Origin of the sequence: Streptomyces sp. JJ36 (assembly GCF_021696945.1) — a bacterium.
In the GTDB taxonomy this organism is placed as follows: Bacteria; Actinomycetota; Actinomycetes; order Streptomycetales; family Streptomycetaceae; genus Streptomyces.
Window position 1 is genome coordinate 1 of sequence record NZ_JACYHE010000014.1, and the last position, 109,998, is coordinate 109,998.

A 109,998-nucleotide genomic window follows, 5' to 3' on the forward strand; every position below is an offset into this window, starting at 1 on the left:
ATCATGGCGGACCCGTCCTTCGCCTGATCCCTCCGGCCGTACGGCCACCCCGGCCCGTACCACCGCCTCCCTCCCGGGGGCGGCACACCACCTCTGCCCTCCCGGACACCAGCCCAAGGAGCCACACATGTCCGCGTTCGACGTCAACGCCGCCCGCGCCCAGCGCCAGGAGGCGCTCGGTCGCACCTGGTCCTTCACCCTGGACGACGACACCTTCGAAATGCCCAACGAGCTCAGCCGCCGCACCGCCCGCGAGCTGCGCGAGCTGGACGACAACGACATCGACGGGCTGCTGCGACTGCTCCTCGGGGAGCAGCAGTTCGCGCGCTTCAACCGGCACGACGTCTCCATGCAGGACGTCGCCGCCATCCTGGAGGCGTACGGCAAGGAGACGGGGCTCGGCCTGGGGGAAGGCTGAGCCTCGACGCGTTCGTCGACGAACACGCCGAGGCACTCGAGGCCGACCTGCTCCGCTACTACGGCGTCGACCTGCTCGACTGGCACCGCGGGCGGTTGACCACCCGGCGGCTCGGCGTGCTCGTCCGGCACCTCCCCCACGACAGCGAGGTGAACCGGGCGCTGCACGGCGAGGCGGCGGAGTGGAGCGTGGGCGACTACCTGCTGGCCGCCGCGGTGGACCACCTGGCGGCCGCGAACTGGATGACCGCCACGCTCAACCGGGACGAGGACGACGAGCCGCCGGAGTACCCCGAGCCGGTGCCCCGGCCGGGGGCCGGGGACGGGGCCGCAGACGGCGACGACGAGGGCCCGGACGGCCCCGAGGGGCCCGGAGACGGGTCCGCGGGCGCGGCTGCGGACGGTGCGTCAGGCGGCCCCGTACGGGCATCCGCAGGGCCCGGCGCACCCGCCGCCGGGCAGCAGCCCGAGACCGGGGGCGACGACGCGGAGCCGCCGCGGGCCCCCGTCCGCGGCCCCTCGGCGGCCGAACTGGCCCGCTTCTTCGGGTGAGTCGGCCGGCCTGCCGTACGCCGGCCCCCGCCGCACCCGGTGCGGTGGGGCCGGCGGGGCCGCAGGGGCAACGTTCAACAACTCCCCCGAATGAATATTCGATTTTCCACCGGCGGAGTCGTATCCTGACGCTGGGTACACGATCCGCCACACGGGTTCCGGGTGCCCGTCCCCCCACGCACGCCATCAGTGCAGTCCAGAGCCGTGACGAGTGCGAGGAACGGTGAACCGGGTGACCACAGAGCGCAACGACGGCACACACGACGATACGGAGGCGAGCCTGCACCGGCTGCTCACCGGGATACTGCGGCGCCTCGACACGCCCGCGCGGGAGGCCCTCCTGCACGCGGTGGACAGCGAGCTGCACGCCCGCGACGCCCGCGCCTACGCCAGCGGCTGGCAGGACGCCGTCGCCTCCCTCACCACCGCCCCACCGCCGCAGTGACCGGCCCCGGGCCGGGCCCGGGCCCCGGAAACGCCTACACCCCCGCCCGCTGGACATCCCCCTGCGGGCCGGCCTGACCGGCCGGGCTGGTTGCGGCCGGGGGTCTCGGCTGGTCGTTCCGGCGTTTCCGCTGGACGGAGCCGCCGACGAGGCTCCGCGCACGCTGTGCGGGCTGGTCGCCTCCGAGGACGTGCGCCGCATCGTCCCGACAGCCGCACCCCGCACCGGACTTCGACCGCAGTACCAGCGCCTGACACGCCGTCCGCTGCCGCGACCAGCCCCGAAGCACCCTCCATGAACGGACAACTCCAACGACAACGACTTCGGCCCGGCATCCGCCCCTCCTGGAAGCAGCCAAGCAAAATCCGGCTCAGGACACTAGATGCGCGCGAAAGTCACCAGCAGGAAGACACCCACGACGAGGACCGCATAGCCAGCGATCAGATGACCGCGAATTTTCTCGGCCGTGACGGGATAGATTTCCGCTCTGTCCGGCCTCGACAGGAGGCCGGACGTGGTCACCCCGTACACGACCTCAATGCTCTGCCCAGCAGCCGGCTGCATCTGTTGGGACGCCTTCCCGACCGTCCGCCTCTCGTTCCCAGCCTGGTCCCGGAATAGTAAAACGGGAAGAACTCCATTGCGCGTGACGCGGTGCGAAACGCATACAGCAGTCGCTCTTTTCCCTTCACTCTGCAATCTTCTGAGCCGCCTGACTTCGCCGAAGGTGAGACGGCCGAATTGATGCATCAGGGCGATGACCACCATCACCAGAAAGAACTTAAGGAGTACATGAGCCATCGGACGATGATACGACGCGTGTGACAGGTTGTCCATCGCCATAGGCAGCGTCAGACGCAACACTTCATGCTTACCGGCGCCCGGATGGCCGGACACGGCACCGAAATCAAGAGGGGTCGAACATGACTCAGAACGTAACCCGAGACAACATCGTACAGATCCTCCGGGAACCCGAGATCATATCAGAGCTCAAGAGCAGCCTGGACGCGAAGGCGGCGGAGAGCCGGGACACCTTCGAGAGCTGGGCGGACAGAACTCACGGTGACGACATCAACGCGTCGGACCAGGCGATATACGCAAGCAACCAAGCCCTGAAATGGGACCCCAGCCTTGTCGCCCTTTCCCCGGAGGTCCTCTCAGTTGATGAGCGTGGCATAAGCCTCCTGGGTGTCGAGGTCACATGGCCTTGGACCAGGTGGCTGCAGCAGGAGTGGGAGCAGGGTCGCCCCGGCCAGGGCAGCGAGGTGGCCGGGGTGACGGAAGAAAGCCAGAAGTGGCGTCGGAGCACCGAAAAGACGCTGAAGTCACACAGCGCCTCCCTGAAGGAGCTGCTGAAGGATCGCCTCGACAAAGCCGGCCGTCAGCGGGCTGGGGTCGAGCGGCAGGCAGCTGCGGCCCGCTCTCGGCGCATGCAGGGCCTCCTCGGCCCGTCTTCCGAGAACTTGCGTCGGGCAGCGGGCCTGGATCGCCAGGCAGCGGAGCTGGAAAGACTGGAAGAGGCCACACGCGGACTCATGTCAGCGCTCGGCTGAACGGCCGACCACATCGTGCGCCGGTGATACCGGAGAAGAGCAACGAAGCCAGGGCTGAAGCGGGCAGGTCCCGGCGCGGCGGCCGGCGAGTTGCAGACGGCGCCAGGGCGGGGGCCACCCGGTTGAACACCGTGGCCCAAGCGCTGCGCAACGTCCGGGAGGAAACGGTACGGCTGGACCGAGAATTCGCATAGAACGATACCGCTGGTTCTCATTTCAACGACGGAACTCGTCGGATGTGCTCGTCGCTTCCCGGAAGGTCTCCCCAGCTGAGGAGCCCCGAACACCAGTAGATAGGTTTGACCATGTCCCTTGCAAGCTCACTCAACCGGGCCTCCGGCTCGTTGCGGCAGTTCAAGGCCGCGTCGGGGGTGGCCGGGAGGGCCGCCGCCGGACTGGGGCGGCAGGCCGGTGCCGCCGACAAGAACGTCGGGAAGATCAAGACCGGCGTCAAACAGACGAACAAGGAACTGAAGACGATGAAGCGGGCGGCCGACCAGGCCGCCCGTTCCGTGTCCAAGGTGGGGAAGCAGGCCGTGAAGGGCGGCCCGCAGATGAGTCGCTACCAGCGCGGCCTGAAGAAGGCCACCGGCGGCTTCAAGGCGCTCAACAAGGAGATGCGCGGCAACATCTTCGGCCTGCTGCTGTCCCTGCTCACCCCCATCATCGAGAAGATCGTGTCGATGATGGCCCGGTCGAAGGCCCTGCAGAAGGTCATGAAGAAGGTCTTCGCGGTGGTCGGCAAGGTCATCAAGAAGGCCATGAAGATCATCGGCCCGATCCTCAAGACCCTGGGCCGGGTCTTCAAGCAGGTCTTCAACGGCATCCGGAAGGCCGTGACGGTGGTCGTGAAGGTCATCGTCAAGGTGGTGAAGACCTACTTCGCCATCTGGAAGAAGATCATCACCACCGCCTTCAAGGTGGTCCGCAGCGTCATCGGCGCCGTGATGAACGGCATCCGCCGGGTCATCAGCCCCGTCGTGAACTGGATACGGAACACCGTCCCCGGCGCCTTCCGGCGGGTCAGCGACAAGATGCGGCAGATCTGGGGCCGGCTCTCCGGCATCGCCCGGCGCGCCTTCAACGGCGTCAAGAACGCCGTACGCGGCCCGGTCAACGCCGTGATCGGCCTGATCAACGGCGCCATCCGCCGCATCAACGGCATCAAGGTCTCCATCCCCGGCTGGGTCCCGATGGTCGGCGGCAAGACCTTCGGCGTCAGCCTGCCGACCATCCCCCGCCTCGCCGAGGGCGGCGTCGTCACCCCGCGTTCCGGCGGCGTGCCGGCGATCCTCGCCGAGGCCGGAGAGGCCGAGGCCGTGCTGCCGCTGTCCAAGCTGGAGTCGCTGCTGGGCCGTACGGCCGCCGCCGCGCGGCAGCCCGCCGGCGCGGGCGCGTACGGGGGAGCCGGTGCCGGCTACGCGGCCGGCGGCGGCTTCCACATCGAGCACTACTACGCCACCGAGGTCAGCGACCCCCAGGAGACCGCCGAGGCGCTGCTGTTCCTCGCCAAGGCCCGGGGGTGACGCCGGATGAGCATCGCCATGCTCGCCCAGGCGGGCCCGGCCTTCCGTACGTTCGGCGGGGCGCTCGGGCAGGCCCGGCGCGGGCTCGCCGCCGACCGGCGGGGCGTGGCCGCCGCGTCCCGGGCGGCCGGGGCGCTGCGCAACGGCACCGCGCAGGCCCAGCGTGAGCTGCGCCGCGTCGCCCCGGCGGCCCGTACGGCCGGCCCGGCCCTGCTCGGGCTCGGCCGCCGCAGCGCCGCCGCCCGCCCGCAGGTCGACCGGGGACGGGCGAAGCTGCGGGGCGCCAACCGGGAGCTGAAGCAGCTCAAGCGCCAGGCGTCCACGGCTTCCCTGCTGATGACCGTGAACGGCCGGGGCGCCACCGTGATGACCAAGCTCAGCACCGTCTTCGGCCGGGTCACCAAGCTCGGTGCCGGGGTGATGAAGCTGGTCAACACCGTGATGAAGGCCAACCCGTGGGGTCTGGTGCTCGGCCTGCTCACCCCGCTCATCGCCTACCTGATCGACCTCGCGGTCAACTCCAAGACCGGCCAGCAGATCATGCAGAAGGTCACCACGACCGTGATGAAGACCGTGCAGGCCGTCTCCAAGGCGATCCTGCCGGTGGTCACGGTGGTGGCGAAGATCGCCCTCGCCTATGTGCAGGGCTATCTCACGGTGATCCGCACGGTGGTCGTCTGGCTGGTGCAGTTCGTGCGGGACCCGATGGGCGCCATCCGCCGGCTCGTCCGCGCCGTCGGCAACGGCATGCGCCGCACCGCCCGCGCCGTCTTCGGCGGCCTGCGGCGGGTGGTCGACGGGGTGCTGGGGTGGATCACCGACAAGCCCCGGCGGATGTTCGACCGCGTCGTGGGCGCGCTCCGGGGCACCCTGAACGGCATCGGCGGCCTGCTCACCACCGGCATGCAGCTCGTGCTGCACGTGATGAAGGCACCGCTCAACGGCCTCATCGGCTTCGCCAACTGGGTGATCGACGGCCTCAACAGCCTCAGCTTCTCGATCCTCGGCAAGAAGTTCGGCGTCGACCTGCCGAAGATCCCGCAGCTCGCCGAGGGCGGCGTCGTACGGGCCCGGCGCGGCGGCGTGCCCGTGGTCGTCGCGGAGGCCGGCGAGGCCGAGGCGGTGCTGCCGCTCTCCGCGCTCCAGCAGCTGATGGACACCACCGCCCGCCGCGCCACCGCCACCCGCGCGCCCGGCGGCCGCCTGGAGCACTACGCCGAACCCGCCGGGCGGGGCGCCCACGGCGTGGCCGAGGACCTGCTCTTCCTCGCCCGCGCCGGCGCCTCCACCGCGCCCCCGCCGCTCCCGCCGTACCCGCCGCCGGCCCTCGCGGCCCCCGGACCCGAACCAGGAAGGTGACGGCACCACCATGATCGACACCAGACAACTCCACACCGACCAGGGGCGTCCCGGCTCACTGATCACCCGCGACGGGCAGATCCAGTGGGCCGGGATTCTCTTCGGGCCCGGCACCCCGTACGCGGTCGACGCCAAGGGCATCACCGGCTGGGACGACCTGCCGGCCCTGGACTCCGGCGACGTGCCGCGCCCGGACCAGCACGGTTCCTGGCCCGGCGCCCGCTGGGCCAAGCCCCGCACCGTCGGCGCCACCGTCTGGCTGCTGCCCGACGCGCCGCGCCACGCGCACGCGGTGATGCAGGAGTTCCGCGCCGCGACCGGCCTGCACGACGGCGAGTCCTGGCTCGCCGTCCGCCTGCACGGCGAGACCCTGGCCTGCCGGGCCCGGGTGGACCGCCGGGTGATCCCGCAGGACCGGGCGTACGTCACCCAGGGCGCGGCCAAGGCGAGCCTCCAGTGGATCGCCACCGACCCGCGCCGCTTCGAGGCGCAGCAGCGGCAGGCCCGCGCCACGCTGCCGCTGCCCGAACAGGGACTGCGCTGGAACGAGGCGGGCGGCACCGGCCAGGGGCTCGCCTGGCCGCTGGACTGGGGCACCGCCGGGCAGGCCGGCACGGCCTCCGTCGTCAACGACGGCTCCGCCGCCGCACACCCGGTGATCGAGCTGCGCGGCCCCGTGCAGCGGCCGCGGCTGACCCGGCTGACCGACGGCCGCCGGCTCCAGTACGACCTCGCACTCGGCGCCGGCGACGTACTGACCGTGGACACCCACGCCGGCACGGTGCTGCTCAACGGCACCACCTCCCGGCTCTACACCGCGACCCCGGACTCCTCGCCCGAGCAGCTCTTCACGCTCGAGCCCGGCACCACGCCCCTGGTGTTCCGCTCCGACGACACCACCCCGGACCCGAACGCCTCGGTCACCGTCCGCTGGCGCAACGCCCACTGGTGACCGCGGCGGCCGCGCGGCCGTCGGCCACGCCGTCGCCTTCCGGCGCGTCACCGCCGGGCAGCGGACGCGCCCGTGCCGCCCGCCGCACCGGAGGCGCTTGTACGCCTCCGGCCGACCGCACGGCTCCCGGGAACCCCGTACCGCCGCGCCCGGCGACCGCGGCACCGCCCCGCGGCCCGCACCCACCCCTTCACCCGATCCGTCCACCAGGAGGACTCGCATGCCCATCCGCAGCGCATGGCTGATCAACCGCACCGACACCACCACCGGCCAGTCCCGCACCGACACCCGGCTGGCCCCGACCGGCACCATGTCCCCGCAGGGCCTGCTGGGTTCGCGGGACGGCGTCATCCCCGGCTCCCCGGACGGCCAGTACGTCATGGGCGGCCTCTACGTCTTCGGTGACACCGCCGGGATGACGGCCTCCGTCGCCCCCGGCCGCGCCGTCGTGCAGAGCCGCAACGAGCAGGCCGGGGCGTACCCGGTGGTACTCACCGACTACTCCGCGGTGACCCTCGCCGACGGCGACGCCAACAACCCGCGCATCGACCTCGTCGTGGTGCGGATCTACGACGCGCAGCACGACTCCTCGGGCCGCACCGAAGCCGTGCTGGAGGTGGTGCCCGGCACCCCGGCCGCCGACCCGCAGGCGCCGGAGACCCCCGCCCACTCCCTCGCGCTGGCCGAGATCACCGTCCCGGCCGGCGCCTCGGTCGGCACCGGCGGCATCGACTGGGCCAACGCGGTGGCCGACCGCCGCCGCCCGACCGTCGCCGTCGGCGGCGTCATCCCGCAGAGCTGGGGCGACGGCTTCGACGGCGCCTACCCCGGCCAGTACCGGGACAACGGCGCCCACCTGGAGCGCTGGGACGGCACCGCCTGGCTGCCGTACGCCCGGCAGCTCGGCGGCGTCGCCCCGGAGGGCGAGGTGGCCACCGGCCAGTACGTCGGCCAGTACCGCGACGAGGGCGGCACGCTCCAGCGCTGGGACGGCGCGGTATGGCAGCAGGCGGCACCCGCGGCCGCCTTCGCGTACCACAACGACGGCGGCTACTGCGAGACCAGCGCCTGGTCGGAGAGCGTCACGAGCACCGACGGCCCCGTCGTCACCGCCACCTTCACCGCCCCGGCCTCCGGCCGTGTCGTGGTGACCGTCGGCTTCCGCGGCCGGGCGGGGGCCTCCGACAAGCAGGCGCAGGTCTCCGCCCGCATCCGGCAGAGCGGCAGCGGCGCGCTGGTGCTGGAGGCGGACGACGTACGGGCCGCGCACGTGGAGGGCACACCGGACATCGCTGTCTCCGACCAGTTCCCGGTGACCGGCCTGGAGCCCGGCACCGAGTACACCGCGACGCTGACCTACCGGTCGTCCGTCCAGGGCGTCTCCGCCTGGTTCGACAACCGGTACGTGCGCGTCGACCCGATGCAGTGAGGCGGCCCATGCGGAACCACCACGACACGGCCACCGCCGCCTACCGGGCGCTCTTCTGCGACCTGCGCACCGACCGGGTGGTGGACGTCCTGCCGCTGACGGACGCCAAGTTCGACGACTACATCGGCAAGCCCGGTTCGCTCTCCGCCACCGTCCCGCTCCCCAACGAGGCCCTGGCCCGCCGTGCCCGTACGGCGCTGCGCCCCGGCCGCACCGCGGTGTGGCTGGAGCGGAACGGCGACCTGTGGTGGGGCGGGGTGCTGTGGACCTGCACCCCCTCCTCCGACCAGCAGGGCCGGATGAAGGTGCAGTTCCAGGCCGCGACCTTCGACTCGTACCTGGAGCACCGGGTGCTCTCCTCCGACCTGTCGGGCACCGCGACCGACCAGTTCGACATCGTGCGGCTGCTCGTCGCCCATGTGCAGGCGCAGCCCGGCGGGGACATCGGCCTGCGGGTCAGCCCGGCGATGTCCGGGGTGCACCGGGACTTCGCGTACGGGTACGCGGCCCTGGCCCGGGTCCGGGAACTGCTGGACAAGCTGGGGCAGCTCGACGACGGGTTCGAGTGGCGGGTGCACTGCTACCGGGACGGCCAGGGCCGCAGGATGAAGGAACTGCGGCTCGGCCACCCGGAGATCCGGGCCGGCCACGCCGACCTGGTGCTCGACCACCCGGGCTCGCTGCTCACCTACAGCCTGCCGTCCGACGCCACCGTGCAGGCCAACGTGTGGGTGGCGCGCGGCGAGTCGGCCAACAGCGACCAGTCGCAGGAGTCGGTGCCGCTGACCGTGCGGCACGTCGACTCCGCCGACATCGCGGGCGGCTGGCCCCGGCTGGAGGGCAGCTCCGACCACAGCTCGGTCTCCGACGAAGAGACCCTGCACTCCCTCGCCCGTGCCGAACTCGCCCGGCACCGGCGGCCGGAGACCATCCCGCAGGTGACGGTACGCCTGGACGGCACCGTCGCCCCGGGGCTGCTGGGGGCGCGGCTGCGGCTGCGCATCCACGACCTCTGGCACCCGGACGGGGCCGACCTGCGCCACCGCATCGTCGGTCTCGCCGTGAACCCGCCGCAGCGCGGCAAGCCGGAGACGGCGACGCTCTATCTGGAAGGGGTGTGACCGGCCATGGCGATCATCCCCACCGACCTGCTGGACCGGCTCCGCGCGCTGGAGCGGCAGGTACGGGAGCTGATGGGCAGCGCCAACACCGCGCCGCCCATGAACCACATCAGCGGCGGCGACGTCGTCATCGGCGACGGCGGCAGCCTGCGGGTGCGCACCGCGCTCGGGGAGGACCTGCTCTACCTGGGGCGGGTGCCGCCGGACTGGACGGACGGCAGCCCGCAGCAGGGGCTGATGCTCCGCCGTGACGACGGCACCCTCGCCCTCAGCGTGCGGACCAGCACGCCGGACACGCTGCCCGCGCAGCCGGTGGAGGTCCGGGACCGGCAGGGCAACGTGGTCGTCGCGGACGACGCCATGCGGTACGGGCTGGCCCGGCCGTACGTGCCGTACCCGCTGCCGGCACCGGTGGACACCGCGCTGTGGGAGTCCACCGGCGCGGTGGCGTGGACGACGCTCTACGAGGGTCCCGGGCTGGCCCAGCACCCCCGGCTGTACTGCCGCGTCGCGGCGGAGGGCGATCCGGGGGCGGAGCTGCGGCTGCTCGTGGACGACGAGCAGGTCGGGCCGGCCGGCGGTCCGGACGGGCTGGAGTTCACCGCCCCGCTGGGCGCGGAGTTCGGCGCGGCGGTCACCTTCGCCGTCCAGGCCCGGGTGGCCACGGCCGGCGACACCGTCCGCTGCCGCCCCCTGGCCCTCTACGGCGTCCAGTCCTGACCCCGCGGCTGCGCCCCGCCGGGCCGGGCGCCCGCCGCCCGGCCCGGCCCCGCGCCCCACACCCCTCTTCGACGCAAGGAGATCCCTTCGTGCTTCCTGCATCCATCCCCACCGTGACCGTGTCCGCGCGGTACCTGAGCCCCGACGGGCGTCCGCTGTCCGGCTCCGTCGAGTTCCGGCCGCCCGCGATGCTCACCCACTCCGCCACCGACGTCTTCGTCGGCGGCCCGACCGTCGCCCGCCTCGACGCCGAGGGCCGGATCAGCCTCGCGCTGCCCGCCACCGACGGCGACGGCTGGAACCCGGCCGAGTGGACCTACACCGTCAGCGAGCGGCTGTCCGGCGTGCGGAACCCGCGCACGTACCAGGTCGCGCTCCCCGCCGCCCAGACCACCGTGGACCTGGCCGACCTGGCGCCCGCCGACCCCGCCACGCCCGACTACGTGGCCGTGCCCGGCCCGCCCGGGCCGCAGGGCGAGCCGGGCCCGCAGGGACCGGCGGGCGAACCCGGCCTGGTCCGGTCCGTGAACGGCGTCTCTGAGCCCGACATCGTCCTGGCCCCCGGCGACCTCGGTGCAGTGCCGCAGGCGTCGGTGGGCGCGCCGGACGGTGTCGCCGGGCTCGGCCCGGACGGCGTCGTCCCGGTGAGCCAGCTCCCCGCCGGCACCGGGGAGGGCGTCTCCTCGGTCAACGGCCAGACCGGCGCGGTGGTACTCACCGCGACCGACGTCGGCGCCCTCGACCAGGCCACGGGCGACGCCCGCTACCTGGGCATCGACGCCGCCCCGGTGAAGTCCGTCAACGGCCTCACCGGCGACGTCACGCTGACCGCCGCCGAGGTGTCGGCGGTGGCGGCGGGCGAGGCGGTGCTGCTCGCCGGCGACCAGCAGGTGGAGGGGGCGAAGACCTTCACCACCCCGCCGGCCACCACCGCCGACCCGGCCGGGGCCGACCAGCTCGCCCGGCGCGGCTACGTCGACTCCGTCTCCGCCGCAGGCACCTGGTCGCCGTCCGTCTTCGGCTTCTCCGGCTGGTCCTTCGACCCGGCCACCACGGACGCCACCTCCGCGCAGTACTGCATCAACGGCTGGCTGTACCTCATCGGCGTGCCGCTGCACGCACCGACGACCGTGCGGAACGTCGTGTTCTACGTCGCCGGCTACGCGGGCAACGGCGCCCTCAGCAGCAGCTCGTACGCCGGGCTCTACACCTCCGGCGGCACCCGGATCGGGCGCACCGCCTCGCTGGACACGCTGATCCCGGCGACGAGCGGCGAGACCGTCGTCTGCCCGCTCGACGCCCCGTACGCCGCCCAGCCGGGCTACTACTGGATCGCCCTGCTCATCAACGGTCCCGACCCGAGGAACTCCGGCCCGGGCTTCATCCGCGGCGCCAGCATCGGCGCGTGGCCGGGCGGCAGCGCCCGGATGCCGGGCACCTTCGTCCGGCACGGGCGGCTGTCCACCACCGGGCAGACCTCGCTGCCCTCCTCGTTCAACCCCTCCGCGGTGGAGGACGACTCCAACGCCATCTGGGCCGCGCTGTCCTGATCCCGGCGATGCCGTCCCGGCGCCCGCGAACATCCGGGCGGCCCCGCCCGTACGTACCGGCGGGACGCACGGCGTCCCGCCCCCGTCCACCCGGCCCCGCTCCGGAGCACACCGCAGCAGTGCGGCGCTCCGGGCGGGGCCCTTCTTCCTTCCGGAGGACCTCCCATGGCCACACCCCTGACCGCCGACCGGCTCGTCGCCGCCCTGCGCCGGGAGGGCGTACGGGTCGTCGAGCACCGCTCCTGGCGCACGCACAACCGGAACCACAAGGGCGCCTGGGGGCCGGTCAACGGAGTGATGATCCATCACACCGTCACCAGCGGCACCGACGCCAGCGTCCGGCTCTGCTACGACGGCTACAGCGGCCTGCCCGGGCCGCTCTGCCACGGCGTCATCGCCAAGGACGGCACGGTGCACCTCGTCGGCAACGGCCGCGCCAACCACGCCGGGCTCGGCGACGACGAGGTACTGCGCGCCGTGATCCGCGAGGACTCCTCGCTGCCGTCCGTGAACGAGAACAACACCGACGGCAACGCCCGCTTCTACGGCTTCGAGTGCGTCAACCTCGGCGACGGCGACGACCCGTGGCCGGACGCCCAGCTCGAGGCGATCGAGCGGGCGAGCGCCGCGATCTGCCGCGCCTACGGCTGGCACGCGGAGAGCGTCGTCGGCCACAAGGAGTGGCAGGTCGGCAAGATCGACCCGCGCGGCTTCTCCATGGAGGGCATGCGGCGCCGGATAGCCGACCGGCTCGCGGGAGGCCGCGACGGGGACGACGCCTCCGGTGGGGACGACGGGGCGGACGGCTGCCACGGGGACGGCGGGGGCGACAGCAGCCCCCGTTACCAGCCGTTCCCGGGGGCCGACTGGTTCCACCCGGCGCCGCGCTCGGCGATCGTCACGGCGATGGGCGAGCGTCTGGTGGCCGAGGGCTGCTCGGCGTACGCGGTCGGCCCCGGGCCGCAGTGGACCGACGCGGACCGGCGCTCGTACGCGAAGTGGCAGCACAAGCTGGGCTTCCGCGGCGCGGACGCGGACGGCTGGCCGGGCCGCACCTCCTGGACGGCCCTGAAGGTGCCGTACCAGGGGTGAAGGGGTGTGACGGCCGGGCCGGGGGCGAGCGCCCGGGGCGCGGGGCCGGGAGGCGGGGCCGCAGGGCGGAGGCCGGGCGCCGTCGCGCCGAAGCCTTCCCCGTCCCCGCCGGCCCGGACGTCCGCGGGTCCGGACGCCCGCCGGCCCCCGACAACCCGCCGGCCCGGACGCCCCCAGAACCCGTAGGACCCGTAGGACCCGAACGCCCCGTTGGACCCGTTCTGAAAGGAAGAGACATGTCCGAAGCCGCGATCCGCACCGCCCGGACGGTTCTGCAGACCGCCGTCGCGCTGGCCGTCGTCCTGCCCGCAGTGGTCGAGGCCTCCGGTGTCCCGGAGACCCTGCCCTGGGTCGCCGGCGCACTGGCCGTGGCCGGCGGGCTGGCGCGCGTGATGGCCCTGCCCCAGGTGCAGGCGTTCCTGCCGCGCCGGCTGCGCATCGAGCTGCCGGAGGAGGTGGGTACGCGTGACCGGCGGTGATCCGGAGGCGGACGTCCCGGCCGCCGTCGCCCTGGAGCTGGAACGGCTGCGCGGCACCGTCGAGGCCGGGTTCACCCGGGTCGACGGCGCGCTGGCGCTGCTGGTGCAGCGGAACGACCAGACCGACAAGCAGCTCGACGACCACGAGGCCCGCATCGACGCCCTGGAACGCACCCGCTGGCCGCTGGCCAGCCTGACCGCCCTGGCGGCGGTCGCCGGAGCGGTCCTCGCCGCCTGGCAGCTCGCCGGGCACTGACCGGGGTCGGGGCGCGGGGCGCCGGGCGTGCCGGGCACCTGCGGCCCGGCACGCCCGGCCCTTCGGCCCGCGCCCGCAGGCACGGCGCCCACGGTCCGCACGACTGCGGGCCATGGGCGACCCTCGCCCGGGAGGGGTGAAGGTCACTACGTGGCCCCAGCCCAGGGCGGCCCGCAGCCGCCGGCCCGCGCGCGCCCCACGGCACCCCGGGTCGGCACCCGCACCGAGTCCTGGCACGCACCGCCGCACGGCCGCGACTACGACAACGGCACCGCCGCACGGAAACAGCACCGCCGCACGGCAGCCGGTGCCGGCACCGAACGGCCACAGGCACGGTGCGTCGCCGTCACTCCGCGCCGGCGGGCTCCCCCTGCACGCCCCCGGCCTGCGAGGCACCGCCCTCCGCAGAACCCCCGGCGGAACCGTCCGCGCCCGCGGACTCCCCCGCGGACTGCTTGTCGTGGAGCTGCATCGGCTCGGCGCGGGTCTCGTCGATCACCGGGGGCGGCGGCTGCGGCGGCTTGGGCATGACAGCGGCCTCCGAGTGCCCGCCGCAGCCGAAGCTGAGGGAGACCACGCGCCCGTCTGCGGGGCTGTACTCGTTCGCGCACACCCCGAACGCCTGCCGGAGGGACCCGGACAGCGGCATCAGGAAGCCGCAGGTGGCACAGGAAGCGGGCGCGGCCTGCGCCATGGGGGTCTTGGGCCCGTGCGTCTCCTCCCAGCGGTCGGCCGCCTCGTGCAGGCCGTACCGGGAGAGGACCCGGGCGCGCGCCATACCCAGCTCCTCCGCGACGGCGCCGATACTGCCGCGCTCCGGCGGCCCGGCCTGGGCTCGGGCGAAGCCGGGGGAGATCTCGACGTCCTCCTCCTCGGCGAGCTCCCCCGCCTCCTCCATGAGGTGGACCTCCTCGGAGACCACCGAGTTGGGGGGTGGCGTGTCCTCGCCGGTGTAGCCCGGCTCCAGGCGGAGGTCGTCGGCCTCGGTCGGGAGCAGGTCCCCCGGACCGAGGTCGCCGGGGCGCAGCCGTTCGCTCCACGGCACCCACTCCGGGGCGAGCAGCGCGTCGGGACCGGGCAGCAGCACCGTCTCGTCCAGGGTGACGACCTTCGCGCGGGAGGCACGGGTCACCGTGGCGGCCCAGCGCCAGCCGCGGTAGCCGGGCTCGTGGGACTCGAAGAAGTGCGTCACGACGCGGTCGCCCTCGGCGACCGCCTCGATCCAGTCGCCGACCGTGCCGGGGCGAGCGGCCTCCTCAGCTCCCTCGCGCGCCAGTTCGACGGCCTCGGCGCAGAGCCGGTCCGGCGTACGGGAGGAACGGCGGCTTCGCTGGTTTCGCGTGGCGGCACTCATGCAGCACTCACAAGAATCGTCTCTCCTGCGCCGTAGCGCCCTCGTCGCAGACCGGGCCGTGCCCCCGTACGGCCGCGTGGGGCGGGTGGCGGACGGAGCGGGACCTGGGAGCCGCTGCGGACGTCCGTGCCCGCACTCGAGGGCCGTGCGGAGCGCACCGTCCACCCACGCTACCCCACCACGCCGGGGGCGCGTCCCCCGGATCGCCCGCCCCGCGCACGACGGCGCGGCAGCGCGTCGCATGCGCCTGCCGCCGCGGCGACGCACCACGCGCACCCGGAGGCCGCACCACCCGCACCATGGAAGACACACGCATCCCCCGCCGGGAGCAGCACGCCCCCGTTCCCGACCCACACCGTCCCCGCACGCGCCCCCGCCCCCCACGCCCCACGCACATCCCCCTCCACCCCACTCACCCCGCCCGCGCGCCGCGCCGCCGCCTCTCCCCGATCCGTGGCGCGGTGGCGCGGTAGCGCGCGGCATCTGGGGCACACTGAACGGCGTGGCTGCCGACGAGGCGTACCTGGATGGTGACGAACGGCCCGCGCGCGTCCGCCCGGGACGGCTCCAGCGCGTGGGTGGTGCCGTGCGTCGCCCGCCCGCCGCACTCGCCCGCCGCATCCGGCGGGCCACGCACGCGCACGGCGCGGGCGAGTCCGGACTGGGCAAGCTGATCGAGCTGCACGCGGTGAACGCCGCGGGCGACATGCTCATCACGGTCGCCCTCGCCTCCACCATCTTCTTCTCCGTGCCGACGGCCGAGGCGCGCGGCCGGGTGGCGCTCTACCTGCTGGTGACGATGGCGCCGTTCGCGCTGCTGGCGCCGGTGATCGGCCCGCTGCTGGACCGCATACCGCACGGCCGCCGGGCGGCGATGGCCGCCGCGATGCTGGCCCGGGCGCTGCTGGCGCTCACCCTGGCCGGCGCGGTGGCCACGGGTGACCTGGAGCTGTACCCGGCGGCGCTCGGCGTGCTGGTCTCCTCGAAGGCGTACGGCGTGGTCCGCTCCGCCGTGGTGCCGCGGCTGCTGCCGCCCCGTATCTCTCTGGTCCGGGCGAACTCGCGCGTCACCCTCTCCGGGCTGCTGGCCACCGGCGCGGCGGCACCCGTCGGCGCGGGGCTGCACCAACTGGGCCCGGCCTGGCCGCTGTACGGCGCGATGGCGCTCTTCGTGCTCGGCGTCTTCCTCTCCTTCTCGCTCGACCACAAGGTCGACTCGGCGAAGGGCGAGGCCCGGGTGCGGCTCGGGCCGGCGCACCTGCCGGGCCGCGGTGAGAAGGCGCCGCGGCCCGGGCTGCGGACGGTGGGCGCCCCCGTGCGCAACGGCCTGGTGGCCAACTCGTGTGTGCGCGCCCTCTCCGGCTTCCTGATCTTCTTCCTCGCCTTCCTGCTCCGGGAGGAGCCGCTGGCCGGCATGTCGGCGGCCGTCTCGCTGGGCCTGGTCGCGGTCGCGGCCGGCACCGGCAACGCGCTGGGCACCGCGATCGGGGCGTGGCTCAAGGCGCGCGGCCCGGAGGTGATCATCGCCACGGTGCTGGCCTGCGCGCTGGGCGCGACGGTGCTGGCGGCCGCCTTCTACGGCACTCCCACGGTCGCCACGGTCACCGCGACGGCCGGGATCGTGCAGGCGCTGGCCAAGCTGTCGCTGGACGCGCTGATCCAGCGGGACGTGCCGGAGGAGGTGCGGACGTCCGCCTTCGCCCGCTCGGAGACGCTGATGCAGATGTCGTGGGTGGTGGGCGGCGCCATCGGCATCTCGCTGCCGCTGGTCGGCACCCTGGGCATGTCGGTCGGGGCGGCGATCGTCGCCGTGGGCACGCTCACGGCGGTACGCGGCGTGCTGCTGTCGTCCCGCCGGGGGACGCCGCACCCGCGCGTGGCCTGACGGGGACCGCCCGGTAGCCTGCCCGCATGACCTACGCGATCCCCGGCAGGCGGCGCGGCCTGCGCGCCGCTTCCGCCGTCGGTGCCGTGTCCCTCGGCCTGCTCGCCCTCTCCGCCTGTGAGAAGCCGACCCCGCTGACGACCGTGACCGTCGGCGACACCACGGTGACCACCGAGGCCGCCTGCTACGAGGACGGCGACAAGCTCGCCCAGAAGAAGTTCGGGAAGTGCCTCGAGAAGAAGGCCGAGGAGTCCATCACGGTGGAGGCCGGGGAGAAGATCCGTTTCGGGGTCGAGCCGGCCATGGCCGAGACCGGCTGGATGCTCTTCGTCAACGGTCAGCCGGTGCTTCCGGAGCCCGTCGACCAGACCTACCGCTCCTTCCCGGGGGACGCGTTCTTCCAGCAGCAGGGCGGGGCCGGCGGCGGCGAGCCGCAGAAGACCCAGGTCAGCGTCGTGGAGACGAAGGACGGCGACGTCTACGGCGTCTGGCACCTCCGCATCGAGCGCGCCGGCTAGCCTGCGGCGCCCCGCCGTGGACGGGCTTACGGTGGTCGCAGGCCGCCGGGACGCCCGGCGCACCGGGTGTGCGCCGCGGCCGGTGACGCGGCGGAGAAGGCGGCCGAGGATCGGTACGGCCGCCGCCGCGCCGGCGGCGGCCCGGCGAAGCGGAAGCGGGTGACGCGGATGCGGATTCTCATCGTCACGGCCGTGCCGCAGGAGCGGGACGCGGTCGCGGGCGCGGCCCGGGAGGCCCTGGCCGGACCGGCGTTCGGCGCCACCGGGCCCCGGGATCTGGACACCGTCGCGCTGCCGGGTGGCCGGCTGGTGCTGCACCGGGTCAGCCGCGCGGCTCCGGAGCCCTCGCCCACCCCGGCCCGCCCGGGCACCACGGCCGCCGCCGCGGGCGACGCGGCCGGCCCGCGCTCCGCGACCACGACGACGACCACCGGCGCCGGGGGCCCGGTCGCCTCACCGCACCGCGTGGCCGCCCCTGGGCCGGGCGGTGCCGCACGGCCCGCCGGAACGGCGGGGGCCGGGGAGGCCCGTGCCGGTGACGGCGCCCACCTCCCCGGCGGGCCGCCGGGGCCCGGCGAGGACACCGCCGACGGCGTGCCTCCCGGTGCGGTGACGGTTCCCGGTGTCGGGCGCGGCCGGCACCAGGAGCGCCCCGGGACGCCCGGCACGATCGCGGTGGTGGACGTGCTCGCCGCCGGTGCCGGACCGGGAGCCGCGGCCGCGGGTGCGGCCACCGCGCTGACCGCCGCCGAGGTGGGCGAGGAACCGTACGACCTGGTGATCTCCGCGGGCATCGCCGGCGGCTTCGAGACCGCGTTGCGCGGCGGCACCCGGGCGGGGGCCGGCGCAGGACCGGGCGCAGAGCCGGGCGACGGCACGGGCACCCGCACGACGAGCGACAACACCGGCACCGGCACCAGCCCAACGGACACCGGCACGCGCACGGACACCGGCACCCGCCGCCCGGAGGTGGCCGTCGCCGTGGCGTCCTCCGTGGTCGCCGCCGACCTGGGCGCGGACACCGCCGCGGGCTTCGCCTCCGTCGCCGAGCTGGGCTTCGGCACCGCCGAGCACCGGCCCCCGCAGGAACTGGTACGCGCCGTCGCCGACGCCGCCGGTGCCGCGACCGGCCCGGTGCTGACCGCCTCCACGGTGACCGGCACCGCGGAGCGCGCCGCCGAGCTGGCCGCCCGGTATCCGGGCGCGGTCGCCGAGGCGATGGAGGGCTTCGGGGTGGCGGAGGCCGCCGCCGCGCACGGCGTGCCGGTGCTGGAGGTCCGTACGGTCTCCAACCCCGTGGGGCCGCGGGACCGCGCGGCCTGGCGGATCCCGGAGGCGCTGGCGGCGCTCGCCGGGGCCTTCGAGAAGACGATCCCGGTCCTCCTCGACCGGAGAGCTTGGAGCGACGATGGCTGAGCAGCGCCCCGGGAGTCCCGTGCGCATCGCCTACTCCCCCTGCCCCAACGACACCTTCGTCTTCGACGCCTGGGCGCACGGGCGAATCCCGGGCGCCCCGCCGCTGGACGTCACCTTCGCGGACATCGACGTCACCAACGGCATGGCCGAGCGCGGGGAACTGGACGTGCTCAAGGTGTCGTACGCCGTGCTGCCCTGGGTCCTCGAGGAGTACGCGCTGCTGCCCTGCGGGGGCGCGCTGGGCCGGGGCTGCGGCCCGCTGGTGCTCACCCGCGGCCCGGACGGGCCGGAAGCCGGGGGCGGGGGCCCGGCCGGGGCGCGGGCCGGCGGCCTGCATGTGGTGGGGGCCGGGACGGGCGGGGCGAGCCTGCGCGGCCGGACGGTCGCGGTGCCGAGCGAGCGCTCGACGGCGTATCTGCTGTTCCGGCTGTGGGCCGCCGACCAGGTCCCGGGCGGAGTCGGCGAGATCGTGGTGCTGCCGTTCCACGAGATCATGCCGGCCGTGCGGGACGGCAAGGTGGACGCCGGGCTGGTGATCCACGAAGCGCGCTTCACCTATCAGGAGTACGGGCTGCACTGCCTGGCCGACATGGGCGAGCACTGGGAGCGCACCACCGGGCTGCCCATCCCGCTGGGTGCGATCATCGCCCGCCGGTCGCTGGGCGCGGACACGCTGCGGTCCCTCGCGGACGCCGCCCGCGCCTCCGTACGGATGGCGTGGGACGACCCGGAGGCGTCCCGCCCGTATGTGCTGGAGCACGCCCAGGAGATGGACCCGCGGGTGGCGGACCAGCACATCGGGCTGTACGTCAACGAGTTCACCGCCGAGCTGGGTGAGGACGGCTACGCCGCGGTGCGGGGGCTGCTCACCCGGGCGGCGGCGGAGGGCCTGGTGCCGCCCCTCGGTCCGGACGCCCTGCGCTTCCCCTGAGACGCACCTGACGCACCTGACGCGCGCGCCCCGCCGCCGGGCTGCTGCCCGGCCGTACGACGGACCCCGGCCGGGGCGCACTCCCGGGCAGGGCGGCAGCCCCCGTCCCCACGCACCGGAGCCCGGCGGCGACCCCTCCTGGGTCCCCTCCGGGCTGCGCGGGCCGGGCGGGCGGGCCGGGCGGGCGCCCGGCACGCCGCGGATCACTTCGTCTGGTGCCGGTTGTCCTCGGTGTGGGTCATGTCGGACGGTCCCCCCTCGAGACGCGCGACCGGGCACGGCAGGGCAGCCTGCATAACGCCCTGAATGCCGAAATGTCCCTCAGGACGTCGGACGGCACTCAGGCGCGAACGAACCCGGATCGGTCGGACTGGATGTACGGATCGGGCAGTGCGGAACTGCGGGACGGCTGGGCGGATCAGAGGCGGACGGCTCTCCTCCGGGCGCCGGGCGCCCGGTGGGCCGTCAGCGGGGCGCGGGTCCCCTCGCCCCCCTGGGAATCGACGCCGCGGCGGCTCTCACCCGGAGGCTTGGGCACCGGCGGAACGGCATCCGCACAGGCGCCGGACTTCGCGGACATTCTCGGTGCTGGCCATGAAGACAAGTCTGGCACGCGGCACTGACAACGCTCACCGCGTTTTCCGGCGGACGGCCGGCCGCCGGACCGGCGCGATCCGCCGGGGCAGCAGGGAAGGCAGCGGCGCGGCACCCCGGCTCCTCGCGACCACCACGAAGACGCCCGTGCGGCACGGTCCCTGAGGGGCCGTGCCGCACGGGCGGCGGGTCGTGGGGGCGGGCGGGCCGACCCCGGGGCGCCTAGACGTCGAGCTGGTCGGCGACCGCGCGCAGCATCCCGGCGATCTTGCGGCCGTGCTGCCGGTCCGGGTAGCGGCCGCGCTCCAGCGACTGCGAGACGCCGTCGAGCAGGGTCGTCAGGTCCTGCACGATGGAGGCCAGCTCGTCCGGCTTGCGCCGCTGCGCCGCCGCGACGGAGGGGGCCGGGTCCAGCAGGGTGACGGAGAGCGCCTGGTCACCGCGCTGCCCGGCGACCACGCCGAACTCGACGCGCTGCCCCGGCTTCAGCGCGTCCACTCCGTCCGGGAGCACGGACGAGTGGACGAAGACGTCACCGCCGTCGTCGCGGGAGAGAAAGCCGAAGCCCTTCTCGCTGTTGAACCATTTGACCTTGCCGGTAGGCACGTCCGTCCTCGTCCTCGTCCTCGTCCGGGCAGGCGGGCCGCCCCCGGAATGACTGTGCTGCTGCGTACGCTGCTGCCCGCCGGGACGGGCCGAACAGGCCCCGGAGAGCAGTCGGGCGGGCCGAGAGACCCGCCACCACCAAGGCTAATGGTCAGCCGTGCGGTGACAAGGTGACTCCGGGCGGTTCCACCGTGGACCTGCTCACCGATCTACCCTTGCCGGGTGAACACTGAAACTCCCCGCACCGGGGATCTCCTCGTCCGGATCGGCGGCGTCGTCTTCGCCGTCGGCGCGCTGGCGACGCTGATCACGGTGGCACCGCTGTTCCTGGGCACGGAGCCGTTCCCGGCTCCCGCGTACTTCGTCTGCATGCTGATGGGCGTCGGCTTCGCGCTGGCCGCCGCCGGCCTGCTGCGGTCCGCCGCCGCCGAGCGCCGCGCCGCCCGCGCGTCCTCCACCTGAGCCACCGGATACGCCTCGGCCACCCGAGCCACCTCCCCCGCGTCGGGCTCCCGGCCGGGCCGGGCGCGGCCCCCGGAAGCGCTCAGCCGCAGCCCGCGCTCACCCGCCCGCCGCCGGTGACGCCAGGTGGCGGGAGAGCCAGCCCGGGAAGGCGGGCAGCCCCGCCTCCAGCACCACCTCCGCCCCGGCCGCCCGCAGCTCCGCAGCGGGACACGGACCGGTCGGCACCGCGACGGAGAGCGCCCCGGCGGCCCTGGCGCCCCGCACGTCGCCGGTGTGGTCGCCCACGTACACCGTCGCGCGGTGCTCCCGCAGCGCCTCCGCCTTGGCCTCCGCCCAGAGCCAGCCGATCACCGCGTCCGGCTCGATCCCGAGGTGGTCGAGGTGGAGCTTGGCGTTCGGCTCGTGCTTGGCGGTGACGACGACGGCACGCCCGCCGGCCTCCTGCACCGCGCGTATCGCCTCCCGGGCCCCGGGCAGGGCCGGGCTGGGGGCGATGGCGATCGAGGGGTAGAGCTCCCGGTACCGCTCGCCGACCACCTCGATGCGCTCCGGCGGGAACCAGTGCGCCAGCTCCACCTCGAGCGGCGGCCCCAGCCGGGTGACGGCCAGGTCGGCGTCGATGGGCACACCGGTCTCCGCGGAGAGCGCCTCGTAGGTCGCCCGGATGCCGGGCCGGGAGTCGATCAGGGTCATGTCGAGGTCGAAGCCGACCGTCATCGCGTGCGCCGCCATGCCGACCATTGTGCCGTGCGGCACCCCGTACACTTAGGCCCGCCTTACCTGCATCGTCCCTGATCACCGTGTGGTACGCACCGAGGTGGTACGCACCGAGCCGCCGCGAGGATGTCCGACGCCATGTCAGCCGCCCCGCCTCCGCCGCCGTCCCCTCCGCCGCGCGGCCCCGCACCCGCCGACGCCCCGGCGGCCGGAGAACGCGACACGGCACCCGGCAGCGGCGACACCGGCACCGGCGGGGCGCTGCGGGCCGGAAGCGTCCTCGGCCCGGGCGGGGTGCGCCGTACGGACGGTGCGGCAGCCCGGGGCGGCGGCCCGCGCCGGAGCCCGGTCGCCCGCCGGCTGGCCTGGGTCTGCGCCGCGCTGGCGGCGCTGGCGCTGGCGGCGCTGCTGAGTCTGGCGCTCGGCAGCCGGCCGATCGCGCCGGGCACCGCCTGGGACGCGCTGCTGCACGGCGGCCCGGGCAACGACGCCGAGGTCATCCGCACCCTCCGCGTCCCGCGCACCCTGATCGGCCTCATGGTGGGGGCCGCGCTGGCCCTGGCCGGGGCGGTGATGCAGGGCCTCACCCGGAACCCGATCGCCGAACCCGGGCTGCTGGGCATCGGCCAGGGCGCGGCGCTGGGCGTGGTGCTGGCGATCGCGTTCGCGGGCGTGCACACCCTCAGCGGCTACGTGTGGTTCGCCTTCGCGGGCGCCGGGACGGCCTCCGTCGCGGTGTACGCGATCGCCGCGCGCGGCCGGGGCGGTGCGACGCCGGTGAAGCTCGCACTGGCCGGCGCCGCCCTCAACGCGCTGCTGGCCTCGGTCGTCGCCGCCGTCCTCACCACCCGGTCCGCGACCCTCGACGAGTACCGCTTCTGGCAGGTCGGCTCGCTCTCCGGACGGTACATGGACGTGGCCGAGCAGGTCTGGCCGTTCCTGCTGGCGGGCCTGGCGCTGGTGGCGTACGTGGCCCGCGGCCTGGACGCGCTGGCCCTCGGCGACGACCTGGCCAAGGGCCTGGGCCAGAACATCGCGGCCGTACGGATCGTCGGCGGGCTCGGCGCCACCGTGCTGACCGGCGCGGGCGTGGCCGCGGCCGGGCCCCTCGCGTTCGTCGGGCTGGCGGTGCCGCACCTGGCCCGGGCGCTGGTCGGCAGCGACCACCGCTGGCTGCTGCCGATGAGCGCGCTGCTGGGCCCGGTGCTGCTGCTGGTCTCCGACATCGTGGGCCGGCTGGTCTTCCCGCCCGGCGAGGTGCCGGCCGGGGTGACGACCGCCCTGATCGGCGTGCCGTTCCTGATCGCGCTGGTGCGCCGGAAGGCGGTGGCGGCGTGACGCTCACCACCGGCACCCGGGCCGGCGACGGACGGCCGCGCACCGCGCCCACCGGGTACACGCCGCTGCGCCGCCGCCGCGCCTCCTTCCTCCTGCACCGGCGGTCCGCGGCCGTCGCGGGCGTCCTCGCGGCGCTGCTCTGGGCGGCTGTGGTGGCGAGCCTCTGCCTGGGCGAGTCGGCCGTCTCCCCGGTGGAGGTGGTCAAGGTGCTGCTGGGACAGCCGTCGGACGCATGGCTGGTGGTGGGCGTGCTGCGGCTGCCCCGGCTGGTCGTCGGGCTGCTGGTGGGCGCCGCGCTCGGGGTCTCCGGGGCGCTGATCCAGACCCTCGCCCGCAACCCGCTGGCCAGTCCGGACATCATCGGCGTGAACCACGGCGCCGCCGCGCTGACCGTCGCCGCGATGACCTTCGGGCTCACCTCCTTCTCCCGGCTTCCGTACGTCTCCGTCGCCGGCGGGATGCTGGCCGCCGCGCTGGTCTACGTCTTCGCCTGGCGCGGCGGCCTCCACGCCACCCGCTTCGTGCTGATCGGGGTGGGCTGCGCCGTCGCGCTGCGCTCGGTCACCCACCTGTTCCTGACCAAGGGCGACCATCTGGTGGCCCAGCAGGCCACCGTCTGGATGACCGGTTCGCTGAACGGCCGCGGCTGGGACCAGGCCGCGCCCCTCGGCTGGGCGCTGCTCGGGCTGCTCCCGCTGGTGCTCTGGTCGGCGTACGCACAGCGCAACGTCACTCTCGACGACGACACCGCGACCGCCCTCGGGGTGCGGCTCGGCCGCAGCCGGCTGCTGCTCGCCTTCACCGGCGTCGCGCTGGCGGCCGTCGCCACCGGCGCCGCCGGGCCCGTCGACTTCGTGGCGCTGCTGGCCCCGCAGGTCGCCCGGCGGCTGACCCGGACGGCGCAGATCCCGCTGCTGTCCTCGGCACTCACCGGGGCCTTCATCGTGGTCCTCGGGGACCTGCTGGCGCGGCGGCTGTTCTCCCCGATCGAGCTGCCGGTCGGGGTGCTGACGGCCGCGGTCGGCGCGCCGTACCTCATCCACCTCATCGTCCGCAGCCGCAGCAGCCGTACGGGAGCCCAGGCATGACAGGCACGCCGCACCGGGACACGCCGCCCCCGACCGCACCACACCGGGACACGCCCTCTCCGAACCGGGACGCCGACGGCACCCGCCTGGCGGCCCGCGACCTGACGCTGGCCTACGAGGACCGCACGGTCGTCGAGGGCCTGGACCTCGCGGTGCCGGACGGGGAGGTCACCGTCGTCGTGGGCCCGAACGCCTGCGGCAAGTCGACCACGCTGCGGGCGCTCGGGCGGCTGCTGAAGCCGCGGAGCGGGGCGGTGCTGCTGGACGGCGAGGAGCTGTCCCGGCTCCCCACCCGCCGGATCGCCCGCGCGGTCGGGCTGCTGCCGCAGTCCCCGCAGGCCCCGGAGGCCATCACCGTCGCCGACCTCGTCTCCCGCGGCCGGCAGCCGCACCAGCGCTGGTGGCAGCAGTGGTCGGAGGCCGACGAGGCCGCGGTCGTGGACGCCATGGACCGCACCGACGTCACCGGGCTGGCGGAACGGCCCGTCGACGAGCTGTCCGGCGGTCAGCGGCAACGGGTGTGGATCGCGATGGCCCTCGCCCAGGAGACGGACCTGCTGCTGCTGGACGAGCCGACGACCTACCTGGACATCGCGCACCAGGTGGAGGTGCTGGACCTGGTGCGGCAGCTCAACCGGGAACGGGGACGCACGGTGGTGATGGTGCTGCACGACCTGAACCAGGCGGCACGCTACGCCGACCACCTGGTGGCCATGAAGGACGGCCGCATCGCCGCCCAGGGGCGCCCCGGGGACGTGGTGACCGCCGAGCTGGTACGGGAGGTGTTCGGGCTGGAGTCGGTGGTGGTGCCGGACCCGGTGACCGGCAGCCCCCTCGTCGTCCCCGGCGCACCCTGGGGGGCGGGCACCGTCCCGGGGCAGGGGCGGGGAACGGTGCCCGGGCAGGCGCCCGTGGACGGCCGGAAGCAGGAACCGGGGCAGCGGACGGGGCTCGACGACCCGCGGCAGCGACAGCGCGCGTCCTGAGGGACGGGCTCGCTCGGGACGGGACCCGGAGGCGGTGCGACGGCGTCCCGGGTGGCGGGACCCAAGCCTCACCGTCGGCCGGCGGGCGTCGTCGCGGTGCAGCGGTGCAGCGGTGCGACGGCATCCGCCGGAGGGGCGCAGCCTCGCCGCCGCCCGGCGGGCCGTGGCCGGCAACGCACCCGCCACCACCCCAACCGCCCAGGCACCAACCGCCCAGGCCCCAGCCGCCCAGGCACCGGCCGCCACCCGCACCGGCCGCCCAGGCACCCCCCACCCGCACCGACCGCCAGCCGCAGCGGGACCGCGTCACCCCGTGCGGCGGCGGGCGCGCCAGAGCAGGAAGAGCGCGCTGGCGACCGCGGCCACGCGCAGGGCCACCGGCCACGCCTCCTCGAGCGCGGCCCGCAGGGCCTGCTCCCCCTCGGCGAGGGGTGGGTCCCAGCGGCCCTCACCGCGACCCCAGAGCCATACCCCTCCCCCGGCCGCCGTGAGGCCGGGCATGCCGAGGGTGGCCCACTTCGCCTCGTTCCGGGACAGCCGCGGCGACCACCAGGAGCCGAGCCATCCCAGGCCGAGGGGAATCAGGGAGCCCATGACCGCGCCGGTCACGAGCAGTGCGGCGGAGGCCAGTTCGACGATGCCGCCGGCTGCCGGACCGGCGCCCCCGCCTGCCCTCCGCCGCAGCAGCTTGCCCAGCGACGGCCGCCGCCCGGCCTTGCCGGCCGCTGTCCCCTCGTCCGCCTTCTCCACCGGCACCGCGGTGCCGCCCGCAACGGCGCCGGCGGCGGCACCCGTACGCGCAGCCGCACCCGCCGCGGCGTCCTCGCCGTCCCCCGGCGGCGGCTTGAGTACCTCCGGGATCTCGATGCCGCCCACGAAGCCCGGTACGAGGTCGCTGCCGGGCCGGCGGCCCGCCATGCGGCCCCCGCCGTCCCCGTACGGCGTCGGGTCGACCCGCCACCAGTCCGGGTCGCTCTCGTCAGGCCCGAGTTCGTCGATGCCCGCCAAATGCGGCGGGGAGGCCCCGGCGGGCGGGCGCGGCGCCTCCGGCGCCGGGGCGCGCTCGGCCTTGCGCATCTGCGGCAGCCGCGGCACCCGCGGCCGGGGGCGCGCCGCCCCCTCCCGGGACGCCGTCCCGCCGGCGGCAGGTGCCGCACCACCGAAGGAGCGCCGCTCGCGCGCGGGTTCGCCGCCTCCGGCCGCCGCGCCGTCCTCGCCCGCCGCGCGCGGCTCCGGTACGCCGGTGCCGCCGGCCGCGGCGGCCACCAGTTCCGCGGGGTCGCCGATGCGGGTGAGGATCTTGCGTACGGCAGCCTTGCTCTGCGCCCCGCCCTCGGCGGCGCGCATGCGGTCGATCTCGCCGCGCAACCCGGTGACCAGCCGGGCGCGTTCGGCAGCGGTCATCGACGTGCCGTGCGCCAGATCGCCGACCCGGCTCAGATAGTCGTATACGAGCTGGTCGCTCTCGATCCCCACCGATTCCCCAACGCCGTACTACTCGTGACGCCTCGTCCACCCTGACGGTACCGCGCACCGGGCCTTCCGCGCGCGAGGCGCGTGCGACCGGGCGGTGTACGCGCCCGCGCGCCGTCAGGCCTCCCCTGGGCCCGCATCACGGCCCCCGTCGGCGCAGGATTCCGTCCGCGTGCGGGTCAGCACCCGGGTGACCGTGCCGTCGTCCTCGACCCGGTCGCGTACGGCGGTAGTCGAGCCGCCGAGCAGCCGCAGCGAGGCGGCGTTCCCGGAGGCCACGGTGGCGTGCCCCGCGTGCCGCCTCCGTGGGCCCCATTCCTCTGTGACCGGCGTCACATGACGTCGCGTCATACGGCGACCGCTGCCGCGGCGTGTACGGGCGGAACGTACACCCGACTCACGGGAGTCCTCATCATGCGCAAGAGTCTGCTGGCGACCGTCGCGGCCGTCGCCTCCGCCGCGTTCACGCTGGGCGCCGGGCCGGCGTCGGCGGCGGAGACCGGAGCCGCCTCCCCGGCACGCGCCCAGGGCGTCGCCTGCTCCACGGGCGTGCACGCGGTCGACCCGCTGACCGGCTTCGCGAGCTGCAGCAACCACACCGGCGGTCCGGTCGAGTTCCGGGTGGAGCTGGTGTGCGGCTGGGCGCCGGACGTCGAGGGTGCCTGGGTCCGCCTGGAGCCGGGCGAGGGCAGCCAGTCCATCGCCCACTGCGCCGCCTACAGCAGCGGCATCGGCGAGGTGCGGGCGGTGCACCGCCCGGCCTGAGCCCGCACGGCGCGGCGGCCGGCCACCCGCCCGCGGGCTCCGCGGACGGGACCGCCGGCCGCCGACCCCCGGCACCTCCGGGCCCGGCCCGCCCCGGCACCTCCGACCCCGGCCCGCCCCAGGGCGCCGCCCGACGGCGCCCTGGGGCGCCGCGCACGCTCGTGTGCGGCGTACGGCGGGGGAGCGCGGCCCCGGCCCCGCGGGGCCGGGGCCGCCGTGTGCGCCGGGCCGGGCCCGGCGGGCACGGCGCTAACGTGGGACGGATGAGCCCTGAGCAGCCCGCGGCCGGAACCCCGCCCCGTACGCTCGCCGACGAGCTCCGCGCACGCGACGACGCGGAGCTCGCCGCGCTGCTCCGTGCCCGGCCCGACCTGCTCTCCCCGGTGCCGGGCGACCTGACCCAGCTCGCCACCCGCGCGGGCACCCGGGCCTCCGTGGTGCGGGCCGTGGAGCGGCTGGACCGGTTCGCGTTGCAGACCGCGGAGGCGCTGGCGGTGGCGCCCGAGCCGTGCTCGCGGGAGGTGCTGCGCGCGCTGCTGACCGGGGACGCCCCCGCTCCGGAGGACGCCGCCGCGGTGGACGCGCGGCTCCCGGTCGCGCTGCGCGTGCTCCGCGCCCGGGCGCTGCTGTGGGGCGGGGACGACCGGCTCCGGCTGGTCCGCACGGCGCAGGCGCTGCTCGCGCCGAGCGCGGCCCGGCCGTCCCCGACCGGTCTGGGGCCGACGCTCGCCGAGGCCACGTCCGGGATCTCGCCCGGCGCCTGGCAGGAGCTGCTGGCGGCCAACGGCCTGCCGCCCACCCACGATCCCGTGAGCGCCCTGGAGTCGCTGCGGGCGCTCTTCACCGACCCCGCGCGGATGGCGGAGGTGCTGGCCGCGGCGCCCGAGGAGAGCCGGGCGGTGCTGGCCCGGCTGGAATGGGGCCCGCCGTACGGCACCGTGGACCGCCACGCGCCCGCGCCGCCGATCGCCTGGCTGCTGGAGCGCGGCCTGCTGGTGCCCTCCGGCGAGCGCACCGTGGTGCTGCCCCGGGAGGTGGCGCTGCGGCTGCGCAGGGGCCGCGCGCACCGCACCCCCGAGCCGCTGCCGCCGCAGGTCCGGGCGGCCCGGGTACATGCGGCGAAGCTGGTGGACGGTACGGCGGCGGGGCAGGCGTTCGCGGCGCTGGCGACCGTCGAGGAGCTGCTCGGCGGGTGGGAGGCGGACCCGCCGTCGGTGCTGCGCGCGGGCGGCCTGGGCGTACGGGACCTCAAGCGGACGGCGGTCGCGCTGGACCTGCCGGAGCCGGTCGCGGCGTTCTGGATCGAGCTGGCCTTCGCGGCCGGGCTGCTCGCCTCGGACGGCGAGACGGCCGAGAGCTACGCCCCCACGCCCGCCTACGACGGGTGGCGGGACGCCGCGCCCGAGGAGCGCTGGGCGACGCTGGTGGCCGCCTGGCTCTCGGCGACCCGGGTGCCGGGGCTGGTCGGCGAGCGGGACGCGAAGGGCCGCGGCCTGGCCGCGCTCGGGCCGGGCCTGGACCGGGGGCTCGCCCCGGACGTACGGCACCGGGTGCTGGCACTGCTCGCCGGGCTGGAGCCGGGTGCCGCGCCGGAGGCGGAGACGGTGTCTGCGCGCCTGGAGTGGGAGCGGCCGCTGCGCGGGGCGGCACCGGGCACGTCCGGCGCCCGGGCCGGTGCGGGCACGTCCGGCGCCCGGGCCGGTGCGGGCCCGGACGGCTCCGGGGCCGGGGACGGACCCGCGGCCGGGGCACGCGGCCCCGCGGGCCGGGCGGGTCCCGGCGGGCGGCGGGACGCGGTTTCCGGGGAGGGCGAGGCGCTGCGGTCGCGGCTGGCGCGCTGGGCGCTGGAGGAGGCGGAGCTGCTCGGGCTCACCGGCCGGGGCGCCCTGGCCGGCTTCGCCCGGGTTCTGGTGCCCGGTGCGGCGCCCGGCGGCCCCGGGGCGGACGGACCGCCCGGCCCGCCGCCGGACGGCGCGGCCCCGGCGGGCAGTGAGGCCCCGGCGGACGGCGGCACGGCCCCGGTGTGGGGCCGGACGTTGCCGCGCGCCGAGGAGACGGCGGCCGTGGAGGAGGCCGCGCGCGGCCTGGCGCCGCTGCTGCCCGAGCCGCTGGACCACGTGCTGCTGCAGGCGGACCTCACCGCGGTCGCGCCGGGGCCGCTGGAACGGGAGCTGGGCGCGGCCCTGGACGTGCTCGCCGAGGTGGAGTCGAAGGGCGGCGCCACGGTCTACCGCTTCACTCCCGCCTCGGTGCGCCGGGCGCTGGACGCGGGCCGTACGGCGGCCGAGATCCACGCCTTCCTCGCCGCGCACTCGCGGACGCCCGTGCCGCAGCCGCTCGGCTATCTGGTGGACGACGTGGCGCGGCGGCACGGCCGGCTGCGGGTGGGCGCCGTCTCGTCCTACGTCCGGTGCGAGGACGGCGCGCTGCTGGCGGAGATCACGGCGGACCGGCGGTCGGCGCCGCTGCGGCTGCGGCTGCTGGCACCGACGGTGCTGGCCTCGCCGGCGCCGCCGGAGGAGCTGCTCGCGCGGCTGCGGGAGATGGGGTACGCGCCGGCCGCCGAGTCCGCGGAGGGTGACGTGGTGGTGGCCCGCCCGGAGGCCCGGCGCACCCCGCCGCGTACGCCGCCGGAGCCGGTTCCGGACGGCCCACCCGTGCCGGACGCGACCCTGCTGGCGGCGGCCGTACGGGCCGTACGGGCCGGCGATCACGCGGCGACCGCGGCGCACAAGCCGGCGGTCCGCACGGCGGGCGCCCGCGCCCCGGAGGGCGCGCCGCCGCGCACCACCTCCGCGGACACCATCGCGACCATGCAGTCCGCGGTGCTCACGGGGGCGGCGCTGTGGATCGGCTATGTCAACGCGGACGGTGCGGCCAGCCAGCGGGTGATCGCGCCGGTGCGGGTGGAGGGCGGCTTCGTGACGGCGTACGACCACACCGCGGACGAGGTGCGCACCTACCCCCTGCACCGCATCACGGGCGTCGCGGAGCTGGCCGAGGAGTGAGGGGGCTCCCCGGGGCGGCGCCCGGCGCGGCGGCGGGGCGGCGGCACGGCCGCGCAGCACGGGCCCGGCAACGGCGTGGCGCCTGCGGTGCGGCGGCGGCGCGGCGCAGGAGGTGCGCCTGCGGCGCGGCGCCACGGCACAGCGCCGCCGGTCCGTCCGTGGAGAGCGCCCGGCGAGAACACCGGCTCCCGCGTGCGGTCAGCCGGAGAGGTTCCAGCTCACCGTGCCGTTGGCGGTGACCAGTGTGGCCAGCACCACCAGGTCGGCGACGCCGAGGCCGAGACCGGCCAGGGCCCGGCCGCGGCGGCGGGTGCCGCGGTGCAGCGCGAGACCGGCGAGCACGACGGCCAGCGGCCCGAGGACGATGTTGAAGACCAGCAGGCCGGTCAGCCCGAGGACGAAGGAGGCGACGGCCATGCCGTCGGTGTTCCGCCGGGCGGCGGCGGGCTCGCGGGCCGGGCCCGGGGTGCCGGTGCCGCCGGAGGCCCGGCCGGTGCCGGGGGCGGAGACGGTGGTGCTCACCGGGCACCTCCCCTGGTACGCCTGCGTTCACGGATGGCGAAGATCACCAGCCATCCCCCGATGACGGCGCCGGCGGCGAGGGACACCGGCGGCGGCGTGTGCGCGGCGGCGCCCACCAGCACCCCCAGCAGGAGGAAGGCTGCCACGAGGAAGATCATCTGATGCCTTTCGGAGAGGTCGGCGATCGGATGCGGTCCGGGGTCCGGCCTCCGCTCGGGCCGAACTTCAGTGAACAGTTGTAGTGACACGTGTTCACTGACTTCAGAATACCCTTGGAACGTTCGGCGAACACGTGTTAACTGAATGATGTGAGCCACACGCGAGACCTGTCCGGAAGCCGCCCCGCCGAGGGCGGCCGCGGCACCCGGCAGGAGCAGAAGGAACGCACCCGGCGCGCACTGCTCGCGGCCGCACTGCGGCGGCTGGAGGAGCAGAGCCTGAGCAGCCTCAGCGTCCGCGAGGTCACCCGGGCCGTCGGTATCGCCCCGGCCGCCTTCTACCGGCACTTCCGGGACATGAGCGACCTCGGCGTCGCACTCGTCGAGGAGGCGCTGGGCGGCCTGCACACCGTCGTGCGGCGCATCCTGACCGAGCTGGACGACTCCACCGCGCGGATAGACCGGGCCGTCGAACTGATCGCCGGGCACGTCCGCGCGCACCCCGCGCACATCCGCTTCCTCGCCCGTGAACGGCACGGGGGCGTACGGGCGGTGCGGCAGGCCATCGCCGCCGAGCTGGACCGGTTCGCGGACGAGGTCGCCGGGGCGCTCGGCGGGGACGCCGCCCGCGCGCAGTGGAGCCCCGAGGAGCTGCGGATGCTGGCCGAGCTGTACGTCGACCACATGGTGATGACGGCCAGCGCGCTGCTGGTCGCCGCGGAGGGCGAGGGACGCGACGAGGCCGGCACGGCCCGCGCCGCCCGCCGCCAGCTCCGGCTGATCAGCCTGGGCAGCGAGCACTACCGCCCGGAGGGCGGTGCTTCCGGCGGGGCGTGACGGTCGCGCCCGGCCCCGCCTGCCGGCGGCACCGGCGTGGACGGAACCGCCCGGCCGCCGCACGCCTGACACGCGGAGACCCGGGCCGGGGCGTTCCGCCGGGGACGGCGTGCCAGGGCCCGCGGTCCGGCCGACCGGTCCGCGTGGGCTGCGGGCCCCGGCTCCCGGGCCGCCCCCGCATGCCGGCGCCACCCCATGCCGGCCCGGCCCGCCCGCGTGCCGCCGCCGCGCGGGCACGGGCTGACGGGCCCCGCCGCCGTTCTCGGCCCCTGGTGCAGGAGCCCCGGCGGCGAGCCGCTCCCCGGCGCCGAGGCGGGGCCCCGGCGCCGAGGGTGCACCATGGAGTGCGGCGCCCGGCCCGCCGCCGCTCCCCGAACCGCGCCGTGGAGGTACGCGTGTCCTGCCTGATCGTGCAGAGCGACAAGACGCTGCTGCTGGAGGTCGACCACGAGCAGGCCGACGCCTGCCGCAGCGCGATCGCCCCGTTCGCCGAGCTGGAGCGGGCCCCCGAGCACATCCACACCTACCGCGTCACCCCACTCGGCCTGTGGAACGCCCGGGCCGCCGGGCACGACGCCGAGCAGGTCGTGGACGCCCTGGTGACGTACTCCCGCTACCCGGTGCCGCACGCGCTGCTGGTGGACATCGCCGAGACGATGTCCCGCTACGGCCGGCTCCGGCTCGTCAAGCACCCCGCACACGGCCTGGTCCTGGAGTCCAGCGACCGGCCGGTGCTGGAGGAGGTGCTGCGCTCCAAGCGCGTCCAGCCGCTGGTGGGGGCGCGGATCGGCGAGGACGCCGTGATCGTGCACCCGTCGGAGCGCGGACAGATCAAGCAGATGCTGCTGAAGCTGGGCTGGCCCGCAGAGGACCTCGCCGGATACGTCGACGGCGAGGCGCACCCGATGGAGCTGGCGGAGGACGACTGGGCGCTGCGCCCGTACCAGCGGCAGGCGGTGGAGGGCTTCTGGCACGGCGGCTCCGGCGTGGTGGTGCTGCCCTGCGGCGCGGGCAAGACCCTGGTCGGCGCCGGGGCGATGGCCCGGGCCCAGGCGACCACGCTGATCCTGGTGACCAACACCGTCTCCGCCCGGCAGTGGAAGCACGAGCTGGTGCGCCGCACCTCGCTCACCGAGGACGAGATCGGCGAGTACAGCGGCACGAGGAAGGAGATCCGCCCGGTCACCATCGCCACGTACCAGGTGCTGACGACCAGGCGGAAGGGCGTCTACCCGCACCTGGAGCTGTTCGACTCCCGGGACTGGGGGCTGATCGTCTACGACGAGGTGCATCTGCTGCCCGCCCCGGTGTTCAAGTTCACCGCCGACCTCCAGGCCCGGCGGCGGCTGGGCCTGACGGCGACGCTGGTGCGGGAGGACGGGCGGGAGTCGGACGTGTTCTCGCTGATCGGCCCGAAGCGCTTCGACGCGCCGTGGAAGGAGATCGAGGCGCAGGGGTACATCGCGCCGGCCGACTGCGTGGAGGTGCGGGTCGACCTCACCGACGGGGAGCGGCTGGCGTACGCGACCGCGGAGACCGAGGAGAAGTACCGCTTCTGCGCCACCACCGACTCCAAGCGGCGGGTGACCGAGTCGCTGGTGCGGCGGCACGAGGGTCAGCAGACGCTGGTGATCGGGCAGTACATCGACCAGCTCGACGAGCTGGGCGAGGACCTCGGGGCGCCGGTGATCAAGGGCGACACCACCAACGCCCGGCGGGAGAAGCTCTTCGAGGCGTTCCGGCAGGGGGAACTGAACGTGCTGGTCGTCTCCAAGGTCGCCAACTTCTCCATCGACCTGCCGGAGGCGACGGTCGCCATCCAGGTGTCGGGCACCTTCGGCTCCCGGCAGGAGGAGGCGCAGCGGCTCGGACGGGTGCTGCGGCCCAAGGCGGACGGGCACCCGGCGATCTTCTACTCGGTGGTCGCCCGGGACACCGTCGACCAGGACTTCGCCGCGCACCGGCAGCGCTTCCTGGCCGAGCAGGGGTACGCCTACCGCATCGTCGACGCGACGGAGCTGCTGGCCGGCGACGACGTCTGAGCCACCCGGGGCGACGGCCGCCCGTACGGCCACCGGGCACCCGCGTACCGCTCCCCGGCCGGCCCCGCGGGCCCCGCCGGGGAGTCCGTCTCCCCCTCAGGCCCGCCGGGGCCCCGGCGCCGGGTGCGTCGGCACGTCGTACTCCCCGAGCACGACGACGTCAAAGGCCGTCCCGGCGAAGACCCGGACCGCCCGGAGCGCGTCCCCGAACGGGTGCCGGAGGAGGTGGCGGTGCGCGTGCCCGGGACCGTCCGGGGCGAGGGCCGTGGCCCCGTGGCCCGGTCGCCGTCCCGGCCCCGTGGCGTCCCGCCGCGGTGCGGTGCTCATGCCTCCAGCATCCGTCCCGGCTCCGGCTTCCGGAATCGGTCTCAGGGACGAGACGCGCAGGTCGCGCCGTCTTCCCACGGGCGGGCGGGGGCTGCCGGAAAACCGGTGGCGCGCGCCCGGCCGCCCGGTTAGCATCGCGCGTCTGCCACCCCCGGCTCCGGGGGGACCCCGGCCGCTCGGAAACCGGCCGGCGACCCGCACACCCGTCGCCGCACGCCCCGCGCCGCGCCCGGCGCGCACGGCGTGCGGCCGCCGTGCGCGCGTACGCCCCCCGTGGCCGCCCTCCGAGCGGCGCCGCCGCGTCCCGGGACGCGCACGTACGGCGCCCGACCCCGCCGGAGGCCGCACCGTGCCCGCGCACACCCCCGCACCCGACACCCCCGACGCGCCGCCCGCCTCTCCGCCCCCGCCCGGCACCGCGGAGGACGCCCACGACCCGCCGGACACGGCCGGCACGGGCCCGCTGGAGCGCGAACGCGCCCACCTCGCCGCCTCCCGCGCGGCGCTGCGCGCCATGCGGGCCGACGCCGAGGCACTGGACATCGGCGACGTCACCGCGAACTGGGTCAACGCCGAGGTGCTGCGCGGCAACCTGGCGCGGCGCATCGCCGCCCTCGCGGACCTCGACCACGCCCCGCTGTTCTTCGGCCGCCTCGACTACCTCCGCCACGAGGCCGGCCGCCGCTTCTACATCGGCCGCCGCCACGTCCACGACACCGAGGGCGAACCGATGGTGGTGGACTGGCGCGCCCCGGTCTCCCGGCCCTTCTACCGCGCCACCCGCCAGGACCCCCTGAATGTCGCGCTGCGCCGCCGGTTCGGCTGGACCGGCGGCGAGCTGACCGCGTACGAGGACGAGCGGCTGTCCGACCCGGACGCGGAGGACCGGGCCGGCGCGCTGCTCCGCCGGGAGATCGAACGGCCCCGCGTCGGCCCGATGCGGGACATCGTGGCGACCATCCAGCCCGAACAGGACGCCCTGGTCCGGGCGGCCGTCGAGGGCACGGTGTGCGTACAGGGCGCGCCCGGCACCGGGAAGACGGCCGTCGGCCTGCACCGGGTGGCGTACCTGCTCTACACCCACCGCGAGCGGCTGGCCCGCACCGGCACCCTGGTGCTCGGCCCCAACCGCTCCTTCCTGCACTACATCGAGCAGGTGCTGCCCGCCCTCGGCGAGCTGGACGTGCGGCAGTCCACCCTGCACGAACTGGTCGCGGACCGGGTGCCGGTACGCGGCACGGACACCCCGGAGGCGGCCCGGATCAAGGGCGACGCCCGCATGGCCCGGGTACTGCGCCGGGCGGTCCGCTCCGGGGTGCGGATGCCGGAGGAGCCGTGCGTGGTGGTGCGCGGCTCACGCCGCTGGCGGGTTCCGGCGTACGAGATCGAGGAGATCGTCCGCGAGCTGCTCGACCGCGACATGCGGTACGGCGCCGCGCGGGAGGCGCTGCCGCAGCGGATCGCGCACGCGGTGCTGGTGCGCATGGAGCGGGCCGGCGAGGCACCCGACGACCGGGTGCAGGACGCGGTCGCGCGGAACGCGGCGGTGAAGGCGCTGGTGAAGCAGGTGTGGCCGGTCGTCGACCCGGCGAAGCTGGTGCTCCGGCTGCTCTCCGACGCGGACTTCCTCGCCGTGCAGGCCGACGGGCTGCTCACCGCCGAGGAGCAGCGGGCGGTCCGCTGGGAGCGGCCGCCGCGCGGGGTGCGTTCCGCGCGCTGGTCGGCGGCGGACGCGGTGCTGGTGGACGAGGCCGCCGACCTGGTCGCCCGTACGCCCTCGCTGGGGCATGTGGTGCTGGACGAGGCGCAGGACCTCTCCCCCATGCAGTACCGGGCGGTGGGGCGCCGCTGCTCCACCGGATCGGCGACGGTCCTGGGCGACCTGGCACAGGGCACCACGCCCTGGGCGACGGCGAGCTGGGAGGAGGCGCTGGGCCACCTGGGCAAGCCGGACGCCGCGGTCGAGGAGCTGACGCAGGGCTTCCGGGTGCCGCGCGAGGTCATCGCCTACGCCTCCCGGCTGCTGCCCGCCATCGCCCCGGGGCTGTCCCCGGCGGGCTCCGTCCGGGAGGCGCCGGGCTCGCTGGCGGTCCGTACGGCCGCCCCCGGGGAGCTGACCGGCGCGGTGGTGACGGCCTGCCGGGCGGCGCTGGAGCGGGAGGGCTCGGTCGGGCTGATCGCCGCCGGGCCGCGGCTGCCCGAACTGGCCGCCGCCCTGACCGCGGCAGGGCTGACGCCGCTGGAGCCCGCGGAGGAGACCACCGCGGAATCCCGCCTGACCCTGGTGCCGGCGGCCCTGGCGAAGGGCCTGGAGTACGACCACGTGGTGCTGGACGAGCCGGCCGCCGTGGTCGCCGCGGAGCCGGATGCGCGTACGGGGCTGCGCCGGCTGTACGTCTGTCTGACCCGCGCGGTGTCGGGGCTGACGGTGCTGCACGCGGCGCCGCTGCCGGCGGAGCTGGCGACGGAGAGGGCGGTGCGAGCGGAGGCCGAGGAGGTGTCGTAGCCGGGGCGCCCGGGCCGGGCGGCCGGCGGGGGTGCGGCCGCCGCCGGGCGCGGGGCTTGACGCGGTGTCTAGGATGCAGGCGGGCACGTAAAAGCAAGCGCTTGGTCATCTGCTTGGTCCTGCCAGGCGGCATGGCGCACCGGCACACCGGGACGGACGGACGAGGAGTCGATCGAGATGGCAGTGGACCCGCGCGGCGCTGATCTGAAGCGGTATCTGGCCGAGGACCCCGGCGGACCCGTCGTGATGCTCAACCTGCTGCGCTTCCGCGAGGGCGGCCGCGACTCCTACCGGCGCTACGCCGCCGAACTCGACGCCACCTTCCTCCCGCGCTACGGCGGCAAGGTCCTCTACGCCGGCACCGGCTCCACCCCGCTGGTCGCCGAGGAGGGGCAGGACTGGGACGCGGTCCTGCTGGTGCGCTACCCGAGCCGCGAGGCGTTCAGCCGGATGGTCGCCGACCCCGAATACCAGGAGGTCACGCGGCTGCGCACGGAGGCCCTGCATGAGGCCGTCCTCCAGCCCACCGAGCCCTGGAACCCCACCGAGGGCTGACCGCGGGCCGCCCGCGGCGGAGCTCCTACCGGCCCGGGGCTGCGTCCCGACCGGGCCCGCCGCGGCCCGGGGCCCGCGCTACAGTCCGCGGGCGTACGACGCCCGGTGGCTCCGGACCGAGGCGGCTGCCCGGTCCCGGGCCGCCGCCTCGGTCCGGAGCCGCTCCGTGATCTTCTCGCTGCCTCCGCGCCGCCGGTCCCTGCGGACGTCGAGCGCGACCATGACGAACAGCGGCAGCATCAGCACACCCACCACGGCGAGGAACACCATCACGCCTCCCGGTATCGGTGATCCCGTGACTCCATAGCGTGCCCGGCAGGGTGCCCGCCGCGCCTCTGTACGATCCGGCAACGTCACCCGGCCTCTCGCTGCCGGGACGCGCACGGCGGAACGCGCCGCCGGACGCCGATGCCGGGTCCGTGGCCGACGCCGCCCGCGCGCCCCGCACGCCGCCACGAGCCCCACGGGCTGTCGGTGGCGCGTCCCATACTCGTGCCGGGGCGCCGCCCGGGCGCCCCGGCACGAGGGAGCGACATGGCCGAGGTACTCCTCTTCCACCACGGGCACGGGCTGACCGCCGGCGTCCGCGCGTTCGCCGGCCGACTGCGGGAGGCCGGGCACACCGTCCACGTCCCGGACCTCTACGAGGGGCACGTCTTCGACACCCTCCAGGAGGGCATCGGGTACGCCGAGAAGACCGGGTTCGGCACCCTCGTCGAGCGCGGCACCGCAGCCGCCGAGGAGTTGCCCGCGGAGCTCGTCTACGCCGGGCTCTCGCTCGGCGTGCTGCCGGCGCAGAAGCTCGCCCGGACCCGCCCCGGCGCGCGGGGCGCGCTGCTGCTCGAAGCCTGCGTGCCGGACGCGGAGTTCGGCGGGGAGTGGCCCTCCGCTGTGCCCGTCCAGGTCCACGGCATGGACGGGGACCCGTTCTTCGCCGGGGAGGGCGACGTGGAGGCCGCCCGCGCGCTCACCGCGACGGCGGCGGACGCCGAGCTGTTCCTCTACCCCGGCGACCGGCACCTGTTCACCGACGACAGCCTGCCCTCGTACGACGAGCACGCCGTGGCACAGGTCCTCCAGCGGGTACTCGGCTTCCTCGACCGGCTCCCCTGACGCCGCGCGCGGCACGGTCGGCCGCCACCGGGGTCATGGGGCCGCGGCATCGTGCGGTTTCTCCCACACCAGGGACCAGCGCCACAGCAGGTGCCGCCGCACCCGGCAGCCGGGCAGCAGGCGCCGCGCGTCGCGGCGCACCGCGCCCCAACTCGTCTCCGGCATCACCACCCGCATCCCCGGGGGATGGTCCGTGCCGCCGTGCCGCCGGGCGAGCACCCGGGCCGCGGGCACCCCGGCACCGCTGACCACCCAGTCCAGCAGCGTACGGTTGCGGGCCAGCCCGACCACCACCATGCGACCGCCCGGCGCGAGCAGTCGCCGCATGGCCGCGAGCGCCTCCGCGAGGCCGACGTGGTGGACGACGGCGACGGCGCTCACGAACCCGTACTTCCCGTCGGCGAGCAGGCCGTGCCCGTCGTCCAGCAGGTCCGCTTCGGCGAAGGTGACGTTGTCGACGCGGGCGCTGCGCTCCCGCGCCAGCCGGATCATCTCGGCGTCGACGTCCACTCCCACCACGGCCTCGGCCCGCTGGGCGAGCCGCCGCGCCAGCAGCCCGTCCCCGCACCCGACGTCCAGCGCCGCCCCGCACCGCTCGGGCACGGCGTCCAGCACGAGGGAGTGGTAGTGCACGTTGTGGTTCCAGTAACCCTCGGCCATGGGGCCACCCTAGGAGTGCCCGTCCCAGCGGGCGGAGCCGTGGGTGCGGGGCTGCGGCGGCGGCCAGCGTCAGCAGCGTCGCCAGCAGCCCGGGGAAGCGCGCGTCGGACTCCTCCCGGCGCAGCCGGACACAGCAGCGGGTGCCCTCCGTCGCGCGCTCACGCACCGCACTGCTCAGGGTGCAGAGCCGCCGGGCACCGGGCCGTTCGCGCCGGTCGGTCCCGGGTCGTCGCACGGCACGGGCAGCCGACCGCCACGGCTGTCGGCGATGCGCAGCACGTCACCGAGCGCGCCGCCCGTCCGTTTCAGGGCCAGCCGGAGTGTGAGAGAGCCGGCCGCCGGGTCGTCCAGCACCGCCTCGGCCTCCGTGAGTGCGACGGCCCCGTCCCGCATCTGCTCCTCCTCGACGGCATCCGCGAGGGAGGAGAGCAGCCCGGCGTCGTCGTCGGTGCTCAGAAAGCACGGCCGGCCGTCGGGCGTCGCCCAGGGGAGCAGCCGAAGCGCGGATCCGCGGTCCATGGGGTGCTCCGGGTCGTACGTCAACGTGCCGCCTCCTCGGCGCCGTACGGGAAGCCGGGCGCGTCGGCGTAGCCGCGCGCCGGTGGCAGCAGCGCACGCCACCGCTCCCGGTGCGCCCGGCGTTCGGCGCGCTCCTCGGGCGTGAGCAGGTACGGGCGGATCAGCGGGGGTTCGAGATCGGTCAGCGGCAACAGCACCGCCACCGGGCGCCGTTCGACGCCCCGGCGGCGTACGGGCGGCGCAGCCGCCTCCCCCGCCTCCCCCACCACGGAGGGCGCCCCCGCCTGACGGCCCTCCGCGGGCAGCCCTGCCCGGTGGCGTCCCGTGGCCGGACAGAGCCGGTGCAACAGCGCGGCCCCGATTCGCACGATAGTGTGGAACATGTCGTCAGCTTCCTGTAGTTGAGACCACGCCCCCGGACCTGGATGCGCCCAGGTCGCGGGGGCTTTGTGACGTGGTTGCGCCGTGCGGCTGCGGCACTCCACCAGGGTGACGGATCGAGCACGGTGTGTGCACGATCGAGCCGTCACCGAAGGTGGTTTGTGGACAGCGAGTTGAGGTGCGTCCGGCATGGAGCTGACCAACGAAGACGACCGCAGGCCCACTCCGCGCATCGTGCTCGGGCGGCGCCTGCGCCGCCTGCGCGAGGCCGAGGGGCTCTCCCAGCGGGCGCTGGCCGACAAGGTCGGCTACCCGCACACGTATCTGAGCCGCGTCGAACGCGGCGAGCAGCTGCCCTCCGGTTCCCTCGCCGAGGACCTGGACAGCTACTTCAGCGCGGACGGCCTGCTCGGCGAACTGCTCACCATGGCGCAGGACGCCTCGGTACCCGACTACGGCCGCGCCATCCTGAGCAGCGAGGAGAACGCGGTACGCATCCAGGTGTTCGGCAGCAGCCTGGTTCCGGGGCTGCTCCAGACCGAGGAGTACGCCCGGGCGCTCTTCCGGGTGTCACTGCCCGGGGAGTCCGAGGGGGCGACCGAGGAACGCGTCGTCACGCGGATGCGGCGCAAACACGTCTTCGACCGCCCGGAACCGCCGCTCTACTGGGGCATCATGGACGAGGCCGCACTACGACGCCCGATCGGCGGGCCGTCGTGCATGGCGGGCCAGCTCCGCCACCTGCTGGGGGTGGCCGCGTCCACCCGGCTGACCATCCAGGTGCTGCCGTTCGAGCAAGGTGAGTACCCGACGTTGGGCGGTAGCCTGAGCCTGCTCACGCTACGGAACGGCTCCTCGCTGGCATACGTCGAAAGCTTCATCTCCGGCGAGGCGATCGAATCCCCCGGCAGGGTGCTGGGCCTCACCCAGCGCTTGGATATCTCCCGATCGAAGGCCCTCCCGGAGCGGGAGTCCCTCGATCTGATCAGTCGTTACCTGGGAGAGTACGAGGATGAAGACGATAACTGATGCGTCCGTGCTGACCGGATGGCGCAAGTCGAGCTACAGCAACGGCGATGGCGCCGAATGCCTGGAGGTCGCCGACGGCCACCCCGGTGCCGTTCCGGTGCGCGACTCGAAGGTCCCGCAGGGTCCGGCGCTGGTCTTCCCGGCGGGTGGCTGGGCCGCCTTCGTCACCGCCGTCCGGTCCGGCGACCTCACCGCCTGACGAGCCGCACACCCTCCCCCCGTGGCCCCGACGCGTCGCCGGGGCCACGGGGGGAGGCGTGCAGGCTTGCGGTCCCCTCTCGGTGGGGACGCCCCGTTCAGGCGGGCAGGTCCGCACCTCCGGCCGTGCGCCGGCGGCCGCCGGGGCTGCGGCCGTACCAGTCCAGGCAGAGGACGGTGGCGTCGTCCTGCAAGTGGTCGTGGGACGCCTCGTGCACCGCGCCCGTGAGGTGCCGCACCACCTCGCGCGGGTGCTCGTCGCGGGACTCCCACAGCAGGCCACGCAGGTCCACTGTGGCGGCCTCGCGCTCCTGCATGCCGTCGGTGTAGAGCACCAGCCGGTCGCCCGGGCGCAGGTCGAGCGGCTGGGCCTCGGGCGGGGCGGGCGTGTCGACGCCGAACGGGAGACCGGAGGCGAGGGGGACCTCCTCGACGGTCCCGTCACGCAGCCGCAGCGGCCAGGGGTGGCCGGCGTTCACCACCTGAGCGCCGCTCCCGTCCAGGCTGATGCTGACGAGCTGCCCGGTGGCGAGGGCGCCGTGGGCGTGGTCGAGGAGTGCCTGCTGGGCCTCGCGTGCCTGCCCGACGATGCCGTACCCGGCGCGCCGCCCGCCGCGGATGGCGTTGACCAGGAGGGTCGCCAGCAGGGAGGAGCCGACGTCGTGTCCCATGCAGTCGGTGATGGACAGGTGCAGCCTGTCGCGGCCGAGGCTGTAGTCGTAGGTGTCGCCGCTGATGTCGTCGGCGGGCGCCAGGGCCCCGGCGAGGGTGAACTCGGCGGCCTCGCAGCAGGAGGCGGTCGGCAGCAGCTGGTACTGGATCTCCGCGGCCAGGCTCAGCGGGGTGGTGCGCTGGCCCCACTGGTAGAGGTCGGTGAAGCGGCGGTCGGTGACGAGAACGTACGCCAGTGCGTGGGCCGTTTCCGCGATCTGGCCGAGTACGTCGTCGTCGGCCTCCGGCAGGGTCATCTCCAGCACGCCGATGCTGTCGCCGCGATTGGTGACGGGGGCGATCACCCGTTCCGCACCCGCGCCGTCCTCCGCCCTGCGGACCTGCTGGGTACGCAGCACCTCGTCGTAGACGCTCCCGTGCAACGGGATGCGCTCGGCGCCGCGCCCACCGGGTCCGAAGCCGGTGCCGTGGCCGAGCAGGCGCACCAGCTCCTGCCCGACGATGTCGACGAAGAGAAAGGAGACGGAGCGCGCCCCGAAGCGGTCCCGTACGTCGCGGGCGACCACCTCGACGGAATCGACGGGAGCGGCGTTCTCCGCCGCGGTGAGGAGCGGGGCCAGCCCGAACCGGTCGTACGTCACAGCGGCCTCCCTTGCGTGCACTCCTACCACCAGACCACGGACGGCCCCCCGGAGGCAGCATGCGGCGCCGCGGGGTCGCTCCGGAGCGCCCTCTCCGGCGCGGCAGGCACCCGGGCGCCCTCCTGTGGCCTGCGGGCGGGCCCGGGTGCCGCCGCAGGATCAGGAGTCGAGCAGGGTGCGCCAGACCGCGACGGCGTCGGCGGTGACCGGGGAGTCCCAGCCGCCGGGGCGGGCCGCGCCGCCGATGTGGAAGGCGGTGACGCCGGCGTCGCGCAGTCCCGGCACGTGCTCCAGCCGCAGCCCGCCGCCCGCCATCAGCCGGGCGCCGTAGCCGGGCTCGCCGGTGCGGGTACGGGCAGCCTCCCGGCAGAGCACCTCCCAGCCGTCGTCCACGCCCCGTGCGGAGCCCGCGGTGAGGAAGGTGTCGAGTCCGGTGATCCCGGCGACCTGCCTGCGCAGTCCGTCGCGGTCGGCGGCCCGGTCGACGGCGCGGTGGAAGGTCCAGGGGCAGCCGTCCAGCGCCTCGGTGAGGGTGGCGAGCGCGGCCAGGTCGGGCCGGCCGGAGTCGTCGAGGAAGCCGAGCACGAAGGCGTCCGCGCCCTCCGCCCGGAGGGCCGCCGCCCGGGCGCACAGGGCGTCCAGGGCCTCCTGGTCGCCCGCCGCGAAGCCCTGGCCGGCGCGGAGCATCACCCGCAGCGGCAGGTCCACGGCGGCACGTACGGCGGCGAACGTGCCGGGCGACGGGGTGAGCCCGTCGGCGGCCATGTCGGTGACCAGTTCGAGGCGGTCCGCCCCTCCGGCCTGTGCCGCACGCGCGTCCTCGGCGTCGAGCGCGATCACCTCGAGCATTGGTCTAGACATGTCGCACAGAGTGCCACACGCCCCGCGGGCCCGGAAGAGCGCCCCCCGGGCACAATGGCCCCATGCCCGAACCGCCCGAGCCTCCCGGACCCCCGCATCCGCCGCCGCCCGACCGTGCCGCCCTCCTGGAGCGCTGGTGCACCCTGCTGCCGCGCGCCCGCGACGGGCGCCCCGGGCCCGATCCGCGGCCGTACGGCGAGAACCTGCTGGACCGTTGGGCCGAGCCGCAGCGGCACTACCACACCACCACCCACCTGCGGGACGTGCTGGACCGCGTCGACACCCTCGCCGACCACGCCGCCGACCCGGACGCCGTACGGCTGGCGGCCTGGTTCCACGACGCCGTCTACCGGCCGGACCGCAGCGAGAACGAGGAGCGCAGCGCCCAGCTCGCCGAGCGCGCCCTGACCGAGGCGGGCGTCCCGGCCGCCCGGGTGGCCGGGACCGCCCGGCTGGTGCGGCTGACCACCGACCACGACCCGGAGCCCGGCGACACCGACGGCGAGACGCTCTGCGACGCGGACCTCGCGGTGCTCGCCGGCTCGCCGGAGGCGTACGCGCACTATGCGGCGGCCGTGCGGCAGGAGTACGGCTTTGTGCCCGACGAGGCGTTCCGCGAGGGCCGGGCGGCCGTCCTGCACCGGCTGCTGGCGCTCCCCCGCCTCTTCCGCACCCCGTACGGCCGCGAGCACTGGGAACGCACGGCGCGCCACAACCTCCGCGGCGAACTGGACCTGCTGAGCGTCTGAGCCACCGGACGACGGGGCCGCCCCGTGGGCGGCCGCCCGGCCCGCGCGCCGGGCCCGCCCCACGACGGCGCCGGCGTTCCGCCGGCGGGCGGGAGCCGCCCGGCGGGCAGGCGTGTCTGCTCCTGACGGAGGGCTCCGGTTGGCAAGATCGCGGCCATGGAGAAGTGGCGGCGCTGCCGTGCAGGCGAGTCCGGGCCCTGGGAGCTCCGTGAGGGCATCCGGGCCCGCGTCAGCGAACTGCGCGGGCTGCTCGACGACCGGCAGCGGGAGTTCGCGAAGGAAGAGGGGGACGGGCGGAAGGCCGACCTGCTCACGCAGGCCCGGGAGGAGCTGGACAGGGCAGAGGAGGCCGTCTCGCCCGACCACTCCTCCCGGTACAAGCTCGCGTCCCATGTCGTCGTGGGGCAGATCCACATCGACGCCGCGCACAACACGCTGCTGCGGCTCTCGAAGCCGCGGGACGTCGTGTCGATGCTGCCGAGCGTACGGGCCTTCGTGCAGGAGCACATGCCGCCCGGCGATCCGCGGCGGGTCGAGGTGGAGCGGATCGCCCGGACGGCGTCCCGGGAGCACCCTCCCTCGGAGCAGGAGCGGGAGACCCTGCTCGACGCCATGGGCGTGGCCCGCCAGACGAGCATCCGGGAGACCATGCGGGTGCGCAGCTTCATCTACATCGTCTGGTGGGTGATGCTCGGCCTGACCGTCATGGCCGTCCTCGTCGCGCTCCTGGGCGTCGTGGGCCACGACGAGGTGCCGCTGTGCTTCACACCGGAGCAGCCGGAGGGAGGCGGGCGGGTCGCGGTCTGCCCGGTCGGCACGGAACGCATCCCGGAGGGTGCGGACACCACCGAGATCAGCAGGATCGCAGCAGCCACCGCCCGGCCGGTGGACTATCTCGTCGTCGAGGTGGTGGGGCTGGTGGCGGCGTGCATCGCCGCCGCCGCGACGCTCCGGCGCATCCGGGGCACCGCGACCCCGTTCGAGGTGCCGCTGACCCTCGCGCTGCTCAAGCTGCCGACCGGGGCGCTCACCGCCGTGCTGGGCATCCTGCTCATGCGGGGCGAGTTCATCCCCGGGCTGACGTATCTGGACTCGTCCGCCCAGATCATCGCCTGGGCCGTCGTCTTCGGCTACGCCCAGCAGGTGTTCACCCACTTCGTGGACAACCAGGCGCAGTCCCTTCTCAGCGCCGTGCGGACGCCGGGCGCCGCGAACCATGCGGCAGCGCCGGCCCCGCCGCCGGCGCCGGCGGAAGCGGCCCCGAAGGGCGCATGAGCACCGCACCGCGCACGGCGCGCCGCGGGGGGAGCGCGGGCCGCCCGCGTTCGCTCATGCGGGTGAGGCAGGGGCCGGGGAGCTACCGGGGTTGCACGGGTTTCGGCAAGGTCGGCACGATGGCGGGGTCGACCCCGGGCACCGACGACAGCGGGGGAGCGGACAACTCGTGGTCCATGCGTCCGAGCAGCCGCCCGACGGCGGCGCCGCGGAGCGGGAGCCCCCTCCCGCGTCGCACTCCGCCCCCTCGCCGGATGCGCCGCCCGCCGCGGGATCGTCCGGCTCCGCGGCCTTCGACACCCTCTTCTGCACCCATCTCCAGAAGCTCTACCGACGGGCGGCCATGCTGACCGGTTCCCGGCAGACCGCGGAGGACGCGGTGCACGAGGTGTACCTCAAGCTGGCCGCGCGCCCGCAGCGCTTCCTGGCACACCCGGAGCCGTACGCCTACGCGTTCGCCGCGCTGGTGAGCGTGGTGCGGGACTCCTGGCGCCGGGAGCGGCGGCAGGTGCCGGTGCCCGAGGTGGAGCCCGTCGCGGGGACGGCGGGAGCAGCGTGGGACGGTGGCGTCGCGGGCCGGGCGGCGGAGCTGGAGGCCCTGCGCCTGCTGCGGAAACTGTCGGTGCGGCAGGCGGGCGTGGTCGTCCTGGTGGACCTGGACGGCTACACCCTCGACCAGGCCGCGGGGATTCTCGGAGTCCACCGCGGGACGGTGGCACGGACCCGCACCCGCGCGCTGCGCAAGCTCCGCGGGGTGCTCGACCCGTCCGCCGCCGGGTGCGGCACCTCGACGGATGCGGAGAGCTCATGAGGGCGTGGAGGACGGTGCTGCCGGGGCGGACGCGGGGCCGGGAACGCGCCGCGGCCGAGGAGGCGGTGGCCGCCGGGCTGGCCGCGCGGCTCCGGCAGGTGGACGCGGAGATCCGGACGCCCGAGGGGTTGTGGGAGCGGGTGTGCGCGGCCGGGCCGCACGCCGGGGACGTGCGCCCCGGAGAGCCGTACGCCCGGGACGCGGGAGGCGGGGAGCCGTACGCCGCCCCGGCCCGCGCCGGGGCCGTGGTCCCGGAGCCCCCGGTGTCTGCGGACCGCCCGGACCGCCCGGACCACCCGGAGGCGGACGCCGGTACGCCCGTACCGGGCGTACGCCGGTGGTGGCGCGGGCCCGGGGCGCCGGGCGTGGTGGCGGCCGCGGTGGCGGTGGCCGTGGTGGTGACGGGAAGCTGGTGGCTGCTGGACCGGGAGTCCGGGACGGGTCCCGCCGCGGGCCGGGGCGTCACCCTCAGCGTGTACAACGCCGAGGAGCCGTGCCGCGACCAGCGCACCCAGGAGTGCGCGCTGCGGCTCGCGCGCAACCCGTACGAGCGCTATGCCGCACCCGGCAACCGGGCGGCGCTCGTCTGGCACGGCGACCGGCTGCCCGCCCGGTGCGTGGTGGTGGACGGCACGCTGGTGACGGACGAGAGCGGCATCTCCTCGACGCGCTGGTACCGGGTGCGCGCCCCGGAGGGCACGACCGGCTGGCTGCCCGGCGTACGGACGCGGAACGAGCAGCCGGTGCGGGACTGCCGGCCCGGCGAGACACCGCCCCGGCCCGGGTGACGGGCAGGGCGGTGTCCTCCCCCGGACGTCACGGGCCGCTGGTCGGGCGGCCCGTCGCGGTCCCGCCCCTGTGGTTCCCCCGGGGAGCGGGCGCCGTACGGCACACGCACCAGGGCGGGCGTCCGTATGACACCGGAGAATGTGAGGTACGTCACACCAGCGAGCCCGGCGTCCGGGTGACCGGCCCGTGAACGCCCTGCGACGGCCCGCATGCCCGGGGAATGCGCGGCCCACCTGCGGAGTTGGCGCCTGGTATGCCCGACCACCTGCCCGACGCACACCGCACCGAGACACCCGCCGCCCCGCACCTTCCCGGGCCCCCACCGGAGCCCCGGGAGAAGGCCGCCGCACCGGACGGTGCCGGGGCCGGCACCGCGAACGCCCCCGGGCGGGCCGCCGGTTCCGTCCCGCACGAGCCGTCGCGAAAGGCCGCGGCCACCCGCATGCCGCTCGCCGTGTACGTGCTCGGGCTCTCCGTCTTCGCCCTCGGCACCTCGGAGTTCATGCTCTCCGGCATCCTGGAGCCGCTCGCCCGTGACATGGGCGTCTCCATCCCCAAGGCCGGGATGCTGGTCTCCGCGTTCGCGATCGGCATGGTGGTCGGCGCGCCCCTGCTCGCCGCCGCGACGCTGCGGCTGCCCCGCCGCACCACACTGATCGCGCTGCTGGCGGTCTTCGGTCTGGGCCAGGTCGCGGGCGCACTCGCCCCGACCTACGGCGTGCTCTTCGTCTCCCGGGTGGTCAGCGCGCTGGCCTGCGCGGGGTTCTGGGCGGTCGGCGCGGCGGTCGCGGTGTCACTGGTTCCGGTGACGCAGCGGGCGCGGGCCATGGCCGTCATGGTCGGCGGGCTCAGCGTCGCGAACATCGCGGGCGTACCCGCCGGGGCGTTCCTGGGCCAGCACGCCGGGTGGCGGGCGGCCTTCTGGGCGGTGGCCGCGCTGGCGGCGCTCGGCCTGGTGGGGGTGGTGGCGCTGGTGCCCCGCACCCGCCCCGCGACCGGTGCGGACGCGCCCCGGCTCCGCCGCGAGCTGCGCATCTACGCCGACCGGCAGGTGTGGCTGGCGCTGGTGACCATCGCGCTGAACGCTGCGGCGGTCTTCGCCCTCTTCTCCTATCTCTCCCCGCTGCTCACCCGCACCGCCGGCCTGGCCGAGGGCTGGGTGCCCTGGGTGCTGGCGCTCTTCGGGCTGGGCGCGCTGATCGGCACGGCGATCGGCGGACGGATCGCGGACGCACACCTGTTCGGCACGATGTACGCGGGCATCGCCGCGTCCGCCGTGGTGCTGGGCGTCCTGGCGCTGCTGGCGCACAGCCCGGCGGCGGCGGTCGGCCTGGCCTTCCTGCTGGGACTGACGGCGTTCACCACGGCGCCGGCGCTGAACGCCCGGATGTTCAACGTCGCGAACGCCGCACCGACGCTGGCCGGGGCGACGACCACCGCCTCCTTCAACATCGGCAACACCCTGGGCCCGTGGCTCGGCGGTCTCGTCATCGGTGCCGGATGGGGCTACCCGGCGGTCGCCTGGACCGGCGCCCTGCTCGCCGCGGCGGCGGTCGGCGCCACCCTCCTCGCCTCCCGCCTGCACCGCGCCTCCGCCCGGTCCCAGGTGATCGCCGGCGCCCGCCCGGAGCACGGGCACCCCGCATCCGCCGCGCCCCGGCACCGGTAGCCTCCCGGCCCCGCTGCGGGACGGCCCTTCTTCCGGGGGCGGTCCCCTCCGTCGAGGGACGAGACCGGCCGGCCCGGCGGAAGACGTGTCAGGCCCGGCTCGGGACGGCCCGGTTCCCGGCCGCCGGGCGAAAAGATCAATTGTAATGAACATGTGACGAGGCATCACGACCCGTGTCGGACATGTGCCTTTGACTGGTCACTTCCTCCACATGAACATGCAGGCGACATGATCCATCTGTGCCTGCATTCGACCATGTGACGACGGAGGAGGACCGGGTGCGCAGAGGCAGAACGGGGCGGCGAAGAGCCGTATGGGGGGCAGCGGCGTCCGTGACGCTCTGCGCGCTGCTGGCGACGGCCGCCGGCGGCTTCGGCACCGCAAACGCCGACCCGGGGTCCACGGCCGGCGGCACCGCCGACTTCAACGGGGACGGCGCCCCGGACGTGGCCGTCGCCGATCCCGAGGCGACGGTCTCCGGGCAGACCGAGGCGGGCCTCATACGGGTCTTCTACGGCGACGGCAAGGGGACGGCCGAGATCCACCAGGACACGCCCGGCGTCCCCGGCGGATCGGAGCGCGGCGACCGCTACGGTCACGCCCTCGCCGTCACGGACTGGAACGAGGACGGCTACAGCGACCTGGTGGTCGGCCTGCCCTTCGAGAGCATCGGGACCGAGAAGGAGGCCGGCTGGGTGCACGTGCTCTACGGCGCGCCCGGCGGCCTCACCACCGGCCCCTCGTCCCTCGCCCTGGCCCAGGGCAGCGGCTCCGGCAGCATCGGGAGCTCGTCCGCCGAGGCCGGCGACTGGATGGGCTACTCCGTCGCCGCCGGGAAGACGTCGGCGGGCGAGCCCTACATCCTGATCGGCGTGCCCGGGGAGGACCTGAACGGGACCGTGAACGCCGGCTCCAGCCACTACCTGCGGGGCAGCACGAACATCGCGGTCCACCAGGACAAGCCCGGTGTCGCAGGCGTCGTGGAGGAGAACGACCGCTTCGGCTACGCGGTCGCCGGGTCTCCCCGCCACATCGCCGTCGGAAACCCCGGAGAGGCCATCGGGGACGAGGAGTTCTCCGGCGGTGTTCAGGTGCTCGCCCACACGATCAACGCGGACGGCCTGCCGGACCCCCTGGCCGGCCTCGACCAGGACACCCCGGGCGTCAACGGGACGGCCGAGGCGGGCGACCGCTTCGGCGCCGCCCTCGCCATGGTCCCCTACCGCCCCTCCGGAGCGTCGTCCGCCTCGCACTCGCTGATCGCCGTCGGATCGCCCGGTGAGGCGCTGCCGAGCGGCGGCAACACCGGCCGGGTCGTGGTGCTGGAGGCGACCGCCTCCGGCGCGGTCCGCCAGACCGCCGACATCCACCAGAACATCTCGGGGGTGGCGGGCCTCGCCGAGGACGGGGACCACTTCGGGCAGCACCTGGCCGCGGTCAACACCGCGCCCGGATCGGTGGGGACCTCCGGCACCCTGCTGCTCGCCGCGGGCATCCCCGGGGAGGACCTCGCCGGCACGCCCGACGCCGGCGCCGTGCAGGTCTTCCCCCTGCTGGGCGCGCCGGGCGACGCGGACGCCTGGGTGCAGAAGGGCTCGCGCGGGCTTCCCGGCACCTACGGGAAGCAGGAGTTCGTCGGCACCAGCCTGTTCGCGACCCCGGACCGGCTGTTCGTGGGCCTGCCGTACGGGGCCGTGGCCGACCGCGGCGTGCACGGCCTCCCCTGGCAGAACCTGACGTCCGGGGCGGAGGACCCGGCGACGTCGCTCACGCCCGGAAGCGAGGGGCTGCCCACGGTGGCCTTCGGGTCGGTGATCCGATGAGACCCGGCACACCGGACGAGAGACGGGAACGCCTCCGGACGCCCGGCGGCCGGTACCGCACCGGGCTGCTGCGCACCGCCACGGTCGCCACGACGGTACTGGGACTGCTGGGTGCCGGCCTGGCCGGATTCCCGGGACGGCAGACCCCCACGGTCGCCGCGGCGTCGCAGGAGACACCGGACGCCTCACCCCGGCCGACGGAGGAACTGGCCACGCTCGCCGCCCGCAGAACCGGCGAGCAGGTCGAGGTCGCCGGGCTGCGCGGGGAGCGGCGCGAGGTCTTCGCCAACCCGGACGGGACGTTCACCGCACGCGAGTACTCCCAGCCGGTGCGCACCCGGCAGAACGGCACCTGGGTGCCCGTCGACGACACCCTGGTCCGGCGCGCGGACGGCGCCTGGGCGCCGAAGGCGGCCACGGTCGAGCTGGAGTTCTCCGACGGCGGCAGCGGGCCGTTCGCCCGGATGCGCAAGGCGGGCCGTGAGTTCTCCCTCTCCTGGCCCGGCGGAGAACTGCCGGAGCCGCAGGTCGAGGGGGACACCGCCACGTACGAGAACGTGCTGCCGGACGTCGACCTGGTGGCCCGCGCCGACGTCGACGGGCTGCGTCACCTGCTGGTGGTGAAGACACCGCAGGCCGCGGAGAACCCGGAGCTCGGCCGCATCGAACTCGGACTGGACACCGCGGGGCTGGACGTCCGGGAGACCGGCTCCGGGACGCTGCGTGCGGTGGACTCGGCGGTCGGCGGCACCGTCTTCGAGTCGGGCCGCCCCGCCATGTGGGACTCCTCGGCCGTGGCGGAGCAGACGCAGGAGCCGGCGGGCGCCGCACCGGCGGGCCCGCGCACCCAGCTCCGCCGCGCCGATCCGGCGGGCGGCACCCCGGCCGTCCCCGCCGACCGGGCGGAACTCGACGGCCCGGGAGGCGGCGGCCGGACCGCGCCGCTCGACGTCGAGATCACGGACGACACCGTCGCGCTCGTGCCGGACCAGGCACTGCTCACCGGCGCGGACACCGTCTTCCCCGTGGTGATCGACCCCGCGCACAAGACGACGTCCCGCTCCGCCTGGACGGGCGTGATGTCCGGCTACCCGGACAGCCGGGACTGGAAGTACTCCGGCAGCGCGGGCATGGGCCGCTGCCCGACCGACTACAGCCCGCAGTCCTGCAACGGAGTGGGCGTGCGGCGGCTGCTGTACACGATGCCGGTGTCCCCCTACTCGGGCAAGCAGATCCTCAAGGCCACCTTCTCCGCCCGGGTCGCCCACGTGTACTGGGCCGACGCCCGGGCCGAACCCGTCCGGCTGTACCGGATCGGCGGCAAGAACCACACCGTCACCTCGTCCAGCGACTGGGGGAACACCAAGGACGACTGGGACGACTACCTGGGGACGGTGGACCAGAAGATCTCCCCCACCTCCTGTTCCAGCCAGGCGAACCTGCACTTCGAGGGCGGCGAGCTGACCAGCGAGGTGCAGGCCGCCGCGGACGGCGGCTGGTCGTCCCTGTCGCTCGGCCTGCGGGCGGCCGACGAGAGCACCTTCGGGGGGTGGAAGCGGATCTGCGGGAACACCTACCTGTCGGTGACCTACAACAACCCGCCCCGGCAGGTGGACCACCGCCTGATGTCCTCCAGCCCCGGTGGCGCCTGCGTCTGGGGCTCCGGCCGGCCCGCGGTGGACGAACCGCCCCGGCTGCACGCCGAGGCCCGCGACCCCGACCACACCTCGTCCCGTACGGACAAGGTGAAGATGCAGTTCAAGGTGGTCTGGACGGACGGTTCGGGCACCGAGCAGTCCTACACCTACGACACCTCCTACAAGGCGCCGAACCCGGGCACGGTGTTCTCGCACACGGTGCGGTCGACGATCCCGGAGAACACGGTGATCTACTGGACCGCCCGCGCCTACGACGGTCACGCGTGGGGCGACTGGAGCTGGGCGGGCACCCCGCAACGCTGCGAGTTCGTCTACGACAGCACCCGCCCCGGCGCACCGGCGGTCGGCTCCGAGCAGTACCCGGACGACCAGGTGTGGCACCACGGTGTCGGGACGGCCGGGACGTTCACCTTCGCCCCGGACACCGATGACGCCATCCCGGACGAGGACGTGGTCGAGTACCGCTACTCCTTCGACGGCGAGGCGTACCGGACCGTGACGCCCGCGACCGCGGGCGGCTCCGCGTCCGTCACCTTCACCCCGCTGTCCTCCGGGCGCCACTGGGTGACGGTGGAGTCCCTGGACCAGGCGGGCAACTCCAGCACCGCCGCGCAGTACGAGTTCCTGGTCACCGACGGGGCTCCGGTCACGGGCCAGTGGAACCTCGCCGACCCGCCGGGCAGCACGGACGCGCACGACGAGTCGGGCCGCTTCCCGGCGTCCCCGGGCTCGGGTGTGACGTTCGGGGTGCCCGGGCCCGGCGGGGGCGCCGACGACGCCGTCCGCCTGGACGGCGGCGGGGGCGCGTACCTGGACGCCGGCGCCACCGTGGTGGACACCGACGCCAGCTTCAGCGTGAGCGCCTGGGTCCGCCCGGCCTCGCTCGACCGCGACATGACCGTGGTCAGCCAGGACGGTTCCGGCGAACCCGGTTTTGTGCTCGGCTACGACGCGGCCGCCGGAAGCTGGTCCTTCTCCGTCCCGGTGAGCGACGTGACCAGCCTCGGCCACTGGGGCGCCGCGGCGGACGTCACTCCCGTCGCCGACCAGTGGGTGCTGCTCACCGGCGTCTACGACGCCTACGCCGCGGGCGGCCCCGAGCTGCGCCTCTACGTCAACGAGCAGCTCCAGGCCACCGCCACCCGCCGTACCCACTGGACGGGGTACGGCAGCCTGCAGATCGGCCGGTCGCTGGCGAAGAGCGGCTACCGCGACCACTTCCACGGCGACCTCGCCGAGGTGCGGGCCTTCGACCGGGTGCTGCCCGCGGACCAGGTGGCGGAGCTGATGACCGTCCGGCCGGAACGCACCGGCTACTGGCCGCTGGACGCGGCGACCGACGGCGCGTCGGCCAACGTGCAGACGGGCGGCGAGGCCCTCACCCTGCAGGGCGGCGCGGCGATCTACCAGCCGGCCGACCCGCTCTTCGACGAGGCGGCGCTGGTCGGCGACGGCCACCTGACCCTCGACGGTGTGGACGCCCACGCGGCGACGGCCGGACCACCGGTCGGCGGCGACGCCAGCTTCACCGTCGCGGCCCGGGCGCAGCTCACCGCGCTCGATCCGGAGCGGTCCCAGACCGTGCTCTCGCTGCCGGGCGCCGCCGCGGACCGTTTCGCGGTGCGCTATCAGGCGTCCACCGGGCGGTGGGAGCTCGCGGTCGCCCAGGAGGACGCGGCGGGCGCGGCGGTGACGACCGTCTCCGACGACCAGCAGCTCCCCGACACCGGTGGTTCCGGGCAGCATCTCGCGGTCGTCTACGACGCGTTCGCCAACGAGCTGCGGTTGTACGTCGAAGGCCAGCTCGCCGCGTCGGCGCGCACCTCGGACGACACCCTGTGGCGCGCGACCGGCGGTCTCCAGGTGGGCCGTACGGCCACGGGCGGCGGCCAGTACTTCGCGGGTGCGCTGGACGAGGTCCGCGCGTACCGGGGTGCGGCCGATCTCACCGCGGTGCAGCGCATGGCGCAGCTCACCTCGCAGCCGCAGATGTAGCCACGGCTCCCCGCGGGCCCCCGGCCGACCGGCCGGGGGCCCGCTCTTCCCGTCCCTCCCGCCGACACTCCTCGGCACGTCTCATGCCCACGGCACTTGGGAGAACCTCGTGAAGTCCTTCTCAGGACGCCTGCTGAACCGGCGCATACGCCGCCGGACGACAGGCTCGATCGTGCTCGGTCTGAGCCTGGCCCTGCTGTCCGGGACGGTGCAGGCCGTCCCGGCCTCGCCCGGGGGCACGGAGCGCCCCGGCGTACCGGACCCCGGCGACCCGGCCGAGGTCGGCGAAGCCAGGGTGAAGCCGCGGGGTGCGGACCCCGCGCGGAAGGCCGCGGTCAGGAAGCTCGGCCCGGCCGAGTGGCCGGGCAAGGGGAGCACGGAGATCGCGGTCTCCGCCTTCTCCCGTGCGCTGCCGGGCGCCCGTGGGCTGCGGAAGCCGGAGGCCGGAGGGGTGCCGGTCACGGCGGTGCCCGCCGGTCTGGGACGTACGGACGCCGCGGGCCGGAAGGCCGGCCCCGAGCGCGGTGCCTCCGGCGACCCGCTGGCCTCCGCGCCGCCGGCCACGGTCCGGGTCACCTCGCTCGGCCGGGCGGCCGCCGGGAAGTGGGGCAGTGCCGCGCTCTTCACGGTCGAGCGCGCCGACGGCGTCAGCCGGCAGGCACCGGTCGAACTGTCCCTCGACTACTCGGAGTTCGCCGACGGCTTCGGAGGCGACTACGGCGGGCGGCTCAGACTGGTCGAGCTGCCGGGATGCGCGGCCACCCGGGCGCCGGGCGACCCGGGCTGTGCGGGCGACGTCGAGGAGCTGCCCTCGGAGAACGACCCCGGCACCGGGACCGTGACCGCCCGGGTGACGGCGGCCCCGGACTCCTCCGGCCTGACGACCGACTCCAGCGGTCCGGCCGGCAGCGGCACCGTCTACGCGCTCACGGCGGGCAGCTCCTCCGCCCAGGGCGACTACCGGGCCACGCCGCTCTCCCCGTCCGCGAGCTGGTCGGTGGCCGACTCCTCCGGCGGCTTCTCCTGGAACTATCCGTTCCGGACGGTGCCGACGCCCGGCGGCCTCACGCCCAGCATCGGCCTGAGCTACTCCTCGCAGGCGGTGGACGGCCGCACCGCGGCCACCAACAACCAGGGCTCCTGGATCGGTGAGGGCTTCTCCTTCGAGCCCGGCTACATCGAGCGGCGCTACAAGCCGTGCTCCGACGACGGCCACGAGGACTCCGCGGAACAGTGCTGGGCCTTCGACAACGCCACCCTCATGCTCGAAGGCGCCTCCGGTGAGCTGATCAAGGACGACGACACCGGTGAGTGGCACCTGACCGGTGAGAACGGCGCCGAGGTCGAGAAGCTGACGGGCACGGTCAACGGCGACGACGACGGCGAGCACTGGCGCGTCACCACCACCGACGGCACCGAGTACCACTTCGGGCTCAACCGGCGTCCCGGCTGGACCAGCGGAGCCGCGCAGACCCACTCCACCTGGACCACCCCCGTGTTCGGCGACGACTCCGGGGAGCCGTGCCACGCGTCGACGTTCGCCGGCTCCTGGTGCCGGCAGGCGTGGCGCTGGAACCTGGACTACGTCAAGGACAGCCACGGCAACGTGATGTCCTACTTCTACGGCAAGGAGACCAACCACTACGCGCTGAACGGCAAGACCGGCGTCGACGGCACCGCCTACACCCGCGGCGGCTACCTGAAGCGCGTGGAGTACGGCCAGCGCGACGGCGAGGTCTTCGGGTCCGCGGCGCCGGCCCGCGTCCTCTTCCACACCGCCGAACGCTGCCTGCCGACCGCGGACTTCGACTGCGCCCCGGAGAAGTTCACCGAGGCCAACGCCGCACACTGGCCGGACACCCCGGTGGACCGGCATTGCAAGGCGGGCACCCCCTGCGACAGCAGCCAGACGGCGGCCACGTTCTGGACCCGCAAGCGGCTGACCGGAATCACCACGCAGATGCGCACCGGGGCGGGCAGCTACCAGGACGTGGACGCCTGGACGTTCACCCACCTCTTCACCGACAACGGCGACGACTCCCGGACCCTGTGGCTGTCCGCGATCGACCACGAGGGCAGGGTGGGCGGCACCGCGGCGCTGCCGTCGCTGGAGCTCCAGGGCATCCAGCTCGTCAACCGGGTGGACCGGGACGGCGACAACATCGGCCCCTTCCACCGTTTCCGTCTCGCCTCGGTGCTGACCGAGACCGGCGCCCAGCTCGACGTCAACTACGCCCCCACCGAGTGCAGCGCCGGGTCGCTGCCCGAACCGGGCACGTCCACCAAGCGCTGCTACCCGGTGCGGTGGACGCCGCCCGGGCACATCGACCCGATCACCGACTGGTTCCACAAGTACGTCGTCGCGGAGATCATCGAGACCGACCGCACCGGCGGCGGCGAGGACCTCGTCACCCGCTACGACTACCGGGGCCCGGCGGGCTGGCGGCACGGCGAGCCGGACGGCATCACCGACGAGTCCATGCTGACCTGGGACCAGTGGCAGGGCTACGGCGAGGTCTCGGTCACCAGCGGCAACGGCCAGGACATGAAGACGCGTGTCGACTACACGTACCTTCAGGGCCTGGACGGCGACAAGCTGCCCGGCGGCGGCACCCGCACCGAGACCGTCACCGACTCGACGGGACGCACCTACACCGGCCACCAGGAGTACACCGGCTTCGAGATCGAGGCCCGGACCTACGACGGGGACACCGTCGCCTCCAAGGTCGTCACGGAACCGTGGAAGCGGGTCACGGCGACCCAGACGAAGCCGTGGAAGACCAGCAGGGCGACCCTCGTCCGGCCGAAGAAGACCCGCGGCTACACCAGGCTGGGCGACGGGACGTGGCGGAAGACGGAGTCGACCTCCTTCTACGACGCGTCGAACGACACCGGGCGCGCCGTCCGCATCGAGGACCTGGGCGACCTGTCCACCGCCGAGGACGACAGGTGCACCCGGCTGTGGTACGCGGACAACCCGGCGAAGAACCTCTACGAACTGCCGTCCCGCAGTGAGGCCGTCTCCGTCGCCTGCGGGACGACGCCGGACCGCGCCACGCAGGTGATCGCCGACGAGCGCACCTCCTACGACGGCGGCGCCTTCGGCGACGCGCCCACCGCGGGCGACGCCACGAGGACCGAGCGGCTGAAGTCCCACGACGGCACCACGGCCGCCTACCAGGTCACCGGAACCACCACCTACGACGAGTTCGGCCGTCCGACCTCCCAGACGGACGCGTCCGGGGCCACGACGACCACCGCGTACACCGACGCCCACGGCCTGATCTCGCAGACCGAGGTCACCAACGCGCGCGGGCACGTCACCACGACCGACTACGCCCCCGCCTGGGGCCAGTCGACCGGGCAGACCGACCCCAACGGGAAGCGGACCGACCTGGCCTACGACCCGCTGGGCCGGCTGGTCTCCGTGTGGATGCCCGACCGGGCGAAGTCCCAGACCCCCAGCATCAGGTACTCCTACCTGGTGCGCCGCGACCAACCGGTCGCGGTCCGGACCGAGAAGCTGGAGATCAGCGGCTCCTACGGCGTGGAGTACCAGCTCTACGACGGACTGCTGCGTCCGCGGCAGAAGCAGACCGAGGGCCCGGACGGCTCCCGGATGGTGGCCGACACCTTCTACGACGGCACCGGCAAGATCCGTAAGACCAACGCCACCTACAACGCGACCGGCGCGCCCTCCGACACCCTGGTGACCGTCGCCAACGGCGAGGTCGGCGCCCAGTCCCGGCACGAGTACGACGGGCTCGGCCGCCCCACCGCGGAGATCTTCGCGGTGGCCGGGGTCGAGCAGTGGCGCACCACCTACACGTACGAGGGCGACCGGACCCACATCGACCCGCCGGTCGGCGGAGTGCCGCAGACCCGGATCACCGACGCGGCGGGCCGGACCACCGAGCTGCGCTACCACCACGGCGCCTCGCCCGTCCCGGAGGGGACGTCGGGGCCCGGCACCGGGTACGACAGCACGCGGTTCGCGTACACCCCCGGCGGCGAACTGGCCAAGGTCACCGACGACCAGGGCAACTCCTGGGAGTTCGGCTACGACCAGCGCGGACGCCGGATCACCTCCACGGACCCCGACACCGGCACCACGACCACCGCGTACGACGCGCTCGACCGGCCGGTCTCCTCCACCGACGCACGGGGCCGTACCGTCTCCACGGTCTACGACGACCTCGGCCGCGTGACCGGCACCTGGGAGGGCGACCCCGGCACCGGCACGCGGCTCACCGAGACCCGTTACGACCGGGACGGGTGGCTGGGCAAGGCCTGGGCCTCGCTGCGCTACGTCGACGGCGGCACCGCGTACTTCGCGACCGTCACCCAGTCGATGGACGACTTCTACCGTCCGCTGAAGACGGCCTACTCGGTGCCCGGCACCGAGGGCGCCCTGGCCGGCACGTACACCTTCACCACCAGCTACAACCGGGACGGCACGGTCCAGGGCGTCGGCATGCCGGCGGCCGGGAACCTGCCGTCGGAAGCCGTCGTCTTCGGCTACGACGACCTGCAGCGCCCGGTGTCCATGACGGGCGACACGTCCTACGTCACGGACGCGGTGTACTCCAACACCAGCCTCCTCCAGCAGCTCGAACTCTCCACCGGCAACGGCGACACGCTCTGGCAGACCTTCCACTACGAGAAGGGCACCGACCGGCTGACCCGCGCGGTGGTGGACCAGGAGTCGGCCACCGCACCGCTGAAGGACGCCCACTACTCCTACGACCAGGCGGGCAACGTCCTGTCCATCGCGGACACCGTCGGCGGGGCGGCCGCGCCCGACGTCCAGTGCTTCGCCTACGACCACGGCGCCCGCCTCGCCGAGGCCTGGACGCCGCAGGCCACCGCGCAGACCGCGGCCGGCTCGGGCACCGCCGGCAGCGGCGGGCTCGGCGCCGCCGCACCGGAGGCCTGTGCGGGAGCACCGGGCAGCCAGGCGCTGGGCGGACCCGCGCCGTACTGGAAGTCCTACACCGTCGACTCCATCGGCAACCGCACCAAGGAGGTCGTGCACGACACGGGCCTGGACCCGGCCCAGGACGTCACCCGCACCTACACCTACGGCGAGGGCGCGGCCGGCCCGCACGCGGTCACCACCGTGGCGGAGGACGGTCCCGCCGTCGACCGGCAGTCCACCTACGCCTACGACGCGAGCGGCAACACCACGGAACGCGTCCTCAGCGGCGACACCCAGACCCTGGAGTGGGACGCCGAGGGCAAGCTGACCCGGACCACCGAGGCGAACGGGGACACCAGCACCTACGTCCACGACGCCGAGGGCAACCGGGTGGTGCGCCGCGACGAGACGGCCACCACCGTCTACCTGCCGGGCATGGAGCTGCGGCTGGCCAAGGGCAGCTCGACGGTGGAGGCCACCCGCTACTACACCTTCGCCGAGCGGACCGTCGCGGTCCGCACCGACGACGGCACCGCGGCCTTCCTCGCCGCCGACCATCACGGCACCGGAGAACTGGCCGTCGACACCGGCAGCGGCGAGGTCGCCCAGCGGCGCTTCGACCCCTACGGGCTGGAACGCGGCGAGGCCACCGGCACCTGGCCGGGCGAGAAGGGCTTCGTCGGCGGCACGGTCGACGCGCAGAGCGGGCTGACCCAGCTCGGAGCGCGCCAGTACGACCCCACGCTGGGCCGGTTCCTCTCGGTCGACCCGCTCATCGACTACTCCGAGCCGCAGCAGATCAGCGGCTACGCCTACGCCAACAACAGCCCGGTCACCCTGTCCGACCCCACCGGCCGGTTCTTCATCCCGATCATCCCGGTGATCCACTGGATGCTCCAGCAGATCCAGAAGGTCCTCGGCTGGGGCGGCAACGGCTCGCAGGAGGTGCAGGAGGCCCAGCGGGAGAAGGACCGCGCGGAGCGGCAGTACAACGCGGCGAAGCAGCGGACCAAGCAGGCCGCGAAGGAACTCGTCGACATCGCCAAGGACGTCCTCGGGATCGACGCGGCGATGGACTGCTTCTCCAGCGGCGACCTCGCCGCCTGCGGCGAGACGGCGCTGAACGTCGCCGGCTCCTTCGTCGGCGGCCTGGCCGGCAAGATCCTCGCCAAGTACGGCGCGCCCTGGAACTGGGCGAAGGGCGCGAAGCTCGTCAAGCGCGTCTGGGGCCTGCTCGACGACCTGGTCGGCGGCGCCAAGGACATGTGGAAGCACTCCGGGACGCTGAACAAGGCCAGGGACAAGCTGGCCGCGGCCAAGGAGAAGGCGAAGAAGGCCTTCGGCAAGGGCAAGTGCCACAGCTTCCTGCCCGGCACACGGGTGCTGCTCGCCGACGGGACCAGCAGACCCATCGAGGAGGTCGGGCTCGGTGACGAGGTCACCGTCACCGACCCCGAGACCGGGAAGACCACGACGCGCGAGGTCGTGGGCACGATCGTCACGGAGGACGACAAGCACTTCGTCGACCTCACGGTCCGCACGGACGACGGCTCCGCGGCGCTGATCTCCACGACCACCCACCCCTTCTGGGCCGAGACCGAGGAGGCGTGGGTCGAGGCCGGCGAGCTGCGCCCGGGCATGCTCCTGCGCACGGCCGACGGCACCACGGTCGAGGTCGAGGAGGTCCGCCACTTCCAGAAGCGGCAGCGTACGCACGACCTCACCGTCGACGGCGTCCACACGTACTACGTGGGTGCCGGCACCGAGACGCTGCTCGTCCACAACACCAACGGTCCGCAGTTCTGCAAGACCCGGGACGGCTTCACCGCCAAGAACAACCGTGGCGGAGCCCCGGGCTCCCGGGGCGGGAAGGACTTCACCAAGGCCGGCAAGGACGAGGTCATCCAGCGCAACGCCGACGGGCAGCCCGACGGCATCGCCCGCTGTGCCAACCCCAACTGCCAGGTCGAACTGGTGGTCCCGCAGAAGTCCCAGAAGGGGGTCACCCCCGACCCGCGGGAGGCCCAGGTGGACCATAGGACCCCGAAGGCGCATGGTGGGTCCGGCGATCCCAGCAACGGACAGGCGTTGTGCCGGACGTGCAACAGAGAGAAGAGCGATGGGCCACAGCCATGGTGACGGCCGTGACACGCCTGTGCCCAGGGAGTACGGAGCAGACATGGACACAGCGCACGAGGTCATCCACATCCGGCTGCGGCAGGAGGGGGACTGGCCGCCCGTCGCGCAGGAGGAGGTCACCGCGGTCCCGCTGGGCGAGCACCGGTACCGGCTGGCGGACCCGCCGGCGTTCGCCAAGCGGCTCGCCGTGGGGGACGTGGTCCGTGTCCTGCACCACGGAGAGCCGGAGGTGCCCTGGATCGACGAGCTGCTGGAGCACAGCGGTCACTCCACCCTGCGGGTGATCGTCTTCCGGCAGGCCGGTGAGGCGGCCGAGCGGGAGCTCGCCGACCGCATGACGGCTCTCGGGGCCACGGTGCACCGCACCCCGCTCGACGGGCTCCTGGCGCTCGACGTGCCGGCGAGCGTGCCGTACGACCCGGTGCGCGCCGCGCTGGAGGACGGCGAGGGGCGCGGGCTGTGGGAGTACGAGGAGGGCTCGGTCTCGGCCGTGCACGACGCCGGCTGACGGAACGGGAAGGACGAGAGGGGGCCGGTGACCGCACAGCGGTCGCCGGCCCCCTCGTCGTGGACGGCACGGGGGCGGCGGGGACGGCCGGCGGGCGGGCGCGTCCGGGCGCGGCGGGGCCGGTGCGGGGGCCGGTGCGGGGGCCGGTCCGGCCCGGTCGGCTCCGGCCCGGTGCCAAACCGGTCGGGCCGGGGCCGGGCCGGTCGGGGGAGGTTCAGGGGGCGCGGAGGCGGGGACGGCGGAGGCCGGCGCCGGTGAGGCGGCGCAGCAGCTCCTTGCTGGTGACCTCGACGGCACCGTGCCGCACGGCGGCGGCGTACCGTTCGGCGGGCACGTCGTAGTGGTCCCGGTCGAAGGCGCGGCGGGGGCAGCCGATGGCGGCCGCGAAGGCGTGCAGCTCCTCGTAGGAGACGTCGCTCACCAGATGGGACCAGGTACGGCCGTGCCCGGGCCAGACGGGCGGGTCGATGTAGACCGTCACCGGCGGCACCGCCCCGCGGTCGCCGGGACCGGTGCGGGGGCCGGCGCCCGTGCCGTACGTCTGCCGGGGGTCACAGCCGGCTCCCCAGGGAACCCACCCGCGCGACCGCGGTCGCGGTCTTCCCGCACACCCAGTGCGGGTTCTCCCCGAGTTCGGGCTCGATGTCGAGCGCGTGCAGGTCGGTGCCGCCGCAGACCGGGCAGAGCGGCCACCGCCCGTAGCGGTCCAGGAGCGCGTCCTGGACGTCCTGGGCGATGAGCCCGCCGACGAAGGCGACGCCGTCCGGCCACTGCTCGACCCACCAGCGGCGGTGCACCACGGCGTCCTCCACCAGGGAGACGACGTCCGCCTCGGCGACGTCGCTCGCGGTCAGGTCGGCGAGGACCAGTGCCCGCGCGGTGTGCAGCGCCTGTTCGAGTGCCTGCGTTTCCTCTGGAGATTGCTCAGCCATGCCTCAATTGCACCAAAGTTCGGCCGCACGTGAATCCGTGGGCGGTGCCGGGGGCGTTCGGAGGCCGCTAGGGCGCCGCCCGGGACCCCGGCACGGGCCGCTCGGAACCCCGGCACGGGCGGCTCGGAACCCGGCACGGGCGGCTCGGGACCGCTCCGGAAGGCGACTCCGGCGGTTCCGTGGGCGGCGGGAACGGCCGGTTCCGCACCCTTGACGCTCCGAGGCGGCGAAAATATCTTCCTTCCGTGACCTATGGCGTGAAGGAAAATTTCACCGGTGCCTTCGGTGCCCACGGCGCCGGTCCCCCCGCCCGTGGCGCGGGGCCGCCCGGGCCGGGCGCGCTGGCCGCGAAGGTGCGCACCATGGCGCCCTCCATGACCCGCTCCATGCAGCGCGTCGCCGAGGCCGTGGCGCACGACCCCGCGGGCTGCGCCCAGCTCACCGTCACCGGGCTGGCCGAGCGCACCGGCACCAGCGAGGCGACGGTCGTGCGGACCTCGCGGCTGCTGGGCTACCCGGGCTACCGCGACCTGCGGCTCGCGCTGGCCGGGCTCGCCGCCCAGCAGGAGTCCGGCGCCGCGCCCTCCGTCACCGCCGACATCGCGGTGGACGACCCCCTCTCCGAGGTCGTGGCCAAGCTCGCCCACGACGAGCAGCAGACACTGGCGGACACCGCCGCGGGGCTGGACACCGGTCAGGTGGAGGCGGCGGTCGGCGCCCTCGCCGGGGCCCGCCGCATCGACGTCTACGGCGCCGGCGCGTCCTCCCTCGTCGGCCAGGACCTGGCGCAGAAGCTGCTGCGCATCGGCCTGGTGGCGCACGCCCACGCCGACCCGCACCTCGCGGTCACCAACGCGGTGCAGTTGCGGGCGGGCGACGTGGCCCTGGCCATCACCCATTCGGGTCGTACGGTCGACGTGATCGAGCCGCTCCGGGTGGCCTTCGACCACGGGGCGACCACCATCGCCCTCACCGGCCGGCCGGACGGCGAGGTCGCCCAGTACGCCGACCACGTGCTGACGACCTCGACGGCCCGCGAGACGGAGCTGCGGCCGGCCGCGATGTCCAGCCGCACCAGCCAGCTCCTGGTGGTGGACATCCTCTTCATAGGCGTCGCACAGCGCACCTACGAGACCGCGGCCCCGGCGCTCTCCGCCTCCTACGAGGCGCTGGCGCACCGCCACTCGCCGCGCCAGCGCTGAGCCGCGGGCGGCCCCCGCCGCCCCGGTCCGGCACGGCACCACCGGTACGCCATCCGGCACCACCCACCGGCACCGCCGCAGCGCACCGCCCGGCCCGCGCCGGGCCCCGCCGCCCCGGCGGCACCGCGCCGCTGCCCGTACGGGGCGTTCCGCCCGTACGCCCGCCGCCGCACCGCCGCCCGGCGGGCGGCTCCCCTCGCACCCACCGGACCCGGAAAAGAGCCGCCTCCCCTCATGACCTCCCCCGCCGAATCCCCTGACGGTGCACACGTCCCGTCCCTCGGCGAGCTCCGCGCCCAGCTCGAGACGCTGACCACCGAGGCCTTCCGCAGCGAGCTGTCCGAGATCGACCGGCTGCCGACGCTGGAGATCGCCCGCCTGATGAACGGCGAGGACGCCACCGTCCCCACCGCCGTCGCCGCCGAGCTGCCCGCGATCGCCGGCGCCATCGACGCCGTGGCCGCCCGGATGGCCCGCGGCGGGCGGCTCGTCTACGCGGGCGCCGGCACCGCCGGCCGGCTGGGCGTGCTGGACGCCAGCGAGTGCCCGCCGACCTTCAACACCCGCCCCGGCCAGGTGGTCGGGCTGATCGCGGGCGGCCCCCCGGCCATGGTCGCCTCCGCGGAGGGCGCCGAGGACAGCAAGGAGCTGGCCGCCGCCGACCTGGACGCCCTGGCACTGGGGCCGGACGACGCGGTGGTGGGGGTCTCGGCCTCGGGGCGCACCCCGTACGCCGTCGGCGCCGTCGAGCACGCCCGGGCGCTCGGCGCGCTCACGGTGGGGCTGGCCTGCAACGCCGGTTCGGCACTGGCCGCGGCGGCCGAGCACGGGATCGAGGTGGTGGTGGGGCCGGAGCTGGTCACCGGGTCCACCCGGCTCAAGGCGGGCACGGCGCAGAAGCTGGTGCTCAACATGGTCTCCACCGTCACGATGATTCGGCTCGGCAAGACCTACGGGAACCTGATGGTCGACGTGCGGGCGTCGAACGAGAAGCTGCGCGCCCGTTCGCGGCGGATCGTGGCGCTGGCGACGGGCGCGGACGACGACGAGATCGAGGCCGCGCTGGCGGCGACGGACGGCGAGGTCAAGAACGCCATCCTGTTCCTGCTGGGCGAGGTGGACGGGCCGACCGCGGCCCGGCTGCTGAGCGAGTCGCACGGGCACCTGCGGGCCGCCCTGGAGGCCGCCCGGCGCTGAACGCGCCGGACGGCGCCCCGGGTGGGGCGGCCGCCATGGCGGGGCCGCCCCGGAGTCCGGACGGTCCGTACGCCGGTCCGGCCGGTCAGCGGACCGTCACGGTGAACGGCCGCGACATGGTGCCGGCCGAGGCCATCCGGAGGGTGTTCCGGCCCTTCATGCCGAGCTTGGCCCGCAGCACGTAGGTGTGGTCGCGCTTGACCACGGTGCTGGCGGGCAGCGACACCCAGCGGTTGCCCTGCTTCTGCTGGAGCGTCACGCTCGTGCCGGGCACGATGTGCATCGTACGGCCGGCGATGCGGAACGGCTCCCACTGCCGGACGGTCGCGTGCTGCGGGCCCGCGCTGAGCATGGGCAGCATCGCGGCGTCCCGGTCCTGACGGCTCTGCTGCTCCTGCCGGCGGTCCTCCGGCGCGCCGGATCTGGCCCGGTCGCCCGGCCCCGGGTCTCCGGCGGCGGTCGCCGCGGCGGCGCCCGCCCCCAGGAGGCTCAGGGCGAGCAGACCGGCGACGACGGGGCGGGTGGTGAGGGTGGGCTTCATGCTGTCCTTCCCGTTCACATGCGGAGATGATGACCCTTCGCATAAAACAGGAAGACAGCATTCCGTTTCATCTGACGTGCGGACGGTCGGCCTGTCGATCAGCCCAACGGCCCAGCGGGCCGGGTGCAGTGGGCCGGGTGCAGTGGGCCGGGTTCGGGGGCGGTGGGCCAGGTCCGGGGGCGTCAGAGCTTCCGGGTGTCCTTCGGCTCCGCATAGGGCTCCTCGCCCTCCGGATGCCCGGCCTCGAGCGCCCGCTCCCGTTCCAGCTCGGCGTTGAACTCCAGGCCGAGGAGGATGGCGAGGTTGCTGAGCCAGAGCCAGATCAGGAAGATGATGATCGCGGCCAGGCTGCCGTACGTCTTGTTGTAGCTGCCGAAGTTCGCCACGTAGAAGCCGAAGGCGACCGAGGCGACGATCCAGATCAGCACCGCCAGCACGCTGCCCGGCGTGACCCAGCGGAAGCGGCGCCGCACGTTCGGGGCGGCCCAGTAGAGCACCGAGATCACCACGCTGACCAGCAGGATCATCACCGGCCACTTGGCGTAGTTCCAGACCGTGACGGCGGTGTCCCCCAGCCCGAGCACGTCCCCGGCCCGCTCGGCGAGGCCGCCGGTGACCACCACGCCCACGGCGACGAGCGCCAGCAGCACCACGACGGCGACGGTGGTCAGGAAGCGGGTGGGCAGCGTCTTCCACGCCGGGCGGCCCTCGCCGATGTCATAGACCGCGTTGGCCGCCCGCATGAAGGCGGCGATGTAGCCGGAAGCCGACCACAGCGCCAGGATGAGGCCGATGACGAGCGCGAAGCCGGCCGTGCCGCTGCTGCCCCGCAGTTGCTCCAGGAAGCTGGTGAGCGTGTCCCGCACGGGTCCGGGCGCGAAGCCGCTCAGGTTGTCGATCAGCGAGTTGATCGCCGAACTCCCCATCAGACCGAGGATGGAGACCAGTGCCAGCAGCGCCGGGAAGATGGACAGGATGCCGTAGTAGGTGAGCGCGGCGGCCAGATCGGTCAGGCCGTCCTTCTTGAACTCCTTCACGGTGCGTTTGGCGACCGCTCCCCACGCACGCCCCGGCAGCTCGCTGGGTCCCTTCGCCGGGGGGCCGGCTTCGGCGGTGCCGTGCTCGCGCTCGGCACCGGGCTCCCGGCCGGCGGGTTCACGGCCCGCGGCGGGCTCGCGGCCGGCGGGCTCCCGCGCACCGGACTCCCGGCCGGCACCGGCAGGGCGGCCGCCGGGCTCGGCGGTACGGTCACCGCTGCGAGCGGGTTCGCCGGGCGGGCGCTCCGGGGGCGCACCGGCCCCGGGCGGGCGCGCCGCATCGCGTGCCCCGGTGCCCGGCGCACGTTCCGGACCTGGGCGGGCAGCGTCGCGTCCCGCTTCGTCCGCGCCGCCCCGGGAGGCCGCCTGCTGGGCCTCCGCCTTCTCGTCGACCTTCGTGTCGCGACGGAATCGGTGCCGTGCCATGGGTCCTCCGCTGTCTCCGCTCGGGCTGTGGGGTCACCCGGTGAAGCCGGGTTTCCGGCTGCGGCGAGCGAAAACCGCGAAGGGGAAAAACGGGACATCCGGCACGCTCCCACCGGGCGTATCCGCCCGGGCCCGGTCCACGCCCGGCGCGCCAGGCCCCCACCCGGCCCCGAAGGCGCCGAAGGCCGAGACGGGCTTCCGCCCGGCCCCGCCGACGCCGTCGTCGTCCTGTCCGTGGCGGGTGGCCGGGTCCCGAGGGTGGCGTACGGGAGGTCGCACACGGCCGAGGGCGGCCCCTCCGTGCGGAGGAGCCGCCCTCGGTGCGTACGCCGGTGCGTACGCCGGAGCAATCCGGTCCCTGGGAGGGATCAGAAGCCCATGTCACCGCCCATGCCACCGGTCGGGTCCGCGGCGCCGGCCGCGGCCTTCTCCGGCTTGTCGGCGATGACGGCCTCGGTGGTGAGGAAGAGCGCCGCGATGGAGGCGGCGTTCTGCAGCGCGGAGCGGGTCACCTTGGCCGGGTCGATGATGCCCTCGGCGATCATGTCGACGTAGTCGCCGGTCGCGGCGTTCAGGCCGCGGCCCTTCTCCAGGTTGCGCACCTTCTCCACGACGACGCCGCCCTCGAGACCGGCGTTGACCGCGATCTGCTTGAGCGGGGCCTCCAGCGCCAGGCGGACGGCCTGGGCACCGGTCGCCTCGTCGCCCTCGAGGTCCAGCTTCTCGAAGGCCGAACCGGCCTGCAGCAGGGCCACGCCACCGCCGGCGACGATGCCCTCCTCGACAGCGGCCTTGGCGTTCCGCACCGCGTCCTCGATGCGGTGCTTGCGCTCCTTGAGCTCCACCTCGGTGGCGGCGCCGGCCTTGATGACGGCCACGCCGCCGGCCAGCTTCGCGAGGCGCTCCTGGAGCTTCTCGCGGTCGTAGTCCGAGTCGGAGTTCTCGATCTCGGCACGGATCTGGTTCACCCGGCCGTTGACCTGCTCGCTGTCGCCGGCACCGTCGACGATGGTGGTCTCGTCCTTGGTGATGACGACCTTGCGGGCGCGGCCCAGCAGCTCCAGCCCGGCGTTCTCCAGCTTGAGGCCGACCTCCTCGGAGATGACCTGGCCGCCGGTGAGGATGGCGATGTCACCGAGCATGGCCTTGCGGCGGTCGCCAAAGCCCGGGGCCTTCACCGCGACGGACTTGAAGGTGCCGCGGATCTTGTTCACCACGAGGGTGGACAGGGCCTCGCCCTCGACGTCCTCGGCGATGATCAGCAGCGGCTTGCCCGACTGCATGACCTTCTCCAGCAGCGGAAGGAGGTCCTTCACGTTGCTGATCTTGGAGTTGACGATGAGGATGTACGGGTCCTCGAGCTCCGCCTCCATGCGCTCCATGTCGGTGGCGAAGTAGGCGGAGATGTAGCCCTTGTCGAAGCGCATGCCCTCGGTGAGCTCGAGCTCGAGCCCGAAGGTCTGCGACTCCTCGACGGTGATGACGCCTTCCTTGCCGACCTTGTCCATCGCCTCGGCGATGAGCTCGCCGATCTGGGTGTCGGCGGCGGAGATGGAGGCCGTGGAGGCGATCTGCTCCTTGGTCTCGACGTCCTTCGCCTGCTCCAGCAGAGCCGCGGACACGGCCTCGGTGGCGCGCTCGATGCCGCGCTTCAGGGCCATCGGGTTGGCGCCGGCGGCGACGTTGCGCAGGCCCTCCTTGACGAGCGCCTGGGCCAGGACGGTCGCGGTCGTCGTGCCGTCACCGGCGACGTCGTCCGTCTTCTTCGCGACCTCCTTGACCAGCTCGGCGCCGATCTTCTCGTAGGAGTCCTCGAGCTCGATCTCCTTGGCGATGGACACGCCGTCGTTGGTGATCGTGGGGGCGCCCCACTTCTTCTCCAGCACGACGTTGCGGCCCTTGGGGCCGAGCGTGACCTTGACGGCGTCGGCGAGCTGGTTCATCCCGCGCTCGAGGCCGCGCCGCGCCTCCTCGTCGAACGCGATGATCTTGGCCATGTGAAGTGGTCCTCCCGGACAGTCGGGGGTACCCCCGGCACGCCGTGCCGGGGGGCGGATTGCTCCGGACCGCGCTGGCGCCCGCGACGGACGGCCTGCGTACGGGCGGTTCCTTGCCCCGCCCGGCTGCACGGCCTCACCGACCCGGTCCTTCTGTCACTCTCACTCGCAGAGTGCTAACGCCCATGATTAGCACTCTGCCCCCCTGAGTGCAAGCGCCACCGGGACGGGCGCGGGCACCTCCCCGGCCGGGCGGAACCCCGTCCCGCGGGGCACGCACAGCGAGGGCCCGCGCCGCCGCGGTGCGGTGGCGCGGGCCCTCGCCGAAGAAGCTGGGGGTCCCGGTCGGCGCTCAGCCGGTCACACGGACCATGTCCGCCTGCGGCCCCTTCTGACCCTGCGAGATCTCGAACTCGACCCGCTGTCCTTCGTCCAGGGTGCGGTAGCCGTCCATCTGGATCGCGCTGTAGTGGACGAACACGTCCGCACCACCGTCGACCGCGATGAAGCCGTACCCCTTCTCCGCGTTGAACCACTTGACGGTGCCCTGAGCCATTACTAACTCCCCTATTACTGGCCCTTGCGCGGGCCCGCACCTCGCGGACCCGGGTCAGACCTCACCTCCGGGCCGCCCGGAGGTGTGCGCCGGAACGCGTCGACCGACGCTGAATGTATCTGCCCGTACGCCGTCTGCAACAGGTCAATCGGACGAGAATTCGGGGCACGGCAAATCGGGAATATGCCGTCAAATGGCGCGAATACCGGGCAAAAGGGAAGCACCACATGCGGAGAAAGACGACAAAAACGGCACCGAATTGCGGCAGAACTTGTCGCGTTCACATATGCGGTGGGCACGCGCGGGGAAACGCGCGGGGAGGGGTGGCCCCACCCTACTCCCATCCGGAACGCGGAATCGCCCCCTCCGTTTCCACCCGTGTCCGGGAGGAGGGGGCGATTCCGGCGTCCGGGTGCGCCGGCGGACGCTCCGGCTGTGGACGCGGAACGCACGCCCGCGCCGGACGGGCCCGGGCCGGACACGGGACGGACCGGCGCTCCGGGCGGCCGGCCGCGGCGGGCCGGAACGGCAGAGCGGCTCAGCAGCCGCCGGCGACCGCCGGGATGATGGAGACGCCCGCGCCGTCCGGCGTCGGGGTGTCGAGGCCCTCGGCGAAGCGCACGTCGTCGTCGTTCACGTACACGTTGACGAAGCGGCGCAGCTTGCCGGCGTCGTCCAGGACCCGTGCGCCGATGCCGGTGTGGTTCTTCTCCAGGTCGGCCAGCACCTCGGAGAGGGTGGCGCCCTCGGCGGTCACCTCGGCCCGGCCGCCGGTGTAGGTGCGCAGGATGGTCGGGATGCGGACGTTGACGCTCATGGCGGGTTCACCTTCCGTGGGAAGCAGCGTGGGGAAAGCCGGGAAATGCGTAGGGAAAGCCGGGGACACCCCGGGGGCGTCCGGGACGCACCGGACGCGCAGGTGTACGGGCAGGCCGGGGCCTCAGGCCAGGCCGGCGTCGCGGAACGCGTCCAGGCTCGGCCGGATGGTCGCGCTGGGGCGGGCCGAGCCGGCGACCGCGTCCAGCGTCTTGAGGCCGTCGCCGGTGTTGAGCACCACCGTGGTCAGCGACGGGTCGAGGACGCCGTCCTGCAGCAGCTTCCGGGTCACGCCGACGGTGACCCCGCCCGCCGTCTCCGCGAAGACGCCCTCGGTGCGGGCCAGCAGCGTGATGGCGTCGACGACCTGCTCGTCCGTCACGTCCTCCACCGCACCGCCGGTGCGCCGGGCGACGTCCAGGACGTAGGGGCCGTCCGCCGGGTTGCCGATCGCCAGCGACTTGGCGATGGTGTCCGGCTTCACCGGGCGCACCACGTCGTGCCCGTCCTTGAAGGCGCGGGAGACCGGCGAGCAGCCCTCAGCCTGGGCGCCGAAGATCCGGTACGGCCGGTCCTCGACCAGGCCGAGGGAGATCAGCTCCTTCAGCCCCTTGTCGATCTTCGTGAGCTGCGAGCCGGAGGCGATGGGGACGACGATCTGGTCCGGCAGCCGCCAGCCGAGCTGCTCGCAGATCTCGTACGCGAGGGTCTTGGAGCCCTCGGCGTAGTACGGGCGCAGGTTGACGTTCACAAAGCCCCAGCCCTCGCCCAGCGGATCGCCGATGAGCTCCGAGCAGAAACGGTTCACGTCGTCATAGGTGCCCTCGATCCCGACCAGGTCGCCGCCGTAGACCGCGGCCATGACGACCTTGCCCTGCTCCAGGTCGTGCGGGATGAAGACGCAGGACCGGAGGCCGGCGCGGGCCGCGGCGGCACCCACGGCCCCGGCGAGGTTGCCGGTCGAGGAGCAGGAGAGGGTGGTGAAACCGAAGGCGCGGGCCGCCTCGACGGCGATCGCGACCACCCGGTCCTTGAAGGAGTGGGTCGGGTTCCCGGAGTCGTCCTTGACGTGCAGCTCTCCGGTGACGCCCAGCTCGCGGGCGAGGTTGTCGGCGCGCACCAGCCTGGTGAAGCCGGGGTTCAGGTTGGGCCGGCCGGCCACGTCGGCAGGCACGGGCAGCAGCGGCGCGTACCGCCAGATGTTGTCCGGGCCGGACTCGATGCGCTTCCGCAGGCCCTCGGGATCGCCGCCCGGCAGGTCGTAGGCGACCTCCAGCGGCCCGAAACACTCCGCACAGGCGAAGACCGGGCCCAGCGGGTTGCGGGCGCCGCACTCGCGGCAGGAGAGCGCTGCGGCGGGGCCGAGCGCGACCGGGGCGGCGGCGTCGGAGGACTGCTCGGGAGCTTGCACAGCCATGAAGGCGAGGCCCTTTCTCCTCATCTTCCTCGTGACGTATCTCGCCACGAGCCGGAATTGGCACCTTCCCGAGCCGGGAGCCCCGCCGTGGTGACGGAAGACCGACTGGAGGGTTGCCGGGGCTTCATCGGGCCGTTCCCTCTGCCCCTCTGGATGAGCGGTATGAAGTTGTGAAAGCGGAGAGCGGGATCGGCCCCGCATTCCCGGGGCGTCCGCCTCGGTGACGACTCTAACCGAAGGTGTGGGACGCCGAAGCGGTCGTCCGAACCGCGAGACGGACCGCGGACGCCGCCGCGCCGGGGCGGGGGCCTGCGGCGCCGCGTTCCGGCCGCCGCCCCCGGCGGGTGTTCCGGCACAGGGTTCCGCCCACCGCACCCGGCGGGGGGTTCCGGCCGGGGTGTGGGCACGCACACGGAGCGGCGACGTTTGGGCGGCGCGCCCGAAGGCTAGGCTCGAGCCATGGTCGCCGAGCGTTCCGCCCAGGTACTCGTCGCGTCGAACCGGGGTCCCGTCGCCTACTCCCGCGCCGAGGACGGCACCCTCAGCTCCCGCCGCGGGGGCGGAGGCCTCGTCTCGGGGCTCAGTGCGATCGGCCCCGACGCGGACGCCGTCTGGGTGTGCGCCGCGCTGGGCGACGCGGACCGGGAGGCGGCCCGCCGGGCGGGGGCCCGGCTCTCCCCGGAGGAGACCGGCGGCCAGGCAGTCCGCATGCTGGACATCCCGGCGGAGGTCTTCTCCGGCGCCTACAACGGCGTCGCGAACTCCGTGCTGTGGTTCGTCCACCACCTGCTCTACCAGACGCCGTTCGAACCCGCTTTCGACGCGGTCTTCGCCGGCCAGTGGGCGGCGTACGAGCGCTACAACGCCGCCTTCGCCGACGCGCTGGCCGAGGAGGCCGCCCAGGGCGCCACCGTGCTGGTGCAGGACTACCACCTGGCGCTGGTCCCCGCGCTGCTCCGGGACCGCCGCCCCGACCTGCGGACCGGGCACTTCTCGCACACCCCGTGGGCACCGCCGGACTACTACCGGCTGCTGCCCGACCACGTCGCCGCCGCGGTGCTGCGCGGCATCCTCGGCGCGGACCGGGCCGCCTTCCTGACCGCGCGCTGGGCACGGGCGTTCGCGGACTGCTGCGCCGAGGTGCTGGGCGCCGAGGTGGGCGAGGCCGGCGGTGACGGGGGGTCCGGCGACGAGCTCACCGTGACCTGCGAGGGCCGCACCACCCGGCTCGGGGTGCATCCGCTGGGTGGGGACGCGGAGTTCCTCCGGGAACGCTCGCGCCGCCCGGACGTCGCGGAGCGCATGCAGCAGCTCCGGGCGCAGATCGGCGGCGGCGACCGCCGTACGGTCGTGCGGGTGGACCGCACGGAGCTGTCCAAGAACATCGTGCGCGGTCTGCACGCCTTCCGGCGGCTGCTCACCGAACACCCGGAGTGGCAGGGCCGGGTGGTGCACCTCGCCTTCGCCTACCCCTCCCGGCAGGACCTCGCGGTCTACCGCGACTACACCGCCGAGGTCGCCCGCGTCGCCGAGGAGATCAACGCCGACTTCGGCACCCCGGCCTGGACCCCGGTGATCCTGCACGTCCAGGACGACTTCGCCCGCTCCCTCGCCGCCTACCGGCTGGCGGACGTGGCGCTGGTGAACCCGATCCGGGACGGGATGAACCTGGTCGCCAAGGAGGTGCCGGTGGTCTCGGACCACGGCTGCGCGCTGGTGCTCTCCCGCGAGGCGGGCGCCGCCGCCGAACTCTCCGAGGACGCCCTCATGGTGAACCCGTACGACGTCACGGACACCGCCCGCGCCCTGCACGAGGCGCTCTCCATGCCCCCGGAGGCCCGCGCCGAGCGCACGAAGCGCCTCGCCGCCGCCGGCACCGCCCTGCCCCCCACCGCCTGGTTCCTCGCCCAGCTCGACGCCCTGCGGGGATAGCGGCCCGGGCCCTTCCGGAGCCGGCGTGCTGTGACCGGCCCGTGGCAGAGACGGGAAGTCCCGTCCCGTCCGCCGCACTATCCTCGGACCACGGGCAATGCGGTGGCCATGACAGAACGCCCTCAACGCGAAGGTGCACGGCTCGGACAACGGGCAGAAGAAGGCGTACCAGGCGATCCAGCGCGGGCTCGCCGACTCCCTGGGCACCGCCACCCGGGACACGGACTCCCCCTTCTACCGGCAGTGGCGCAAGGACATGCAGCAGGTGGGCGTCAAGGAGTTCGACGGCCCGCTGGGACCGGACGCGCCGCTGGAGGGTGCCGAACAGAAGGTCCGCGGCTACCAGTCGCTGCTCACCCTCATGAAGAGCGGCGACCCCGAGGCCTACTCGCCGCAGTTCCTCCAAGACCTCGGCAACGACATCTACCGCGCCGAGAAGGAGAGCAAGGGCGACATCTGGGATGTGAACCAGGCCTACGGCGGCAAGGACGCCCGCTGGTTCGCGAACGACCCGCTGGACAGCACCCTCGGCCTCATGAGCCACCACCCCGGAGCCGCGACCACCTTCCTGGACCCCGGCCCGGAGGGGAGCAACGGAAAGCTGTCCTACCTCCTCCACGAGCGTGACTGGAACGGGATCGTCCCCGTTTACGAGGACTGGCACGGCAACGTGGCGGTCGGGGTGACCGAGGGCCACCCGGTGGAGGACATCGACGCGCGCCACGGATTCGGACGTGCGCTGGAAGCGGCCGCCACCGGTCACGAGCCGCTGAGCGAGGGCGAGTCCGGCGGCCCGCCCGCACCGCACTCCCCCGCCGAGGCACGGGTGATGCAGCAGACCATCCTCGGCCTGGACAAGGACGCGGGCGGAGAAGATGTGCCGGAAGGCATCCGGAAGAACCTCGGGCGTGCGCTGGCGGGCTACGTGCCCGACACCTACGCGATCCTCGCGGAACAGGGAGGCAGATACGACTCGCCGGGCGGTGGAGGCATCTGGACGGACGGGGACGAGGCCGGCATCAACACCGGCAAGGGCAGCCTCATGCGGGTCATGCGCGGCGTCTCAGAGGACGGTCAGTCCTACGCGCTGCTGTACGACGCCAACCGACTCTACGCGGCAGAGCAACTGGCCGACGCCCCGCACCAGATCGCCCCCGGCGAGGAGGTCTGGAAGAACCGCGGCAGCGACGCGGCGGCGGCCATGGGCGCACTCAACACCATCGGTGCGGACGTCGTCTACGACGAGCGGGACGACAAGAAGGCCTGGGCCGCGGACACCCAGCGCTATGGCTACCACGGAGCCGGCAGTCTCGTCACGGGCCTGCCGGTCGTCGGAGACGTGGCACAGCGGACCATCGACGCCGTGGGCTACGAATGGCAGAAGGACGTGGAGGCCACGGCCGATGCCAGGGCGCTGGAGAAGGAGTCGGAGAAGTATGAGGCGGGGGTGACCGGCACCCAGGACCTCATCGACCAGTTCGCCAAGGAACGCGGCATCCCGATCGACCCGGAGAACAAGAACGATCCGCTCTTCAACGAGTACCGCGCCATGCTCAGAGAGGCGAAGCAGTCCTATGGCACCTCCCGCGAGGACGGCGCGACCCATCTCGGTTGGCACTAGGAGGATCACGTGAAGCGCGCCAAGGGATGGGCGGTCGCTTCGGCGGCCGTGCTCGTCGTCGCGGGCGGGACGTACGTCTCGGCGAACACCAATCTGCTGGGCTCCGAGGAGCTGTGCCACGGCCTGTTGACGGACTCCACGGTGCAGGAGGTGATCCCCGGTCCGGGCCGGCTCTCGAGCGAGGACCTCGGTGCGACGTCCTGCCGCGTGACCCAGTCCTCCCTGGGGATCGGCGCCGGGGACACGGAGGTGGAGCTGGACGTGCAGTCCGAGGACGCCGGATTCCCCTTCGAACGCGGCTTGTGGCAGATGACGGGCCGGAAGGCGGTCTTCACCGAAGGGGCGACCGGAGTGGCGAGCGCCCGCGGCGGGTGGGTGCTGTTGCCGGAGGGGTGCGAGGTGAGCGGCCCGCTGGTCGGGGACGATCCCGAGCAGATCGTCCTCAAGGCGGTGTTCTTCGAAGGCGAGGCCGATCCGGCCGGTGTGGCCCGGCTCCTCGGCGAGGCGGCGCACGGCCTGGCCGTCCGCAACGACTGTGACGCCGACGCCGTACGGGCACCCGAGCAGGTGGCGGAGCCGGATCCGGTACGGAACACGGCCCCCGGGAAGCTCTGCTCCCTCCCGGGCCTGGAGGTGTCACGACTGGAGTCCGACCGCGGCAGGCCGGTGGAGCAGACCTCCGGTGCCCTCGAGCGCGACTGGTTCTGCGACCTGTACTTCACCGACGACACGCACGGGCCGTACACCCAGTTCGCGGTGGTACGGGACGAACGTCTGACGGCAGGGGCCAGGGCCGCGGACGGGCCTTCCTGGACGGCCCAAGCGCTGTGCGACGGGACGCGGACACATTTCCTGATGGACAGCAACGACTACCCCTGGAACCCAGAGGAGCGCAGTGCTGCCGGGCTCCCGGACGAGCAGGAGCTTTTCCAGCGCTTCGTCGAGGCGGCCGCCAAGGCCGCGGGGTGCCCGGTGCCTGACGCCGTCTGACCCGGCGACGCGTGCCCCGGGCGCGCCGGCGCACGGACCGGCTCAGCCGGCGGCCGGGGCCGGGGGCACCGGCCGCGGCCCCGGGGGCCGTGGCCTCCCGCCGCGGGTCGCCCGGTGCGTCCGTCGCCTCTCCGCGGGTCACGCGCCGCTCGCCGCGGGCAGCGCCGCCGCCAGCGCCGTCAGCAGCCGGACGACGCCCTCGGGCCCGTCCACCACCAGGTCGGCGCGGTCGGCGAGCGCGGTGACCTCGTCGCTGCCGCTGCACACCAGCAGTCCCCGCACGCCCTCGCCGCGCAGCCGTTCGACGGCGTCGAAGGCGGCCAGGTCGCCGAGGTCGTCGCCCGCGTAGAGCACGGTGCGGGCCCCGGTCTCCCGGACCAGGCCGGTGAGCGCCTGCCCCTTGTCCATGCCCGGGGGCCGCAGCTCCAGCACCAGACGGCCGGGCTCGACGGTGAGGCCGTGGCGTCCGGCGAGGACGGCCAGCGGCGCCCGCAGCCGTTCCAGTGCAGCCGCCGGCTCGGCGGCCCGCCGGGTGTGGACGGCGAGCGCCCGGCCCTTGTCCTCCAGATGCACCCCCTGCTCGGACTCGGCGAGCAGGGCGGGCAGTTCGTCCCGCACGGCCTCGACACCGGGATGCGGCGGGGGCGTACGGACCTCTCCGGAGGCGGCGTCCCAGCGCTCGGCACCGTATCCGCCGAGAACCACCAGGTCGCCGAGGGCCGGGTCGGCCGTGAAGCCGCCGTAGCGTACGGCGAGTCCGGCGGGCCGACCGGTGATCACCGCGACCGCGGCGAGCCGGGGGGCGAGGCGGGCGAGTGCGGGAGCGGCCTCCGGGTGGGCGCGCGCCTGGTCCGGGTCCGGCACGATCGGGGCCAGGGTGCCGTCGAAGTCGACGGCGACGAGGGCCTGTCCCGGGCGGGCCAGCAGCGCGTCCAGCCCGGCCCGGCCGGCGTCGGTGGCGGGGGTGGGAAGGTCGTCACGTCCCATGCGCGGGACCCTACCCGCTCTCCGTGACGCCGGGGTGACGTGTTCCGGACGGGACGACCGGACGGGCGACCGGACCGGAGGGCCGGACCGGGCGACGGCGCCCGGCCGTACCACCACCACGCCGCGGGCCCGTGGTCCCGGCCCGCGTACCGGCCGCGACCCCGCAGGGCCGGGCGGGCGGCGCGCTCAGACCTGGACGGCGGCGAGGCCACTGCGCAGGTCGTCCAGGGACATGGCCGGCTGCAGGCTGAGCTCCGCCCCGAAGTGCTGGAAGAGGGGCTCGGAGAGCGTCGGGATCCGCGAGGGGTCGTCCAGGTCGAAGACGATCACGCAGGACCGGCGTCCGTCGCGTGGGGTGAAGTAGACGGCCTCCGGCTGCATCCGGTCCAGTACCTGGCCCAGGACGTCGGCCACCCGGCCGCTCTGCACCATCGCGTTCGCCTTGTCGGTGTCCATGGTCACGGTCATCATCATGCGCACGACGGCCTCCGGGGACGGGGAGCGGGACGCCTCTCAGCCTCGGGCCGCCGGGGCGGGGACGCGAGCGGGCGGGGGCCGGTGGAGTGGCCCGCGCGGCACGCGGAACCCGGAGGGCCACACCGGAGCGGCGGAACGGCGCAGCCGGCCGGCCCGCGGTACGGCGCCGTCTCAGCGGCGGGTGCGGCGCGCGGCGCGGCGGCGGCGCAGCCGGTTCACGGTGACCGGGTCGTGGGCGAGCGCCCGCGGGTCGTCGAGCAGCGCGTTGAGGAGCTGGTAGTAGCGGGTCGGGGACATGTCGAGCCGTTCCCGTATGGCCCGCTCCTTCTCCCCCGGCCCCGACCAGCCGCGCCGCTCCAGCGCGAGCACCGCCCGGTCGCGCTCGGGCAGATCGCCGGGCGGCCCGGCGCCCCCGGCCGCCCCGCGCTCCTCGGCGCCCTCGGGCGCCGTCTCTCCTTCGGTGCTCACCCGGCCAACGTACCTGGCGGCACCCACGCGCCGCCCCGGCCAGGAACCGGGCCCGGCCCGCACGGCCGGCGGGGCGGGGCGCGGACGCGGGCGCAGACGGCAGGGCCGGGCGCTCCCTGCTCCACGCCTACGCCGGGGCGCTCCCAGCTCCGCGCCTACGCCGGGGACTCGGCGGCGTAGGCCACGCGCTGGATCTCGCCCAGCAGGGCCGCGGGGTCACCGTCGGGCCGGACCGCCTCGCCGATGGTGTCCTTGATCTTCCGGCTCACCTCGCCCCAGGAGACCTTGCCCACCGGGTAGAAGTGCGCGGTCGGCAGCTCTTCCAGGAAGGTCGCCAGCTTCTCGTGGTCCGGGTCGCGCTTCATGCGCGCGGAGGCGGAGGTGGTCACCGGCAGGAGGTCGTAGCGGTCGGCGAAGGCGTAGTGGTTCTCCTCCTGGAAGACGAAGGTGAGGAACGTGCCCACCGCCTCCTCGTTGCCGTCCCGCCGGAAGGCCATCGCCCAGTCGGCGACGCCCATGGTCGTACGGGCCGGCCCACCGCGCCCGGGGAGCACGGCGGTGCCGTAGTCGGTCTCGTGGCGGTCGGCCTGCTGCATCAGCGTCGGGTGGCCGTTGAGCATGCCGACCTCGCCGCGGGCGAAGGCGTCGAAGACCGCCTGCCGGTTGGTGCGCGCCGGGTCGGTGCCGGTCAGGTCCGCACCGACGAGCCGGTCGCGGAGCCAGGTGAAGGTGCGGATGTTCTCGGTGGAGTCGATGGTGTAGTTGCCGACGTTGTCGGTGTAGCCGCCGCCCCCGCCGAGCAGCCACATCATCGTCTCGGCCGGGGCCTCCTCCGGTCCCAGCGGCAGGCCGTACGGGATGCGGACGTCCGCCTCGCGCAGCGCCGCGGCGGCCTCCCGCAGTTCCTCCCAGCTCTCCGGCGGCGCGTCCGGGTCGAGTCCGGCGCGCGTGAAGAGGGTGCGGTTGTAGAAGAGCAGCCGGGTGCTGGAGACGAAGGGGAGCCCGTACTGGGTCCGCCGCACCTCGCCGGCCTCGGCGAGTCCGGGCAGGAAGTCGGCCTGCACGGGTATCGGCAGCAGCTCGCGGGCGCTGTACAGCCGGCCCTCGTCGGCGTAGCCGGCGTACGAGCCGATCTGCGCGATGTCGGGTGCCCGGCCGTCCTTCACCAGGGCCGCGACCTTCCGGTCCACCTCGGTCCAGGGATGGACCGCCACCTCCACGGTGATGCCCGGGTGCTCCTTCTCGAAGGCGCGCGCCAGGTCGTCCCAGTAGGCCTGGGAGCCGTTGCCGCCGCCCGGGTCGCCGTAGTCGGCCGCCACCACCCGCAGGGTGGTGCCCTCCGTCCCGCCGCAGCCGGTCGTCAGGCCGACCGTGCCCGCCGCGCCGGTCGCCGCCGCCAGCCGCAGGAATCGCCGCCGTCGCACCGAGACCGACCTCCCCTCGCCCGGTCGCCTCCGGGTTCGCCGTCCGTTCCGGAGCCGGACCGGTCGTGCCGGTCCGGCGTTCACCTGGGTGTGGGTGTCGCCCTCACCGCCGCACAAGGTCTACACCACCGGGACCGGGCACCGTGAGTGAGCCCCCCGGAACGACTCCGGTCGGCGAGGTACCGGTCGGCGAGGGCACCGCCGCGGGGCGCACGGCCCGTCGGGCGTCCGCTCCCGGGCGCCGTTGCCGCGACGCCGCCGGGCCTGCTATCCACATCCTGGGGACGGGGCGCGGCCCGGGCGGCCGTACCCGCCGCCGTACGCTCGCCCGTACGCGCGGCGCCGCCGCCGAACGAGCGGCAACCGAGCCGCATCCGTGAGCACCGTGAGCCGCACCCTGAGGAGCCCGCATGCCCAGCGCCGCCGGAGCCGGCCGGCCCGCGTCCCGCACCGCCGCCGAGCTCGTCACCCAGCCCGCCTGCTGGCGGCGTGCGGCGGAGGAGGCCGAGGGCTTTGGCGCGGCGCTCCCGCAGCGCGGCGAGCGCGTGGCGGTCGGCGGCTGCGGCACCTCCTGGTTCATGGCGCAGGCCTACGCGACCCTGCGGGAGGCCGCCGGGCAGGGGGAGACGGACGCCTTCGCCGCCTCCGAGTTCCCGGGGGCGCGGGCCGAGTCGTACGACCGGGTGGTGACGCTCAGCCGCTCCGGCACCACCACCGAGGTGCTGGAGCTCCTGGAGACCCTGCGCGACCGCACCCGCACGGTGGCCCTGACCGCCGACCCCGGTGCCCCGGTGCGGGAGGTCGCGGACCATGTCGCGGCCCTCGAGCACGCCGACGAGGAGTCCGTCGTGCAGACCCGCTTCGCGACCAGCGCGCTGGCCTTCCTGCGGGCGGGGCTGGAGCAGCACGGGCCGCTGCCCGCGAAGCCGGTCGCCGAGGCGGTGGTCGACGCGGAACTGGCGGTGAGCGCGCCGCTCCCGCGGACGGTGCTGGACGCCGAGCAGTGGACCTTCCTGGGCCGCGGCTGGACGTACGGGCTGGCGCTGGAGGCGGCGCTGAAGCTCCGTGAAGCGGCCGGCGTCTGGACGGAGGCGTACCCGGCCATGGAGTACCGGCACGGGCCGATCGCCGTCACCGGGCCGGGGCGCGTCGCCTGGGTGCTCGGCCCCCTGCCGAAGGGGCTCGCCGGCGAGGTGGACCGGGTGGGCGGCACCCTGATCGCCGACTCCGAGGCGGCGCGCGGGGGCGGGCGCGCCCTGGATCCGATGGCGGACCTCATCCGGGCCCAACGGCTGGCGGTGGCTCTCGCCGAGTCCCGCGGCCTCGACCCGGACCGGCCGCGCGGGCTCACGCGCAGCGTGATCCTCGACCCGTGAGACGGGGGGGGGCGAGCGGCTGCCTGGGCGGGGTGACTGGGTTTCGCGGCCGGGGCGCGAGGGCTTCGCGGCCGGGGTGCCTGGGCACTCGCCGCCGCCCGGCGGGCCGTGGCCGGTTGCGGTCACTGCTTGGCGGGCTACGGGGGGGGGGAGGGGTGGTGGGTGCCGGGCTCGTTCAGGATGCTGGTGACGGGTGGCGTGGTCGGCCGGGGTTCACCCACCGGTGACGGGGCCGGGCGGCGGGGCGGTCGGTAGCCGATGACGGGGTTGCGGTGGCGGGCTGCTGCCGCGCGGTGCTTGCGGTTTCGTCTTCTCGCTCCGCTCGTTGCACGTGCGTGGCAGTGCGCGGTCTGTCTGCGGGCCGTTCCGGAGTGGGGGTACGCCCCGCCGGCAGCCGGTGGGGACCGGGCTCTACGGCGTCCGGCCGTCCGGCCGGGCGCTCAGCCGCAAAGCTGATGTGGTCCGTCCCCCCGGCCTCCGGCCCGAGCCGGTCCGGCCTCGGCCTGTCCGGGCCCGCCCCGCGGCCTGACGGGCCGAGTCCGCACCCGGAAAGGCCCCGGACCCCGGAACGTAAGACCCGTCAGTGGGCACCACCCCTGACGATTCCCGGATGATCATGTACTGGTCCACGCTTTTGACAAAAATCGGCCCGAAATCCGTCAAAAGCGTGGACCAGTACAAGATCACGACGCGGGCAGGCCCCCAGCGACCCCCGACCGGCCCCGCACGGACAAGCGGAAGCGCCCCGCCCAGCGGCCGCCCGCACCCCCACCACCCCGACCGCCCAGCCGACCCACCCCTCCCCCACCCCCGCCCGCACGAGATCGCGCAAGTGGACTAGACCTCTCGCCCTCCACACGGGACACTGGACCCGTGAGTCCCTACGTCATCGCCCTCGACATGGGCGGCACCAGCATGAAGGCGGCCCTCCTCGGCCCGGCACCGGAGCACCGGCCGCTGTACGAGGCGCGGCGGGAGACCCCCCGCGAGGCGGGTCCGGAGGCGGCGGTGGAGGCCGTGCTCTCCTTCGCCGCCGAGCTGCGCGCGTACGGCGTCGAGCGCTTCGGCACCGAGCCGGCCGCCGCGGGGGTCGCCGTGCCCGGGGTACTGGACGGGGAGAAGGGCGTCGCCGTGTTCGCGGCCAACCTCGGCTGGCGGAACGTGCCCCTGCGGGCCCTGCTGCGCGAGCGCCTGCGCGGCACGCTGCCCGTGGCACTGGGCCACGACGTGCGGGCCGGCGGACTCGCCGAGGGACGGCTCGGCGCCGGGCGCGGCGTGGACCGCTTCCTCTTCGTGTCCGTCGGCACCGGCATCGCCGGGGCCCTCGGCATCGACGGCCGGGTGGAGCCGGGCGCACACGGCAGCGCGGGGGAGATCGGTCACATCGTCGTACGCCCCGGCCCGGACGGCCCGCCGTGCGGCTGCGGCGCGCGCGGCTGCCTGGAGACGCTGTCCTCGGCTTCCGCGCTGGGGCGCGCCTGGGCCTCGGCGTGCGGCGACCCGGCGGCGACGGCGGCGGACGCCGCCACGGCGGTGGAGTCGGGGGATCCGCGCGCCGCCGCGGTGTGGCGGGACGCCGTCGGTGCACTCGCCGACGGCCTCGTCACCGGACTCTCCCTGCTCGACCCGCGCGCGCTGATCATCGGCGGCGGGCTCGCCGAAGCGGGCGACACGCTGCTCGTGCCGCTGCGCGAGGCCGTGCGCGAGCGGGTCACCTTCCAGCACGTCCCCACGATCGTCCCGGCGGACCTCGGAGACGCCGCCGGCTGCCTGGGCGCGGGGCTTCTCGCCTGGGATCTACTCTCCGCGGAGGATGCGAGCCGATGACGGCGATGACACAGCGCAAGGTGCTCACCGGTGCCAGGTTGGTGCTGCCGGGAGGCGTGGTCGAGGACGGCCGGCTGACCGTGGACGGGAGCACGATCGCCGGCTGCGGCCCGGCGGCCGCAGCGGCACCCGGCACCGCCGCCCCGGCGGGGGCCGCGGCCGGAGCGCCGGAGACGGAGACGTACGACCTCGCCGGCCACTGGGTCGTCCCCGGCTTCGTGGACATGCATGTGCACGGCGGCGGCGGGGCGTCCTTCTCCGCAGGCACCCACGAGGAGGCCCTGCGGGTCGTCGGCACCCACCGGCGGCACGGCACCACCACGATGGTCGCCTCCACCGTCACGGGCGACCTGGCGGAACTGGCCCGGCAGGCGGGAGTGCTCAGCGAACTGGCCGAGCAGGGCGACCTGGCGGGCGTGCACTTCGAGGGCCCGTTCATCGCCCGGAACCGCTGCGGCGCCCATGAGCCCGCCCTGCTGCGCGACCCGGACCCGGGTGAGGTGCGCAAGCTGGTCGAGGCGGCGCGCGGCACGGCCCGCATGATGACCCTCGCCCCGGAGCTGCCGGGCGGGCTGGACTCCGTACGGCTGCTGGTGGACGCCGGAGTGGTGGCTGCCGTGGGCCACACCGACGCCGGCTACGAGGCGACCCGCGAGGCGGTGGACGCGGGCGCCACCGTGGCGACCCACCTGTTCAACGCCATGCCGGCGCTCGGCCACCGGTCGCCCGGCCCCGTCGCCGCGCTGCTGGAGGACGAGCGGGTCACCGTCGAACTGATCAACGACGGCACCCATCTGCACCCGGCCGTGCTGGAGCTGGCCTTCGCGGCGGCGGGCGGGGAGCGGGTGGCGTTCGTCACGGACGCGATGAGCGCCGCCGCCGTCGGCGACGGGGTCTACCCGCTGGGCCCGATGGACGTGGAGGTGCGGGACGGGGTGGCGCGGCTGGTGCAGGGCGGCTCGATCGCCGGTTCGACCCTGACCCTCGATCAGGCGCTGTGGCGCGCCGTCGCCGTCGACGAGCTGCCCGTCGAGGACGCCGTGCGGGCCCTGTCGGCCACCCCGGCCCGGCTGCTGGGCGTGGACGACCGGGTCGGCTCGCTCGAACCGGGCAAGGACGCCGACCTGGTGGTGCTGGACGGGGACTTCCGGCTGCGCGGGGTACTGCGGAAGGGCGCATGGGTGGTTTCGCCCGAGAAGCCCTGAGACACACCCGGCGGGCGGGGAGAACAGCCGGTCGGAGGCCCTGGGCCGACCGCCCGCCGGATGGCATGATCACTCCCGCAGTCCGTAGGCGACTCCGCCGGCGCGTGATGCCGTACACGTACGCCGTACACGCCGTGTGTGGGCGGGGAGCAGTGCACGTGAGCACAGGGGGTGGATCCGGGTGATCCTGACGGCGACGCTCAACACCGCCCTCGACCTCACCTATCGCGTCCCCCGTCTGGAGCGGCACGGCTCGCACCGGGTCCGCGAGGTGGCGGAGCGCCCCGGCGGCAAGGGACTGAACGTCGCCCGGGTGCTGGCCTCGCTCGGCCACGACACCGTGGTCACCGGCTGCACGGGCCGCCGTACCGGCGAGGAGCTGCGGGCGCTGCTCGGGGCCCACGGCACCGGCCCGGGGCGGATCACCGACGCGCTGGTCACCGTCGGCGGCAGCACCCGGCGCACGGTCGCGGTCGTCGACGAGGCGACGGGCGACACCACGCAGTTCAACGAGCCGGGGCCACATCTCCTCCCCGAGGAGTGGGAGAGCTTCCTCGCCGTCTACCGCGACCTGCTGCACGACCTCCGCCCGGACGCGGTGGCGCTGTGCGGCAGCCTGCCGCCGGGAGTGCCGGTGGGGGCGTACGCCACGCTGGTGCGCGAGGCGCGGACGGCCCGGGTGCCGGTGCTGCTGGACACCAGCGGGGAGCCGCTGCGCCGCGGGCTGGCCGCCCGGCCCGACCTGGTGAAACCGAACGTGCGGGAGCTGGCGGGGATCACCGGCACCAACGAGCCGCTGCGCGCCGCCCGTGCGGCCCGGCGGCGCGGGGCGAGCGCGGTGGCCGCCTCGCTGGGACCGGACGGGATGCTCGCGGTCACCCCGGAACACGCCTGGCACGCGGCGCCCCCGCGCCGCTACCCGGGCAATCCGGCCGGGGCCGGGGACTCCGCGGTGGCCGCGCTGCTCTCCGGGCTGGTGGAGGGGCTGCCCTGGCCGGAGCGGCTGGCCCACGCGGTGGCCCTGTCGGCGGCGACCGTACGGGCGCCGGCGGCCGGCGAGTACGACGCGGAGCTCTACGCGGAGCTGCTCCCGCGGATCGCGGTCACCGAGCAGCCGGCGGCCTGAGGCCCCGGGGCGGTGCGCACGGCCGGAGCGGCCGCGCGGGCCCGTGGGTGCCGCACCGGACCGCGGCACCGGGCCTGAGCGGCGGCCCGTGCGGCGGGCCTGAGCGGCGGCCCGTGTGGCGGGCCTACTTGGCGGGCTCCAGCCACACCTGATCGAGATTCACATCACAGGAGTCCCCGGCCTGGCAGGAGATGTCGAAGACGTTCGCGCCCTCGTGCACGTTGACCGTGGCGTAGGTGTAGGTCCAGCCCTTGGACCAGTCGCCCTCGGGTGCCTTCGCGAAGTTCTCCATGTTGAGGCCGGTGGCGTGGTCCTTGCCGTTCACCGCCAGCGAGAGGTGCATGTCCTTGCCGGGCACGGTGTAGCGCACGTGCAGGTTGTACTGCCCGGCCTTGGGGACCTCGGTGCGCCAGCGGGCGGAGGAGCCGGGGGTGTTCATGCCGGCGACGTACATGCCGTTCTTGCCCTTGGCACCGGGGATGGTCTTCTCCAGCTGTGCCTTGCCGCCGAGGCGCAGCGCGGCCGCGTCCTCCTTGGGGAGCGCGGCGTCGCCGTCCTTCCCGTCCTTCTTGTCACCGGCGGCCTGCTGACCGGAGTCCTGGCCGCCGTCGGCACCGCCGTCACCGCCGGCGCCGGCCGTGGGCGTGGCGCCGGGGTCGCCGCCCGCGGTGTCGCCCCCGTCGCCGTTGAAGATCATGGCGGCGCCGATGCCGATGACGACGGCCGCGACGACGGCGACGGCACCGATGAGCAGCCCGTTGTGGCTGCCCCCGCCGCGCCCGCGGCCGCCGCCGGGGGCGCCCTGGGCGCGGGTGGCGGCACGGCCGCCGGGCACCGTCTCGGGAGCGGCGTAGTGGGCGTTGGGGTTGTGCGCAGCGGGGCCGCCGGGACCGCCGGGCGCCTGGCCGGGCATGCCCTGCTGCGGGAAGCCGCCGCCCTGCTGCGCGCCCTGCGGGCCGGCGCCGTGCGGCGCGCCCTGCTGCGGCACGCCGGCGCGGGCGCCGTACTGACGCTCCCCCACGGCACGGACCTGGTTGTACGACCGCCTGGGGACGCCCGGCTGCTGCGCGGCCCGCGTCGCCGCGTCCGTACCGCCGTTCTCCTGGCGGTACAGGTAGCCGAAGGGGTCGTCGTCCCCGGTCGCACCCGTGCCGTTGTTCTCGGCGGTCATCCCCTGTCACTCCCTACTGCGTCAGGTATCCGGCCGAGCCTACCTCCCCCGGGTGGCCTCCACGCCAACGAACGGGTGATCGGGGGCCGGACACCCGGTGAAGCCCGGTGCCGTGGTCCGTCAGCCCGCGCGCCGCTGCGCCTTGGAACGGGAGCGCTTCTCCACGTACATCCGCTGGTCGGCGGATTGCAGGACCTCCTCGGCGGTCATCCCGCAGCCGGCCCAGCCGATGCCGAAGCTGGCGCCGACGCGTACGGCACGGCCGTCCACGCGGATCGGCGGGATGATGGCGTTGCGCAGCCGCACCGCGAGGTCCTGCGCCTCCGCAGGACCGAGGCCGTCGGCGAGGACGACGAACTCGTCGCCGCCGAGCCGGGCCACCGTGTCGTTGTCCCGGACCCCGCCGGAGAGCCGGCGGGCGACCTCGATGAGCACGGCGTCGCCGCAGTGGTGGCCGAACCGGTCGTTGATGGACTTGAAGCCGTCGAGGTCGCAGAAGAGCACCGCGAGCCCCTTCTCACCCGATCCGTCGTCCTTGGGCGGGAAGGTGTGCACATGGTGCTTCTTGTCGTAGGGCGCGCCCGGCGGGGCGACGCCCGCGCCCGGGACGGCACCGGGGTCGTCGAAGCCCGCGTCGAAGTCGTCCGGCAGGCCGCTCGGCCCGCCCCCGGGCCCGAGCGGGACCCGGCTCACCTCGGATATCGCGGGGCCGGGGTTCGGGCAGAGCCGGCCGGTCAGCCGGGCCCGGAGCTCGGCGCTGTTCGGCAGGCCGGTGAGCGAGTCGTGGCTGGCCCGATGGGCGAGCTGGAGCTCGTGGCGCTTCCGCTCCTCGATGTCCTCGACGTGGGTGAGGAGGAAGCGCGGCCCGTCGGCGGTGTCGGCCACGACGGAGTTCCGCAGCGAGACCCAGACGTACGAGCCGTCGCGCCGCGCCAGGCGCAGCTCGGCCCGGCCGCCCTCGGCGGAGGTGCGCAGCAGCAGGCCGATGTCCTCCGGGTGGACGAGGTCGGAGAAGGAGTAGCGGCGCATCGCGGAGGCGGGCCGACCCAGCAGCCGGCAGAGCGCGTCGTTGGCCCGCATCAGCCGGCCGTGGTCGTCGCCGCCCATCTCGGCGACGGCCATGCCGCTGGGCGCGTACTCGAACGCCTGCCGGAAGGACTCCTCGCTGGCGCGCAGCGCCTGCTGCTCGCGCTCCAGCCGGACCAGGGCACGCTGCATGTTCGCCCGCAGCCGGGCGTTGCTCAGCGCGATGGCGGCCTGCGAGGCGTACATCTGGAGCGCCTCGCGGCCCCAGGCGCCGGGCTTGCGGCCGCTGTGGGGGCGGTCGACGGAGATCACGCCGAGCAGTTCGCTGCCGGAGGAGTGCAGCGGGGCGAAGAGCCGGTCCATGGGGTGCCACTCGTCGGTGTAGCGCGGCACCGGGCCGGGCGGGTGCCACTGCGGGACGTCGTCGTCGTCCAGGACCCAGCCCTCGGTGTACGGGATGTAGCGCAGCTCACCCCAGCGCTCCCCCATCGCGAGCCGGCGCTCCCAGGAGGCGCGGGAGCCGACCCGGCCGGCCATCATCGCCTCGGCGCCCTCGCTGCCGGCGACGGCGGCGACGACGAGGTCGCCGTCCGCACGCACGAGGTTCACCGCACACAGCTCGAAGCCGAGACCCTCCACGACGCCGTCGGCGATGGTCTGGAGGGTGTCGGCGAGGCTGCGGGCGGTGTTGAGCCGCGCCACGACCCGGTGCAACTGCCGTAGGCTGGCGAGGCGGACATAGGGCTCCGACTCGGTATCCATCGCCTCCCCCTGAGCCTCGGTCGAGCGTCGTGCGGCCCGGCTTCCTGCGTCGTGCTGCCCGTGCCTTCAAGCACGCTTTCTCGTGCACGTGCACGTGCAAGCCCACTGAATCACAGTCAGCACCTCTGCCGGTACACAGGGTCAACATTAAATGGCCTCTGTGACTCAAGTCACAACAGTACGCTTACGCTCGGCTGCGGTGCGTGGGAGCGCGCTCCGGCCCGCCCACCGGGCCGGACACCGCCACGGTGGCGCGGACCGGGCCCGGGTCCTAGGCCCCGGCTGGTCCGGGAGCCCGATGCCGGACCCCTCCGCGGGGCGTTAGCGTGCTTGACGTGTCCCGAGCAGTGCATGAGCAGACGAGCGAGCAGACGGCAGCCACCATCCCGCATGCTGAGGGGGTGAGCGAGGACGAGTTCAAGGCCGCGATGGCCCGGCTTGCGGCAGGCGTGGTGCTGGTGACGGCCCACGACCCGGACGAGGGCCCGCACGGCGAGGACGTCGGCATGACGGCCACCGCGTTCCTCTCCGTCTCCCTCGAGCCGCCGCTCGTCATGGTCAGCGTGCGCGACGGCTCCCGGATGGACGAGGTGCTCTCCCGGCAGTCGCTCTGGGGGGCCTCGCTGCTCACCGAGGCGCAGCGCCGTACGGCCGGCCGGTTCGCCATGAAGGGACGGCTCAGCGACCGGCTGCTCTTCCAGGACCTGCCGCACGACCACGGTGCGGCGACCGGCGCCCCGCTGGTGCGGGACGCGCTGGCGGTGCTGGAGTGCCGGACGGAACAGCGGGTGCCGGCCGGCGACCACACCCTGGTGATCGCCCGGGTCCTCTCCGCACAGGTGCCGCACCACGGCGATCCCGGGCCGCTGCTCTACTTCCGCGGGCGGTACCGGGCGCTGTCCTGAGCGCGCTCCCCGGAGCGGGGGCCTCCCGAGGGGCCCCTCCCGAGCGGACGGGCCGCGGGACCCCTCCCGAGCGGACGGGCCGCGGGATCCCTCCCGGCGGACGGGCCGCGGGGCGCAGGCGCGGTCAGAAGTCCTGTGAGGACTCCGGGCCGCTGCCGTGCACGGCGCGGAGGCGTCGCAGGTGGACCTGGCGCGACAGCCGGACGACCGGGCGGATCAGCAGCTCCAGGCTGCCGAAGAGGAAGCACCAGGTGCCCGTCGTCGTCCACTCCTCCGAGAAGAACATCACACTGCCCGCGATGAACCACAGGGCGATCAGCACGTCGTTGAGGATGCTGAGGGTCTCGTAGCGCCGCCGGACGACGAGCTCCTGCGGGCCGACGCGGACCGTCAGGGGGGAGGGCTCGGTGGTTTCGCTCATGGGCCCAGTCTGGGGGCACCCGCCCGCACGGGGACGCACCCGGGGCGGGGCGCGGCACGCGTGGCGGCCGGCCGGCGCGGTCGGCCGGGGCGTCCGGGGCGGCCGGACAACGGGGCCGGACAACGGGACCCGACCACCGGGGACGGGGCCGCGCGGTGTCCGCGGAGTACAGCGGAGTACTGCGGCAGCCGCGGCGGACGGCGTTGCCGGGGGGTTGTCGGTGGCGTCCGGCACGATGAGGCCATGGCGACGAAGAGGGCGCCCGGGGTGCGCCGACCGCAGCTCCCGCAGCTCAGCCTGCCCGAGCCGACCCCGCACGACGGCAGCAACCTGCACCCGGACGGGGACCACGACACCCGGTCCTTCACCGGGCTGGATCTGGCCGCGGCCGACGCCACCGGCAGCACCTTCCTGGACTGCTCCTTCGAGCAGTGCGGGCTGGACGGCATCCGCCTGAGACGCGCCCGGCTGATCGACACCCGGCTGACGGGCGTGGGGGGCGTCGGGGCCGATCTCGCCGAGGCCGAGCTGCGGGACGTCGAGCTGGCCGACGCCCGGCTGGGCGGCGCCCAGTTGCACGGTGCCCGGCTGACCCGGGTGCTGGTGCGGGGCGGCAAGCTCGACTTCCTGAACCTGCGGCAGGCGCGGCTGACCGACGTGCTCTTCGAGGGCTGCGTGCTGATCGAGCCGGATTTCGCCGGTGCCCGGCTGGAGCGGGTCGCCTTCCGCGACTGCCGGGTCCGGGGCGCGGACCTCCGCCAGGCGACGCTGCGGGACGTCGACCTGCGGGAGGCGGCCGAGCTGGAGATCAGCGCCGGGACCGACTGCCTCTCCGGCGCGGTGATCAGCACGGCCCAGCTCATGGACCTCGCCCCGGCCCTCGCCGCCGCGCTGGGCGTCCGGGTGGAGGACTGAGCGGACGGGCAACCCGACACCCTCCTGCCCCCGTGGCAATGGGTGACGAGTTTGCCGCCGGGTGTCGCAGCTCTCTGGCGTGCTGCCGACCGAGCAGCGCCGCCGTACGCAACGTGGACCTGGAGTTCGTCAACGGCAGGCTTGAGGTCAAGGCGGTGCCCGACGGCGCGCCGGCGCCGATCGACCACTTCGCAGGCCCACCCTTCGGCAAGGCGGTGGAGGTCCCCGACCCGGTCGGGATCACCCTGGAGACGGAAAAGCTCAAGGACTACAGCCGCTGAGTCCCGGCGCCCGGCAGCACCTGCTCCGTCCAGATCGTCTTCCCGGAGCAGGTGTAGCGGCTACCCCAGCGCTGGGTGAGCTGGTGCACGAGGAAGAGCCCGCGGCCCCCCTCGTCCGTGAGCCGGGCGCGGCGCAGGTGCGGGTGGGCCTGAGCCGGGTCGGAGACCTCGCAGATCAGCGTCTCGTCGCGGATCAGCCGCAGCCGCACCGGTCCGCCGGCGTAGCGGATGGCGTTGGTGAGCAGTTCGCTGACGATCAACTCGGTGGTGAAGGCCAGCTCCTCCAGCCCCCAGGCGCCGAGCTGGGTGGCGACGGTCTCGCGGGCGCGGCCCACGATCGCCGGGTCGGCGTCGAACTCCCAGCCGGCGGTGTTCTTGGCGGGCAACTCGCGGGGGCGGGCGACGAGGAGGTTGGTGTCGGCGGCGGGAGGCTCCGGCACCAGCCGGTCCATGGCCGCGCGGCCGATGGCCACCGGGGTGTCGTGGGCACGGGCGGCGGCCTCCAGGGCCGTGCACAGGCGGTCGCTTCCGGGGGGCTCCGTACTCTCGTCGCCCGCGGGCACGCCCGTGTGCTCCCGCGCGGGCTCCGCACGGGACATGGTGCCCCCGGCCGCGTCGGCACGGAAGGCGTCGTCGCCGGCAACGTCGTCACGGAGCGCCTCGCCCCGGAGCGCCTCGCCCCGGAGCGCGTCGTCGCGGAGCGCCTCGTCACGGAACGCGCGATCCCGGGCGCCGCGGCCCGGGGCCTCGCCGTCCCGGGGCTCCGGCGTGCGCTCCGGCGCCCCGGCGTGGTCCCAGGAGGCCGCGCCGTCCCGCGCGGATTCCCCGGCGGAGAGCAGGTTGCCGGAGTAGAGCGCGAACAGGCTGCCGGGCTCGACGTCGACCTCCACCGGCTCGAACGGCTCGCCGCCCTCCCCCAGCGGGGGCCCGGGCTCGCAGGAGACCATCCGGGTCCGCCCGTCCGGGGCGATCACCGCCGGCGGCGGGTGCCCGGCGCTGGCCATGGTGCAGCGGCCGGTGACCGGGTCGTAGACGGCGTAGAGGCAGGTCGCCCCCCGCACCCGTCCGGGGCCCCCGGCCGCCGTCGCCGGCTCGCCCGCGGAGAGGCGTACGACCAGGTCGTCCAGGTGTGCCAGCAGCTCCTCGGGGGGCAGGTCGAGGTCGGAGAGGGTCTGCACGGCAGTGCGGAGGCGGCCGGTCGCCGCCGTCGTCTCCATGCCGTGGCCGACGGAGTCGCCGACCACGAAGGCGACCCGCGCGGAGGAGAGCGGTATCACGTCGAACCACGTGCCGCCGACGCCCGCGGTGGTGGCCGCGTGCAGACAGGTCCCGGCCGCCTCGGCGGCGCTGACGTCCACCACGGACGGCGGCAGCAGGCTGCGCCGCAGCGCTTCGGCGGTGCGGCGCTCCTGGGTGTAGCGGCGGGCGTTGTCCACCGCCAGCGCGGCACGGGAGACGACCTCCTCGGCCAGCTCCGCGTCCCGCGCGTCGAAGGGGACGCGGCCCTCCTTGCGCCAGAGGTTGAGGGAGCCCAGCACGAGACCGCGGGCGTGCAGCGGCACGAACATGTAGGAGGCGGCGCCCTCCGGCAGCAGCAGCCGGGACCGGTGCACGTCGTCGGAGAAGGCCGCACGCATCTCGGCGAAGTCCGGCATGCTCGGGGCGCACTTGCGCAGGTACGCGGTCTCCAGGCTGCGTATCCGGGCCGTCTCCCCGACGGCGTAGAGCTCGGACGGCCAGGCGCCGTCCACGGCGGCCGCGGCGACCCGGGTGAAGGGCACGCCGCGGAGGATGTCGCACGGCTCCTCGCCGACCAGCACCACCTCCGTCAGGTCGACGGCCACCAGGTCCGCGAAGTCGGGCACCAGGAACTCCGTGAGCTCCTCGGCACACCGGGTGATGTCCAGGGAGGTGCCGATGCGGCGGGCCGCCTCGCTGGCCATGGCCAGCCGGCGCTTGTCCCGGTGCGAGTCGGTGATGTCGGTGACGGAGGTGAGCACGCCGTGGCCGTCGCCCTCCGCGTCCCGCAGCGGCACGGCGGAGAGCGAGACGATGCGCTCCCGCTCCGGGAACCCCAGGCAGCGAGCCCGGTGCGGGACGCCGATCAGCGGCTCACCGGTCTCGGCGACCGAGCGGAGGGTCTTGACGACCTGGGCCGCGTCGTCCGGCTCCAGGTACGCCTCCGGGTGCTGCGGCACGGCGAGCCGGGTGCCGGAGCCGTGGGTGCGGAAGCAGGAGTGCTCCAGGTTGGTACGGGTCACCCGGAGCTGGGCGTCGTGGATGAGCAGCCCGATCCGGGACTGGGAGAAGAGCGCCCGCACGAGGGCGTCGTCCTCCTGCTGCCGCTCGACCGCGGTGGCCGGGGCGAGCTGGAGAAGATACGGCGCGTCCACGGTGCGCGCGGGCTCCAGGGAGAGCAGCCGGCAGTGGACGCGGACCGCCGGGTCCCCGCCCGCGGGGCCGCTGCACCGCGGGCCGTCCGGCGGTGCGGCCGCTCCGGCGGTGCCGAGGTCGGCGGTGAGCTGCGTGGTCAGGGTGCGCCAGGCGTCCTGGCGCGGGAAGAGATCGTCCACCCGCCGCCCGCACACCTCGCCCGCCGGGCGGCCGAGAAGCCCCTCGGCGCCGGCCGTGCAGGCGAGCACCCCGCCCTCGGTGTCGAGGACGAGCAGGGAGACCCCGACGGTGTCGGCGGAGGCGCCGGTGAGCAGGGCGGCCACCGGGTCCGGTCCGTGCGGACCGCCGTCCAGGGGGATGGGCGGCCGCCGCGGATCGCGCACCGGGCCGGCCACGGTGCCGTGCCCGGTGTGCCCCGGATGTCCGGCGGCGCCGGGGGGTGGTGACATGCCTGGTGCGGACATGAACGCACGGTGTTCGGAGGTGACCAGCCGGGCAGCCCGGTCGGCAGCGGCGGAACGCTGCTCCGAATGGGTCATGGGCCAGGTCCTGTCTGTGGTGGCGCCACCCTGGGCGGGGTGGCCGGAAGCCCGGGGTCTCGCAGCGCACCGGCCCGGCGGTGCCGAGCCGATGACAGTCCCGCGGAACGCCCCGGGGACCAAAGAAAACGAAATGTCTGAGAAACAACCCTAGCTCCGTGACACCGCCACCGGAACAGGTGAGGAGGGTCACACCGCCTTCACGGGAGTCACACCACCGTCACGCGCCGTCATGCGCCCTGTGGAAGCCGGGGGAAGCGGGCCTGGAGCTCCCATACGACCGGATTCTCCGCGAGCCCCTCGTGCAGGTCGACGAGATCCGCCAGCAGGTCGTGCAGGAAGTCGCGCGCCTCCCGGTGCAGCGCTGTGAAAGAGCAGGCCAGAGGGGGCTCGCCGGGGCGCTGCCAGTCGGCGGTGATCTCCACCCAGCCGAAGCGCCGCGCGAAGCGCATCAGCTCGGTGCTCTCGGTGAAGTCCAGCTCGGCCCGCTGCGGCCCCGGGGCCCGGCCGCCCCGCGGGTCCGCGTCCAGGCGCTCGGCGATGGCGCAGAGCGCCCAGGCGAAGTCCAGCACCGGCAGCCATCCCCACCGGGTGGCCAGCTCCTGGCCGGTGTCGGTGTCGGCCAGGTAGACGTCGCCGCAGAAGAGGTCGTGCCGGAGAGTCCGCACGTCAGCGGTGCGGTAGTCGGTCTGCGGCGGGTCCGGGAAGCGGGTGGAGAGGGCATAGCCGATGTCGAGCACGGACCGATGCTGTCACGCCACCCTGGCGGTCCCGGCCCGGCCCCGGGAAGGGCCGGGCGGGGGCCGGGCGGCCCCGGCGCAGGGGCGCGCGGCCCGGACGCCTCCGACCGGTGCGGACGGCCGCAGGGGCCGCCGCAGGCGTCCGTACGCCGACAGGGGCGCACGGACGCATGCGGGGAGCGCACAGAACCGGCGCACGCTACGAGCGCGCACCCGGTGCGCGCCGTCGTGCCTCGGCGGCCGCGGAAAGCGGGACGGGACACCGGGCGCCGCCTCCGTACGCCCTCGAGGGGCCACCGCTCGCGCCCCCGCGCTCCGGTCGGCGCCGGCCGGCGTCAGGCGGCGTCAGACGTTGACACCGAAGTCCTTGGCGATGCCGGTGAGCCCGGCCGCGTAGCCCTGACCGACGGCGCGGAACTTCCACTCGGCGCCGTGCCGGTAGAGCTCGCCGAAGACCATGGCCGTCTCGGTGGCGGCGTCCTCGCTCAGGTCGTAGCGGGCGATCTCGGCGCCGCCGGCCTGGTTCACCACGCGGATGAAGGCGTTGCGCACCTGGCCGAAGTTCTGGCTGCGCGACTCGGCGTCGTAGATCGACACCGGGAACACGATCTTGTCGATGTCGGCGGGCAGGGCCGCCAGGTTGACGTTGATCTGCTCGTCGTCGCCCTCGCCCTGACCGGTGAGGTTGTCACCGGAGTGCACGATCGCCTGGTCCGGGGTGGCGCGGTTGTTGAAGAAGACGAAGTGCTGGTCGGAGTAGACCCGGCCGCTCGCGTTGACCGCGATGGCGCTGGCGTCCAGGTCGAAGTCCGTGCCCGTGGTGGTGCGGACGTCCCAGCCGAGGCCGACCGTGACGGCGCTCAGGCCGGGCGCCTCCTTCGTGAGCGAGACGTTGCCGCCCTTGGACAGGCTGACAGCCATGGGGATGCCCTTCCGTTGTGTGCTCTTCCCGGGGCGCGGCGCCCCTTCACCCTCCCCAACGCAGCCGGAGCGCGGCACGGTTCCGCGATCGCCGGCCCACTTCCGGCGGGGCTCCCGGAACGCCCCCGGGCCGCCGGCGCGGGGACCGCATTCCGGACCCGCCGCCCCGGACCCGGCGCCCCGGTCCGGCGCGCGGAAACCCGGGTGACGGCACCGGGGGTGAGGCCCGATCATGGACACATGTCCGGGCCCTATCGCATCCGCGGCTCTGTCTCCCTGCCGGAGGCCGAGCTCCAGTGGCGTTTCACCCGCTCCTCCGGGCCCGGCGGACAGCACGTCAACACCAGCGACAGCACGGCGGAGCTCCGCTTCGACCTCGCCCGCACCGAGGCGCTGCCTCAGGTGTGGAAGGCCCGCGCCCTGGAGCGCCTGTCCGGGCGCCTGGTGGACGGGGTGCTCGTCGTACGGGCCGGGGAGCACCGCTCACAGTGGCGGAACCGCGAGACGGCCGCCGTCCGCATGGCCGCGCTCCTCGCGGAGGCCACGGCGCCGCCGCCGCGCCCCCGCCGCAAGAAGAAGATCCCGCGCGGGGTCAACGAGCGGCGGCTGCGGCAGAAGAAGCAGCGCGGCGACCTGAAACGGGGCCGCTCCGGGCGGGACTGGACCTGACCGGCGCCCGGAGGCTCCGGCGGCGGAGCGCGTTCAGCGCATCGCGTGCCGGCCGCGCCGGCGGGACCGGCGGCCCCGGGCGGCGCCGGAGCCGGCCTCCCCGGCGTCGTCGCCCTTGTCGCCGCCGCCGTTGCCGCGCCGGGCGCGCCAGTACTCGATGGCGATGGGCAGCACGGAGAGCAGCACGATGCCGAGGAGGAACTTCTCGATGTGCGCGTGCACGAAGTCGACCTGACCCAGCGCCGCGCCCAGCAGGGTCACGCCCGCGCCCCAGAGTAGGCCGCCGACCACGTTGAAGGTGACGAACGTGCGGTAGTTCATCCGGCTCACGCCCGCGATGATGGGCGTGAAGGTCCGGACGATCGGCACGAACCGGGCGAGCACCAGCGACTTGGCGCCGTACTTCTCGAAGAAGTCGTGCGCCTTCTCGACGTTCTCCTGCTTGAAGAAGCGGGAGTCGGGCCGTCTGAAGAGCGCGGGGCCGACCTTGCGGCCGAAGGCGTAGCCCACCTGGTCGCCCGCGACGGCCGCGATCACGATGAGGACGCAGACCACCCAGAGCGGGTAGTGCAGGTACTGGTCGGTCGCGACCAGCAGGCCGGTGGTGAAGAGCAGCGAGTCGCCCGGCAGGAAGAAGCCGATCAGCAGCCCCGACTCGGCGAAGACGATGGTCAGAATGCCGAGCAGCCCGAAGGTCTGGATGAGATAGTCAGGGTCCAGCCAGCTGGGTCCCAGGGCGAGATTCACCGAGCAGTCTCCTCGTCGTTACGACAGGACCAGGCGCCGCTTCCGGACGCGGCCGGGGCGACCAGTGGACCTGGCCCCGCCGGGCCCGGCGAGGACCCGGGGACGAACGGCCCGCGCACGCCGCATGCCAAAGAATCGTAATGCATGACGGGTTTGGCACCGACGCCCGCCGGTACGGCACCGCGGTCTCCGCAACGGGTACCCGCGCGCCGTGCGGAGGCCCGCGCGCCCGGACTCAGCCGACGAGCATGCCCGCGATGGCGGCGCTCATCAGGTTCGCCAGGGTGCCGGCGAAGATCGCGCGGATGCCGAGCTGGGCGATCTCGCCCCGCCGGTGCGGGATGAGGCTGCCGAGGCCGCCGAGCAGGATCGCGAGCGAGGAGAAGTTGGCGAAGCCGGTGAGGGCGAAGGTGGTGATGGTCGCCGTCTTCTCGCTGAACTGGTCGATCTGCGGGCCGAACTCGGCGAACGCGACGAACTCGTTGAGCACCAGCTTCTGGCCGACGAAGGCGCCCGACTCGACCGCCTCCTCCCAGGGCACCCCGATCAGGGCCATCACCGGGGCGAACACGTAGCCGATGAGCTGCTGGAAGGAGAGGTCGTCCTCCCCGAACCAGCCGCCCACGGTACCCAGCAACAGGTTCAGCAGTGCGATCAGCGAGATGAAGGCCAGCAGCATCGCGCCGATGTTCAGCGCCAGCCGCAGGCCGTCGGAGGCGCCGCGGGCGGCGGCGTCGATGACGTTGAGCGGACGGTCCTCGTCGGCCGCCGCCATGGCGGACGCGGCCCGGCCTCCGCCCCCCGGCGGCCCGCCGGCGGCCCGGGCGCCCTCCTCGGTGCCTGCGTCCGCGGGGCGGCCGTCGTCGCGCCGGTCGTCGTCTCCTTCCGCGGCGTCCCGCCGGGCGTCCCCTCCGTCGTCGTCCCCGGACTGCCGATCCGTGCCGGGCGCGTCCTCGCTCCAGCGGCCCGCGCTCCAGCGGTCGGCGTCCCGGGCGCCGCCGCGCCCGGCGCCCTCACCCGGGCCGGCACCCTCCTGCGGACCGCCGGGCGTACGGGTCCCGGAGCGCCCCGGGGTGAGCCGGGCCAGCGCGGCCGCGAATCCCGTGCGGCCCGCGGCCGCCGGGGGCCGCGCCCCCGTGTCGTGGCCGGGGCCGATCAGCTCGGGGCGCCCGGTCTCCGGCATGATGATCTTCGCCATGAGCAGGCCGCCCGGCGCCGCCATGAAACTCGCCGCGATCAGGTACTCCAGCGGCGCGCCGAGCAGCGAGTAGCCCACCAGTACGGTGCCCGCGACGGTCGCCAGCCCGCCGACCATCACGGCGAACAGCTCCGAGCGCGTGAGCCGCGCCAGGTAGGGCCGGATGAACAGGGGCGCCTCGGTCTGGCCGACGAACATGTTGGCGGCCGCGTTCATCGACTCCGCATGGCTGGTGCCGAGCACGATGCGCAGGGCGCCGCCGATGCCGTGCACAACCCGCTGCATGATCCCGAGGTGGAAGAGGACCGCGGCCAGCGAGGCCACGAAGATCACCACGGGCAGCACCTGGAAGGCGAAGATCGTCCCCTCCCCCTCGAGCAGCCGCCCGAAGAGGAAGTTCGTACCGTCCTCGGAACTCTCGATCACCGCAGCCACCCCGTCCGAGGCCAGCTTGAGCAGCCGCTCCCCCTGCTCCCAGTAGAGCACCAGCACACCCATGCCGAGCTGGATCCCGAGCGCCCCGAACACGGTGCGGGGCCGGATGGCCCGGCGGTCGGTCGAGAGTGCGAAGGCGATGACGAGCAGCGCCGCCATCCCCCCGAGTCCCCACAGTACGTCCATGACTTTCTCTCGCCTCCTTGCGCTGCCGCCCGACGATGCCGTACCGGCAGCCGTACACGCGGCAGGCTCGGGTGTGCGGCGCGCTCGGGCGCACCGCTTGCCCCGTACGGGCGACGAGGTGCCGCCGGGCAGCAAAGGCGCCGGGGCGGCGACGCGTCAAGGGGCGACGCCCGCCGCGGCCGGCGCACACAGCGGGGTGCGCCGGACCGTGCGGTCCGGCGCACCCCGCGTACCCCGCGCTACGGGCCCTCAGGCCCAGAACTCGTCCAGTCGCTCGATGGACTCCACGCACTCGTCGAGATCGACCACCTTGCCTCCGACGACCCGGATGACGAAGCCGCCCGTCCCCTCGAAGGTCCGGCCCTTGCGCTGCGCGGTCATCCGGTGGACCGTCAGGACGTGCCCGCGTCCGTCGACGTAGGCGCCCTGCATCTCGACCCGGAGGGTGCCGTCGGTCTCCTCGTACAGCTTCCGGTAGAGGTCCAGGATCGTGTCGCGGCCCTTGTAGTCACCGGACATCGGGCTGTCACCCGGGAGGTGCTGGGTGGCGTCACCTGCCAGGAGTTCGGTGAGCGTCTCCATGTCGCCGCGGGAGAACGCGTCGTAGCCCCTGCGGACCAGTGCGGCGTGCGGGTGCTCGGCCATGACCGTCGCCACCTTTCTCGTTTCTGGCGTTTCCGCACGAATGGTTGATTTCCACCCCACACTCCCACCGTGGCACCGGTCGCACGGCGCCGTCCAGAGCCACCGTCCCGGCCGGGAGGGCCCCGGCGGCGAGCCCGGATCGACGCCGAAAGGGTCTGGACCAGTGTGGATTCCGGCTTCCGCCGGTATGTGAGACGCGTCACGCCGCCGACCGAGTGGCCGGTACAGGCGTCCCCGCCCTCCGTGGGGGCGCCCTCCGGAGAGCCACTGGTCACAGCCTGTGACATGTTCCCCACAGACTGCTTACTGATCAGTAGTGATCGTGCGGTGGGCATATGCGCTCGTACACCGCACGCCTTCCACGGAAATTTCCCCGAAGCGGCCTCCACGTTCGCCCGCCCCGGACCGCTTAGCTGGTGACCCCCGCGGGGCGGCCGCGTCACCGCGCCCTCCGCACACCACAGCCGGAAACCGGGGGCGGCCGGCGATGCCGACGGATGAAAGGACCAACCTCTTGCTTCAACTGCTCATCGGCGTGCTGGCGGTGGCCACCGCCGTGCGGGTCTTCGTGCCGGACGCGCTGCGCCTGGCACGGCGTGGGCTCGCGGCGGGCGTCAAGGTGGGGGTCGCCTCGCTCGCCGAGCGACGGCACACGGACACCGGCCGGTACCCGGCCACCGACGTACCGCTCCCCACCGGGCGTGGGGAGCGGGCGTGAACGAGGACGACGAGAAGAAGGGGCGAGCCGCCGCCAGGCCTGCCGTGCGCGAACCGCAGCATATTCCGCTGGCTTTCCGGGCCTTCCACGACCAGTACGCCGGCGCGTACCAGCGCTACGCCGAACTCCACCTCGGCGACGTGCGACTCGCCGAACGCGTCGTCCACCTGGTCTTCCTGAGCCTCCTGACGGGCTGGCACCGGTTGATGGAGGAGGCCAACCCCGCCGCCAGCGCCTGGGCGCACCTCAAGGAGGCCGTGGACGAGGTCCTGCTGCGCCTGGGCCGCACCTCCGCCATGGCCGAGACGGCCGTCTTCCAGCGCGTCGTACGGGTGGTGCTGGAGGGCGCGCGCGACGAGTTCGCCGCGATGGAGAGTCACGTCGGGCTCTACCCGGCGATCGCCCGGCTCCCCGCGCGGCAGTTCGACGTCGTGGTGCTGCACTACGTGCTCGACCACACCACCGCCCAGACCGCCGACATCATGGGCATCACGGAGGCGACGGTGCGGTCCCACCGCCTGCACGCCCGTCAACGCATCGCACAGGACCTCGGCCTGGAGCTGGGCCCCGACCACGACGAGGAATGAGGACACACGCACCCATGCAGCCGCCGCGCACGCTCGACGAACTCCTGGACGACGCAAGGATCGTCCCCCGCCCCGCGCCACCCGGCGACGGGCCGGGAGGCGGAGGCGGGTACGGGGAGCAGCCCGGGGGCGGGGCCGCACCCCGCCCGCCCGCCACCCCGGGGGGCAGCCGGGACCGCGGCCCGGCCGGCCCTCCCGGCGGTCCGGCGGACAGCCGGCCGGACGGTCCCGGGCGCGGACGCTTCGCCTGGCCGCCCGACCGTCACGACCGTACGGGCGACCACGACCGGCCCGGTGCGCCGTCAGGCGCCGCCCCCGGAAGCCCCTCCGGCGACGGCCGCCGCGGCCGCCCGGCCGACAGGCCGTCACCACGCCCACCGGGCGGCCCCCGGCACAGCCGGGGTGCGGGCGCGGGCCCCGGCGAGAAGGAACGGCGGGACACCGGCGGGGAGGAGTGGCGGGACGCGGCCGGGAAGGAGTGGCGGGAGGCGGCGCTCCGCCGGCTGGAGGACGACGCCGCCGACGCCGTACGCCGGGCCGCCGCCCACGGCAGCACGTCCCGGGGCGGCTTCCCGCAGCCGGCAATCGGCCGGACCACGCGCGCCCCCTGGACCGGCCGCCCCGCCGCCGTCCCCCGCCGCGAACGGGCCGCTCGTGATCTGCGCACCCTCTCCTCCTGGGCCATCCGCAGCCCGCACGCCGCCCGGCATCTGGCCGGCCTCGCCTCCACCCGGCAGATCGAACCCGACGGCGCCCTGGTCTTCGCCTGCCTGCTGCATCTCGCCGACCGCGACGACCAGGCCGAGCCCCTCTGGCAGTTCGCCGCCGGGGCGGGCAAGGCGGCCTCCGCCGAGTGCCTCTATCTGCTGCACCTCACCCGCGGAGAACTGCGGCAGGCCCGGCACTGGGCCCACGAGGCCACCGCGCTGGACGCCACGGACGACGACACCCGCTGCCCGCCCGGCGGCCCGGAGGGCACCCGGCGCCCCCGGGCGTCCGCCACGGCCCTGCCGGGCCACCCCGCGCCGGGCGCAGACCCGGCACACAGCGCCGACCCGGTCGCCGACGGGCAGGCCCCCCACGCCCCCCGGGGAGGGGGCTCCGGGGCCCGGGACACCGGGCACACCACAGCCTCCGGCCCGGACCCCGGTCCCGCGCCGGACCCCGACCGCGGGCACGCCTCCGGCTCCGGCCACGGGCTCACGTCCGCCTCCGGCTCAGGTCACGGCCACGGCCCCGGACCCGGCTCCGGTCACAGCCACGGCCCCGGACCCGGCTCCGGACCCGGCCCGTCACCCGGGACGCCGTCCGCCTCCTCGCGCCCTCGCGCGCCCGGACTCGGCTCGGCGACGGCACCACCGCCGCCGTACCGGGAGCCCAAGCCCCTGACCTCGCTCATGCTGATCCGGGCCTGGCGCGCCCTGCGGCGCGCCGACACGAGCGCCGCCCTGACCGTCGGCGCCTTCCACGCCTGCGCGGGCACCCTCTCCCGCGCCCTGACCACCGCCATCCAGAGCCTCTCCACCGAGCCGGGCGCGGGCTGGGGCCTCCTCTCCTGGCCCGACCCGGCCCTCGCCGACCAGCTCGAACGCAGTCTCGCCGGCTGATGCCGCGGCCTGCGGCCTGTACGCCCGGCGCGGACCCGCGCCCCGCACGGCTTCGACGCCCGGGGCCGGGACGCGCGGCCTCCGCGCCCGGGGCGGGTCCCCGCTGCCCGGACGCGCTCGCGACCTCGCACCGTCTAGAGGCGGACGATCACCAGCGCGGTGTCGTCGGTGATGCCGCTCGGCGGGAGGAGGTCGCCCAGCACCGCGTCGGCGAGGCCCTCCGGGTCGAGCTCCCGGTGCCGTACGAGGGAGCCGGCGAGCCGCCGCAGGCCCGTGTCGATGTCCTCGCCCCGGCGTTCGATCAGACCGTCCGTGTACAGGGTCAGCACCGCGCCCTCGGCGAAGGTGGTGGTGGCCTCCGGACGCCGGCCGCCCAGCCCCGCGCCCAGCGGCGGATCGGTCGCCTGGTCCAGGAACTCGACGGTGCCGTCGGGCTGCACCAGGACCGGCGGCGGATGCCCGGCGCTGCTGTAGGCCAGCGTGCGGGTGTCCCAGTCGGCGAAGACCTTCACCACGGTCGCAGAGGCCGCGCCGTCCACCGAGTGGGCGTACTCCTCCAGCGCGCCCAGGGCCTGAGCGGGACCCGAGGCGACGTGGCAGGCGGCACTCAGGGCGCTGCGAAGCTGCCCCATGGCCGCGGCCGCGACCAGCCCGTGCCCGACGACGTCGCCGACGCCCACGGCAACGCGGTTGCCCGAGATGTTCGCCACGTCGTACCAGTCACCGCAGACGTTGAGCGTCCCGACGGCGGGCCGGTAGCGCACGGCCGCCTGCATCCGCCCCAACGGCACCGGGGCCGGCAGCATCGCCTCCTGGAGGGTGAGCGCCGTCTCGCGCTCCCGGGCATGGGCCTGACGCAGCCGCTCGTTGATCTCCTGGAGTTCCCGGGCACGGGTGTAGAGCTCGGCCTCCAGCACCGTCGCCCCTTCCGTGCCCTCCCCGGCCCGGGCCCGTACGAGCTCCGTCACCTCCTCCACCCGGTGCATCAGCAGCGTCACCCGGCCGTCCCGGTCCATGACCGGGGCGTTGACCGCGCTCCAGAACCGCTCCTCCCAGTCCCCGGGGCGGCCGGGACGCTCCATGTCGTAGCGCTGCAGCGCCATGGTGTCGCGCTCTCCCGTCTCCAGCACGCGCAGCAGGGAGGCGCGCAGATTGGTGGAGCCCGTCGCCTGCGGATCGTGTGGATTGTCGGGGAAGACGTCGAAGACATGACGGCCGATCAGCTCCGCCCGGTTGCGGCCCGAGGTGCGCTCGTACTCGTCGTTGGCGTCGATGAAGACGAGATCCGGGGTGAGGAGCGCGACCGCGCTGGGGAGGGCCCGGAAGGCGGCGTGGTGGTCGATCTCCGGATTCCGCACGTGTCCTGCCTCTACAGCGTCGTCATGTCCTTCTCACCTTAGGCACACATCTCCTGGCGCGGGGGCACGCGGTGGCGTTCCGCCCCGCCGGGCACGCGGTGGCCGTACGCCCGGGAGCGCGCGCACCGCCCCGCACGCCCGGAGGCGCATTCAGCGGGGCTCCGTTGCGTCGACACCCCCCGGCCACCCCTACGGAGGACCCGCAAGCCTGTCTCCGCACCGGCCGCCCGGCCCTCCGCGGGCCGCTGCACCGGGCCGTCCGCCCAGCTCACGCGGCTCCCCCGCCGAAACCCGGCACGCAAGAGGGGCCCCTCGGCCGGCACCGCCGACTTTCCGTCACCCTCCTCACACGCCGCGTAACCCCCCGCCGGTGTGGAGACGCTGCACTCGGAACCGTGGTTCCTGGCGGAGCCGGGATCGCCTCCCCGTGCACCCGCCGCTCCGCCATCCCCTTCCGCCGGCGGCATCGGCCGTCCCCCACCTGGACCACGCCTGGACCACGCCTGGACCACGCCCGGACCACGCCTAGACGACGCAGAACTCGTTCCCCTCGGGGTCCCGCAACACGACGGCGTAGTACGCCGCCCCGGGCTCGTCCATGACCCGGAGCACCGTGGCTCCGGCCCCGGTCAGCCGCTCCACCGTCGCCGCCACCCGCTCCCGGCGTATACCCGGCGGAACCCCGCGACCGCCGCCCACCTTCAGGTCGAGGTGCACGCGGTTCTTCACCGCCTTCGGCTCCGGCACCTTCTGGAACCAGACCCGCGGCCCCTTCCCGGCCGGGTCGACGATCGACTCCGGCGTCTCCCCGGCGCCCGGAGGAAGCTCCTCCTCCGGCACCCCTGTGGCGGCCCAGTACTCCCGCCAGGTGGCGTGCCCGCCCGGCGGCGGCTCCGGCACGTACCCGAGGGCACCGGCCCAGAACGCCACCAGCCGCGGCGGGTCGGCGCAGTCGATGGTGAGCTGCAGCGTCGTCTCCATGCCCGGAGCATCCCAGCCGGCACCGACAGTCACCCCGCCGCCGCGGCGGCCTCCCGCAGAGCGGCCGCCGCACCCCGCACGACCGGGTCACCGTGCCCGAAGACCGCCGTCTCCACCTCCAGCCCCGCCAACCGGTGCAACGACGCCACGGCCCGGGCGCGATCGGTGTTGAAGACGCCCAGCATGGTCCGCTGGACGTTGGCGACCGCATCGCCGGTGAACACCACCCCGGGGCCCGGCAGGTGCAGCGCGATCGACCCGTCGGTGTGCCCCGGCACCGGGATCACCACCGCCCCGCCGCCGAACGGCAGCATGTCGCCCTCGTCCACCTCCCGGTCCACCCGGCACGGCGGGGCCGCCGGAAGCTCCGGCAGGGCCGCCCGGATCGGCTTCTCGAACTCCTCCAGCACCGGAGGCGCCCCCTCCGCCTCGCCCCGGATCACCGGCGCCTCCAACCGGTGCGCCACCACCTCCGCGCCGTGCCGGGCGGCCAGCTCGGCGGCGGAACCCGTATGGTCCTCGTGCCAGTGCGTCAGCACGATCCGCCGCAGCGCACCGTCCAGCGCACCCTCGATCTCCGCCGCGCGGTCCGCCGTCCCGGTGTCCACCAGGGTCAGTTCGCCGCCGTCCCGCCACAGATACGCGGCCCCCACCGCAAACCGGAGCATCCGCAGCCCCGGCACCACCTCGACCACATCCATCCCCCCACCCTGCGCCCCCACCCGCCGCCCCGCCCGCCCTTTCGCCCACAGCACAGCCCACTGCCCAGGCCCCCGTGCACATCCAGCAACAAAAACGTATGATCCGGACACGAAGGGTGGTGAGCGACGCATGGTCACGCGCGGATTCACGGGCCGTCCACGGCGCCCCGAAGGGCGCGCCACAACGGCCGTGCCTCCGGGGCAGTACGTCACCGACGACTTCCCGGTGCTCACGGCCGGCCCGACGCAGCACGTCCCGGACCGTGCGTGGGAGCTGGTGGTCACCGACGGGGCCACGGAGAGGACGTACGCCTGGGAATCGCTCCGCGCCCTGGGCGTGGTGAACCTGACCACCGACATCCACTGCGTCACGCACTGGTCCAAGCTGGGAACGACCTGGCAGGGCGTCCCGGTGGCGGCCGTGCTGGAGGACGCGGGCGTGGCCGACGAACCCTACGCGCTGGTGTCCTCCTACGGCGGCTACACCACGAACCTCCTGGTGGAGGACCTGGTGGGGGGCGACGCGCTCGTCGCGACGGGTTACGAGGGCGGTCCGATCCCCGCCGAGCACGGTGGTCCCGTAAGGCTGCTGGTGCCGCACCTCTACCTGTGGAAGTCCGCCAAGTGGCTGCGCTCGATCCGGGTGACGCCCGAGGAGGAACCGGGGTTCTGGGAGAACGCCGGCTACCACCATCGCGGTGACCCGTTCCTCGAGCAGCGCTACTACGGGGACTGACCGACCGGCCATGCCACCGCGACTGCGACCCGTACACGGCTGGCGCGCCGTCACCGTCGCCGGCACGACGAACGAGACCGCCTCGGCCCGCAGCATCCGGTTCGCCGTCGCCGACTGGCCGGGGCATGTGGCCGGCCAGCACATCGACGTACGGCTCACCGCCGAGGACGGATACCAGGCCACCCGTAGCTACTCCCTGTCCTCCGCACCCGGGGAGGCGCCGCAGATCACCGTGGAACGGGTGGACGACGGCGAGGTGTCCCCGTACCTGGTGGACATCGCCGCCGAGGGAGACGCCCTGGAGGTCAGAGGCCCCGTGGGGGGCTACTTCGTCTGGCACCCCGGCGACGACGCCCCCCTCCTCCTGGTCGCCGGCGGTTCCGGCATCGCCCCGATGCGCGCGATCTGGCGGGCCGCCCGCACGCACGGCACCCCGGTGCGGCTGGTGTACTCCGCCCGCACCGCCGGCCGCGTCCTCTTCGCCGGTGAACTGCACGGTCCCGGCGGTCCGGAGACCACCGTGCACCTCACCCGGGAACGGACGGAGGGGTTCGCACACGGCCGGGTGACGGCACCGCAGTTGAGCGCTGCGCTGGCCGGTTCCGAGGACGCTCGCGGGCTGCGGGCGCGGGCGTACGTGTGCGGCCCGACCGCGTTCGTCGAGGACACCGCCCGCGCACTGACCGACGCCGGGCTGGACGCGGAGGCGTTGAGGACCGAGAGGTTCGGATAGGAGCCCGAAGTGAACCCAGCGGAAGACCTCCTCGCCCTGCGGGGAGCGGACAGCCATGTGGACGGCAACGCCGTCGCCGGGGCGATGTCGCTCGTCCTGGGCCGCGAGGCGACCACGATCGTCCTGGAGTGCGCCGGGTGCGGCAACCGGCACCGCGTCGCCGAGACCCGGGTCTACCTGCGCTGCCCCGGCATGGTGGTGCGCTGCCCGGCATGCTCGGCGTGCGAGGCGGTGCTCGTCGACCGGCCGCACGGCCGGCTTCAGCTCACCCTGATGTCGGTCCGCACCCTGGAGCTGCCATGACCCCCACCCCACCGACCGGCCCCGAGGCGGCGTCCGAGCAACGTGCCGCGGCCGTCCGGTCACTGAGGTGCGCGGACCTCGTCGATGCCCTCGGCCGGCTCCACCGGCACCACGCGCACATCCTCGACCTCGTCACCCCGACCCCGGGCCGGGTCCTGTTCGGGCCGGCAGCCACCATCTCCTACTTCCCTTCCTGCTCGGCGATGATGGACCCCGAGCACTACAACTTCGGCGCCCTGTTCCGGCAGGCGGTGGGGCCCGACGCCGACGCTGCCCGGGGCAAGGTGCTGGTGCTGGCGAGCAACGGCTACCGCGACGCTCCCGTCGGCGGAGGCACCAAGCTCGCCCGGGTGGCGCACCACGACCTGGCCGGCGTCCTCACCGACGCACGGCTGCGCGACTTCGACGAGCTGCGCAGCTACCCCTTCGCCGCCTACTGCTCCGGAGCCGCCGTGCGATGGGGCGGGGACGTGATCACGCCCGCCCTGGCGAACGTGCCCGTCGTGGTCGCCGGGGTCGGCGTGCTGCCCGGGCAGTACGTCTTCGCCGACGACTCCGGCGCGGTCGTGATCCCCGAGTCCGACGTCGACGCCGTGCTTGCCGGGGCCACCGCGGTACGCGAGGAGGACGCAGGATTCCGCGCGCAGATCGCCGAGGAGCGCCGGACCGGCCAAGCCGGCACCGGCGCGCGGCACGAACGGTGACACCCGGGCACTGCACGGTGCTCCACACCCGGCGGACGCGAGGCGGAGATCCCCGCTCCGCCCGGGGCGGTCTGCACGGAATGCGGTGCCGCTCGGCTCATGCAGCGGAGCACGCGCCGGCGTGCCATGGTGGAAAGGCTCCACCAGGCGCCGAAGCGCTGGGCAGCAGACGCGGGCTTCCGTTCGCTCCGCGGGGGTCCGGGCCACGAAAGGGGAGACCTCACGGTGCCGGAAAGCCGCGCGGCCACCCGGAGCGCGGCCCGGACACGCCGCCCGACTGACCGGTGAGCCTGCGGGCGCTCAACGACACCCCGGACAGGGACCGCCATGACCACACCCCGTGACGTGATGCTCATCGCCGTGGACGTGTCGGCCGACCGCCCTCCGGAGCAGGGCGACCTGTCGCTGGCCCTCGCGGGAGCCGAACTGATCGACCTCCTGGGCGCCCGGACCGCCACCCTGGACGACGCCCGTATCGTGCCCGGCGAGGGATTGCCACCCTCCGATCACCTGATGGAGCAGGCTGCGGCGTCGATCGTCCGCGAAGCACCGTACGAGCCGGTCACCGACTGGCTGTGGCGCCGGGGCCGCGGCCTGGCCGCGGCCTATCTGGCCTCGCTCGAGGCGGAAGGGCGCCTCACGCGGCGGCGGCGCCGCTGGACGCCGTTCCGGACCGGTCAGCTGGTGCTGGCCGACCCGCGCGACCGGAGCCGGGCGCAGGACCGCCGGGCGTCCGGTGAGCATGCGCTCGCCGCCCTCACCGCGGCCGCCGGGATCGGCGACCAGGAGACCCGGAGTTCCCCGGGCGGGGCCGGCGGCGCGGTGGAGACCGTGCTCGCCGCGGTGGACGACGCGGTGCGCGACCTGGAAGCCGTACGGCAACGCCGTGCCATCGAGCAGGCGGCCTTCGACAACGTCTGGCGCGGCTACTGAATCCCCCTCGCGCAGCTCGCCCTGCCCCTGCGCCGCCCGGCCGCACGACAGGCGGGGGACGAGGCGCGCCACCGGGACCGTCCGGGGCCCCGAGCACACGAAAGGGCCCGCGGCGCGCGCCCGCCGCCCTGTGGCCCGGAGCCGCCTGCCGGACTCGAACGACGGCCCTCTGAGGACGCGCGGGCCGGAGCTCCTACCGCTCGCCGAGCCGGCACTCATCGGTGTTCTCCAGGGACCCGGGCGCCTCACCGGGCAGCCTCCTGCCCGGGCTTAGGATGTCGACGCGCCGTGGGCCGCTGCTCGCACGAGCTGACGCGTCCTCGGCCTGCGACGTGAGGGGAGACGCACATGGGCCCGTTCGACGTGCCGTTGGACGACGAACGCACCCAGCTCGATGCGTTCGTCGAGGAGTACCGGGGCGCCCTCGAGGCAACCCTCGACGGCCTCACCGAGGAGCAGACCCGCCGTCGGCTCGTCCCGTCGGCGACGACGTTGCTCGGGCTGCTCAAGCACGTCACCTGGATGCAGCGGGTGTGGTTCGAGGAGTGCGTCGGCGGCACGTCCCGGCGGGATCTCGGCCTGGTGCAGAGCCCGGAGGCGTCCTTCCGGCTCGCCGACGAGGACACCGTCGCCTCCGTCACGGCAGCCCACCGGGATGCCTGCGCGAAGGCCCGGGCCCTGGTCGCCGACCTGCCGCTGGACACCGTCGTGACCGGCCACCGGACCGGGCCGCGCACACTCCGCTGGGTGTACCTCCAGGTCCTCCGCGAACTGGCCCACCACTGCGGGCACGCCGACATCCTGCGCGAACAGCTCCTCGCCGCCGACTGACGGGGGCACTTGTCGACATCGTCGACCTTGAAGGCCCAGTACGGATCACCCCCGCCTGCGCAGGGAGCACGGCCTCGAGGCCGTGGCGCGGCTCGCCATGGGCGGATCCACCCCCGCCTGCGCGGGGACCACCACCGCAGCCGCGTCGGCAGGGACGGCAAGGGCGGCTAACCCCCGCCTGCGCGGGGACCACACCAGGGCTGACCCGAGCCGGCGCGCACCCGCCGGTTCACCCCCGCCTGCGCGGGGACCACGCCTACGCCGTGATCATCTCGGCTGCCGTCGCCGGTTCACCCCCGCCTGCGCGGGGACCACACCAGGGCTGACCCGAGCCGGCGCGCACCCGC

Annotated in this window: 100 protein-coding genes, 1 pseudogene and 1 riboswitch; of the genes and pseudogenes, 62 read left to right on the forward strand and 39 right to left on the reverse strand. The window is 74.7% G+C overall.

The features are described from left to right. The first annotated feature begins 127 nt into the window (after window positions 1-127). The 3 genes and pseudogenes from HOY81_RS08155 (at window position 128) to HOY81_RS08165 (ending at window position 1,414) form a co-directional block, all read left to right on the forward strand. Complete coding sequence (locus tag HOY81_RS08155; protein ID WP_237319563.1) at window positions 128-418, forward strand: hypothetical protein; 291 nt, start codon at window positions 128-130, stop codon at window positions 416-418. 47 nt (window positions 419-465) lie between these two features. Then, window positions 466-735: pseudogene (locus HOY81_RS08160) on the forward strand (hypothetical protein); the annotation flags it as partial. A gap of 466 nt (window positions 736-1,201) precedes the next feature. After that, window positions 1,202-1,414: a hypothetical protein gene (locus HOY81_RS08165; protein ID WP_237319564.1), complete on the forward strand. Its 213-nt coding sequence runs from the start codon at window positions 1,202-1,204 to the stop codon at window positions 1,412-1,414. A gap of 378 nt (window positions 1,415-1,792) precedes the next feature. Here HOY81_RS08165 and HOY81_RS08170 read toward each other — a convergent pair whose 3' ends face one another. Beyond that, on the reverse strand, window positions 1,793-2,215 hold the full coding sequence (locus tag HOY81_RS08170) for a hypothetical protein (protein ID WP_237319565.1): 423 nt from the start codon (window positions 2,213-2,215) through the stop codon (window positions 1,793-1,795). Window positions 2,216-2,337: 122 nt separating this feature from the next. Between HOY81_RS08170 and HOY81_RS08175 the strand changes: the two genes are divergently transcribed. From HOY81_RS08175 to HOY81_RS08225, 11 genes are all read left to right on the forward strand, one after another. Beyond that, window positions 2,338-2,967 carry a hypothetical protein gene (locus HOY81_RS08175; protein ID WP_237319566.1) on the forward strand — a complete coding sequence of 210 codons (630 nt, stop codon included), beginning with the start codon at window positions 2,338-2,340 and terminating at the stop codon, window positions 2,965-2,967. A gap of 305 nt (window positions 2,968-3,272) precedes the next feature. Then, window positions 3,273-4,493, forward strand: coding sequence for a phage tail protein (locus tag HOY81_RS08180; RefSeq protein ID WP_237319567.1), 1,221 nt, complete (start codon window positions 3,273-3,275; stop codon window positions 4,491-4,493). A 6-nt stretch (window positions 4,494-4,499) separates the two neighbouring features. Further along, entirely contained in the window at window positions 4,500-5,852 is a 1,353-nt protein-coding gene (locus tag HOY81_RS08185; protein WP_237319568.1) for a hypothetical protein, read from the forward strand. A gap of 10 nt (window positions 5,853-5,862) precedes the next feature. After that, window positions 5,863-6,804 (forward strand): phage tail domain-containing protein, encoded by a 942-nt coding sequence (locus HOY81_RS08190; RefSeq protein ID WP_237319569.1) that lies wholly within the window; start codon window positions 5,863-5,865, stop codon window positions 6,802-6,804. A gap of 220 nt (window positions 6,805-7,024) precedes the next feature. Continuing rightward, window positions 7,025-8,233 (forward strand): hypothetical protein, encoded by a 1,209-nt coding sequence (locus HOY81_RS08195; RefSeq protein ID WP_237319570.1) that lies wholly within the window; start codon window positions 7,025-7,027, stop codon window positions 8,231-8,233. Window positions 8,234-8,241: 8 nt separating this feature from the next. Further along, complete coding sequence (locus HOY81_RS08200; protein ID WP_237319571.1) at window positions 8,242-9,354, forward strand: hypothetical protein; 1,113 nt, start codon at window positions 8,242-8,244, stop codon at window positions 9,352-9,354. Window positions 9,355-9,360: 6 nt separating this feature from the next. After that, window positions 9,361-10,074 carry a hypothetical protein gene (locus HOY81_RS08205; protein WP_237319572.1) on the forward strand — a complete coding sequence of 238 codons (714 nt, stop codon included), beginning with the start codon at window positions 9,361-9,363 and terminating at the stop codon, window positions 10,072-10,074. Window positions 10,075-10,163: 89 nt separating this feature from the next. Then, entirely contained in the window at window positions 10,164-11,624 is a 1,461-nt protein-coding gene (locus HOY81_RS08210) for a phage tail protein (protein WP_237319573.1), read from the forward strand. Window positions 11,625-11,789: 165 nt separating this feature from the next. Continuing rightward, window positions 11,790-12,716 (forward strand): peptidoglycan-binding protein, encoded by a 927-nt coding sequence (locus HOY81_RS08215; protein WP_237319574.1) that lies wholly within the window; start codon window positions 11,790-11,792, stop codon window positions 12,714-12,716. Between the two features lie 236 nt (window positions 12,717-12,952). Then, a complete protein-coding gene (locus tag HOY81_RS08220) occupies window positions 12,953-13,195 on the forward strand; it encodes a hypothetical protein (protein WP_237319575.1) in 243 nt (80 codons plus the stop codon). After that, entirely contained in the window at window positions 13,182-13,451 is a 270-nt protein-coding gene (locus tag HOY81_RS08225) for a hypothetical protein (RefSeq protein WP_237319576.1), read from the forward strand. The genes HOY81_RS08220 and HOY81_RS08225 overlap by 14 nt, the downstream gene beginning before the upstream one ends. A gap of 346 nt (window positions 13,452-13,797) precedes the next feature. On the opposite strand, the gene HOY81_RS08230 is transcribed toward HOY81_RS08225, so the two are convergent. Continuing rightward, on the reverse strand, window positions 13,798-14,805 hold the full coding sequence (locus HOY81_RS08230; RefSeq protein ID WP_237319577.1) for a DUF3027 domain-containing protein: 1,008 nt from the start codon (window positions 14,803-14,805) through the stop codon (window positions 13,798-13,800). Window positions 14,806-15,379: 574 nt separating this feature from the next. Here HOY81_RS08230 and HOY81_RS08235 point away from each other — a divergent pair. The 4 genes from HOY81_RS08235 to HOY81_RS08250 all read left to right on the forward strand — a co-directional run bounded on the left by HOY81_RS08235 (window position 15,380) and on the right by HOY81_RS08250 (window position 19,555). Further along, a complete protein-coding gene (locus HOY81_RS08235; RefSeq protein WP_237319649.1) occupies window positions 15,380-16,690 on the forward strand; it encodes an MFS transporter in 1,311 nt (436 codons plus the stop codon). Between the two features lie 26 nt (window positions 16,691-16,716). Then, window positions 16,717-17,208, forward strand: coding sequence for a DUF2771 domain-containing protein (locus tag HOY81_RS08240; protein WP_237319578.1), 492 nt, complete (start codon window positions 16,717-16,719; stop codon window positions 17,206-17,208). 684 nt (window positions 17,209-17,892) lie between these two features. Further along, on the forward strand, window positions 17,893-18,624 hold the full coding sequence (gene mqnB / locus HOY81_RS08245) for a futalosine hydrolase (protein ID WP_237319650.1): 732 nt from the start codon (window positions 17,893-17,895) through the stop codon (window positions 18,622-18,624). After that, window positions 18,617-19,555 carry a 1,4-dihydroxy-6-naphthoate synthase gene (locus HOY81_RS08250; RefSeq protein WP_237319579.1) on the forward strand — a complete coding sequence of 313 codons (939 nt, stop codon included), beginning with the start codon at window positions 18,617-18,619 and terminating at the stop codon, window positions 19,553-19,555. Before mqnB ends, HOY81_RS08250 begins: the two co-directional genes overlap by 8 nt. Before the next feature lie 816 nt (window positions 19,556-20,371). Here the strand turns inward: HOY81_RS08250 and HOY81_RS27315 are convergent. Next, window positions 20,372-20,755 carry a cold-shock protein gene (locus tag HOY81_RS27315; RefSeq protein ID WP_308340967.1) on the reverse strand — a complete coding sequence of 128 codons (384 nt, stop codon included), beginning with the start codon at window positions 20,753-20,755 and terminating at the stop codon, window positions 20,372-20,374. Between the two features lie 222 nt (window positions 20,756-20,977). On the opposite strand from HOY81_RS27315, the gene HOY81_RS08260 reads away from it, so the two are divergent. After that, window positions 20,978-21,217: a hypothetical protein gene (locus HOY81_RS08260; protein WP_237319580.1), complete on the forward strand. Its 240-nt coding sequence runs from the start codon at window positions 20,978-20,980 to the stop codon at window positions 21,215-21,217. Window positions 21,218-21,316: 99 nt separating this feature from the next. Here the strand turns inward: HOY81_RS08260 and HOY81_RS08265 are convergent, their stop codons facing one another. Then, entirely contained in the window at window positions 21,317-21,961 is a 645-nt protein-coding gene (locus HOY81_RS08265; protein ID WP_237319651.1) for an HAD family hydrolase, read from the reverse strand. Between the two features lie 114 nt (window positions 21,962-22,075). On the opposite strand from HOY81_RS08265, the gene HOY81_RS08270 reads away from it, so the two are divergent. The 3 genes from HOY81_RS08270 to HOY81_RS08280 are packed head-to-tail and all read left to right on the forward strand — an operon-like array spanning window position 22,076 to window position 25,349. Beyond that, window positions 22,076-23,275: an iron ABC transporter permease gene (locus HOY81_RS08270; protein ID WP_237319581.1), complete on the forward strand. Its 1,200-nt coding sequence runs from the start codon at window positions 22,076-22,078 to the stop codon at window positions 23,273-23,275. Then, the gene (locus HOY81_RS08275) at window positions 23,272-24,363 is read left to right on the forward strand and encodes an iron chelate uptake ABC transporter family permease subunit (RefSeq protein ID WP_237319582.1); all 1,092 of its coding nucleotides are present in this window, start codon (window positions 23,272-23,274) and stop codon (window positions 24,361-24,363) included. The genes HOY81_RS08270 and HOY81_RS08275 overlap by 4 nt, the downstream gene beginning before the upstream one ends. Then, window positions 24,360-25,349: an ABC transporter ATP-binding protein gene (locus HOY81_RS08280; RefSeq protein WP_237319583.1), complete on the forward strand. Its 990-nt coding sequence runs from the start codon at window positions 24,360-24,362 to the stop codon at window positions 25,347-25,349. Before HOY81_RS08275 ends, HOY81_RS08280 begins: the two co-directional genes overlap by 4 nt. Before the next feature lie 306 nt (window positions 25,350-25,655). Here HOY81_RS08280 and HOY81_RS08285 read toward each other — a convergent pair whose 3' ends face one another. Both HOY81_RS08285 and HOY81_RS08290 read right to left on the reverse strand, forming a co-directional pair. Then, the gene (locus HOY81_RS08285) at window positions 25,656-26,825 is read right to left on the reverse strand and encodes a hypothetical protein (RefSeq protein ID WP_237319584.1); all 1,170 of its coding nucleotides are present in this window, start codon (window positions 26,823-26,825) and stop codon (window positions 25,656-25,658) included. 114 nt (window positions 26,826-26,939) lie between these two features. Then, on the reverse strand, window positions 26,940-27,101 hold the full coding sequence (locus tag HOY81_RS08290) for a hypothetical protein (RefSeq protein ID WP_237319585.1): 162 nt from the start codon (window positions 27,099-27,101) through the stop codon (window positions 26,940-26,942). Between the two features lie 135 nt (window positions 27,102-27,236). Between HOY81_RS08290 and HOY81_RS08295 the strand changes: the two genes are divergently transcribed. Further along, window positions 27,237-27,587 carry a hypothetical protein gene (locus tag HOY81_RS08295; protein WP_237319586.1) on the forward strand — a complete coding sequence of 117 codons (351 nt, stop codon included), beginning with the start codon at window positions 27,237-27,239 and terminating at the stop codon, window positions 27,585-27,587. A 263-nt stretch (window positions 27,588-27,850) separates the two neighbouring features. Continuing rightward, window positions 27,851-30,595 carry a helicase-associated domain-containing protein gene (locus HOY81_RS08300; protein WP_237319587.1) on the forward strand — a complete coding sequence of 915 codons (2,745 nt, stop codon included), beginning with the start codon at window positions 27,851-27,853 and terminating at the stop codon, window positions 30,593-30,595. 198 nt (window positions 30,596-30,793) lie between these two features. On the opposite strand, the gene HOY81_RS08305 is transcribed toward HOY81_RS08300, so the two are convergent. Both HOY81_RS08305 and HOY81_RS08310 read right to left on the reverse strand, forming a co-directional pair. Continuing rightward, window positions 30,794-31,117 carry a DUF4190 domain-containing protein gene (locus tag HOY81_RS08305; RefSeq protein ID WP_237319588.1) on the reverse strand — a complete coding sequence of 108 codons (324 nt, stop codon included), beginning with the start codon at window positions 31,115-31,117 and terminating at the stop codon, window positions 30,794-30,796. Continuing rightward, entirely contained in the window at window positions 31,114-31,263 is a 150-nt protein-coding gene (locus HOY81_RS08310) for a hypothetical protein (RefSeq protein ID WP_237319660.1), read from the reverse strand. Before HOY81_RS08310 ends, HOY81_RS08305 begins: the two co-directional genes overlap by 4 nt. A gap of 162 nt (window positions 31,264-31,425) precedes the next feature. On the opposite strand from HOY81_RS08310, the gene HOY81_RS08315 reads away from it, so the two are divergent. Beyond that, on the forward strand, window positions 31,426-32,112 hold the full coding sequence (locus HOY81_RS08315; RefSeq protein ID WP_237319589.1) for a TetR family transcriptional regulator: 687 nt from the start codon (window positions 31,426-31,428) through the stop codon (window positions 32,110-32,112). A 395-nt stretch (window positions 32,113-32,507) separates the two neighbouring features. Continuing rightward, complete coding sequence (locus HOY81_RS08320) at window positions 32,508-34,154, forward strand: DNA repair helicase XPB (RefSeq protein WP_237319590.1); 1,647 nt, start codon at window positions 32,508-32,510, stop codon at window positions 34,152-34,154. 96 nt (window positions 34,155-34,250) lie between these two features. Here HOY81_RS08320 and HOY81_RS08325 read toward each other — a convergent pair whose 3' ends face one another. After that, window positions 34,251-34,481, reverse strand: coding sequence for a hypothetical protein (locus tag HOY81_RS08325; protein ID WP_237319591.1), 231 nt, complete (start codon window positions 34,479-34,481; stop codon window positions 34,251-34,253). 463 nt (window positions 34,482-34,944) lie between these two features. Between HOY81_RS08325 and HOY81_RS08330 the strand changes: the two genes are divergently transcribed. After that, window positions 34,945-36,987 (forward strand): AAA family ATPase, encoded by a 2,043-nt coding sequence (locus tag HOY81_RS08330; RefSeq protein WP_237319652.1) that lies wholly within the window; start codon window positions 34,945-34,947, stop codon window positions 36,985-36,987. Between the two features lie 177 nt (window positions 36,988-37,164). Continuing rightward, window positions 37,165-37,542, forward strand: coding sequence for a DUF1330 domain-containing protein (locus HOY81_RS08335; protein ID WP_237319592.1), 378 nt, complete (start codon window positions 37,165-37,167; stop codon window positions 37,540-37,542). Between the two features lie 78 nt (window positions 37,543-37,620). Here HOY81_RS08335 and HOY81_RS08340 read toward each other — a convergent pair whose 3' ends face one another. Then, on the reverse strand, window positions 37,621-37,812 hold the full coding sequence (locus HOY81_RS08340) for a hypothetical protein (protein WP_237319593.1): 192 nt from the start codon (window positions 37,810-37,812) through the stop codon (window positions 37,621-37,623). A gap of 264 nt (window positions 37,813-38,076) precedes the next feature. Between HOY81_RS08340 and HOY81_RS08345 the strand changes: the two genes are divergently transcribed. Then, window positions 38,077-38,655: a dienelactone hydrolase family protein gene (locus HOY81_RS08345; protein WP_237319594.1), complete on the forward strand. Its 579-nt coding sequence runs from the start codon at window positions 38,077-38,079 to the stop codon at window positions 38,653-38,655. Between the two features lie 33 nt (window positions 38,656-38,688). Here HOY81_RS08345 and HOY81_RS08350 read toward each other — a convergent pair whose 3' ends face one another. From HOY81_RS08350 to HOY81_RS08360, 3 genes are all read right to left on the reverse strand, one after another. Further along, on the reverse strand, window positions 38,689-39,315 hold the full coding sequence (locus tag HOY81_RS08350) for a bifunctional 2-polyprenyl-6-hydroxyphenol methylase/3-demethylubiquinol 3-O-methyltransferase UbiG (protein WP_237319595.1): 627 nt from the start codon (window positions 39,313-39,315) through the stop codon (window positions 38,689-38,691). A gap of 174 nt (window positions 39,316-39,489) precedes the next feature. Further along, a complete protein-coding gene (locus HOY81_RS08355; RefSeq protein ID WP_306423456.1) occupies window positions 39,490-39,858 on the reverse strand; it encodes a hypothetical protein in 369 nt (122 codons plus the stop codon). After that, entirely contained in the window at window positions 39,855-40,217 is a 363-nt protein-coding gene (locus tag HOY81_RS08360) for a hypothetical protein (protein ID WP_237319596.1), read from the reverse strand. The genes HOY81_RS08355 and HOY81_RS08360 overlap by 4 nt, the downstream gene beginning before the upstream one ends. A gap of 232 nt (window positions 40,218-40,449) precedes the next feature. On the opposite strand from HOY81_RS08360, the gene HOY81_RS08365 reads away from it, so the two are divergent. Beyond that, on the forward strand, window positions 40,450-41,244 hold the full coding sequence (locus HOY81_RS08365; protein ID WP_237319597.1) for a helix-turn-helix transcriptional regulator: 795 nt from the start codon (window positions 40,450-40,452) through the stop codon (window positions 41,242-41,244). Then, on the forward strand, window positions 41,228-41,443 hold the full coding sequence (locus HOY81_RS08370) for a DUF397 domain-containing protein (RefSeq protein WP_237319598.1): 216 nt from the start codon (window positions 41,228-41,230) through the stop codon (window positions 41,441-41,443). The genes HOY81_RS08365 and HOY81_RS08370 overlap by 17 nt, the downstream gene beginning before the upstream one ends. A 97-nt stretch (window positions 41,444-41,540) precedes the next feature. Here the strand turns inward: HOY81_RS08370 and HOY81_RS08375 are convergent, their stop codons facing one another. Both HOY81_RS08375 and HOY81_RS08380 read right to left on the reverse strand, forming a co-directional pair. Beyond that, window positions 41,541-42,755 carry a PP2C family protein-serine/threonine phosphatase gene (locus HOY81_RS08375; RefSeq protein ID WP_237319599.1) on the reverse strand — a complete coding sequence of 405 codons (1,215 nt, stop codon included), beginning with the start codon at window positions 42,753-42,755 and terminating at the stop codon, window positions 41,541-41,543. Window positions 42,756-42,914: 159 nt separating this feature from the next. Continuing rightward, on the reverse strand, window positions 42,915-43,616 hold the full coding sequence (locus HOY81_RS08380) for a copper homeostasis protein CutC (protein ID WP_237319600.1): 702 nt from the start codon (window positions 43,614-43,616) through the stop codon (window positions 42,915-42,917). A 62-nt stretch (window positions 43,617-43,678) separates the two neighbouring features. Here HOY81_RS08380 and HOY81_RS08385 point away from each other — a divergent pair, with 62 nt between their 5' ends. The 9 genes from HOY81_RS08385 to HOY81_RS08425 all read left to right on the forward strand — a co-directional run bounded on the left by HOY81_RS08385 (window position 43,679) and on the right by HOY81_RS08425 (window position 61,950). After that, window positions 43,679-44,365: a hypothetical protein gene (locus tag HOY81_RS08385; protein WP_237319601.1), complete on the forward strand. Its 687-nt coding sequence runs from the start codon at window positions 43,679-43,681 to the stop codon at window positions 44,363-44,365. Between the two features lie 156 nt (window positions 44,366-44,521). Then, window positions 44,522-45,640, forward strand: a complete 1,119-nt coding sequence (locus tag HOY81_RS08390; RefSeq protein WP_237319602.1) for a hypothetical protein — start codon at window positions 44,522-44,524, stop codon at window positions 45,638-45,640. A 169-nt stretch (window positions 45,641-45,809) separates the two neighbouring features. After that, on the forward strand, window positions 45,810-46,451 hold the full coding sequence (locus tag HOY81_RS08395; RefSeq protein ID WP_237319603.1) for an RNA polymerase sigma factor: 642 nt from the start codon (window positions 45,810-45,812) through the stop codon (window positions 46,449-46,451). Continuing rightward, window positions 46,448-47,239 carry a hypothetical protein gene (locus HOY81_RS08400; RefSeq protein WP_237319604.1) on the forward strand — a complete coding sequence of 264 codons (792 nt, stop codon included), beginning with the start codon at window positions 46,448-46,450 and terminating at the stop codon, window positions 47,237-47,239. Before HOY81_RS08395 ends, HOY81_RS08400 begins: the two co-directional genes overlap by 4 nt. 443 nt (window positions 47,240-47,682) lie before the next feature. Beyond that, window positions 47,683-48,909 (forward strand): Cmx/CmrA family chloramphenicol efflux MFS transporter, encoded by a 1,227-nt coding sequence (locus tag HOY81_RS08405; protein WP_237319654.1) that lies wholly within the window; start codon window positions 47,683-47,685, stop codon window positions 48,907-48,909. A 239-nt stretch (window positions 48,910-49,148) separates the two neighbouring features. Beyond that, window positions 49,149-50,732 (forward strand): VCBS repeat-containing protein, encoded by a 1,584-nt coding sequence (locus HOY81_RS08410; protein ID WP_237319605.1) that lies wholly within the window; start codon window positions 49,149-49,151, stop codon window positions 50,730-50,732. Beyond that, window positions 50,729-54,385, forward strand: a complete 3,657-nt coding sequence (locus HOY81_RS08415) for a LamG-like jellyroll fold domain-containing protein (RefSeq protein ID WP_237319606.1) — start codon at window positions 50,729-50,731, stop codon at window positions 54,383-54,385. The genes HOY81_RS08410 and HOY81_RS08415 overlap by 4 nt, the downstream gene beginning before the upstream one ends. A 109-nt stretch (window positions 54,386-54,494) precedes the next feature. After that, window positions 54,495-61,442, forward strand: coding sequence for a polymorphic toxin-type HINT domain-containing protein (locus tag HOY81_RS08420; protein WP_237319607.1), 6,948 nt, complete (start codon window positions 54,495-54,497; stop codon window positions 61,440-61,442). 40 nt (window positions 61,443-61,482) lie between these two features. After that, window positions 61,483-61,950 (forward strand): DUF4265 domain-containing protein, encoded by a 468-nt coding sequence (locus HOY81_RS08425; protein ID WP_237319608.1) that lies wholly within the window; start codon window positions 61,483-61,485, stop codon window positions 61,948-61,950. A 214-nt stretch (window positions 61,951-62,164) separates the two neighbouring features. Here HOY81_RS08425 and HOY81_RS08430 read toward each other — a convergent pair whose 3' ends face one another. Beyond that, window positions 62,165-62,431, reverse strand: a complete 267-nt coding sequence (locus HOY81_RS08430; RefSeq protein WP_237319609.1) for a DUF4031 domain-containing protein — start codon at window positions 62,429-62,431, stop codon at window positions 62,165-62,167. Window positions 62,432-62,501: 70 nt separating this feature from the next. Continuing rightward, window positions 62,502-62,882, reverse strand: coding sequence for a hypothetical protein (locus HOY81_RS08435; RefSeq protein WP_237319610.1), 381 nt, complete (start codon window positions 62,880-62,882; stop codon window positions 62,502-62,504). Window positions 62,883-63,223: 341 nt separating this feature from the next. On the opposite strand from HOY81_RS08435, the gene HOY81_RS08440 reads away from it, so the two are divergent. Both HOY81_RS08440 and murQ read left to right on the forward strand, forming a co-directional pair. Then, window positions 63,224-64,084, forward strand: a complete 861-nt coding sequence (locus HOY81_RS08440) for a MurR/RpiR family transcriptional regulator (RefSeq protein ID WP_237319655.1) — start codon at window positions 63,224-63,226, stop codon at window positions 64,082-64,084. A gap of 234 nt (window positions 64,085-64,318) precedes the next feature. Further along, window positions 64,319-65,281: an N-acetylmuramic acid 6-phosphate etherase gene (murQ, locus tag HOY81_RS08445; RefSeq protein WP_237319611.1), complete on the forward strand. Its 963-nt coding sequence runs from the start codon at window positions 64,319-64,321 to the stop codon at window positions 65,279-65,281. A gap of 85 nt (window positions 65,282-65,366) precedes the next feature. Here the strand turns inward: murQ and HOY81_RS08450 are convergent, their stop codons facing one another. The 6 genes from HOY81_RS08450 to thrC all read right to left on the reverse strand — a co-directional run bounded on the left by HOY81_RS08450 (window position 65,367) and on the right by thrC (window position 72,071). Then, window positions 65,367-65,822, reverse strand: a complete 456-nt coding sequence (locus tag HOY81_RS08450) for a hypothetical protein (RefSeq protein WP_237319612.1) — start codon at window positions 65,820-65,822, stop codon at window positions 65,367-65,369. A gap of 182 nt (window positions 65,823-66,004) precedes the next feature. Then, window positions 66,005-67,285: a YihY/virulence factor BrkB family protein gene (locus HOY81_RS08455; protein ID WP_306423457.1), complete on the reverse strand. Its 1,281-nt coding sequence runs from the start codon at window positions 67,283-67,285 to the stop codon at window positions 66,005-66,007. A 368-nt stretch (window positions 67,286-67,653) separates the two neighbouring features. Beyond that, window positions 67,654-69,282, reverse strand: a complete 1,629-nt coding sequence (gene groL, locus HOY81_RS08460; RefSeq protein ID WP_237319613.1) for a chaperonin GroEL — start codon at window positions 69,280-69,282, stop codon at window positions 67,654-67,656. A 352-nt stretch (window positions 69,283-69,634) separates the two neighbouring features. Then, a complete protein-coding gene (locus HOY81_RS08465; RefSeq protein ID WP_016472377.1) occupies window positions 69,635-69,838 on the reverse strand; it encodes a cold-shock protein in 204 nt (67 codons plus the stop codon). Between the two features lie 538 nt (window positions 69,839-70,376). Then, complete coding sequence (locus HOY81_RS08470) at window positions 70,377-70,655, reverse strand: MoaD/ThiS family protein (RefSeq protein WP_237319614.1); 279 nt, start codon at window positions 70,653-70,655, stop codon at window positions 70,377-70,379. A 123-nt stretch (window positions 70,656-70,778) separates the two neighbouring features. Beyond that, a complete protein-coding gene (thrC, locus tag HOY81_RS08475; protein WP_237319615.1) occupies window positions 70,779-72,071 on the reverse strand; it encodes a threonine synthase in 1,293 nt (430 codons plus the stop codon). A gap of 17 nt (window positions 72,072-72,088) precedes the next feature. Then, window positions 72,089-72,231, reverse strand: a riboswitch (SAM riboswitch). A 299-nt stretch (window positions 72,232-72,530) separates the two neighbouring features. On the opposite strand from thrC, the gene HOY81_RS08480 reads away from it, so the two are divergent. The 3 genes from HOY81_RS08480 (at window position 72,531) to HOY81_RS08490 (ending at window position 76,614) form a co-directional block, all read left to right on the forward strand. Next, a complete protein-coding gene (locus HOY81_RS08480) occupies window positions 72,531-74,003 on the forward strand; it encodes a trehalose-6-phosphate synthase (RefSeq protein ID WP_237319616.1) in 1,473 nt (490 codons plus the stop codon). A gap of 133 nt (window positions 74,004-74,136) precedes the next feature. Beyond that, entirely contained in the window at window positions 74,137-75,624 is a 1,488-nt protein-coding gene (locus HOY81_RS08485; RefSeq protein WP_237319617.1) for a hypothetical protein, read from the forward strand. A 9-nt stretch (window positions 75,625-75,633) separates the two neighbouring features. Next, complete coding sequence (locus tag HOY81_RS08490) at window positions 75,634-76,614, forward strand: hypothetical protein (protein WP_237319618.1); 981 nt, start codon at window positions 75,634-75,636, stop codon at window positions 76,612-76,614. A 138-nt stretch (window positions 76,615-76,752) separates the two neighbouring features. Here the strand turns inward: HOY81_RS08490 and otsB are convergent, their stop codons facing one another. The 4 genes from otsB to HOY81_RS08510 all read right to left on the reverse strand — a co-directional run bounded on the left by otsB (window position 76,753) and on the right by HOY81_RS08510 (window position 79,970). Further along, window positions 76,753-77,601 (reverse strand): trehalose-phosphatase, encoded by an 849-nt coding sequence (otsB, locus tag HOY81_RS08495; protein ID WP_237319619.1) that lies wholly within the window; start codon window positions 77,599-77,601, stop codon window positions 76,753-76,755. A gap of 186 nt (window positions 77,602-77,787) precedes the next feature. Beyond that, the gene (locus HOY81_RS08500; protein ID WP_237319620.1) at window positions 77,788-78,063 is read right to left on the reverse strand and encodes a hypothetical protein; all 276 of its coding nucleotides are present in this window, start codon (window positions 78,061-78,063) and stop codon (window positions 77,788-77,790) included. Window positions 78,064-78,249: 186 nt separating this feature from the next. Beyond that, window positions 78,250-78,468, reverse strand: a complete 219-nt coding sequence (locus HOY81_RS08505) for a DUF3263 domain-containing protein (protein ID WP_237319657.1) — start codon at window positions 78,466-78,468, stop codon at window positions 78,250-78,252. 233 nt (window positions 78,469-78,701) lie between these two features. Continuing rightward, window positions 78,702-79,970 (reverse strand): extracellular solute-binding protein, encoded by a 1,269-nt coding sequence (locus tag HOY81_RS08510; protein WP_237319621.1) that lies wholly within the window; start codon window positions 79,968-79,970, stop codon window positions 78,702-78,704. Between the two features lie 410 nt (window positions 79,971-80,380). On the opposite strand from HOY81_RS08510, the gene HOY81_RS08515 reads away from it, so the two are divergent. The 4 genes from HOY81_RS08515 (at window position 80,381) to HOY81_RS08530 (ending at window position 85,504) form a co-directional block, all read left to right on the forward strand. Further along, complete coding sequence (locus tag HOY81_RS08515; protein ID WP_237319622.1) at window positions 80,381-81,346, forward strand: SIS domain-containing protein; 966 nt, start codon at window positions 80,381-80,383, stop codon at window positions 81,344-81,346. A 900-nt stretch (window positions 81,347-82,246) separates the two neighbouring features. Continuing rightward, complete coding sequence (locus HOY81_RS08520; RefSeq protein ID WP_237319658.1) at window positions 82,247-83,173, forward strand: ROK family protein; 927 nt, start codon at window positions 82,247-82,249, stop codon at window positions 83,171-83,173. A 5-nt stretch (window positions 83,174-83,178) separates the two neighbouring features. Further along, entirely contained in the window at window positions 83,179-84,378 is a 1,200-nt protein-coding gene (nagA, locus tag HOY81_RS08525; protein ID WP_237319659.1) for an N-acetylglucosamine-6-phosphate deacetylase, read from the forward strand. 181 nt (window positions 84,379-84,559) lie between these two features. Further along, window positions 84,560-85,504, forward strand: a complete 945-nt coding sequence (locus tag HOY81_RS08530; protein WP_237319623.1) for a 1-phosphofructokinase family hexose kinase — start codon at window positions 84,560-84,562, stop codon at window positions 85,502-85,504. A 124-nt stretch (window positions 85,505-85,628) separates the two neighbouring features. Here the strand turns inward: HOY81_RS08530 and HOY81_RS08535 are convergent, their stop codons facing one another. Continuing rightward, a complete protein-coding gene (locus HOY81_RS08535; protein ID WP_237319624.1) occupies window positions 85,629-86,675 on the reverse strand; it encodes a hypothetical protein in 1,047 nt (348 codons plus the stop codon). Window positions 86,676-86,795: 120 nt separating this feature from the next. Next, entirely contained in the window at window positions 86,796-88,463 is a 1,668-nt protein-coding gene (cdgB, locus tag HOY81_RS08540; RefSeq protein WP_237319625.1) for a diguanylate cyclase CdgB, read from the reverse strand. A gap of 335 nt (window positions 88,464-88,798) precedes the next feature. Between cdgB and HOY81_RS08545 the strand changes: the two genes are divergently transcribed. Next, the gene (locus tag HOY81_RS08545; protein ID WP_237319626.1) at window positions 88,799-89,368 is read left to right on the forward strand and encodes a flavin reductase family protein; all 570 of its coding nucleotides are present in this window, start codon (window positions 88,799-88,801) and stop codon (window positions 89,366-89,368) included. A 124-nt stretch (window positions 89,369-89,492) separates the two neighbouring features. On the opposite strand, the gene HOY81_RS08550 is transcribed toward HOY81_RS08545, so the two are convergent. Beyond that, window positions 89,493-89,789: a YrhK family protein gene (locus HOY81_RS08550; protein WP_237319627.1), complete on the reverse strand. Its 297-nt coding sequence runs from the start codon at window positions 89,787-89,789 to the stop codon at window positions 89,493-89,495. Between the two features lie 243 nt (window positions 89,790-90,032). Between HOY81_RS08550 and HOY81_RS08555 the strand changes: the two genes are divergently transcribed. Both HOY81_RS08555 and HOY81_RS08560 read left to right on the forward strand, forming a co-directional pair. Beyond that, the gene (locus HOY81_RS08555; protein ID WP_237319628.1) at window positions 90,033-90,704 is read left to right on the forward strand and encodes a pentapeptide repeat-containing protein; all 672 of its coding nucleotides are present in this window, start codon (window positions 90,033-90,035) and stop codon (window positions 90,702-90,704) included. Between the two features lie 113 nt (window positions 90,705-90,817). Then, the gene (locus HOY81_RS08560; protein ID WP_237319629.1) at window positions 90,818-90,985 is read left to right on the forward strand and encodes a hypothetical protein; all 168 of its coding nucleotides are present in this window, start codon (window positions 90,818-90,820) and stop codon (window positions 90,983-90,985) included. On the opposite strand, the gene HOY81_RS08565 is transcribed toward HOY81_RS08560, so the two are convergent. From HOY81_RS08565 to HOY81_RS08575, 3 genes are all read right to left on the reverse strand, one after another. Next, the gene (locus HOY81_RS08565) at window positions 90,973-93,918 is read right to left on the reverse strand and encodes a SpoIIE family protein phosphatase (protein ID WP_237319630.1); all 2,946 of its coding nucleotides are present in this window, start codon (window positions 93,916-93,918) and stop codon (window positions 90,973-90,975) included. The genes HOY81_RS08560 and HOY81_RS08565 overlap by 13 nt on opposite strands. A gap of 230 nt (window positions 93,919-94,148) precedes the next feature. Then, the gene (locus HOY81_RS08570; RefSeq protein ID WP_237319631.1) at window positions 94,149-94,658 is read right to left on the reverse strand and encodes a hypothetical protein; all 510 of its coding nucleotides are present in this window, start codon (window positions 94,656-94,658) and stop codon (window positions 94,149-94,151) included. 345 nt (window positions 94,659-95,003) lie between these two features. Further along, window positions 95,004-95,579 carry a TerD family protein gene (locus HOY81_RS08575; RefSeq protein WP_237319632.1) on the reverse strand — a complete coding sequence of 192 codons (576 nt, stop codon included), beginning with the start codon at window positions 95,577-95,579 and terminating at the stop codon, window positions 95,004-95,006. Window positions 95,580-95,819: 240 nt separating this feature from the next. Here HOY81_RS08575 and arfB point away from each other — a divergent pair, with 240 nt between their 5' ends. Beyond that, window positions 95,820-96,248, forward strand: coding sequence for an alternative ribosome rescue aminoacyl-tRNA hydrolase ArfB (arfB, locus tag HOY81_RS08580; protein ID WP_237319633.1), 429 nt, complete (start codon window positions 95,820-95,822; stop codon window positions 96,246-96,248). Between the two features lie 33 nt (window positions 96,249-96,281). Here the strand turns inward: arfB and HOY81_RS08585 are convergent, their stop codons facing one another. From HOY81_RS08585 to HOY81_RS08595, 3 genes are all read right to left on the reverse strand, one after another. Then, on the reverse strand, window positions 96,282-96,995 hold the full coding sequence (locus HOY81_RS08585; RefSeq protein WP_237319634.1) for a DedA family protein: 714 nt from the start codon (window positions 96,993-96,995) through the stop codon (window positions 96,282-96,284). Between the two features lie 235 nt (window positions 96,996-97,230). Then, window positions 97,231-98,814 (reverse strand): NupC/NupG family nucleoside CNT transporter, encoded by a 1,584-nt coding sequence (locus HOY81_RS08590; RefSeq protein WP_237319635.1) that lies wholly within the window; start codon window positions 98,812-98,814, stop codon window positions 97,231-97,233. A gap of 249 nt (window positions 98,815-99,063) precedes the next feature. After that, complete coding sequence (locus HOY81_RS08595) at window positions 99,064-99,459, reverse strand: nuclear transport factor 2 family protein (protein WP_237319636.1); 396 nt, start codon at window positions 99,457-99,459, stop codon at window positions 99,064-99,066. Between the two features lie 514 nt (window positions 99,460-99,973). On the opposite strand from HOY81_RS08595, the gene HOY81_RS08600 reads away from it, so the two are divergent. From HOY81_RS08600 to HOY81_RS08610, 3 genes are read left to right on the forward strand one after another with little or no spacing between them, the layout of a single operon-like run. Continuing rightward, window positions 99,974-100,177, forward strand: a complete 204-nt coding sequence (locus tag HOY81_RS08600; RefSeq protein ID WP_237319637.1) for a hypothetical protein — start codon at window positions 99,974-99,976, stop codon at window positions 100,175-100,177. Then, window positions 100,174-100,764: an RNA polymerase sigma factor gene (locus tag HOY81_RS08605; RefSeq protein ID WP_237319638.1), complete on the forward strand. Its 591-nt coding sequence runs from the start codon at window positions 100,174-100,176 to the stop codon at window positions 100,762-100,764. Before HOY81_RS08600 ends, HOY81_RS08605 begins: the two co-directional genes overlap by 4 nt. A 14-nt stretch (window positions 100,765-100,778) precedes the next feature. Next, a complete protein-coding gene (locus HOY81_RS08610; protein ID WP_237319639.1) occupies window positions 100,779-102,371 on the forward strand; it encodes a hypothetical protein in 1,593 nt (530 codons plus the stop codon). Between the two features lie 134 nt (window positions 102,372-102,505). Here the strand turns inward: HOY81_RS08610 and HOY81_RS08615 are convergent, their stop codons facing one another. The 3 genes from HOY81_RS08615 to HOY81_RS08625 form a co-directional block, all read right to left on the reverse strand. Beyond that, window positions 102,506-103,729 (reverse strand): PP2C family protein-serine/threonine phosphatase, encoded by a 1,224-nt coding sequence (locus tag HOY81_RS08615; RefSeq protein ID WP_237319640.1) that lies wholly within the window; start codon window positions 103,727-103,729, stop codon window positions 102,506-102,508. 525 nt (window positions 103,730-104,254) lie between these two features. Beyond that, entirely contained in the window at window positions 104,255-104,710 is a 456-nt protein-coding gene (locus tag HOY81_RS08620) for a VOC family protein (protein WP_237319641.1), read from the reverse strand. 29 nt (window positions 104,711-104,739) lie between these two features. Further along, window positions 104,740-105,411 (reverse strand): MBL fold metallo-hydrolase, encoded by a 672-nt coding sequence (locus tag HOY81_RS08625; protein ID WP_237319642.1) that lies wholly within the window; start codon window positions 105,409-105,411, stop codon window positions 104,740-104,742. 130 nt (window positions 105,412-105,541) lie between these two features. Between HOY81_RS08625 and HOY81_RS08630 the strand changes: the two genes are divergently transcribed. The 6 genes from HOY81_RS08630 to HOY81_RS08655 all read left to right on the forward strand — a co-directional run bounded on the left by HOY81_RS08630 (window position 105,542) and on the right by HOY81_RS08655 (window position 109,651). Then, window positions 105,542-106,147: a molybdopterin-dependent oxidoreductase gene (locus HOY81_RS08630; protein ID WP_237319643.1), complete on the forward strand. Its 606-nt coding sequence runs from the start codon at window positions 105,542-105,544 to the stop codon at window positions 106,145-106,147. Window positions 106,148-106,157: 10 nt separating this feature from the next. After that, a complete protein-coding gene (locus HOY81_RS08635) occupies window positions 106,158-106,880 on the forward strand; it encodes an FAD-binding oxidoreductase (protein WP_237319644.1) in 723 nt (240 codons plus the stop codon). A 9-nt stretch (window positions 106,881-106,889) separates the two neighbouring features. Continuing rightward, entirely contained in the window at window positions 106,890-107,183 is a 294-nt protein-coding gene (locus tag HOY81_RS08640; protein WP_237319645.1) for a DUF6510 family protein, read from the forward strand. Then, on the forward strand, window positions 107,180-107,887 hold the full coding sequence (locus tag HOY81_RS08645; protein WP_237319646.1) for an RraA family protein: 708 nt from the start codon (window positions 107,180-107,182) through the stop codon (window positions 107,885-107,887). Before HOY81_RS08640 ends, HOY81_RS08645 begins: the two co-directional genes overlap by 4 nt. Window positions 107,888-108,214: 327 nt before the next feature. Continuing rightward, on the forward strand, window positions 108,215-108,820 hold the full coding sequence (locus tag HOY81_RS08650; protein WP_237319647.1) for a GPP34 family phosphoprotein: 606 nt from the start codon (window positions 108,215-108,217) through the stop codon (window positions 108,818-108,820). Window positions 108,821-109,168: 348 nt separating this feature from the next. Further along, window positions 109,169-109,651 carry a DinB family protein gene (locus HOY81_RS08655; protein ID WP_237319648.1) on the forward strand — a complete coding sequence of 161 codons (483 nt, stop codon included), beginning with the start codon at window positions 109,169-109,171 and terminating at the stop codon, window positions 109,649-109,651. Window positions 109,652-109,998: the final 347 nt, after the last annotated feature.

What these genes read in the sequence shown, in the direction of transcription:
- HOY81_RS08155 (WP_237319563.1), top strand. Translation starts at nt 128, where the DNA reads ATGTCCGCGTTCGACGTCAACGCCGCCCGCGCCCAGCGCCAGGAGGCG.
- HOY81_RS08170 (WP_237319565.1), bottom strand. Translation starts at nt 2,215, where the DNA reads ATGGCTCATGTACTCCTTAAGTTCTTTCTGGTGATGGTGGTCATCGCC.
- HOY81_RS08175 (WP_237319566.1), top strand. Translation starts at nt 2,338, where the DNA reads ATGACTCAGAACGTAACCCGAGACAACATCGTACAGATCCTCCGGGAA.
- HOY81_RS08180 (WP_237319567.1), top strand. Translation starts at nt 3,273, where the DNA reads ATGTCCCTTGCAAGCTCACTCAACCGGGCCTCCGGCTCGTTGCGGCAG.
- HOY81_RS08185 (WP_237319568.1), top strand. Translation starts at nt 4,500, where the DNA reads ATGAGCATCGCCATGCTCGCCCAGGCGGGCCCGGCCTTCCGTACGTTC.
- HOY81_RS08190 (WP_237319569.1), top strand. Translation starts at nt 5,863, where the DNA reads ATGATCGACACCAGACAACTCCACACCGACCAGGGGCGTCCCGGCTCA.
- HOY81_RS08195 (WP_237319570.1), top strand. Translation starts at nt 7,025, where the DNA reads ATGCCCATCCGCAGCGCATGGCTGATCAACCGCACCGACACCACCACC.
- HOY81_RS08200 (WP_237319571.1), top strand. Translation starts at nt 8,242, where the DNA reads ATGCGGAACCACCACGACACGGCCACCGCCGCCTACCGGGCGCTCTTC.
- HOY81_RS08205 (WP_237319572.1), top strand. Translation starts at nt 9,361, where the DNA reads ATGGCGATCATCCCCACCGACCTGCTGGACCGGCTCCGCGCGCTGGAG.
- HOY81_RS08215 (WP_237319574.1), top strand. Translation starts at nt 11,790, where the DNA reads ATGGCCACACCCCTGACCGCCGACCGGCTCGTCGCCGCCCTGCGCCGG.
- HOY81_RS08220 (WP_237319575.1), top strand. Translation starts at nt 12,953, where the DNA reads ATGTCCGAAGCCGCGATCCGCACCGCCCGGACGGTTCTGCAGACCGCC.
- HOY81_RS08230 (WP_237319577.1), bottom strand. Translation starts at nt 14,805, where the DNA reads ATGAGTGCCGCCACGCGAAACCAGCGAAGCCGCCGTTCCTCCCGTACG.
- HOY81_RS08240 (WP_237319578.1), top strand. Translation starts at nt 16,717, where the DNA reads ATGACCTACGCGATCCCCGGCAGGCGGCGCGGCCTGCGCGCCGCTTCC.
- HOY81_RS08250 (WP_237319579.1), top strand. Translation starts at nt 18,617, where the DNA reads ATGGCTGAGCAGCGCCCCGGGAGTCCCGTGCGCATCGCCTACTCCCCC.
- HOY81_RS08265 (WP_237319651.1), bottom strand. Translation starts at nt 21,961, where the DNA reads ATGGTCGGCATGGCGGCGCACGCGATGACGGTCGGCTTCGACCTCGAC.
- HOY81_RS08270 (WP_237319581.1), top strand. Translation starts at nt 22,076, where the DNA reads ATGTCAGCCGCCCCGCCTCCGCCGCCGTCCCCTCCGCCGCGCGGCCCC.
- HOY81_RS08280 (WP_237319583.1), top strand. Translation starts at nt 24,360, where the DNA reads ATGACAGGCACGCCGCACCGGGACACGCCGCCCCCGACCGCACCACAC.
- HOY81_RS08295 (WP_237319586.1), top strand. Translation starts at nt 27,237, where the DNA reads ATGCGCAAGAGTCTGCTGGCGACCGTCGCGGCCGTCGCCTCCGCCGCG.
- HOY81_RS08300 (WP_237319587.1), top strand. Translation starts at nt 27,851, where the DNA reads ATGAGCCCTGAGCAGCCCGCGGCCGGAACCCCGCCCCGTACGCTCGCC.
- HOY81_RS08325 (WP_237319591.1), bottom strand. Translation starts at nt 34,481, where the DNA reads ATGAGCACCGCACCGCGGCGGGACGCCACGGGGCCGGGACGGCGACCG.
- HOY81_RS08335 (WP_237319592.1), top strand. Translation starts at nt 37,165, where the DNA reads ATGGCAGTGGACCCGCGCGGCGCTGATCTGAAGCGGTATCTGGCCGAG.
- HOY81_RS08340 (WP_237319593.1), bottom strand. Translation starts at nt 37,812, where the DNA reads ATGGTGTTCCTCGCCGTGGTGGGTGTGCTGATGCTGCCGCTGTTCGTC.
- HOY81_RS08345 (WP_237319594.1), top strand. Translation starts at nt 38,077, where the DNA reads ATGGCCGAGGTACTCCTCTTCCACCACGGGCACGGGCTGACCGCCGGC.
- HOY81_RS08350 (WP_237319595.1), bottom strand. Translation starts at nt 39,315, where the DNA reads ATGGCCGAGGGTTACTGGAACCACAACGTGCACTACCACTCCCTCGTG.
- HOY81_RS08360 (WP_237319596.1), bottom strand. Translation starts at nt 40,217, where the DNA reads ATGTTCCACACTATCGTGCGAATCGGGGCCGCGCTGTTGCACCGGCTC.
- HOY81_RS08370 (WP_237319598.1), top strand. Translation starts at nt 41,228, where the DNA reads ATGAAGACGATAACTGATGCGTCCGTGCTGACCGGATGGCGCAAGTCG.
- HOY81_RS08380 (WP_237319600.1), bottom strand. Translation starts at nt 43,616, where the DNA reads ATGTCTAGACCAATGCTCGAGGTGATCGCGCTCGACGCCGAGGACGCG.
- HOY81_RS08385 (WP_237319601.1), top strand. Translation starts at nt 43,679, where the DNA reads ATGCCCGAACCGCCCGAGCCTCCCGGACCCCCGCATCCGCCGCCGCCC.
- HOY81_RS08390 (WP_237319602.1), top strand. Translation starts at nt 44,522, where the DNA reads ATGGAGAAGTGGCGGCGCTGCCGTGCAGGCGAGTCCGGGCCCTGGGAG.
- HOY81_RS08400 (WP_237319604.1), top strand. Translation starts at nt 46,448, where the DNA reads ATGAGGGCGTGGAGGACGGTGCTGCCGGGGCGGACGCGGGGCCGGGAA.
- HOY81_RS08405 (WP_237319654.1), top strand. Translation starts at nt 47,683, where the DNA reads ATGCCGCTCGCCGTGTACGTGCTCGGGCTCTCCGTCTTCGCCCTCGGC.
- HOY81_RS08415 (WP_237319606.1), top strand. Translation starts at nt 50,729, where the DNA reads ATGAGACCCGGCACACCGGACGAGAGACGGGAACGCCTCCGGACGCCC.
- HOY81_RS08425 (WP_237319608.1), top strand. Translation starts at nt 61,483, where the DNA reads ATGGACACAGCGCACGAGGTCATCCACATCCGGCTGCGGCAGGAGGGG.
- HOY81_RS08435 (WP_237319610.1), bottom strand. Translation starts at nt 62,882, where the DNA reads ATGGCTGAGCAATCTCCAGAGGAAACGCAGGCACTCGAACAGGCGCTG.
- murQ (WP_237319611.1), top strand. Translation starts at nt 64,319, where the DNA reads ATGACCTCCCCCGCCGAATCCCCTGACGGTGCACACGTCCCGTCCCTC.
- HOY81_RS08450 (WP_237319612.1), bottom strand. Translation starts at nt 65,822, where the DNA reads ATGAAGCCCACCCTCACCACCCGCCCCGTCGTCGCCGGTCTGCTCGCC.
- HOY81_RS08455 (WP_306423457.1), bottom strand. Translation starts at nt 67,285, where the DNA reads ATGGCACGGCACCGATTCCGTCGCGACACGAAGGTCGACGAGAAGGCG.
- groL (WP_237319613.1), bottom strand. Translation starts at nt 69,282, where the DNA reads ATGGCCAAGATCATCGCGTTCGACGAGGAGGCGCGGCGCGGCCTCGAG.
- HOY81_RS08465 (WP_016472377.1), bottom strand. Translation starts at nt 69,838, where the DNA reads ATGGCTCAGGGCACCGTCAAGTGGTTCAACGCGGAGAAGGGGTACGGC.
- HOY81_RS08470 (WP_237319614.1), bottom strand. Translation starts at nt 70,655, where the DNA reads ATGAGCGTCAACGTCCGCATCCCGACCATCCTGCGCACCTACACCGGC.
- thrC (WP_237319615.1), bottom strand. Translation starts at nt 72,071, where the DNA reads ATGGCTGTGCAAGCTCCCGAGCAGTCCTCCGACGCCGCCGCCCCGGTC.
- HOY81_RS08480 (WP_237319616.1), top strand. Translation starts at nt 72,531, where the DNA reads ATGGTCGCCGAGCGTTCCGCCCAGGTACTCGTCGCGTCGAACCGGGGT.
- otsB (WP_237319619.1), bottom strand. Translation starts at nt 77,601, where the DNA reads ATGGGACGTGACGACCTTCCCACCCCCGCCACCGACGCCGGCCGGGCC.
- HOY81_RS08515 (WP_237319622.1), top strand. Translation starts at nt 80,381, where the DNA reads ATGCCCAGCGCCGCCGGAGCCGGCCGGCCCGCGTCCCGCACCGCCGCC.
- HOY81_RS08520 (WP_237319658.1), top strand. Translation starts at nt 82,247, where the DNA reads ATGGGCGGCACCAGCATGAAGGCGGCCCTCCTCGGCCCGGCACCGGAG.
- nagA (WP_237319659.1), top strand. Translation starts at nt 83,179, where the DNA reads ATGACACAGCGCAAGGTGCTCACCGGTGCCAGGTTGGTGCTGCCGGGA.
- HOY81_RS08535 (WP_237319624.1), bottom strand. Translation starts at nt 86,675, where the DNA reads ATGACCGCCGAGAACAACGGCACGGGTGCGACCGGGGACGACGACCCC.
- cdgB (WP_237319625.1), bottom strand. Translation starts at nt 88,463, where the DNA reads ATGGATACCGAGTCGGAGCCCTATGTCCGCCTCGCCAGCCTACGGCAG.
- HOY81_RS08550 (WP_237319627.1), bottom strand. Translation starts at nt 89,789, where the DNA reads ATGAGCGAAACCACCGAGCCCTCCCCCCTGACGGTCCGCGTCGGCCCG.
- HOY81_RS08555 (WP_237319628.1), top strand. Translation starts at nt 90,033, where the DNA reads ATGGCGACGAAGAGGGCGCCCGGGGTGCGCCGACCGCAGCTCCCGCAG.
- HOY81_RS08565 (WP_237319630.1), bottom strand. Translation starts at nt 93,918, where the DNA reads ATGACCCATTCGGAGCAGCGTTCCGCCGCTGCCGACCGGGCTGCCCGG.
- HOY81_RS08575 (WP_237319632.1), bottom strand. Translation starts at nt 95,579, where the DNA reads ATGGCTGTCAGCCTGTCCAAGGGCGGCAACGTCTCGCTCACGAAGGAG.
- arfB (WP_237319633.1), top strand. Translation starts at nt 95,820, where the DNA reads ATGTCCGGGCCCTATCGCATCCGCGGCTCTGTCTCCCTGCCGGAGGCC.
- HOY81_RS08590 (WP_237319635.1), bottom strand. Translation starts at nt 98,814, where the DNA reads ATGGACGTACTGTGGGGACTCGGGGGGATGGCGGCGCTGCTCGTCATC.
- HOY81_RS08595 (WP_237319636.1), bottom strand. Translation starts at nt 99,459, where the DNA reads ATGGCCGAGCACCCGCACGCCGCACTGGTCCGCAGGGGCTACGACGCG.
- HOY81_RS08610 (WP_237319639.1), top strand. Translation starts at nt 100,779, where the DNA reads ATGCAGCCGCCGCGCACGCTCGACGAACTCCTGGACGACGCAAGGATC.
- HOY81_RS08620 (WP_237319641.1), bottom strand. Translation starts at nt 104,710, where the DNA reads ATGGAGACGACGCTGCAGCTCACCATCGACTGCGCCGACCCGCCGCGG.
- HOY81_RS08625 (WP_237319642.1), bottom strand. Translation starts at nt 105,411, where the DNA reads ATGGATGTGGTCGAGGTGGTGCCGGGGCTGCGGATGCTCCGGTTTGCG.
- HOY81_RS08630 (WP_237319643.1), top strand. Translation starts at nt 105,542, where the DNA reads ATGGTCACGCGCGGATTCACGGGCCGTCCACGGCGCCCCGAAGGGCGC.
- HOY81_RS08635 (WP_237319644.1), top strand. Translation starts at nt 106,158, where the DNA reads ATGCCACCGCGACTGCGACCCGTACACGGCTGGCGCGCCGTCACCGTC.
- HOY81_RS08645 (WP_237319646.1), top strand. Translation starts at nt 107,180, where the DNA reads ATGACCCCCACCCCACCGACCGGCCCCGAGGCGGCGTCCGAGCAACGT.
- HOY81_RS08650 (WP_237319647.1), top strand. Translation starts at nt 108,215, where the DNA reads ATGACCACACCCCGTGACGTGATGCTCATCGCCGTGGACGTGTCGGCC.
- HOY81_RS08655 (WP_237319648.1), top strand. Translation starts at nt 109,169, where the DNA reads ATGGGCCCGTTCGACGTGCCGTTGGACGACGAACGCACCCAGCTCGAT.